Origin of the sequence: Pseudomonas sp. Cab53 (assembly GCF_018325965.1) — a bacterium.
GTDB classification, from domain to species: Bacteria; Pseudomonadota; Gammaproteobacteria; order Pseudomonadales; family Pseudomonadaceae; genus Aquipseudomonas; species Aquipseudomonas chlororaphis_E.
In genome coordinates this window covers 3,300,025-3,415,367 of the sequence record NZ_AP021902.1, presented here as the reverse complement: position 1 = coordinate 3,415,367, position 115,343 = coordinate 3,300,025, and the positions used below count along the sequence as shown (strand labels likewise).

The window sequence follows — 115,343 nt, the reverse complement described above, 5'->3', positions numbered from 1 at the left end:
AATAGCCGCTCGAGGTAGTCGTCCTTGAGTTCCAGCCAATGGATCGCCTGGTCATTGATGTTGCTCTTGGTGTCGAGGTATTTCATATAAGACTCGACGTCACGGATGACCATTTCCCTGATGTCGGTAGACTCTCTAAACTGAGGATGTGCTCGCTGGAGGGCCAGGAGCTCCTGTTCAGTGATCACGAACGCCTTGCGGGCATTGTTGATCACGTTTTCCATGAGCACATGCATGGAGCCGGACGGGAAACCGATGCCCAGGCTGGCGCGTTCGGCCGCGCTGTTCGCCAGCGTCAGGTACGCCTCGGTCTGTTCCTTGAGCAGGTCGTAGAAAATCTTGCGTTTCGCCGCCCGCTGGGCTTCGGTGTAGTTGCCACCTTCCTCGGTCCGGGTCATGACTTGCTGAGCCACGTCCAGGGCTTTTTGCCGATCGGCATCTTGCGCTTCCAACCGGTTGGATTCATCAGTCAACTGCTTGGCCCGCTCCAGGTTGACACGGCGCTGGGCGTCCACCCGCTTGGGGGGTGAACCGCCGAGCAGACGCAGGCGCAAATCCAGGTGCCAATGGCCCTGGTCATCGACTCGTAACGGCGGACCGTTCTTGTCGGCGTCGAGCGGAGCGAGGGGGTCGACGATGGTTGCACTGCCATCGTATTCAGGCGTGACCCGATAGAAGGCCCCTTCGACCTGGGCATGCCATTTGTTGTCGATCACGTACAGGCCCTTGAACGGGCCGTTTTCAATGGGGTCGGGCAAGGTCTTGGGGGAGGGCACCTGCAATTGTTGCAATCGCGCCTGTTGTTGCGGCGTCGGCTGGCCACTGGCCCTGGCGAAATTGAAATCCAGGCGCCGGCTGTTGGCCTCGGCGGGGGCGTCAGGTTCGGCCACGGTGCCCTCCACGAGGGTGGGCGCCGCCGGTTCGGGCCATTGCTCGGCGACGGCGCGCGGCGCGGGCGGGCGCATGGCCTCCTGTTGCACCGACTCGGGCAGCGCGGCACGCGGCACCGGCCCACGGCCGGCAGGCAACTGGCTTACCAGCAGGGCTAGGTTGACGAGCAGGTCGACCGCGGCAAACTCGCGGGCCACCGGGTCGGCGCTGATCAGCGCCGGCATGTCCTGCTGGGCGCTGGCCATCAGGTTCCAGAGCCAGACGGTGGTCATGGCCGGGCCGCGCAGCAAAGGGAACAGCAAGGTGTTGAACAACAGGCCGCCGCCTTCGAGCAACACCGCCCAGCGACTTTCGCGATTGGACACCGAATCCCGGTCGGCCTGGGTCACCAGGGCCTGGGCGTTGCAGCCGTAGAGGTACTGCATCAGCTCGCCCTTGTGCAGCGATTGCAGCAGTTCGCCGTGGGCGTCGTCGAGGGCGAGCGTGGCGGGAGCAGGCTTGTCCGGGACACTGAATTCGTCACCGTTGAAGAACCGCATGATGTGAGGCTCCAGGAACCCACCGTTGGCGTAGATCGGGCGTGCGGCGTCGGGCAGCCAGGTCAGGATGCTGTCCTGCAGGTCCCCGGAGGTGGCAATGGCCTGCATCAGCGCCTCGCGGGTCGGGAATTGCTGCAGCGAGGGCGCGTAGAGCGGCCGATACAACAGGTGCGGACCGTTGGCGATGTCCTGAGCCTCGATGATGAACATGTTGGCCACGCTGTCGGGCCGGGCCTTGGGTTGGCGCAACACCCGCAACTGGCGAATGACCACCGGGCGACCGTCGACCCGCTGGCTCGCCGCGTCGGGTTGGAGCACGGCTTCCAGCAGGCGCAGGCCCTGGACGGTCATGCCGTTCTCCCCGGCCAGTTTCTGTTTCAAGGCTTCAAGCATCAGTTGCGCCGGGAGCTGTTCGGCGAAGATCCGTTGCCGCGCCTGCGCCCGGGGAACGTCGTCGACCAAATGCTCGCGCAGATAGCGAGGATAGGTCGCGCCAATGTCGACCTGTTCGATCAGTGGGTTGATAAAGGCCGGCGTCAGCCAGGTCGGCAGCGCCTGGCCCAGGCGATGGCTGAGGGTGAAGGTGCCGCTGGGACGACCGACCAGGTTGTGGATGGCCAGTTCGGTCAGGCTCATCTGCCGCTTTTCGCTGAGGCCGATGGTGCCGGGATAACCCGCCGAAACGCTGAACGTCAGCACCACGTCGTCGGGTTGGAGTGGGCTCGCTGGCAGCGGGTTCGGACTGCGGTCGTTGGCCTTTCCCAGGTGTTCGAGCAAGGCGTTGGTGGTAAAGGCCTTGATGTCGTCGATGCCGCTGAGAAAGGTCTGGCCCTGGTGGCGTCGCTTGGCGCTGGCCAGCGCCAGGCTGTAGTGCTGGAGTGTCGTCTGGTCGACGATGGCGGCGTCTTTCAGCCAGGTGGGCAGCAGAGGGCCAAGGCGATCCTTCATGTCGGGTGACAGCCGCGGGGCGTCCAGCAGCGAGCGGGCCGGGTCGCTCAGGTCGCTGTAGAGATGCGTGAGCGCCTGGGTGTCGATCCCGGCGGGCAACTGCACCGCTTGCAGGTCGGCCAGTTGCTGCTCCAGCAGCATGGCCGCCTGGTGCTCGAAGACGTTGCCACTGATCTCTTGGCGTTGGCAGGTGATGGTGTCGACGGTGTATTGGCTGGCAATGCGTTTGCCCCAGTGGTGCTCGAAGGCCTCCAGGGAGGCAAAGGACAACACTGCGCTGCTGGGGCTGCACAAGAGCCATTCGCGCATGCCCTGATGGACGCGGGTCAGGAGGATCTCGCTGGCGACCAGTGTCGTCTGGTTGCCACCCTGGGTGAGCTGGGTTTCCAGGTGGTAGGCATACACCGGCGCTTGTCGATTGAGGCACAAACGTTGCTCGTGGTCCGGCCACCGGACGATCTGGTCGAGGGTCTCGCGCGCCACCTCCGTGAGCCCGGGTTGTTGCAGGCCACGAAGGCTCAGGGTGTTGCGCAGCACATCGCTGAGCCAGCACCAGCGGCTGGTGTGGCGGCTCGCGTTGGCTTGGTCGTCGCCGCTGATGTCAGCGCTCCAGTAACCGACCAGCGCATCTTCCAGGTCGATCGGTACGCTCCAGGGCAGTTCAAGGATCGCTCGCCGGATGACCTGCATGTCCAGGCGTCGATCGCCTGACCAGAGGCGCCGTGGCGGGGCGTCGGAAAGAAAGCAGTCAAGTGCTCCCTTCGAGGTGAAGTCCGGGAGTGTGCCGCTGGCCAGGTAATCGAGGACCGCGCCCATCAAGGGTTGGAAGTGCCAGCCGCGAGTGGTGACGTCCGGCGTCGCCAGTTGGGCCTTTAAGAGGTCGATGTCCAGCCACGGATCGGCTTTCTTGAGGGCCTGTTCGAGCAGACGCCGGGCGACCTGTTCGAGGGTCGGGCGACTGGCGAATTGCAGGCTGACACATTGGGCCAGCGCAGGGATCGAATCAGCGGTGGAAGGAGTGCTCATGAGAAGTCCTTTTCACGAAACATGGCCGTCGGGATGACGGCGAGAAAAGTATCGACTTCCATGGCATGGGCAGGCGGTACATAAGTACCGCCTGTTGAGAATAATGTCGGTTAGCCAAGCGTTGCGCTTTCTGACCTGATCAAGTGGGATCGGCTCCCAGCACAACGTTCAATGCGCTGCGGGCGTCGTCCAATTGCACCAGCGTGGCGTGGCGGGCGCCGAGGGCGTCGCGGTTCTCGATAGCGGTGAGGATCGCCCTGTGCCGCGGCATGGCCAGCTCGTGGAGGTTGGGCCGCTGGTTGGAATGCTTGAGCGCTTCGGCGATGGCCACCGACAACATGTTGCACAAGTTGGCGAGCAGGTCGTTGTGGGTGGCGTCGGCGATGCGGCTGTGGAAGTCCAGGTCCGGTTGCAGCAGGGCTTCGGGCGTCGGGGCGGCGTCCATGCGTTCATAGGCTTCGCGGATGGCGGCGATGTCGGCGTCGGTAGCGAACTGTGCAGCCAGGGCGGCGGCAGCGGGTTCGATGATGCTGCGCACGCTGGTCAGCAGGCCGAAGAACTCGTTCTGCGGGCTGCTTTGCATCAACCAGTGCAACACGTCCGGGTCGAGCATGTGCCATTCGCGCCGGGCCTTGACCACCGTGCCCACCCGCGGGCGTGAATACACCAGGCCCTTGGCGACCAGCACCCGGGTGGCCTCGCGCAGCACCGGACGGCTCACGGCGTATTCCTCGCACAGCAAGGCTTCGGCCGGCAGTTTGTCGTCTGGCTTGAAGCGCCCGGAAACGATCTGCATGCCCAGTTCCTGGACGATGCGCGCGTGCATGCTTTTGCGGTCGGAAGGTTTGCGGTAATCCATGGACGCGAAGCGATCCTGTGCGGGAGGGGTGCTGCGCATGATAGCAGGCGCGGCGTAGGCGGGTCGCTAGTGCGAACTTGAATCCACTGAGGATTAGAACTGTGGGAGCGGGCTTGCTCGCGAAGGCGGCGTGTCAGTCGATATTGATGTTGACGGTGCCGCGGTCTTCGCGAGCAAGCCCGCTCCCACAAGGATTTCTGGCGGACGGGATTTCCGGACCGCCTCAAAATCACTGTGGGAGTAGTCAATGTTGGATCAATGAGAGTGCCGTGGCACTTCCGCCCCGCGGCAGCCGACCAGGAAGTCGAAGTCGCAGCCTTGGTCCGCTTGCAGCACATGGTCGATGTACAACTGGCGATAGCCACCCACCAGCAATTGTTGGGGCGGGGCGAGATCGGCCAGGCGGGCGGCGAGTTCGGCGTCGGGAATGTCCAGGTGCAGGCGACCGCTGGCGCAATCCAGTTCGATGAAATCACCTTCCTTCACCGCCGCCAGCGGGCCACCGGCGGCCGCTTCCGGCGCCACGTGCAACACCACGGTGCCGTAGGCGGTGCCACTCATGCGGGCATCGGAAATGCGCACCATGTCGGTAACGCCCTGGGCCAGCAGCTTGGCCGGCAAGCCCATGTTGCCCACCTCGGCCATGCCCGGATAACCCTTGGGCCCGCAGTTCTTCATCACCAGGATCGAGCTGGCGTCCACGTCCAGTTCCGGGTCGTTGATCCGCGCTTTGTATTCGTCGAAGTTTTCGAACACCACCGCCCGGCCGCGGTGTTGCATCAGCTCAGGCGTGGCGGCGGAAGGCTTGAGCACCGCCCCCAGTGGCGCCAGGTTGCCGCGTAGCACGCAGATGCCGCCGTCGGCGCGGATCGGGTTGTCCAGGGTGCGGATGACTTCGTCCTGGCCATAGATCGGCGCGTCCTTGGTGTTTTCGCCGAGGCTCTTGCCGTTGACCGTCAGGGCGTCGGGGTGGGGGATCAGGTTGGCTTCGCCGAGGCGGCGCAGCACGGCGGGCAGGCCGCCGGCGTAGTAGAACTCTTCCATCAGGAAGCGACCGGATGGCTGCAGGTCGACGATAGTCGGCATGCCGCGACCGATGCGGGTCCAGTCGTCCAGCTCCAGTTGCACGCCGATGCGCCCAGCGATGGCCTTGAGGTGGATCACCGCGTTGGTGGAACCGCCGATGGCCGCGTTGACGCGGATGGCGTTTTCAAAGGCTTCCTTGGTCAGGATCTTCGACAGCCGCAGATCTTCGCGGACCATCTCCACGGCGCGCATGCCGGACATGTGGGCCAGCACGTAGCGGCGTGCGTCCACCGCCGGAATCGCGGCGTTGTGCGGCAGCGAGGTGCCGAGGGCTTCGGCCATGCAGGCCATGGTCGAAGCCGTGCCCATGGTGTTGCAGGTGCCGGCCGAGCGGGACATGCCGCCCTCGGCCGCGAGGAAGTCGTCAAGGGTGATGGTGCCGGCCTTGACCTGTTCGCTCAACTGCCAGACCACGGTGCCCGAACCGATGTCCTGGCCCTTGTGCTTGCCGTTGAGCATCGGTCCGCCGGTGACGACGATGGCGGGTACATCGCAACTGGCGGCGCCCATCAGCAGGGCGGGGGTGGTCTTGTCGCAACCGGTGAGCAGCACCACGCCGTCAATCGGGTTGCCGCGGATCGCCTCTTCCACGTCCATGCTCGCCAGGTTGCGGGTCAGCATGGCGGTGGGGCGCAGGTTCGATTCGCCGTTGGAGAACACCGGGAATTCCACCGGGAAGCCCCCGGCCTCGATCACGCCGCGTTTGACATGCTCGGCAATCTGCCGGAAGTGCGCGTTGCACGGTGTCAGCTCCGACCAGGTGTTGCAGATGCCGATGATCGGCTTGCCATGGAACTGATGGTCGGCGATGCCCTGATTTTTCATCCAGCTGCGGTACATGAAGCCGTTTTTGTCGGCGGTGCCAAACCATTGGGCCGAGCGCAGGGAGGGTTTCTTATCAGACATGATCGATTCTCTTATTGTATGACTATATTGTTCGAACTGAAGCGTAACATAAGCGCAATTTGCGCCGTTTGGAAGTGTTGTTGGGTAAATAGTATTACTATATAGTCCGGTTCAACGGAGGGATTGTCCTGGCGGTCGTGCGCGAGAGAAATCCCCCGAGTTCTATAACAACAACAATTGGAGAACGGTCCCATGAGCCAGGAACTGCGGCTTATTCGTCGCATCACGCTGAAACTGATTCCCTTCCTGATCCTGCTGTACCTGATCGCCTACGTGGACCGCTCCGCCGTAGGTTTTGCCAAGCTGCACATGGGCGCCGACCTGGGCATCGGCGACGCCGCCTACGGCCTGGGCGCGGGGCTGTTTTTCATCGGCTACTTCCTGCTGGAAATCCCGAGCAACCTGATGCTCGAACGCTTCGGCGCGCGCCGCTGGTTCGCCCGGATCATGATTACCTGGGGCGCCATCACCATTGGCATGGCGTTCGTGCAGGGGCCCAACAGCTTCTATGTGATGCGCTTCCTGCTCGGGGCCGCCGAAGCTGGCTTCTTCCCCGGCGTGCTGTACTACATCACCCAGTGGTTCCCGGTGCGCCATCGCGGCAAGATCCTGGGCCTGTTCATTCTTTCCCAACCCATTGCCATGATGATCACCGGCCCCGTGTCCGGCGGCTTGCTGGGCATGGACGGGGTCCTGGGCCTGCATGGCTGGCAGTGGTTGTTCATCGTCATCGGTCTGCCGGCGGTGCTGTTGACCTGGCCGGTGCTGCGCTACCTGCCCGACGGCCCGCAACAGGTCAAGTGGATGGACCAGGCGGAGAAGGACTGGCTGACCGGCGAGCTGAAGAAGGATTTGCAGGCATACGGCCAGACCCGTCACGGCAACCCGCTGCACGCCCTGAAGGACAAGCGGGTCTTGCTGCTGGCGCTGTTCTACCTGCCGGTGACCCTGAGCATCTACGGCTTGGGTCTGTGGCTGCCAACGCTGATCAAGCAGTTCGGTGGCAGTGACCTGGTGACCGGTTTCGTGTCGTCGGTGCCGTACATCTTCGGCATCCTCGGCTTGCTGATCATCCCGCGCAGCTCCGACCGCCTGAATGATCGCTACGGTCACCTGGCGGTGCTCTATGTCCTGGGTGCCATGGGCCTGTTCCTCAGTGCCTGGCTGTCGGTTCCGGTGTTGCAACTGGCGGCGTTGTGCTTGGTGGCGTTCGCGCTGTTTTCCTGCACGGCGGTGTTCTGGACATTGCCGGGGCGCTTCTTCGCCGGCGCCAGTGCGGCGGCGGGCATTGCGTTGATCAACTCGGTGGGCAACCTGGGCGGCTACATCGGGCCGTTCGTGATCGGTGCGCTGAAGGAGTACACCGGCAGCCTGGCGTCGGGGTTGTATTTCCTGTCGTGCGTGATGGTGTTCGGCCTGGTGCTGACCGGCGTGGTCTATCGCCTGCTGGAACGCAAGCACGTGCTGCCGGCGGACCAGTTCGCGGCCAGTGCCCGGGGGCGACGCGTACATAAGTCTGAGATTCACCACTGATCATCCTGTGGGAGCGGGCTTGCTCGCGAAAGCGGTGGATCAGCTTGCATCAATACTGGATGTACCGCCGCCTTCGCGGGCAAGCCCGCTCCCACAGGATGATCAGGCGTACTCAAAGTTTTTGTTTACAGGAGAAAACCATGCGTTTAGTTCAGTTCGAATTGCCCAACGGCGAGCGCCGCGTCGGTGTGGTCGACGGCGACCAGGTGCGCGAAGTGCACAGTGCGACGAGCGTGCGCGAGCTGGCGCTGGCGGCCATCAAGGCGGGCGTGAAGCTTGAGCAACAGGTCAATGGCCTGGGCCTGGGGGCCGGTCACGACTACGCGCGGTTGCTCGCCGAGCTGCGCATCCTGCCGCCACTGGATCACCCGGACCCGGCGCACCTGCTGGTCAGCGGCACCGGGCTGACCCACCTGGGCAGCGCGTCGGCGCGGGACAAGATGCACCAGCAGGCCGGTGACGAAGCGGCCATGACCGACACCATGCGCATCTTCAAGTGGGGCGTGGAGGGCGGTAAGCCCGCCTCGGGACAGGCGGGCGTGCAACCGGAATGGTTCTACAAGGGCGACGGTAGCATCGTGGTCCGCCCGGGCCAGCCGTTCCCCTTGCCACCGTTCGCCGAGGATGCCGGCGAGGAGCCGGAAATCAGCGGCCTGTATGTCATCGGTTTCGACGGCAAGCCTTACCGGGTGGGCTTCGCGGTGGGCAACGAATTCTCCGACCACGTGATGGAACGCAAGAATTACCTGTACCTGGCCCATTCGAAATTGCGCAGTTGCAGTTTTGGTCCGGAACTTCGCCTTGGTGAATTGCCTCAACATCTGTCCGGGAGCAGTCGTATCCTGCGCAATGGCGAAGTGCTGTGGCAGAACGAGTTCCTCAGTGGCGAGGCGAACATGTGCCATAGCCTCGAAAACCTGGAGTTCCACCATTTCAAGTACAGTCAGTTCCTGCGTCCGGGGGACGTCCACGTTCATTTCTTCGGCACCGCGACCCTGTCGTTCGCCGATGGCATCCGCACCCAGCCGGGGGACGTGTTCGAGATCAGCCAGGCCGAATTCGGCGCGCCGCTGGTCAATGGCATCGCCCCGGTGGACGCGGTGTTCACCCCAGGCACTATCGGCACACTCTAAAAGGAGACTTGCATGAACCAGATCCTTGGCCACAACTACATCGGTGGCGCGCGCAGCGCGGCCGGCCAGACGCGTTTGCAGAGTTTCGATGCCAGCAGCGGCGAAGCCTTGCCGGGTGAGTTCGTCCAGGCCACGGCCGAAGAAGTCGATGCCGCCGCCAAGGCCGCGGCCGCTGCGTATCCGGCATACCGCAGCCTGAGCGCCGCGCGCCGCGCGGAATTTCTCGACGCCATCGCCGATGAGCTGGACGCCCTGGGCGATGAGTTCGTGGCCGTGGTCTGCCGTGAAACCGCCTTGCCCGCGGCCCGCATCCAGGGCGAACGCGGTCGCACCAGCGGCCAGATGCGCCTGTTCGCCAAGGTCCTGCGCCGGGGCGATTTCTATGGTGCGCGGATCGACCGCGCGTTGCCGGAGCGCACGCCGCTGCCGCGTCCGGACCTGCGTCAGTACCGCATCGGCCTCGGCCCGGTGGCGGTGTTCGGCGCGAGCAATTTCCCCCTGGCGTTTTCCACTGCCGGTGGCGACACCGCCGCTGCCCTGGCCGCCGGTTGCCCGGTGGTGTTCAAGGCCCACAGCGGGCACATGGCAACGGCCGAATGGGTGGCTGACGCGATCATCCGCGCGGCGGAAAAAACCGCCATGCCGGCGGGTGTGTTCAACATGATCTACGGCGGTGGCGTCGGTGAGTGGCTGGTCAAGCACCCGGCCATCCAGGCAGTGGGCTTCACCGGTTCTCTCAAGGGCGGACGCGCGCTGTGCGACATGGCGGCGGCGCGGCCCCAGCCGATCCCGGTGTTTGCCGAAATGTCGAGCATCAACCCGGTGATCGTCCTGCCCCAGGCCTTGGCAACCCGCGCCGACAGCGTGGCCCGTGACCTCACGGCCTCGGTGGTGATGGGCTGCGGTCAGTTCTGTACCAACCCGGGCCTGGTAATCGGCATCCGTTCAGAGCAATTCACCGCGTTCACCCAGCAAGTGGCGGCGCTGATCGGTGACCAGGCGCCGCAAACCATGCTCAACGCCGGGACCCTGCAAAGCTATGGCAAAGGCTTGCAGAAGTTGCTCGCCCACCCAGGCATCGAGCACTTGGCCGGGCGCGCGCAGCAGGGCAACCAGGCCCAGCCGCAGTTGTTCAAGGCCGACGCCAGCCTGCTGATCAACGGTGACGAGGCGTTGCAGGAAGAAGTGTTCGGCCCGACGACCGTGTTCGTTGAAGTGGCCGATCAGGCACAACTCACCGCAGCGCTCAATGGCCTGCACGGCCAACTGACCGCGACGATCATTGGCGAGCCGACGGACTTCGAACAGTTCGGCGAATTGACCCCATTGCTGGAGCAGAAGGTCGGGCGCATCTTGCTCAACGGTTATCCGACCGGGGTGGAAGTGTGCGATTCGATGGTCCACGGCGGGCCGTATCCGGCGACGTCCGATGCACGCGGCACTTCGGTGGGCACGCTGGCGATCGATCGTTTCCTGCGGCCGGTGTGCTTCCAGAATTACCCCGACAGCCTGCTGCCGGAACCGTTGAAGAACGCCAACCCGCTGGGCATCCTGCGGTTGGTGGACGGGGTGCCGGGGCGCGAGGCGCTCTGAGGATCGCGGTGGGGCCGTGGCATTGATGTTGAATGGGCCGGCCTCTTCGCGGGCAAGCCCGCTCCCACAGGGGATCTTTTTGAATACAGCGTTTGTGTTCGCTGGAAATCCAACTGTGGGAGCGGGCTTGCCCGCGAAGAGGCCGACCCAGCCAACGTCGCTTCTGAAGTGATGGCCACGGCCCACTCGCCCATTGGGCTATCATGTCCACTTCCCCAATGAATGACTGATGCCCATGACTGCCGTAACTGACACTCTGCTCGATGCCCTTCACAAATGCGACATGCTGATCATCGACGGGCTGCATGCATTCGATTTCTCCCTCGACGAGCAGGACCAGTTGCACGTCGAGTGCATGAACGGCCGTACCCTCGAACATTGGCGCTTTACCCCGGCGCAGATGCAGGCCGCGACCTTCGACCCGGCCCGCAAGCACTGGATCATCACCAGCGATTCGGGTGACCACCACTTGGAATGCGTGGAAGCGACCAGCGGCCACGACGATGAGGACGACGAACATGAAGATGCGTAGTCTCTGGCCACTGTTGATGGCTGGCAGCGTGGGAGCCATGGGTGTGCAGGCCGCAACCGATGAGCATTACCCGCTGTTGGTGGGTTCCTACACCGCCGGCCAGAGCCAAGGCATCTATCGCCTGCAATTCGACAGCCGCACCGGTCAGCTCGATCCCAAGCCCTTGCAAGTGGTCAAGACCGACAACCCTTCCTGGCTGACCCTGTCGCCGGATATGACCCGGCTGTTCGCGGTCAACGAAAACGGACCGGGACAGAAAGACCCGGTGGGCAAGGTGAGTAGCTACGCCATCGATCCCAAGAGCCATGAGCTGAGCCTGATCAACCAGGTGCAATCCTTGGGCAATGAGCCGACCCATTCCAGCCTCAGCGGCGATGGCCGGCATCTGCTGGTGAGCAACTATTCGGTCGTGGAGGATCCGGGCGGCACCCTGGCGGTGCTGCCGGTCGGCGCCGATGGCAAGCTGGCGCCGGTGGTGCAGTTGAGCAGCCATCAGCCGAGTCGAGTCAACCCCGAGCGGCAGATGTCGGCCCACGTTCACTCGGCGGTGTCGTCACCTGACGGCAAGTATGTGTTCGCCAACGACCTGGGGGCGGACAAGGTGTTCATCTACCGCTACGACCCCAAGGCCAATCCTGAGTTGCCACTGACGCCAGCGGATCCGGCGTTTGTGCAGTTGCCACCCGGCAGCGGGCCACGGCACCTGTTGTTCAGCGGTGATGGCAAGCACGCCTGGCTGACCATGGAGATGACCGCGCAAGTGGCGGTGTTCGACTATCAGGACGGGCGCCTGGCCCAGCGACAACTGGTGGACCTGGCGGCCGGCAAGCCCCAGGCAGGTAAAGCAGCGGCGGGGCTGCATGCGTCCAGGGACGGCAAGTTCCTTTACGTCAGCAATCGCGGCACCACCAACGAGGTGCTGGTGTTCGCCATCGACCCGGCGGCGGGGACGCTCAAGGAGCTGCAACGCCGTTCCGTGGAAGGCGATCACCCTCGCGAGTTCAGCCTCGACCCGAGCGAGAAGTTCTTGCTGGTGGCCAACCAGAAGAGCAACCAGATAGTCGTGATCGAGCGTGATCCCAAGACCGGCCTGCTGGGTAAAACCGTGCAGAAACTGGCGATGGATGCCCCCAGCGACCTGAAGTTCATCTTGCGGCAATAGACCGCAGGCCCCGATTTTCGGGGCCTGCGTGGTTGTATCAACGGGACTGATATTCGCTAGTAGCGCAAAGCATTTCAAAGCGGGACGCCTCGGCGCGTAAGTTTGCTTCACGGCCCAACCGGGCAGACAAGCCAACTGAATCCGAGGACTACCGCCATGAACTTCAATCTCTTCTCCGTCATCGCCGCTTCCGCCATCTCGGCCACTGTCGCGCTGCCTGCCAGTGCCAGTGTCGAAATCAGCGAGAAAAGAAACCACACCCAGAGCTACACCCAGAAGTACTTGCAACAAAGCGCCAATTTCTACGCCGCGCTGGACCACAAGGCCCAACACTGAGCGACCCTGCTGCAACTGAAGCCTGCGATCTTTTCGTCTTTCAAAAAGAGAAAAGATCGCAGGCTTCGTTGTTTTCGGGGTTCGCCGGAAATCCTGCTGTAATATCACTTGGCCATGTGTTTAAATTTGACGCTGACAAATTGACTCCTTTGCCGATAAGGATCGACACCATGGCGATGCGTCTGGCAGTGATGCTGCTGTTCCTCTATTCCACCCCGATCGTCTCCGCAGCCCAGCCGGCTCCCGGCGAACTGGAAGTGGCGCGGGAGCGATTACTCAGTTTGCTTGAAGACTGAAGGGGCAAGAGATCGCTGTTGTGGCGAGGGGATTTATCCCCGCTGGAGCGCGAAGCGGTCCTTTTTGCGGTCGCTGCGCAACCGAGCGGGGATAAATCCCCTCGCCACAGGGGTGATGTGCGGGCTGTTAGTCACTTCGCCATGATCGCCACGAACAGCTCCGACTCCAGAAACCGTTGCAGCCATCGTTGCAGATGAGGGTAGGGCGCCTGGGCGAACCATTCACGGTCGACGTGGGCGAACTGGCGTATGAAGGGCATCAAGGCCACGTCGGCCAGGCTCTGGTGAGGCGCGACCAGAAACGGCCGGGTTTCAAGCAACGCTTCTAACGTGCGTAGAAAACCCTCACCCTCGGCTCGATAGTATTCCACCGGATGCTGCGGATGACGTTCGGGGTACTTGTAGCGATTCAGGTGCTGCTTGAACCCCTGGTCGTTTTCCTCGATCAACGCCGCCGTCGCCGCTTGACCAACGGGATCGCCCAGCAACCGCCAGTCCTGCGGATCATGCTGGGCCAGGGCCCAGTTCATGATCTCCAGGCTTTCATCGATTACCCGGCCATCGGCCCACAGCACCGGCACCGTGCCTTTGCTGGAAAGCGCGAGCATCTCGGCCGGCTTGGCCTTCAGGCTGACTTCGACGATCTCCAGCTCCACCGCGGCGTAGCGCAGGGCCATGCGCGCCCGCATGGCGTAAGGGCAGCGCCGGAAGGAATAAAGCGTGGCGTGGCTCATTTCACCTCCACCGTGCTCAAGCCGTTGCCCTGGCGACGCACCTGGATCTGCACCGGGATCCGTTCGTGCATTTCCTGCACATGGGAAATCACCGCCACCTTGCGGCCCTGGGCCTGCAAGCCGTCGAGCGCGTCCATCGCCAGTTGCAGGGACTCGGGGTCGAGGCTGCCGAAACCTTCGTCGATGAACAACGACTCGATCCGCAACGTGCTGGACGCCATCGAGGCCAGGCCCAGTGCGAGGGCCAGGGACACCAGGAACGTCTCGCCACCCGACAGCGAATGCACCGAGCGCAGTTCGTCGCCCATTTCCGTGTCCATCACCAGCAACCCGAGCATGCTGCCGCCGCGCTTGAGCCGGTAGCGACGGACCAGTTGCCGGAGCTGGGCGTTGGCGTGGTGCACCAAAAGGTCAAGGTTGTAGGCCTGGGCGAGCTTGCGGAAACGGTCGCCGGTGGCCGAGCCGATCAGCGCATCCAGGCGCGCCCAGCGCTGATACTCGGCATAGGCCTGCTCGATCTGTTGCGCCAGGGCCTGGTTGGCGTTCTGTCGGCGCTGGTCTTCGGCCTGTTCGGCGCGCAGTTCGGCGCAGCGTTGTTCGCTGGCGGCGAATTGGCCCTGCACCTCGGCAAGGGCGTTGGCCAACTGCTCGGGCAACAGGTTGCCATTGTGCTGGGCCTGATGATTGTGCAAACGCTGCTCGCGCTCGGTGAGCAGCACGCGGGCCTGTTCGATGGCCTTTTCGCTGTTGAGCAAGCGCTGGCGTAGCTGGCTGACGCCTGCCTCGTCCAGCGCCAGCAAGGCCTCCAGCGCCGCGTCGTCCAGCTCGGGATGGGAGGCGCGCCATTGGGCGATGCCGGCGACCAATGCCTGCTGCTCGGCTTCCAAGGCTTGCACCTGTTCCTGCCGGGCCTTGAGCTCGGCTGCCCGTTGCACCAAGGCGTTACGCAGTGCCTGTAGCTGTTGACCGGCGGAGGCCTCGGCGGTGCGCGCCTGCTCCAGGGCCTGGTCAAGTTGCTGCTGCCAGTGTTCAGCGCTGGCGTGTTCGCCCAGCAGTTGCGCGAGCCTCTGCTGGCAGGCCTGCTGCTGTTCGGCCAGGGCCTGGAACTGCTGTTGCGCCGACTCCAACTGCTGCACGCGGGTCTGCTGGCGGTCCTGTTCCTTTTCCAGGGTCTGCTGGCGATTGAGCTGTTCGGCGAGTTCGTCGCGCTGCTGCTCCAATTGCGCCAGGCGCTGGGCAATCTGCTGGTCGAGTTGCAGGAACGTCGCGGCGGGCTCGGTGCGCAAGGCCTGCAAGGTATCAGCCGGCAACAATGCGCTGAAATGGCCCAGCTCGTCGTCCAGGCGCTGGCGATCACGGGCCAGTTCCTGTTGCTGGTTGCTCAGGTGCTGGGCCGCCTGCTGGTTCGCCGTTTCGGCTTGGCGCAGCTGCTGCGCCAGGCGCGCGGCGTCTTGTTGCAAGGTCAGCAGGGCGGTTTGCCGTTGCTCGTCCTGTTGGATGAGTTGGTTCAACTGGCTGTCTTGTTGGGTCAGCCAGGCGTCGCGCCGGTCGGGGTCCTGGGCCAGCAGTTGCGCCGACAGGGGATGGGCCTCCAGGCTCGGGGCCAGGCTTTGCTGCTGACTGGCCAGGTGTTCGTGCTGTTGTTTGAGTTCCTTGAGCTGGGCGATGACGCCGCTGTACTGCGCGCGCAAGTCGATGACTTTTTCATTGAGTGCTTCGACGGCCTTGCGGGCGTTGGCTTGCTCGCTTTCATCGTGACGCCCGAGGCTTTCCAGCAGGGCCTCGGGTTGATGGTAGGGATGCTCGACGCTGCCGCAGACCGGGCACGGTTGATCGTCCTGCAACTGCGCGCGCAGTTGCTCGACGCTCTCGCTGCGGGCCAGGCGCTGCCGTTCCAGCAATTCGCGGGTCACGGTCAGGGCCTGCTCGGCCAGCGCCAGTTCGGCCTTGGCTTCGCCGCCTTCACGCACTAGGCGATCACGGGTCTGCAACGCCTGTTGCTGGCGCTGTTCGAGGTCGGCGCCGCGCTTGCCCAGGTCTTGTTGGCTGGCCCACAGTCGCGTCAGTGCTTCGAATGCGCGCAGTTGCTTGCGGTTGTCCTGCAGCAGGTTGCCAAGCAACTGGATCTGTTCGGCGACCGCTTCCGGTTCAGCGCCGGCTTCCTTGTAGAGCACGTCGAGCGCCTGGCGCAGGGACGTCAGCGCCTGGGCCGCGTCGCTGGCGTTTTGTTCCAGCGTGGCGAGTTCGGCCTGGCCCTGGTTCAGGCGATTGCCGATCAGCATCAGTTGTTGGAGGCGATCGCGGTAGGCATTCCAGGCCTCGCTGAGGGGCGCCAGGTGGCTGCTCTGTTCGAGCTCGTCGCTGATGCGCTGCAGGCGTTCGGCCAACTGCTTTTGCTGGTCGAGCAGCGTATCGATGGTTTTCTGGCCTTCGGTGCAGGCCTGTTGCGCCTGCTCCTGGCGCTCGGCGGCTTGGCTTGCCTCTTTTGCGAGGCGGGCCAGGGTGTTTTGTTCTTCAAAGGCCTGGCGCAGCAACGGTGCCGTGTCGCTGCTTTGTTGCCGGGCCAGGACCAGGGCCTGCTGTGCATCCTCCAGGCCTTTGTCCAGCACCACCTGTTGGGCCTGCAAGTCGATTTGCTGCTGGCCGAGCTGCTGGACCTGCGCCGTCAGGGGCTCCAGTTGCCGAGCCAATTCCGCCTGGCGGATGAACTGATGGCGCTGGGGAGCCAGTTGCTCCAGGCGCGTCAGCTTCAGGCGTTCCTCTGCCAGGGCATTCCCATCGGCCTGGGCCTGTTGCAATTGCTCGGCGGCGTGGGCGTGTTCATCCTGCAGTTGGCGCAGGTCCTTGAGCCAGGTGTGCTGCAACTCCAGTTGCTTGAGTTGGGCCTGCTGGGCTTTGAGCTGTTGCTGGGCGTCGTTGAAGCGCTGGTCCAGCTCGGCCCGGGCCTCGGGTGCCAGCGGGGTGACGCCGGTGGCCTGGTCTTGCAACTGCCGGTGAGTTTCCTTGGCCTGCTTGGCCTTGTCGAAGGCGCGACGTCCCAAGCGAGTGTACAGGGCGGTGTCGGTGAGTTTTTCCAGCAGCTCGCTGCGGTCGTTGTCATCGGCCTTGAGAAACGCGCTGAACTCGCTCTGGGCCAGCAACACGGCGCGGGTGAACTGCTCGAAGTTCAGGCCCAGGACGGCTTCGAGCCGCGTCTTGTACTCGCCTTTCTGGCTGGCCAGCAATTGATCGTTGTCCAGGTCCCGCAGGCTCTGGCGGCTGGCCTGCAACTTGCCGCCGGCCTTTTCCCGGGCGCGATTGGCTTCCCAGCGGGCGCGATAGCGGCGACCGTCGATGCCGCGAAAGTCCACCTCGGCATAGCCCTCGCCGGTGCCACGGCGCAACAGCGTGCGCGGGTCGCCCGTGGCAATCTCGCCGTCGGCGTCCGGCACCTTGGCATCGCGTGCGGTGTTGTTGAGGCGCGGCACCGCGCCGAACAGCGCCAGGCACAAAGCGTCGAGCAAGGTGCTCTTGCCGGCGCCCGTGGGGCCGGTGATGGCGAACAGGCCGGCGCTGGCCAGCGGTTCGGCGGTGAAATCGATTTCGAAAGGCCCGGCCAGGGAGGCCAGGTTCTTGAGGCGGATCGCGAGGATCTTCATGGCTGCTCGTCCTCCAACTGCACGTCTTGCAAGAGCACGGCGAAATCCTTGAGGGTCTGTTCGTCCACTTCGTTGCCATAGGTGTCCTGCCAGGCGCGGCTGAACAGTTCCTCGGGGCTCAGTTGATCCAGTTCGATCAACGCGGCGTCCTCGTCGGTGCGCCCGCTGTCGCCTTGGCCGGCGTATTCGGCGGCGATGCGCACCAGACGCACGGCCTTGCCTTGCAGCGCGGTTTCCACCTGATGGCGCAGGTCCGGTTGCGGCTCGTCGAGGCGCACCCGCACCTCCAGCCAGGGTTGACGCTGGACGTCGGCCAGCAGGTCGACGTCGGGCAGTTCCTTGAGTTGCACCAGGAGGTCGGCCAGCGGCGCCGGGCCCAGCCGTTGCAGATTGACGGCCCGGGGGATCAGCCGGGGCTCGACCTTGGCCAGGGTGTCGCCGTCCAGGGTGATGTCGAGTATCTGGTGCTGATAGCCGATCTCGGAGAATGACAGCGGGATCGGCGAACCGCTATAGCGAATGCGTTCTTCACCGTTGACCTTCTGCGGCTTGTGCAGGTGGCCAAGGGCAACGTAGCTGATGCTCGGGCCGAACAGGCTGGCGGGCAGCGCTTCGGCATTGCCGATGATCAGGCTGCGCTCGGAGTCCTCGGACACCGAGCCGCCGGCCATGTGCGCATGGCTGACGGCGATCAGTGCCTGGCCTTTCTTGCGCTTGCCATTGGCGGCGGCGATCAGCCACTCATGGACCTGGCCGATGCCTCGCAGGTAATCGTCGCCCAAGTGCGCGCCGGTGACTTCGGCGGGGCGCAGGAAGGGCAGGGCCAGGCACCACGCCTTGACCTTGCCCTTGGCGTCGGGCAGCGGCAGGAGCAGGCGTTCGACGTCCAACTGGCCGTCGTCCAGCCACAGCACCCGGCCCAAGGCATGGGTGCGCAGGCGCCGCATCAGGGGCGCGGGCAGTTCGATCCGCGAGCCGGAATCGTGGTTGCCGGCGATCATCACGATGGTCAGGTTGGGGTTTTGTTCGTGGGCGCTGACGATGAAGTCGTACAGGCGCTCCTGGGCTTTGACCGGCGGGTTGACGGTGTCGAAAATGTCGCCGGCGACCAGCAGGGCATCGGGCTTCTCGGCGGCCAGTTGGCGCAGCAGCCATTCAAGAAAACACGCGTGCTCGAAATCGCGCTCCTGGCCGTGCAGGTTTTGCCCCAGGTGCCAGTCGGAGGTGTGGAACAGACGCAAGGCAAACTCCAGAAAAACAGGTGATGGCCGCGGGTGAAGAGGGCGGCTGGAAAAGTGCAGAGTTTACTGGGAAGAACCGATCCTGTGGCGAGGGGATTTATCCCCGCTGGGCTGCAAAGCAGCCCCAGAACAGGCGACTCAATCTGTCTGGTACACCGAGGCGTAAGTATTTAGGGCCGCTTCGCAGCCCAGCGGGGATAAATCCCCTCGCCACAAGTGTCGGGGATTATTTGGGATAAAGCGGTGGCAAGCCGCTGTCGCCCAGCAGGTCCTGGGCGCGTTCTGCGGTGGGGATGGTGCGGATGGCGCGCCACAGGTCGTCGCCTTGCCAGTGTTGGCCAGTTTCGCTGTAGAGGGCGCCGTTGAGGCCGTCGAGGGCATCGGACAGCGGCACGAAGCGCGCGGCCATGTCGGCCAGGGTTTCCGGTTGCTGGCGGGCCCAGGCATCCAGGGCCTGGCGGGTGGCATGGGGGTCGTTGGCCAGGCAGGTGCGCTTGAGGTCGTCCAGCAACGTGCGCGGGCTGGGTCCGGCCTGGGCCGAGCGCAGGACCGCCGGCTGCGAGCGTGCCCGCCACCACAGGCCGAAACCGAGCAGGGTCGTGCAGGCCAGGATAAAAGTCCCCAGTTGCCAGTACCACAGCGTTTCGCTGTCGACGGTGGTCACCACCTGCGGGGCTCCCGGCGGGGTATCGACCATCAGACTCGGGTTGTTCGCCACCTGCAGGGTGCGCGCCGGGAGGCTGGTGCGATCCAGGTGGTCTTCCAGGGTGTTCCACCAGACGACTTCCACCGGCGGCAACTCGATGGTGCCGCTGCGGTTGGGCACCAGCGCCTCGCGATCCTCGCGGCTGCCCACCAGGCCACGCTCGCTGCTGCGGCTGCTGAGCACCGGTTGGTCGGGGTAGCGTCGCAGGCCGTTGATCTCGGTGGCCGGCAGCGGTGGCAGTTGGGCGCTGGCCAGGCCTTCGGCTTCGAGGGTCAGGCTGCGGGTCAGGGAGTCGCCGACCTGGCTGTGGGTCGGCTCCGGGCTCCAGCTCTCGCTCAACGACAGGCTGCGGGCCGGCAGCCAGGGCACATCGGCCGGGTAGCTGGCCGGCTTGGGGTTGACGGTCAGCACCAGTTGCTCGGAGCTGACGTGCATCAACTGGCCGGGTTTCGGGCCCGCCGGCGCGGCGCCCTGGGCCACCGGTTCCACCAGGGTGGCGCTGAAGGTCTGGGCCGGAATCGTCAGTTCGCCACTGCGTTGCGGGTAGATGCCGTAGCGCAGCTCAATGACACCGTGGCGCACGTCGTTGATGACTTTTTCATAGGTGCGCGACTCGCCCAGTTGTTCGGTGCGGGCGTCGGGAATGTGCAGCGGCGTCAGGCTGCTGTCGTCGTACAGCGACACCGAATGGTAGATGCGCAGGGTCAGGATCGCCTGGGCCTGCACATACACCTTGTTCTGGTCGAGGCTGGCCTCGATGAACACCGGGGCAAGGGTGCCGGACGCGTTGCGGGTCTCGCTTTCGATCACTTGCAGGGTGATGGGCTGGCTGGTCACTTCGCCCAGTTGCAACGGGGGAATGATCACGGTGCCGCTTTCGCGCGGCAGCAGGGTCACGATCCAGCGGGTGGTGGCGCGGTTCTCTCCGTCGAGGGTGGTCAACTGGTTGACCTGCCGGGTGCCGCGCACCTCGAACAGCGCCTGGAGCGGGGCCAGGTCGGGCTTACCGAACAACGTGGCATCATTGGATTCCAGGGTCAGTTCCACCGTTTCGCCGGAGTTCAGCCGACTGCGGTCCACGCTGGCCGTCAGCTGTGCGGCCTGGGTTGGGCACACCCAGAACAGCAGGACGAGAAGGTAGGCGGTGAAGCGGGTCATGGGGTTTTTCCCTGGGCCTGATGGCTTTGTTGTTCGTACCAGAATTTACGCCTGAGCAGTTCGCCTGGATTGTCCGGGATCTGGCGCAGCCATTGCTCCAGCGCCTGGCGCTGTTCTTCTTCATTGCGCTGTCCGGCGGCGGGGCGCAACGGCGGTGTGGTGGTCTGCTCGTCGGGCAGTTCGCTGCCGGGCACGTCCTGGGCGCCCGAGGGCGGTGCCGGGTGCGCCTGGGGTTGCTCCTGCGGCGTCGCCGTTTCAGTCGAGGGCTGGCCCGGTTCCGAGGACTGGGCGGAAGACGCCGCGTCCGGCGCTTGCTCGGCAGGTCCCGGTTCTTCGTTTTGCGTCGGTTTCGGGGTTTGCTCCGGCGCCGCCTGCTCGTTCAACAGGCTCTGTACCAGGGTTTTGTTGGTCTGGGCGGGGCGCAGGTCCGGTTGCAACTCCAGCGCCTGCTCGTAGGCATCCACCGCGGCTTCCAGCTCGCCGCTTTTGGCCAGGGCATTACCCCGATTGTAGTGGGCGCGGGCGTCGGTGCCTTCAGCGAAGCGCCGGGCGGCTTCGCTGTAGTTGCCTGCTTCGTAGAGGGCGACGCCTTGCCATTGGCGGTCCTCGAAATGCGCGGCGGCCTCGGCTGGGCGTTTCTGCTTGAGCAAATGCTGGCCCTGTTGGTCGGGACGCAGCCACAAGTCCTCGAATTCGAAGGCCTGGCCGGTCTGCGGCAACACCAGCAGCAACGGCAGGCAGAACAGCCAGCCGCGCCGGCCCGCGCAGGCCGCCAGCAGCAACAGCGGCAAGAGCAGCCAGTAGCCCTGGTCGGCCCAGGCGTCCAGGCGCAGCATCTGGCCGTCCTCGCGCAGATGACGCGGGCCATCCAGCAGGCCCAGGCCGCGCAGGTCACTGTCGTCCAGGCGCGCCGGACGATAACGCCCGTCCAGTTCATTGGCGAAGGACTTGAGCCCCGCGCTGTCCAGGCGTGGCACCAGGATCGCGCCCTGGGCATCCTTGAGGTAGCTGCCATCCTCCTGGGCCACCGGCGCGCCTTCCCGGGTGCCGACGCCCAGCATCAGCCATTGCGTGGGCGAACCGTCCAAGACCTGGTGGATACCCTGGCGCTCCTGCTCGTTCAGCGACGAGGCGATCAGCAGGATCCGGCCGTGGCCGAGTTCGGCCTGGTTCAGCAGGGCCATCGCCTTGATCACCGCCAGGTCGGCGCGATGGCCGCCCTGGGGCATGATCGAGGGTTTGAGGGCCTCGAGCAGGTTAGCGCTGGTGGACAGGTCATCGGACAGCGGCACCAGCGTGTGGGCGCTGCCGGCGTAGACGATGATCGCGGTCTGGGCGTCGCTGCGGTTGTGCAGCAGGTCCAGCACCTTGCGTCGGGCCTGCTCCAGGCGCGTGGGCGGCACGTCGGTGGCGAGCATTTCCGGCGTCAGTTCCAGCACCACCACCAGCGGGTCGGCAGGCTTCTGGCTGGTCTGTTCGACCCGTGCCCAGCTTGGACCCAGCAACGCCAGTACCGTCAACAGCCAACCCAGGCCGAGGGCAATCCACGGCAGTCGGCTTTCACGACCCTTGCCACCGCTGAGCAGCACCGAATGAAACGCGGCCGGCAGGATCATCTGCCAGCGGCCCACCCGACGCTGGCGGTGCCACAGTTGCCAGAGCAACCAGCCCAATAGCGGCAGCAGCAGGATAAAGACGGGGCGCAACCAGTGCGGCCAGAGCGCAGTCATCGACGCCTCCGCAAGCGCAGGCGCTTGAGCCGCTGGCGCCACTCGGCATGAGGGGTCGATTGGAACAGCGGCTGGTTGAACAGGCGTTGCAAGGGGTTGTCCGGCCAGCGCTCGCGGGCCACCAGCAGCATGCTCAACAGCAGTGCCACGGCCAGGGGCCAGTGATAGAGCGCCTGGGCCGGGCGGGCCTGGGTCGGTTGCTGGGTCACCGGTTCGAGCTGGTCGAGGGTGGTCTTGATCGCCAGCAACTGTTCGCCATCCTGGGCGCGGAAATAACGCCCGCCGGTGGCCTGGGCAATTTCCCGTAGCGTCGCCTCGTCGAGGTCCAGGCTTGGGTTGACGCCGAGGAATCCCGCCGTGCCGCTTTGCTCCGGGTCAGCGCCGATGCCGATCGGGTAAATCTTCACTCCTTCGTCGGCCGCCAGCCGGGCGGCGGTCAGCGGGTCGATTTCCCCACCGTTGTTGGCGCCGTCGGTGACCAGGATCAGCACGCGGCTGTGGGCCGGACGCTGGCGCAGGCGCTTGAGGGCCAGGCCGATGGCATCGCCAATGGCGGTGTTCTTGCCGGCGATGCCGATGCGCGCTTCGTCGAGCCAGCGGCGCACGGTGCGCCGGTCGAAGGTCAGGGGCGCTTGCAGATAAGCCTGGCTGCCGAACAGGATCAGGCCGACGCGGTCACCTTCGCGGCTTTCGAGAAAATCCCCGAGCATGTGCTGGACCAGCGCGAGACGGCTGACCTCTTCGTCCTTCCACTGCATGTCAGGGAAGTCCATGGAGCCGGAAACGTCCACCGCCACCAGCAGGTCGCGGCCGCTGGCGGCGATGGGCAGCGGCTCGCCGAGCCATTGCGGACGGGCGGCGGCGATCAACAACAGCAGCCAGAGCAGGATGAAAGGCGCTTGCTGGCGCCAGCTCGGCAGTTGCGTGCGGGCGCGACGCCCGACAAGGCCTTCGAGCTCCCCCAGGAAACTGACCTTGAGCGCCGGCTCGCCGCTGTCGGCCGCGGGCAGCAGCAGGCGCATCAGCCACGGCAGCGGCAACAGCGCGAAGATCCACGGCCAGGCGAACTCAAACATGTTTGCGAATCCAGATGTCGACTGCCTGGGTCAGGCCGGCAATGGCTTTGTCGTCCAGCTTGCATTCGGGTTTGTAGGCCCCTTCGACCAGGACCATCCAACGGGTCAGCCCGGCGGCCGGGCAGCGGTTATCCAGGAAGGCCAGCCATTGGCGGCCGTTCAGGGTGTGGCTCTGACTGTAGGGGTAGTGGTTGCGACACAGGCGCTTGAGCAAGCCGTTGAGCTGCTGCAACCAGGCACCGGCCGGTGCGCCATCGTAGGGCTTGGGCAATAGCGCCAGTTCGGCCAGCGCGGCCAGCCGCACCGGGTCCAGGGGTTGCTCGGTGCGACTGATGGCGCGCTTGGCGGGTAGAAAACGGCGCAACTGCCACAGCCCAAGGCCCAACAGTGGCAGCAATATCAGCAGCAACCACCAGCCCGGCGCGGGTGGCCAGAAACCAATGGGGGGCGGCGCCATCAGTGGCTGCAACTGGTCCAGGCTGTTCATCGGCTGATCCCGGCCCGCTTGGGGTTCAGGTACTCGCGCAACTGCTCGACCATGTCGCCCTGGGTGCTCAGGGGCATCATCAGGATCCGCAGTTTCTGCGCCAGTAACTCCCAGCGCTCCTGGCGCGCCTCGGCCTGGGCGCGATAGGCCTGGCGCAGTTCGACATTCAGGGTGTCGAGCTCCAGTTGCGCACCGCGCTGGGCGAAGCGCAGCAAACCGGCGGCGGGCAGGGCGTGGTCCAGCGGGTCCGAGAGCGGCAGCAGCAACAGGTCGCAATGACGTGACAGCAGGCTCAGTTGTTGCTCGGCGCTGTCGGACAGCGCGCGTTCGTCGCAGATCACGATCGCCAGGCTGCCCGGGCGCAGCACTTCCCGGGCCCGACGCAGGGCAATGCCGAATGAATCGCGGTCCGGCTCGCCCTCGGGGTGCAACGACTGGTTGACCCGCACCAGGCGGTTGAGCAATTGCAACAGGCTTTGTTTACTGCGCCGGGGTTTGACCTCGTAGTGGGTGTTATTGCCGAACACCAGGCCGCCGACACGGTCGTTGTGGCCCAGCGCGGCCCAGCCGATCAGGCTGGCGGCCTGGGCCGCGAGCACCGACTTGAACAGCAGGCCCGACCCAAAGAACAGGCGGTGGCTCTGCTCGATCATGATGAAGATCGGCCGCTCGCGCTCTTCGTGGAACAACTTGGTATGAGGTTCCTGTGTGCGGGCGGTGACGCGCCAGTCGATGGTGCGCACATCGTCGCCGGCCTGGTAGACCCGCACCTGGTCGAAATCCACGCCGCGTCCGCGCAGCTTGGAGTGGTGCAGGCCGATCAACGGGCTGCGTTGGCCCGGGGTCGAGAACAACTGCACTTCGCGCACGCGATGACGCATCTCGATCAGCTCCGAAAGGCTGACGCGGATGCCCGGTGCGGGCGCCAGTGGGTTAGTCATGACGCCTGCTCAAGCGACAGCGACGACGTCGAGAATCCGCTGCACGACCCGGTCCTGGTCGATACCGGCGGCCTCGGCCTCGAACGACAGGATGATGCGATGGCGCAGCACGTCGAACAGCACGGCCTGGATGTCCTCCGGGCTGACAAAGTCTCGGCCGGCCAGCCAGGCGTGGGCGCGGGCGCAGCGATCCAGGGCGATGGAACCCCGTGGGCTGGCACCGTAGGCGATCCACTCGGCCATCTCCGGGTCGAACTTGGCCGGGTTGCGGGTAGCCATGATCAGTTGCACCAGGTATTCCTCCACGGCGTCGGCCATGTACAGGCCGAGGATTTCCTTGCGCGCCGAGAAAATCGCCTGCTGGCTTACCCGCCGCTCGGGCTTGGCCTCGCCATTGAGCGCCTCGCCCCGGGCCTGTTGCAGGATCCGGCGTTCCACCGTCGCATCCGGGAAACCGATCTTGACGTGCATCAGGAACCGGTCGAGTTGGGCCTCGGGCAACGGATAGGTGCCTTCCTGCTCGATGGGGTTCTGCGTGGCCATCACCAGGAACAGGGGTGACAGTTCATACGTACTGCGCCCAACGCTTACCTGGCGCTCGGCCATGGCTTCCAGCAAGGCGGACTGGACCTTGGCCGGGGCACGGTTGATCTCGTCCGCCAGCACCAGGTTGTGGAAGATCGGTCCTTGCTGGAAGACGAAACTGCCGGTTTCCGGGCGATAGATCTCCGTGCCGGTGATGTCGGCAGGCAGCAGGTCGGGGGTGAACTGGATGCGATGGAACTGCGCTTCGATCCCTTCGGCCAGCTCCTTGATCGCCTTGGTCTTCGCCAGCCCTGGCGCGCCTTCCACCAGCATGTGGCCGTCGGCAAGCAGGGCGATGAGCAGGCGCTCGATGAGTTTTTCCTGGCCGAGAATCTGCGTTGAAAGAAAGGTTCGCAGCGCCAAAAGCGCTTCACGATGTTCCATCGGTGACTGTTCCTGGAAAGGGTGGCCCCTGGCGTTCGGATAACGTCGGGGCTGGGGGCGTTACTTTAATGCATGGCGGGGGGTGGCGACTAACAGGATTTTGATCGGGTGTGCACAATTGTGATCGGCTTGGGAACATTGTGGGGTGGACTCGCTTGCGCTGAATACCGCCGGGACAAGCGCACTGACGCCGTGACGAGGGAGCTTGCTCCCGCTTGACCGGGCTGGCGCTCCGGTGCGAAGCACTCACAAAGTGAATGGGTGTTTATCTGGATGTAGGAGTGTTCTGTATTGGGCTACGTTGTCTTGCGCCGTTGCCTACGACTGCGCCAGAATCCGCCGGCTTGTGCGTCTGGGAGACCGGTTCTATCGTTTTCGGGTCGCTGATGAATCAGCGATCGGGTTTGGTAGCCCGGCCTCCTGACGCGCAGTCCATCGAATGCAAAGGGCTCTTCGCCCTCTGTTTTATGGTGGCCATGCGTAGGGCGTCTTCGGATGCGCCGGGTTGTCAGGTGACCGGTCTACCAACCTCCGTATGGCCATCACCCATTCGTTTGGTAGCGAGAGGAATGGCTCCAATTTCTCACCTGGAGCTTTATCTATGTTCAAAGCAACTCCAAACCCGCCGAACACCGAACCAACGTCACCGCGCCCAAAAACCAAATCCCAAAAACACGACAAAGTCACCGACCGCGTGCTCGACCATTATTTGAACCCGAAACCGGACAAACCCGAAGCGGGTCCTGCCCCCGACCAACTCTTCACCGTCAACAAAGACATCGACACCGAAAGCCTGCTCGCCAACCTCAGCGAAACCCTGGCCTCGGCCAACGTCATGGTCAATGACCTGGCCTTCGACCTGGAGGGTTCACGCCGGCACTTCCTCCTGGGAATCCAACAACTGATCGAACTGGGCAGCCTGTTGGCCAACCGTGCACTGGACAACATCGAAACCCGTCAGCCGACGTAAGTTGTAACAGCCCCAGGGCCCGGGACACCGCGGAACCTGTGGGAGCGGGCTTGCCCGCGAAGGCAATGAATCAGTTGATATTGATATTGATGTTGGCTGACACACCGCTTTCGCGAGCAAGCCCGCTCCTACATGGGGCCTGTGGCATCTTCGGAATCCGAGGTTCACCCTGGAACCTGTGGAGGTAAGCCTGCTCGCGATGACGGCTGGAGCTCAGCACCCTATTGCGCTAGTTCTGCATCCGAATCGCCTCCACTAGCAGCTTGACCGCCGGCCTGTCGACCAGCCCCCGCCACGGACCATCGTCCACGATTGCTCCTTCATGCATCACGATCACCCCAAGTTGCAGCCGTTGTAGGCTGTGTACGAAATAGTTTCAAATGCAGTATTGTCCACTTGGATGATCCCGTTTCTTAAAACGTTATAGGCATTATTTTGGAGGACGACTCTGCGATCTCTTATCTCTCCAGTTTTCAAGTAATAGGGCAGGTAAATAGATAAAGCAACGATGCACTATTAGAGGTGTTATGTAAAAAATAATGAGCATGGAGGAAGAGAACAGTGAAAAGCTGAGGGCGTATGACCCATAGAAGCTGTATTTTTGGCTGTTGTTGGCTAGGTTGGTGGAGGTCAGATAGAACATGAATAAAATAAGCAATATATAAAGCACTGCAAGGGGAGGGATGAGCGCGTATTTTAATAGTGAATAATTTTCGTACTGTTTAGGGTCGATCCTCATTGTTTGATAAGTCTTGTAGAAGGCCAGTATGGCAAATACGGGGCCAATGCATGCAAGGTAGTTTGCGGTTACTTTTGAGCTGAAAGGGAATCGAGATGACCAAAAACCAACTTGCCCAAAGAGGTGGTTATCTATGAAGGCGGCAATGGCCAACTCTGTAGGGGTGATTGGGTAGGAAGGTAGCAGGAAGTTAATGAAGAAGATAGGGGTTGCGGCGAGGACAAACAACCAATACGGAGGTTGTATCTCTTGTGGTCGTTTCTTCATGATGCTCCTGATTTGATCGGCAGTTTATGGCATTGATGTAATCAAGATAGCGCCGAATTCAATATGGCTAAATTCGGCGCCAAGGAACTCCCGTTACTGGGGTTGGTGATCCCGAAATTCATTTAGGATTGCGTTGTTGATAATATCAACCTGGTTGGCATCGAGAATGGACGAGAGGGTGGCTGTTAATAGAGCTACCGCTACTATTCCAAGGGGATGCTGCAACTGCGGGATAAAATAGTGCTAGTACAGCAGCGAGTAACGCACCTGCTCCTGCCCATCCCAGCAATAGCGGTGAAGCGAGCACGATCAGTTTGAGCGTTATCAGGGTGATGAGCGTCGACACCAGCAGAGTGGTATGTGTCTTGTAGGCACTCCTGATCATGACCTGTATGGCATGCATGCAATCACCCCCGGTTGCCTTGTCTGTTTCATTGCGAACTCACCACCTGGCGTGTTTTCGTCGGTGATCAATGAATAACAGCAGGGACGCTGGAAGGGCTATGGCGCCGCTTCCGATGTTGGCGTAGGCCGGGTCCGGGTTCTCGGTAGGAACAGCATCACCGCCACCAAAGCCCACTCATGATGGCCGTGATGCCGGTGACAAACCTCTAGCCTTTCCACGCTCCCGGATTCACCAGGTTCACCGGCCGCTCACCCGCCAATGCCGCCAGCAGATTCTCCACCGCACAACGCGCCATCGCTTCGCGTGTCTCATGGGTGGCCGAGCCCATGTGCGGGGTGGCGACCACGTTGTCCATCTGCAACAACGGCGAATCCGCACTCAAGGGCTCGCGCTCGAACACATCCAGCCCCGCAGCGCGGATCTGGCCGTTGCGCAGGGCGTCGATCAGTGCCGCTTCGTCCACGACTTTGCCCCGGGAGATGTTGATGAAGATGGATTCGGGGCGCATTTGCGCAAAGGCGTGTTCACCGATCAGCCCTTGGGTCTCTGCGGTCAGCGGGAGGGTCAGGCAGATGAAATCGGCTTGGCGCAGCAGGGTTTCCAACGAGCAGTAGCGGGCGTTGAAACGCTGCTCGATGGCGGGCTTGGGCGAGTGGCTGTGGTAGATAACCGGCATGCCAAAGCCGAAGTGGCCGCGTTGGGCCAAGGCTTCGCCGATGCGGCCCATGCCGATGATGCCCAGGGTCTTGCCGTGGACGTCGCTGCCGAAATGCTCGGGGCCGATGCTTTTTTGCCATTGGCCGGCGCGAATCAGGTTGGCCAGTTCCACCACGCGACGGGCCGTTGCCAGGATCAGCGCAAAGCCGGTGTCGGCGGTGGTCTCGGTCAGCACGTCGGGGGTGTTGCTCAGCAGGATCCGGCGTTCGGTCAGGTAGTCGATGTCGTAGTTGTCGACCCCTACCGAGACGCTGGCGATGGCTTGCAGATTTGGCGCCAGGTCCAGCAGCGCTGCATCCAGCTTCAGGCTCGCGCCCAACAGCCCGTGGGCGCCGGGCAGGGCATCGCGCAGTTGCGCCAGGCACTGGGCGTCGAGGCGGTCGATGAGGGTGACGTCGGCCTGCGCTTGCAAACGGGCCATCAATTGCGCCGACAGCGCCTTGTACAACACCACGTGCTTTTTCATGAGCGGATCTCGATTCAGGAATGGGCGGGCGCCGGGTGTGGCGCCACGGAGTTGGGGGTGGCGCGGTCGCTGGCACCGGGCTTGAGGGCCAGGGTCAGCACCACCGACAGCAGCAATGCGCCGCTCATCAGCAGGAAGGACATGCCCGGTGAGCCGGTGGAGCCGTTGAGGTAGCCCACCAGGTACGAGCCGCCGAAGGAGCCCAGCGCGCCCATGCTGTTGATCAGCGCCATGGCGCCGCCGGCGACGTTGGCCGGCAGGATTTCCGGAACGATGGCAAAGAACGGCCCATAGGGCGCGTACATGCAGGCGCCGGCGATCACCAGCAGGCTGTAGGACCACCAGAAATGTTCAGGTCCCAATAGGTACGAGGCGTAGAACGCGATGGACGCCACCAGCAGCGGCGGCCAGACGAAACGCTTGCGCTTCTGGGCCTTGTCCGAGCCCCAGGACACAACGAGCATGGCGACGACGGCCGCCAGGTACGGCAGCGACGACAGCCAGCCGGCCTCGACCATGCTCATTTGCAGGCCGGCCTTGAGGATCGACGGCAGCCACAGGACGAACCCGTAGACCCCGATGCTCCAGCAGAAAAACTGCAACGCCAGGATGATCACCTTGGGTGAGCGGAAGGCCTCGGCGTAGTTCTTCACCGCCTTGATCCCGACCTGTTCGGCCGCCAGTGCGCTTTCCAGGTCCTGCTTTTGCTGGGGGCTGAGCCACTTGGCCTGGGACGGACGATCATCCGCCAGGCGCCACCAGACGAAGGCCCAGAGCACCGCCGGCAGGCCTTCGATGATGAACATCCAGCGCCAGTCGAATTGCTGCACCAGGTAGCCCGACACCACCGACATCCACAGCATGGTCACCGGGTTGCCGAGGATCAGGAAGGTATTGGCGCGCGAGCGCTCGGCGCGGGTGAACCAGTGGCACAGGTACACCAGCATGGCCGGCATGACGGCGGCTTCGACCACGCCCAGCATGAAGCGAATCACGATCAGCCAGTAGGCGTTGGAGACCACGCCGGTCAACGTCGCCAGCGACCCCCAGAGGATCAGGCTGACGAAGATCAGCTTCTTCACGCTGTGTTTCTGGGCGTAGATCGCCCCGGGCACCTGGAAGAAAAAGTAGCCGAGGAAAAACAGCGCGCCGAGCAGCGAGGACAGCCCCGGGGTGATCATCAGGTCCTTGGCCATGCCCGAGGCCGCCGCGAAGCCATAATTGGCTCGATCCAGGTAGGCCAGGCTGTAGGTGATGAACACGATGGGCATGATGTACCACCAGCGGCGGGTGGCGAGGTTGAGCGTTTGCATGTCGTGACTCCTGAGCTTGTTGTTTTTGTTGCAGCAGGTGTGTTTGGGGTGTACTTGCGGCCTCTATCGCGAGCAAGCTCGCTCCTACAGGTCTAGCGGCAACCCCTGTGGGAGCGAGCTTGCTCGCGATGGGCGTCGTCAAATTCAGTCAGTAACTCATCGCGGGTCGGCAAGCCTTCCATGTCCCCCCGACTCTGTACCGCGCGGCTGCCAATCCAGTTGGCGCGCTGTACCGCCTCGGTGATCCCCCGGCTTTCCAGCAGGGCACTGATCAGGCCGACGGCGAACCCGTCCCCGGCGCCGACCGTGTCCACCACCCGGGCCACCGGCACGCCGGCGACGAAGCCCTGGTCCAGCCGCGTGCGGTAGTAGGCACCTTGGGCACCGAGCTTGATCACCACGGCTTCGGCGCCCAGGTCCAGGTAGAAGGCGGCGATGTCGGCCGGGTCGTCGAAGCCGGTCAGCAAGCGGCCTTCCCCGAGGCCGGGCAAGACCCAGTGGGCGAGGGCGGCGAGGCGGTTGACCTCGCGGATCATCAACGACTCGCTGGCCCACAGGCTGGGCCGCAGATTGGGGTCGAAGGACAGGCTGCGACCGGCCTCGCGCATGCGGTTCATCAATTCAAGGGACATCTCGCGGGCCGTGGCCGACAGCGCCGGCACAATCCCGGTGGCATGCAAGTGCCGGGCACCCAGCAGGGTGGGGGCGATGGCCTCGGGCGACAGGTGGCTGGCCGCCGAGCCACGACGGAAATACTCCACCTGCGGGTCGCTGCCATCGTCGGTGCGGGATTTGAACTGGAACCCGGTCGGGTGCGCAGGATCGACCGTCACATGGCGACAATCCAGGCCTTCACGCTCCAGCGTCTGCACGACGAAACGTCCCAGGGAATCGGCGCCGACCCGGCTCAGCCACGCCACGTTGAAGCCCAGCCGCGCCAGGCCGATGGCAACGTTGCTGTCGGCCCCGGCGATGCGCTTGCTGAAATGGTTGACGCAGGCCAGGTCGCCGCAATGGTCGGCCACCAGCATTGCCATGGTTTCGCCGAACGACAAGACATCGAACTCAGGCATGGGCAGGCTCCCGACGAGGTTGTCCGAGACCGGCCAGGGCGGCCACGTGTTCAGTGGTCAATTGCAGCAGGTCATCGCCTTGCAGCGGGTATTCGGCGGCGCGCATCACGCCGGCGGGCATGTGTTTGAACAGTTGCTCCCACAGGTGCAGATCCGCCAGCACCGGTGGCACCGCAATCAACTTGCCGTCGTCGCGCCGGGCCACCGCCTTGCAATGCACATACCGCACGTGGCGTCCGAGCTCGCGGGCCGCCAGCGTCGCGGACTGGTCTTGCCATTGCCAGTTGCCGATGTCGAAGGTCATGCCGATGGGCAATCCCAGTGGTTCGAGGGCGGCGAAAAACCGTTGGAAGGGCTCGATCCGCCCGCCTTGCAACGTCTGGTCGTTTTCCACCAGCAATTGCACCGCGCTGGTGGCGAGCACCTGCGCCAGGGCGGTCAGATCATGGGTGCCGGTGAAATGCCCGAGCGAGACCTTCAACCATGTCGAGCCAAACGCCTCGGCCCGTTGCAAGGTCGGCGCCAGGTCAGGATTGGGCTGGGTGCGGTCAGCGAGCCACAACTCGAGGGGCGAGGAGAAAATACTCTGCAGGCCTTGGGCCCGGGCGTCGGCAGCCAGCTCGGCGGGTTGTTCGTGGGTCAGCAGTTCCTCGCGCCATTCGATGCGCGAGGCGCCGGCGGCAGCCAGTAGCGTGGTGAAACGACCTTGGCCTTGCTGGCGCACCAGGTCGGCGCCGTAGCTGGACAGGCTGATGGAAACGGGTGGCTTGTTCATTGTTTTACACCTCTGAAACCGGTTTCAGTTTTGATCAAAAAAAAGGTTCTGCGTGAGGGCCTCATCGCGAGCAAGCTCGCTCCCACATGGAATCGTCGATATGGCACCGGTCCCCTGTGGGAGCGAGCTTGCTCGCGAAAGGCACTTTCACCGAACCACCCCCCGCGTCGACCCGCGCTCGATCAGCTGCGCTGCAAAATCCAGGGTTTGTATCGGCCCGTTGTCGCCCCGCAAGCGCTTGAGCAGGCACTCGAAGGCGCGGGCGCCGATCTCGGCGGTCGGTTGGGCCAGGGCGGTGATGCCGCTGCCCACCAGCGGGTACCAGTCCAGGTCGTCGAGGGCGATCAGGCCCACGTCGTCGAACAGGTGGCAATCCAATTCCCGCAACACCTGGGTGGCGGCCAGGGCGGCGATACCGTTGGCGCAGAACAGCGCCTTGGGACCCGGGCCAGGCTGGGCCAGGAAGGCTTGGAGCCTGGCCTTCAACTGATCGCAGATTTCCACCACGGCACCGGCCAGGGCAGGGCGTTGCTCGATGCCCGACTTGAAACTGTCGACCCGCTCGATCCGCGAACTGGTGCCGTCGAACGGCTCGGTCACCATCAGCAGGTCGCGATAGCCGCGTTGTTCGAGATGGTCGAGCGCCATCGTCACCGCCGCCGGGTTGTCCAGCCCCACCAGGTCGCTTTCGAGCCGATCGACTTTGCGATCCACCAGCACCAGGGGCATTTCGCGGCGCAGTTCGAGCAACTCGTCACGGTGATGGCCCAGGGTGTTCACGATCAGCCCTTCGATGTTGTAGGCACGCAACAGGGCCAGGTGCTGGCGTTCCTGTTCGTCATCGCGGTCGGTGTTGCACACCACCAGGCTGTAGCCATGGCGACGGCAGGCGGTTTCCACGCCATGCATCACGGCAATTGAATAGGGGTTGCGGATATCGGCCACCAGCATGCCGATCAGGCGTGTACGGCCGCGCTTGAGGCCGCGGGCCATCTGGTTGGGGCGATAGCCCAGCTCGCTGATCGCCTGCTCGATGCGCCGGGCGATGGCCTCGGAAAGCAGGGCGCGATCCTCGCCGATGAAGCGCGAGACGCTGGCCTTGGAAACCCCGGCGCGTTCGGCGACGTCAAGCATGGTCACGCGGCTGCGCTGGGCGGCGGAAAAGGAAGTCACGGTTGTAAACCTGCCTGTTGGAGTTATTAGCGGCTCTGAAACCGGTTTCAGGAAACCTCAGAACCCGATGGGTCGTCAAGGGCATTGTGCGAGAGGGGCGACCGGCGGTGTGGGCGTGATCCGGATTCGGGCTTGCCGAAAATTGTTGGAGGTGTCGTGTCGATCCCTGTGGGAGCGGGCTTGCTCGCGAAGGCGGTGGGTCAGTGAAGAAGGTGGTGACTGACCTGACGTCTTCGTGAGCGAGTCCGCTCCCACAATGGCTTGAGGTGCCGTGTCGATCCCCTGTGGGAGCGAGCTTGCTCGCGAAAGTGGTGGGTCAGTGAAGGAGGTGGTGGCTGACCTGGCGTCTTCGCGAGCGAGCTCGCTCCCACAATGGTTGGAGGCGTTGTGTCGATCCCCTGTGGGAGCGAGCTTGCTCGCGAAGGCGGCCGTACAAACGCTGAAATCAAACCAGCCTGATGTAAGTCCCCACATCCCTGAGAATGTTCTGCAACGTCAGCTCCACCTCGGCCAGGTCCGCTTCATCGGTGTCATGGGTGATCTCCAGCACATCATCGCCATTGAGTGCATCGGCGTCCGTCGCGGCGATTTCGACTTTCAGCAGGGTCGGGCTGAGAGTGACCTTGACCCCGTCCAGGGTCGACGGTTCGCCATCCAGGGCGATCTCCAGGCTGTCTTCGTCGGGGTAGCGGGTCATCAGGAACATGTCGCCTTGAGTGCTGTGGCAGCAGAGCATGGCCATGTTGTCTTCTTCGTCGTCGCACGGGTTGGCGATCAGAAGGGCGGTGGTCATTTGCATGGTGATGGCTCCTGGCTCAATGAGCCCTGCGGGTGCAAAAGGAGGAGTTTGCCAGCCTCGATGATTTTCTGCAGGGTTACTGCCAACCGGCGCACAACCTGCATGGGATTTCATGCCCCGGGGTGCCGTTTGGCCCTCGGGCTGCTAGGGTTGTTCAGGACGTCTGTGCCAGACAGCTAGCCGATGACCGAATATGTCGCAGCGCTGCAAGCAGGCACCTGATCGCACTCGTTAAGCTGCGCAACGGATGTGCTCCTGCAAAGGCCGCCCCCAGGGTGTTTTTTGCAGGTGTTCATTACATGGAAATTACATGGAAAAGGAATGTGACCTGCGGGTCCCGTCCAGCTTCACCCACCTGTCATCCTGTTTCCTCTGCCCGAGAATCAGGAACGGGATGGCCGACGGCCCCGAAAGGGGCTGCACGCGACGCTTCCATCAATAACAAGCCCAAGCGGAGTACCACAGATGGCGTTCTTCACCGCAGCCAGCAAAGCCGACTTCCAGCACCAACTGCAAGCGGCACTGGCGCAGCACATCAGTGAACAGGCACTGCCACAAGTGGCGCTGTTCGCTGAACAATTCTTCGGCATCATTTCCCTCGATGAACTCACCCAACGCCGGTTGTCCGACCTCGCCGGCTGCACCCTGTCTGCCTGGCGCCTGCTTGAGCGCTTCGACCACGCGCAACCGCAGGTGCGTGTCTACAACCCCGACTACGAACGCCACGGCTGGCAGTCGACGCACACGGCAGTGGAAGTGCTGCACCACGACCTGCCATTCCTGGTGGATTCGGTGCGCACCGAACTGAACCGTCGCGGCTACAGCATCCATACCCTGCAAACCACCGTCCTGAGCGTGCGTCGCGGCAGCAAGGGCGAGTTGCTGGAAATCCTGCCCAAGGGCACCCAGGGCGACGGCATCCTGCAAGAGTCGTTGATGTACCTGGAAATCGACCGCTGCGCCAACGCCACCGAACTCAGCGTCCTGACCAAGGAACTCGAGCAAGTGCTGGGCGAAGTGCGCGTGGCGGTGGCCGATTTCGAACCGATGAAGGCCAAGGTCCAGGAAATCCTGGCGGGCCTGGACGACAGCGCCCACGTCATCGATGCCGACGAAAAGAGCGAGATCAAGAGCTTCCTGGAATGGCTGGTGGGCAACCACTTCACGTTCCTCGGCTATGAAGAGTTCGTGGTGCGTGAAGACGCCGATGGCGGCCACATCGAGTACAACCCCGAGTCCTTCCTGGGCCTGACCAAGCTGCTGCGCGCCGGCCTCACCGCCGATGACCTGCGCATCGAAGACTACGCCGTCAATTACCTGCGCGAACCAACCCTGCTGTCGTTCGCCAAGGCCGCGCACCCGAGCCGCGTGCACCGTCCGGCGTACCCGGACTACGTGTCGATCCGTGAAATCGACGCCAACGGCAAGGTCATCAAGGAATGCCGCTTCATGGGCCTGTACACCTCCTCGGTGTACGGCGAAAGTGTCCGGGTCATCCCGTACATCCGGCGCAAGGTCGAGGAAATCGAGCGTCGCTCGGGCTTCCAGGCCAAGGCGCACCTGGGCAAGGAACTGGCCCAGGTGGTCGAAGTGCTGCCCCGTGACGACCTGTTCCAGACCCCGGTCGACGAGTTGTTCAGCACCGTGATGTCCATCGTGCAGATCCAGGAACGCAACAAGATCCGCGTGTTCCTGCGCAAAGACCCGTATGGGCGTTTCTGCTACTGCCTGGCCTACGTGCCACGGGACATCTATTCCACCGAAGTGCGGCAGAAGATCCAGCAGGTGCTGATGGACCGCCTGAAGGCCACGGACTGCGAGTTCTGGACGTTCTTCTCCGAGTCCGTCCTGGCGCGCGTGCAACTGATCCTGCGGGTGGACCCGAAGAACCGGATCGACATCGACCCGTTGCTGCTGGAAAAAGAAGTGGTCCAGGCCTGCCGCAGTTGGAAGGACGACTACGCCAGCCTGGTGATCGAGAGCTTCGGCGAAGCCCAGGGCACCAATGTACTGGCCGACTTCCCCAAAGGCTTCCCGGCCGGCTACCGCGAGCGCTTCGCCGCGCACTCGGCCGTGGTCGACATGCAACACCTGCTGAGCCTGAATGAAAAGAACCCGCTGGTGATGAGCTTCTACCAGCCGCTGGGCCAGGTTTCCGGCCAGCGTGAGCTGCACTGCAAGCTGTATCACGCCGACACGCCGCTGGCGTTGTCCGACGTCCTGCCGATCCTGGAAAACCTCGGCCTGCGGGTGCTGGGTGAATTCCCGTACCGCCTGCGCCACACCAATGGCCGCGAGTTCTGGATCCATGATTTCGCGTTCACCGCCGCCGAAGGCCTGGACCTGGACATCCAGCAACTCAACGACACGTTGCAGGATGCGTTCGTCCACATCGTGCGCGGTGATGCCGAAAACGACGCGTTCAACCGCCTGGTGCTGACCGCCGGCCTGCCATGGCGCGACGTGGCGCTGCTGCGTGCCTATGCCCGTTACCTGAAGCAGATCCGCCTGGGCTTCGATTTGGGCTACATCGCCAGCACCCTGAACAACCACACCGACATCGCCCGCGAGTTGACCCGGTTGTTCAAGACCCGCTTCTACCTGGCGCGCAAACTCAGCGCCGAGGACCTGGAAGACAAGCAGCTGCGCCTGGAACAGGCGATCCTCACCGCGCTGGACGACGTCCAGGTGCTCAACGAAGACCGCATCCTGCGTCGCTACCTGGACCTGATCAAGGCCACCCTGCGGACCAACTTCTACCAGACCGACGCCAACGGCCAGAACAAGTCCTACTTCAGCTTCAAGTTCAACCCGCACCTGATCCCCGAACTGCCCAAGCCGGTGCCCAAGTTCGAGATCTTCGTCTACTCGCCGCGGGTCGAAGGCGTGCACCTGCGCTTCGGCAACGTTGCCCGTGGCGGTCTGCGCTGGTCCGATCGTGAAGAAGACTACCGCACCGAAGTGCTCGGCCTGGTGAAGGCCCAGCAAGTGAAGAACTCGGTGATCGTGCCGGTCGGCGCCAAGGGCGGGTTCCTGCCGCGTCGCCTGCCGCTGGGTGGCAGCCGCGACGAGATCGCGGCCGAGGGCATCGCCTGCTATCGCATTTTCATCTCGGGCCTGTTGGACATCACCGACAACCTCAAGGACGGCGCCCTGGTGCCGCCGGCCAACGTCGTGCGCCATGACGACGATGACCCGTACCTGGTGGTGGCGGCCGACAAGGGCACCGCGACCTTCTCCGACATCGCCAACGGCATCGCCATCGACTACGGCTTCTGGCTGGGCGACGCCTTTGCTTCCGGTGGTTCGGCCGGTTACGACCACAAGAAGATGGGCATCACCGCCAAGGGCGCGTGGGTTGGCGTGCAGCGCCACTTCCGCGAGCGCGGCATCAATGTCCAGCAAGACAGCATCACCGTGGTGGGCGTCGGCGACATGGCCGGCGACGTGTTCGGCAACGGCTTGCTGATGTCCGACAAGCTGCAACTGGTGGCCGCGTTCAACCACCTGCACATCTTCATCGACCCGAACCCGGAACCGGCCAGCAGCTTCGCCGAGCGCAAGCGCCTGTTCGACCTGCCGCGCTCGGCCTGGACCGACTACGACACCAGCATCATGTCCGAAGGTGGCGGTATCTTCTCGCGCAGCGCGAAGAGCATCGCCATCTCGCCACAGATGAAAGAGCGCTTTGACATCCGCGCCGACAAGCTGACCCCGACCGAACTGCTGAACGCCTTGCTCAAAGCACCGGTGGACCTGTTGTGGAACGGCGGTATCGGCACCTACGTCAAGGCCAGCACCGAAAGCCACGCCGATGTCGGCGACAAGGCCAACGATGCGTTGCGCGTGAACGGCAACGAGCTGCGCTGCAAGGTCGTGGGCGAGGGCGGTAACCTGGGCATGACCCAACTGGGTCGCGTCGAGTTCGGCCTGCATGGCGGCGCCACCAACACGGACTTCATCGACAACGCCGGTGGCGTGGACTGCTCCGACCACGAAGTGAACATCAAGATCCTGCTCAACGAAGTGGTGCAGGCTGGCGACATGACCGATAAGCAACGCAACCAGTTGCTGGCGAGCATGACCGACGAAGTCGGCGGCCTGGTGTTGGGCAACAACTACAAGCAGACCCAGGCGCTGTCCCTGGCGGCCCGCCGTGCATTCGTGCGGATCGCCGAATACAAGCGCCTGATGAACGACCTGGAAGCGCGGGGCAAGCTGGACCGTGCCATCGAGTTCCTGCCTACCGAAGAGCAATTGGCCGAACGCGTTGCGGCAGGCCATGGCCTGACCCGTGCCGAACTGTCGGTGCTGATCTCCTACAGCAAGATCGACCTCAAGGAAGCGCTGCTCAACTCCCTGGTCCCGGATGATGACTACCTGACCCGTGACATGGAAACCGCGTTCCCGCCAACGCTGGTGAGCAAGTTCTCCGAGGCCATGCGCCGCCATCGCCTGAAGCGCGAGATCGTCAGCACCCAGATCGCCAACGACCTGGTCAACCACATGGGCATCACCTTCGTTCAACGGCTCAAGGAGTCCACGGGCATGAGCCCGGCGAACGTGGCGGGTGCCTACGTGATCGTGCGTGACATCTTCCATCTCCCGCACTGGTTCCGTCAGATCGAGGCCCTGGACCACCAGGTCTCGGCCGACGTGCAACTGGAGCTGATGGATGAGCTGATGCGCCTGGGCCGCCGCGCCACTCGCTGGTTCCTGCGCAGCCGCCGCAACGAGCAGAACGCCGCCCGCGACGTCGCTCACTTCGGTCCGCACCTGGCGGCGCTGGGCCTCAAGCTCGACGAACTGCTGGAAGGTCCGACCCGCGAAGGTTGGCAGACCCGCTACCAGGCCTACGTGGCCGCCGGTGTGCCGGAGTTGCTGGCGCGCATGGTTGCAGGCACCACCCACCTGTACACCTTGCTGCCGATCATCGAGGCGTCGGACGTCACCGGCCAGAACGCCGCCGACGTGGCCAAGGCCTACTTCGCCGTGGGCAGCGCCCTGGACGTCACCTGGTACCTGCAACAGATCAGCGCATTGCCGGTGGAAAACAACTGGCAGGCCCTGGCCCGCGAAGCGTTCCGCGATGATGTCGACTGGCAGCAACGGGCGATCACCATCTCGGTCCTGCAAGAGGGCGACGGTTCCCAGGACGTGGAAACCCGCCTGGCCCTGTGGCTGGAGCAGCACCAGGACATGGTCGAGCGCTGGCGCGCCATGCTGGTAGACATCCGTGCCGCCAGCGGCACCGACTACGCCATGTACGCAGTCGCCAACCGCGAACTGCTGGACCTGGCGCTGGCAGGTCAGACGGTCGTGACGGCCAACTGATCCGGCGTTGAAATGAAAAAACCCGCATCGAGAGATGCGGGTTTTTTTTTACCCCCGTTCGGACCGGAATCCACCAAACAGCACTGTGGGAGCGGGCTTGCCCGCGAAGGCGGTGGGTCAGTCAACCTCTTCATCACCTGACGCACTGCATTCGCGAGCAAGCTCGCTCCCACACGGGGATCCGTGGCGAACACACCCCTCGAGCCCACCAAACAGCACTGTGGGAGCGGGCTTGCCCGCGAAAGCGGTGGGCCAGTCAACCTCTTCATCAGCTGAGCCACTGCACTCGCGAGCAAGCCCGTGTCAGTTCTTCAGGGGAATCAACACCGCTTCTTTCTCGCCCAACACCATGAACACCAGCAGCTTCGCCGGTTCGGTGGTGCTGGCATTCTTCGACACCAGGTGCTCGGAGCCTGCGGCTTCATACCAGAACTCCCCGGCCTTGTAGGTCACGGCCGGCTCACCTTTGACCTGGGAGGTGATGGCGCCTTCGAGTACATAGGCCATCGCCGTGCCCTCATGCTTATGGGCGATGGAGGATTGGCCCGGGGCGTAGTCCACGGTCAGCATCATGGCTTTTTTGCCGGGCAGGTTTTTCAGCGCTTTTTCCTGCAACACATTGACCTTTTCCGAAGGGGCCGCGTCGTGGGCGAGCACTGGGGTAACGGGCAGCAAGCTGAGGGCGGCGATCAGGTAGAGGGCTTTCATGGCGGTAGGACCTTTTGGTTGAGTGGTTCTCGATGAACCCACCCTAAGCCCCATGTCCTGGCAAACAAACGTCCAATCTTTCGGAAGGTGGGTAGACCAATCGAGATCTACCCATACGCAATTGGCGAGCCCCGAACCTGTGGCGAGGGAGCTTGCTCCCGCTTGAGTGCGAAGCGCTCATAAAAGGGGCTGCTGCGCAACCCAGCGGGAGCAAGCTCCCTCGCCACGGGTTTGTGTGCACGACGCGGCATCAGACGATCGGAAAGCTGTTGAAGTCCACGCTGCGCGCCAGGCGGTTGTCGATCAGGCTGATGAAGCCCTGTACCTCGGGACAGTTGAAGTGGGCCTGCATGGCCGCTTCCGACTGCCAGCGGCCGCTGACGCTCCAACGGTCGCCGTCTTCCGGGCAACGGTCGACCAGGTAGGCATCGCAGCCCGGCAGAGCCCGCAGGGTTTCGACGATCTGCTGCAACTGCCGGCCCAGTTCCTCCGAACGCCCGGCGGCGGCCTGCACTTCTACGGTATTGATCACGTGGCGAGACATTGTTCGGGCTCCTGAATCAAGTCGGACGGATGTTACTCAACCCTTGATGACACCCGTGCAGGATAAGCCCGTCGGGTCCATGCTCAAACAGCCAATGGGCCGATAAATCCCCAGTCCAATGGCTCAGGCGACTTGCTGCAAGATGTCGCGCAGACGGTCCAGGGCGATGTCGATGTCCAGGGTCTCGATGGCGCCAAAGCCAAAGAACAGGCCCGGTCGTACCGGCGTTTCATTGAAGAAGCCTTCGAGGCTGTACAGCCCGATCTCGGCTTTTTTCGCCAGTTCGATCACCAGCGCCAGGTCGATCGGCACCTTGCACAACACCGCCATGTGGAAGCCGGCCGTGGTGGGCACGGCGTCGAACCACGGCGACAGATCCCCGGCCATGCGCGCCAGCAGGCGCTCGCGTCGACCGGCGTACAGCGTGTGGCAGCGGCGGATGTGCTTGAGCAAGCAACCCTCGGCGATGAACTTGGCCAGTGCCCATTGCGGCAGGGTGGAGGTGTGCTGGTCGGTGAGGCGCTTGGCCAGGATCACCGCTTCGAGGATCGCCGGCGGCAGGATGGCGTAGCCAAGGCGAAGTTCGGGTAGCAACGTCTTGGAGAACGTGCCGACATACGCCACGATCCCGCGCTCGTCCATGCTCTGCAGCGAATCGGCGGGCCGGCCTTCGTAGCGGAACTCGCTGTCGTAATCGTCTTCGATGATGATTGCCCCCAGTTCGTAGGCCCGGGCCAGCAAGGCTTCGCGGCGGGCCTGGCTCATGGGCATCCCCAGGGGAAACTGATGGGACGGCGTGACATAGATCAGCCGTGTGCCGTCAGGAATCAGGTCCACGCGCATGCCTTGCTCGTCGACCGGCACCCCGGTCACCGTCGCGCCCTGGGAACCGAACAGCAAGCGTGCCGGCGGATAGCCCGGATCTTCCATGGCCACCAGGCTGCCGGGGCGGGTCAACACTCGCGAGATCAGGTCCAGGGCCTGCTGCGCGCCGTTGCACACCACCACGTCATCGTCCTGGCAATTGACCCCGCGAGAAAACGCGATGTGCCGGGCAATGGCGTTGCGCAGCGCCGGCAGGCCTTCGGGCTGGCTATAGAAACCCTTGGCGCTGGCGATCTGGCGCAGTGCATGGGCGGTGCAGCGGCGCCAGTCGTCCAGGGGGAACTGGCCCTTGCCGGTGGCGCCGCCGATGAAGTCGTAGCGCAGGGCGCCTTCCAGGGTCGGATGGCGCATCAGGTCCGGCATGGTGCGCCAGGCCTCGACCACCTCGGCGCCGGCCAGTTCGCGGTGGCTTTGCTTGCGCACGATCCGGGCCGGTCGCGCATTGACGTAGGTGCCCTTGCCGATGATGCCGGTGAGGAAGTTTTCGTAGGTCAGCTGCGCGTAGGTGTCGGAAACGGTCTTGCGGGAAATGCCCAGTTGCTCGGCCAGCAGGCGGCTGGGCGGCAACTGCGTGCCGGCGGCCAGGCGACCGCCTTCGATGGCGCTGCGCAGTTGTTGATACAGCTGGCCCGCCAGGTCCTTGCGGCCGTTGATGACAACATGAAGTTCCATACCCGCAGGCTCCTGGGCGATTGCTGGCGGCCAGCGTCAAAGGCGCAAGATTACCCGCATTGTGCCGCTGCTTTGAAGTTGCGTGGAGAAAATCCCGCCGATTGGCCTGCTGCGTGCTGGTCCCGGATTTTTCGACGAATTGGACCTGTCGCCGAACGCCCCCAGGGCCTACCGTAAAGGCTTCAATCGCCACGGAGCCCGCCATGAGCCCGCGTCTGGATTACTACAGTGCCTCCCCGGGGGCAATGAAAGCCATGATCGGCCTGGAAGCCATGACCAGTCGCCTGAGTATCGAGCCGGCGCTGCTGCACCTGGTCAAGATCCGCGCCTCGCAACTCAACGGCTGCGCCTTCTGCACCGACATGCATTCGGTGGAGGCGCGCCGCCTGGGCGAAACCGAGCGGCGTCTGTATGCCGTAGCGGTATGGCGTGACAGCGGTTTCTTCACTCCCCGCGAACATGCCGCCCTGGCCTGGACCGAAGCGGTCACGCGGCTGGTCCGAAGCCAGGTGCCGGACGAGGTCTACGCCCTGGCCCGCGGCTGCTTCAGCGAGGAAGAGTTGGTAGACCTGACCCTGGCGATCAGCACCATCAGCAGCTGGAACCGCCTAGCGGTGAGTTTTCGCCAGCGTCCGGGCGGTTGATGACCTGCCAACTCATGTCTGGATGCCATCCTGTGGCGAGGGCAGCATCGTCACTTGGGCAACGGTGAGTTGTTCGGCGCAGCAGGGGGGCGCTGCGGTTTCACCGAGTTGCCAAACGCATTGCCCATACGCACCCCGGTGGCTGCCGGGGTGACCAGGCCGAGGCTATTCGGCGCGCGTTCGTTGACGGGTACGTCCAGCGCTTCCCGGGCCCGTTGCGCGGTAGCCGCCGCTTGCGGGTCATTGCCCATCTGCCGGCTCAGGCAGTTGTAGTCCGGGGTCTTGTAGCCGCCGACCGTCACCTCGATACACGCCGGCGCCTCTTCCGCCTGGGCCCAGGGCAGGGCCAGCAGCAGACCGAGGCCTGCTGTCATGCGCATCCACTGTTTCATCACCGACCTCCTGGCCCGTCCCAGGGGGACGGTGCGTTGTCAGGGCATCAGTCTAGTGCGCTGCTGGGGATTTGTATCAGATGTCATACGACATTCATAAACACCCCTCAGGATGACGGTTTTCAACGGATACGTCAGTCGTGCAGCAGGGCAGAGCCGGGGGCGGGGGCAGACGTGGTTTGACCTGGGCGCCCTTGGGCTGGCTGGTGGTGTCGTGGTGCCTGTTGACCGGGCCTGTCCAGGCGGCGAGCCTGGTGGACCTGGACATCGCGCCCCAGGCGCTGACCACGGCGCTGGAGCAATTCAGCCGCGCGACGGGCATGGCGGTGCTGGTGGACCATCAGCTGTCGAGCCAACGCCAGACGCTGGGCGTCCAGGGGCGGTTCACACCCGCCGACGGGTTGAGAGTGCTGCTCAGCGGGACCGGGCTGGCGGCGCATTACGCCCGGGCGGACGCGTTCACGTTGCAGCCGGTGCAGGTCCGCGACGTGGCGCTGCCTGCCGGTGTCACGCCGGGCCTGAGCGACAGCAACTACGCCGCCGCGATCCAGACGGTGATCCAACGCAACCTGTGTCGCTCGCCGTTGACCCAACCGGGCAGCTTTCGGGCGGTGTTGCAGATCTGGATCGGCCGTGACGGGGTGGTCCAGCACAGTCGCCTGGTCAGTTCCACGGGTGATCTGCTGCGGGACAAGGCGTTGGTCAACAGCTTGCAAAACCTCAGGATCGACCGCCCGGCGCCCAGTTCGCTGCGCCAGCCGGTGACCCTGCTCTTGTTACCCGACTCATCAGGAAGAAGCATGGAATGCACAGCAGGGGAAGGGGTGTCCGGGCGATGAAAGAGATCGGCCGCAGCCCATTGGTGAAGCTGTTCCTCACCTCGTATGAGGATTTCAAGGTACGCCTGCGTCGGCGCCTGGGTTCCGAGGAACTGGCCAATGATGTGCTGCATGAAACCTACCTGCGGGTCGATCGCATGGTCGACACCCAGGAGATCGCCCAGCCCAACGCCTATTTGTACCGCATGGCCCTGAACATCGCGGCCGACCGCCGCCAGGCCGATGCCCGGCTGCTCACCGGCGATGAAGTCGAGGAGTTGCTGCAGGTCTCGGATGAAGCGCAGGACCCGGCCCGGGTGGTGGGCGGGCAGAAGGAGTTGCAGATCCTGCTCAAGGCCTTGTACGAGCTGCCGGCGCGGCGGCGCAGGATCTTCATTGCCGCGCGCCTGGAAGAAGCACCGCACCTGGAAATCTCCCAGCGTTTCGGCATTTCCACGCGCATGGTGGAAAAGGAAGTCAAGGCTGCGCTGGGGCATTGCGCCCTGCGTCTGGAAAGAAAAGTCATTCAGCGGTTCGGTCCCGGCGCGGGAAAACCGTCTTGAGAGTAGAGACCCGACCCATTCGCGAGTGTGTTTGCGCTTGAATATCTTCAGCATCACTTCCCCTGACGCCACGCCCCGGGCCCGGTTGGCCGGCGAGGCCCGAGACTGGTTGATCCTGCTCACCTCGGGGCGCGCCACCGTGGCCGATGCCCGGGCCCTGCGCCAATGGTGCGGGCAGAGCCCCGAACACGCGCAAGCGTTCGAGGAGGCCAAGGCGCTGTGGCACGGTTTACAACCGGCGGTCGCGGCATTGCAGGCGCCGCGGCATTTCGGCCGACGGGCCTTGCTCGGGGGTGCGATTGCGGCGTCGGCCGGTTTCCTGTTGATCCGGGCGACGGTGCCGGGTGGCGTGTCCGGCCTGGGCGCCGACTATGTGACCGATGTCGGCGAGCAGCGCCGGGTGGAGCTGGCCGACGGCGTCAGCCTGGAACTGAACACCCAGACGCGCCTCAGCCGCCGTGCCCTGAACGATGGCGGGGCCGGCCTGGAGTTGCTCGGCGGCGAGATTGAAGTGCTGGGGCGCAGCACCCAGGCCGTCAGCGTCCAGGCCGGAGCCGGCTGGATCAGCGCCGCCAAAGCGCGCTTCAACGTTCGCTACACCGATCAGCGGGTCTGTGCGACCTGCCTTGAAGGCATCGTCCAGGTCGAGGTGCGGGGCCAGCGTTTTCGCCTGGAACCGGGCATGCAGTTGACCTACGACACCGCGCGGGTCGGCACGCCCCAGCAGGCCGACGTTTCGGCGGCCATTGCCTGGCGCGACCAGGTGCTGGTGTTCAACGACGCGACCCTGGCCAGCGTCATCGATGAAATCAACCGCTACCGCCCTGGCATGTTGCTGCTGCTCAATCGCGAACTGGGCTTGCGCAAGGTCCAGGCGCGGTTCCGCCTCGACCAACTGGCGGGCGTGGCGCTGCTGATCCGCGATGCCTATGGGGCAAAATGCACCGAGCTGCCGGGCGGTGTGGTGGTCCTGAGTTGAGCCTGGCGGTGCCTGGGCGGGCCCCTTCGCGGGCAAGCCCGCTCCCACAGCGTTCGCCGTGGAGCATTTGTGGGAGCCTGCTCGCGAAGACGGCATGACTCTCGCGGCCAAACCTCAATCCCCTGTGTGAGCGGGCTTGCCCGCGAAGGCGGCCTGACAGCCGACCTAACGTCTGCGGTTGCACTGGATGCAGCTGTGGGGCATTGATCCTGCTGCCATTGAATGACTTCGCCTTACTCCAACGGCCCTAACACCTGTCGATACCGTTCAGTGCCTTGGGGCGTCTCGCGGGTCAGGCTGATTTCGATGCCGGATGGGTTCTCCTGGCGGTTACCGCTGAGCTTGCGCCAGCCTTTGTCCTTGTCCCAGTAGCGCAGTCCCGCCGAACTGACTTCATTGAGCACGGCGACTCCGTCACCCGGCGCGGGCAGCGGATAGCGGTCGCGTGCCGGGCCTTGGGCGCGGTAGAGCGTGTTGCCCTTTAGCCACCAGCGCACCCGTTGCAGCGCGCCGTCCCGGGCGGCGGCCACGCGGATCACATCCAGGCGAAAGCCCTGGCCGTCGGTGCTGCGCACGGTGAGGGCGGGTGGAGCGGTCGAGGGTTCGTCGTCGATGCCGGGCTTGAGCGGCTCGCTCAACTCGATGCTGGCGCGCAGGGCCACGTCGCGCTCCAACTGATTCAACGCCCGCAGCAAGGCCTCGGTCTGCTCGGTACTGGCCTGCAAATGGCTGTCGGCCCGGGTCACGCTGTCCAGCCCGCGCCAGGCGATCAGGCTGACCACCGCCATCAGCAGAATCGCCACCATGACTTCCAGCAGGGTGAAACCTGTTTGCCGAGCGTTCATTGGATCTGCACCCGCCCGGCGGCATTGCGTTGCACGCTCAGGCTGTTCTGGCCATCCGAGAGGCGGATCTGCAACGGCTCGCCGAGCCACTCGGCGTTGAGCACCACCCGTTGCCTGGGCTCCACGCGAACGTCCATCGACGGGCTCTGCCAGCGACGCGGATGCAACTGGGGATCATCCTTGAAGCGATCCAGCGCGGTGTCCTGGTCGCCGCGGCGACTGAAGCTGAAACCCTTGGCGTCCCAGCGCCAGGTGATCGGCCGCCCATCCGTGCGCGCTTCGGTCTGGGCCAGTTGCAGCAACTGCACCAGCCGCTCGGCGTCCTGGCGCAGCACCTTCAGCGGGTCCGGCTTGATGCTCAGGCTCACGGCCGCGCTGGCGATGCCGATGATCACCAGCACCACCATCAATTCGATCAGGGTGAAACCGCGTTGCGTGTCCCGGGCCATCTCGCGCTCCTTTGCGTCGGGACCATCCTGCACGGGCAAGATGATAAGGGTGTGAAATAAAACGGAGAGATTTGCGGGGTACGCTGGGGGTCGGAATTAAAAAGGAGATTCAGGCCATGGCGTTCATCGAACGGGTATCCCCGGCGCATCTCGTCCAGGCGCTGGCGTTGTTGGCGGCGTTGGCTGGGGTGGCGACCTGGTCTTCGCTGTTGCTGACCTCTGCCGAGTCGCGCACGCCGGATGTCGCCCCGCAACGCATGGCCGAGCGTTCGGATAGCCCGGCGCTGCAATGGTTTTCCAACCAGCCGGCGCCGGTGCAGATCAAGGTCAGCGGGGTGATGGCCGGTGCCCATGGCGCTGTGGCGATCCTGAGCCTCAACGAGGGCCCGCCGCGCAGCTTCCTGGTGGGCGAGCGGGTGGCCCAAGGCGTGCGGCTGGTGGCGATCGAGGCGCAAGCGGTGGTGATCGAGCGTGGCAGCGAGCAGACTCGGCTGGCGTTGGCGCAGTTGCCGGATTCGGTGAGTTTGCCGTCTTTTGTTCAGCACTGAATCTGTGCCAAGCCTGTTGTGGCGAGGGGATTTATCCCCGATGGGGTGCGCAGCAGCCCCAAACAGCCGAATGAATCTGCCGGGGGACACCGAGGCGGCAGTAAGAGGGGGGCGCTTCGCACCCCAGCGGAGGGTGTCAGAAATTTTGTGTTCGGGCATAACATGAGTAAGAGGTGCATGTATGCCAACCAAAAAGAAACCGCTTCGAGAATTACCGAAAGTCCCGAAAGAGCTTCTTGAGCAGTTTTCCGCCGCCCCGCTGATGACCGCGGAGGCCATCGAAGAGGCCTCTGCGGCGTTCAAGAAGGCGCTGATCGAGCGTGCCCTGAGCGCTGAGCTGGGCCATCACCTGGGCTATCCTCCGGGCGCGCAGCGTCCAGAGGATGAAACCAACCAGCGCAATGGCAAGAGCGGTAAGACGGTGCTGACCGGTGATGGCCCGCTCCGGCTGGATATCCCGCGTGATCGAGAGGGCAGTTTTTCGCCCATTCTTATTCCCAAGCATGAGCGCCGTTACACCGGTTTCGACGACAAGATCATCGCCATGTATGCCCGTGGGATGACGGTCAGAGAGATCCGGGCGTTTCTTTCCGAGCAGTACGGGACGGATGTTTCGCCTGACTTCATCAGCTCCGTGACCGACGAGGTGATGGAAGAGATTGGCGCTTGGCAACAGCGTCCCCTAGAGCCGATGTATCCGGTCATTTTCTTTGATGCTCTGCGGGTCAAAATTCGCGAAGAAGGTCTGGTTCGCAACAAAGCGATTTACTTGGCGCTGGGCGTTTTACCCGACGGGACACGCGACATCCTGGGTATCTGGATCGAGAACACCGAAGGGGCAAAGTTCTGGATGAAGGTATTCAACGACCTCAAGACGCGCGGCGTCGAGGACGTGCTGATTGCCGTAACCGATGGCCTAAAAGGCATGCCAGAGGCCCTCAGCGCGGTATTTCCGGAAACAACATTGCAGACCTGCATCGTGCATCTGATCCGCAACAGCCTTGATTATGCGGCCTGGGACAAGCGTCGAGAACTGGCCAAGGCCCTCAAACCGATCTATCAGGCCATCAATGTACAAGCGGCGGAACAGGCTCTGGATGAATTTGAGCGCGGGCCCTGGGGCAAGCAATATCCAACGGTTGTGGCGGCCTGGCGACGGGCGTGGGATCGAGTGATTCCATTTTTTGTTTTCCCGCCCGCGATCCGCAAGGTGATCTACACCACCAATGCCATCGAGAGCATCAACGCTCAGCTACGCAAGATCATCAAGACCCGTGGTCACTTTCCGAGCGACGACGCTGCAACCAAACTGATCTGGCTGGGGCTGCGCAACATCACAGCAAACTGGGGCTCGGCGGCGCATGATTGGAAAAGTGCAATGAATCAATTTGCGATTCTGTACGGAGATCGGTTCATCAGGCCGACCTGGTGAAATCAAGGCCTGCCTGACGGCAGGCCGCTACCGGCCCGAACACAAAAAATCTGACAGTCCCCCCCAGCGGGGATAAATCCCCTCGCCACAAATGCATTTGCATTCAACGGACCGTTTCCCGAACAACCAACGTCTCCAGCCGCGCCAGCGGCGGGGCCTCGCGGCTGCGGTCCGACACGCTCAGTTCCACCCGCAACAACCGACCGTCCTGCGCCGTGCGCAAGGTCTGTTCGCAGCGCAGTAACAGGCGCCCCTGATCGCAGTCGAACACCTTCAGGCCGGGTGCCAGCCGGCCTTCCAATTGCAATTGCGCCAGTTGGCTGCGGGCGGCCAGCAGGGCGATGGATTTGTCGCGCAGCAAGCCATTGCCCTGGGTCATCACCGCCGCCACACGCACCGCGGCCGACATGGCCACGGCGATGATCGCCAGGGCCACCAGCACTTCGATCAGGGTGAAGCCGGCGTGCGGGGCGGGGCGGGGCATGGGGTGGGCTCAAGGCAAATGCAGCCCTTGAGGTTAGCCCGCGTTCGTGACCGATTGACGACGCAAGCTCCTGAGCAATTTCAATATCACTGACATATTTTCTTGCAACACTGCGCCTCGTATCGAATCCAGCGAAGGACCGTCGAGATGCAGATCGCCCGTTACAACGCCCGTCCCCAAGGCCCACGCGGGCAGCGGGGCTTCACCCTGATCGAAATCATGGTCGTGGTGGTCATCCTTGGCATCCTGGCGGCCATGGTGGTGCCCAAGGTGCTCGACCGTCCCGACCAGGCCCGGGCAACGGCGGCGAAGCAGGACATTGGCGGGTTGATGCAAGCCTTGAAGCTTTATCGCCTGGACCACGGCAGCTACCCGAGCATGAACCAGGGCCTCAAGGTGCTGGTGGAGAAACCCGCCGACGCCAAGAACGGCACTTGGCGCTCGTACCTGGAACGCCTGCCGAACGACCCCTGGGGCCGTCCCTACAACTACCTCAACCCCGGCGCCAATGGCGAAGTCGACGTGTTCTCCCTGGGCGCCGACGGCCAGCCCGACGGCGACGGCGTGAATGCCGACATTGGCTCCTGGCAGCTCTAAGGACCGTGATGGGAACGAATTCGCCCCTCGCGGCGAAGCAGCGCGGCATGGCGGTCATCAGCGCTTTGCTGATCGCTGCCGTGGTCGCGGTGATCGCCGGTGGCATGCTCACTCGCCAGGCCCTGTTCACCCGCAGCCTGGAAGCCGAGCAGTTGCGCATCCAGGGCAGTGCGCGGATGCAAGGCGGCCTGGCGCTGAGTCGCCAATTACTGTGGGAGGCCCGCCAGCGTGATCCGTTGACACGCTTCGGCCAGCCTTGGGCAAAACCCATTGTCCTGCCCGGTTCGAACCAGGTCGATACGCCGTTCGAAGGGCAGCTCGAAGATGAGCAGGGCAAGTTCAACCTGCGCAACCTCGTCGCCAATGAACGTGTCGACGAGGAACAATTGAATGCCTTCGAACGGCTCTGCGGGCAGCTGGGGATCGCCGCCAGCGTGCGCGACCGCATCGTCGAGCGCGTCATTGAAGCGTACCCGCGCACGCTGAACCCGGAACGGGCGGACACAGCGCCCACGGGGCGTACCTTCGACAGTGGCCGGGACACCTCGCCTGACGCGGATGCCGCATTACTCAAACCGACCCGACCGATGCTGCGCACCGTGCGCGACCTGGGCGACGTCAAGGGCGTCACGCCTGCCGTGCTGGCAGCGCTGGCGCCCTACGTGACGATCCTGCCGGCCAATACCTGGGTCAACGGCAACACCGCCAGTGCCCCGGTACTGGCCGCCGCTGTGCCGGGGTTGTCGTTGCAGCGGGCCGAGGCGCTGGTGCGGGAGCGGGAGGGCGGCCATTGGTTCGTCAATCGCGGGGATTTCGTCAACCGCCTGCGCATGCCGGAGCTGGAAACGGCCACGGTCAAGGTGGGCATCACCAGCGACTGGTTCCGCCTGCGCGGCCAGGCCCGCAGCGGTCAACGGCGGGTTGAAGTCGATGCGTTGCTGCAACGCACCCAGGACCGGTTGCCCCGGGTGATCTGGTCGAGGGTGGGCGTATGACACGGTTGCGCGTGGCGTTGGCGCCGTTGGCCGAACTGGACCTCGACAGCCCGGTGGCGTTCGCGGCGCTGGACCGCCAGGGCCAGGTGCGCGAGCACGGGCGCAGCAGCCTCAGGGCGTTGGGGCAGGGCGCCCGGAATCTCTCGGTGGAGTGCTTTCTTCATCCCCGCGACAGCCTGCTGACTCGCCTGGAGCTGCCGCTGTTGCCGGCGGCGAAGATCACCGCCGCGGTGACGTGCGCGGCCCAGGCCCTGATGCTCGGCGCCAGCGAACACATGCAGGTGGCTCACAGCCCGCGGGGTGTCGACGGGCAGGTCCAGATCGCCTGGCTGGACCGGCAGTCGCTCGCCCGGCTGGGCCAGTTGTTGCACCAGGCCGGGCTCAAGTTGCGCGGCCTGTACCCGGCGGCCTATGCCTTGCCCGTGTTGGCCGGCCCGGTGGCTTGCATCGAAGACGGTCACCTGTTGCTGCGCCATGGTCCGCAGCAGGCCGAGGTGCAGCCGTTGCAAGAACAGGCGCTGGAAGAGTGGTTGATGACCATGGGGCCCGGCTTGCATTGGATCGGCGCAGCGCCGCCCCAGGCGTCGATCACGCCCCTGGCCGACATCCACCGCTGGACCGGCAGCGCGCCGGGCTGGGGTTTGCATGCCGGTCTGTCGCGCAACACGGCCGGACGCGGCGGTTGGGGCCGGGCGGCGGCCCTGTGTGCCATGGCCGTGGCGGTGTGGGTGGTGGGCCTGAACCTTTACGCCGCCCGTGAGGCGGCCCAGGGGCAACGGCTCAAGGCGCAAATGAGCCAACGGGTGAAGCAGGCGTTCCCGGACTTGCCGGTGGTGCTCAATCCGCTGCAACAGGCCCGGCAACAGATTGCCGCGCGCCAGGACGGTACGGCGACGGACCCCAGCCAACGCTTCGTCAGCCTGATGCAGCAGGCCGGCAGTGCCATGCCGTTCATGAGCGGCAACGCCCAGGCCCTGGTGTTCGAGAACGGCGAGTTGCGCCTGGAGCTCGTGCCCGACGCGCCGAAGGCCGCCGCCGAAGACGATTGGAAAGGCCCCCTGGTCCAGGCCGGCATCGATGTCGTCGCCGTTGACCAGGGCTGGACCTTGCGCATGACCCAGGCCGGCCAGGCCACCCCCGAAGATACCGCGGAAGACGATGATGAATAAGCCGTCCCTGGCCGTGCTGAGCGTCCGCTGGCAAACCCTGCGCAGCCGCTGCCGGACCTTCTGGCAAGGCCTGGCCGTGCGCGAACGACGGGCCGTGGCCCTGAGCGCGCTGGTGCTCGGCGGTAGCCTGGTCTGGCTGGGATTGATCGAGCCGCCGTTGAAGACCATCGCCTATTGGCAGGCCGAAACGCCGAAGCTGCGCTCACAGACCGAAGCCCTCGAAGTGCTGCTGCGGGACGTCGCCGGGCCGGCGCCAGGCCAGCCGTTGGAAGCAGCCCTGCGCCAGACCCTGGACGCCAGCGGGCTGGGCGATCACTACCAATTGCAGGCGCCCGGCGCCGATACGGCCAACGCCTGGCAACTGACCTTCACCGACGCGCCGGCCGACGGCGTGATCGGCTGGCTGCTGAGCAACCCCGGGCCATTGTCCCTGGAAGTGTCCGAGGCGCGCCTGCAACGCACGGCCACGGCCGCTTCCACTGGTCTTGAAAATACCGCCGGCACTCTGTCCGGAACCGTTCGCATGCATCAGGCGCAAGGCGCTAAGGAAGCTTCATGAAGGGGGCCCGTTACCCACGTCATTGGCGCAAGGCCGCGCCGCTGTTGTTGCTGGCATTGAGCGCGTGCAACAGCACGCCGCCGGCCTCGCAGCCACCGTTGCTGGTGGACAGCGAACTGGGTGTTCCGTTGGGCAGCACGCAGCGCAGCGGCGACGCGTTGCTCGACCGTCAGCGAGCCCAGGCGGCACGTGAGCAGAAACCGGCGGCGCGCCACCAGGTCGACCTGACGTCCCGTGCCCGTGAATCGCGCAACCCGCCGCCGGCGCGCAACCCGCTGGGGGATCAGCCGGTGACGTTGAATTTCGTCGAGGCGGATATCCAGGCCGTGGTGCGGGCCTTGTCCCGTTCCACCGGCCAGCAGTTCCTGGTGGACCCTCGGGTCAAGGGCAACCTGACGCTGGTGTCCGAAGGGCAGGTGCCGGCAAGCCAGGCCTACGCCATGCTGCTGGCGGCGTTGCGCATGCAGGGCTTCAGCGTGGTGGACGTCGGCGGCGTGGCCCAGGTGGTGCCCGAGGCCGACGCCAAGCTGCTGGGCGGGCCGATCTACAGCGCCGATAAACCGGCCGGCAATGGCATGCTGACCCGCACCTTCCGGCTGCAATACGAGAACGCGGTCAACCTGATCCCGGTGTTGCGCCCGATCGTCTCACCGAACAATCCGATCAATGCCTACCCCGGCAACAACACCATTGTCGTCACCGACTACGCCGAGAACCTGTCGCGGGTGGCGCAACTCATCGAAGGCATCGACACCCCCAGCGCCATCGACACCGATGTGGTGCCGGTGCAGAACGGTATCGCCGTGGACATCGCGCAGATGGTCTCCGACCTGCTGGAAACCCAGGGTGGCGACCAGACCCAGAAAATCAACGTGATCGGCGACCCGCGCTCCAATTCCATCATCATCCGGGCCGGCAGCCCCGAGCGCACCGAGCTGGCGCGCAACCTGATCTACAAACTCGACAACGCCCAGAACAACCCCAGCAACCTGCACGTGGTGTACCTGCGCAACGCCCAGGCCGGCAAGCTGGCCCAGGCCCTGCGTGGTCTGCTCACCGGCGAAAGCGAAGGCGAGGGCAACGACAATTCCCGGTCGGTGCTCAGCGGCATGGGCGCCAGCACCAATGGCCAAAGCGCACAGAGCAGTACCGATGGCACCAGCACCGCGACCGGTAGCGGCTCTTCAAGTAATAGCAACGTTAATGGCTACGGCCAGGGCAGCAGCGGGCAGGGCGCGAGCTCGACGAAGAACGAGCAGAACACCGCCTTCAGCGCGGGCGGCGTGACCATCCAGGCGGATGCCACCACCAACACCTTGCTGATCTCCGCGCCCGACCCGTTGTACCGCAACCTGCGGGAAGTCATCGACCTGCTCGACCAGCGACGTGCCCAGGTGGTGATCGAGAGCCTGATTGTGGAAGTGGGCGAAGACGACGCCAGTGAGTTCGGCGTGCAATGGCAGACCGGCAACCTCGGCGGCAGCGGGGTGATCGGCGGGGTCAACCTGGGCGGCAGCGGGCTCAACCTCAACGGCAAGACCAGCATTGATGTGCTGCCCCAGGGCCTGAACCTCGGGTTGGTCAACGGCACCGTGGACATTCCCGGCATCGGCAAGATCCTCGACCTCAAGGTCCTGGCCCGGGCCTTGAAGAGCAAGGGCGGCACCAATGTGCTGTCGACGCCGAACCTGCTGACCCTGGACAACGAAGCCGCGAGCATCTTCGTCGGCCAGACCATTCCTTTCGTCAGCGGCAGCTACGTCACCGGGGGCGGCGGCACCAGCAACAACCCGTTCCAGACCGTGACCCGCGAAGAGGTGGGCCTGAAACTCAACGTCCGGCCGCAGATTTCCGAGGGCGGTACGGTCAAGCTGGATATCTACCAGGAGGTCAGCAGCGTCGACAACCGCGCTTCGAGCACCACGGGGATTGTCACCAACAAGCGCGCCATCGACACCAGCATCCTGCTGGACGACGGCCAGATCATGGTCCTGGGCGGGTTGCTGCAGGATGGCTACAGCCAGAGCAACGACGCGGTGCCGTGGCTCTCGACCTTGCCCGGCATCGGCGCGCTGTTTCGCAACGAAAGCCGGCAGACCACCAAGACCAACCTGATGGTGTTCCTGCGGCCCTACATCATCCGCGACACGGCGGCGGGGCGCAGCATCACTCTCAACCGCTACGACTTCATGCGCCACGCCCAGGGCCTGTTGCAACCGGAACGCAGCTGGGCCATGCCCGATATCCAGGCCCCGCAACTGCCGGCGGCATCCCGGGCGATCCCCGGCAGCGCACCTGCCGCGCTGCAAACGCCCAGGGCGGCGATCAAGGCGGTGCCGCTCGAAGGAGAGCAGCGCTGATGACCACTACGCTTAAGCACCCCACGGTTGTGGCGAGGGGATTTATCCCCGTTGGGGCGCGAAGCGGCCCCAAAGCAGCGGTCTCGGTTTGCCTGACACGCCGAGGCGTCGGTTCAGGGTCGCTTCGCAACCCAGCGGGGATAAATCCCCTCGCCACAGATAAATCTGATAGGCACACATTTTGTGCACGACCTATCGGACGATGGAGCAGGCTTCCATGACCACCCTCCCATACGCCTGGGCCAAGGCCCAGCGCCTGGTGTTGCGCCAGGGAGAGGCGGGCGCGGTGTTGGTGGTGTGTCCGTCGACGCCGGGCTGGTCCATCAGCGAAGTGCGCCGGCAATTCGGCGAAGTGCCCCTGGAGCGGGTGCGCGACGAAGAACTCGATGGCCTGCTCAACACGGCCTACGCCGACACTGGCAGCGCCGCCGCCGTGGTGGGCGCGGCGGAGAACGAGGTGGACCTCGACCGGCTGATGCAGGACATCCCCGAGATCACCGACCTGCTGGACACCCAGGACGGCGCGCCGGTGATCCGCATGATCAACGCCTTGCTGACCCAGGCGGCCCGGGACGAGGCCAGCGACATCCACATCGAGCCCTTCGAGAGCCATTCGGTGGTGCGCTATCGGGTCGACGGTACCCTGCGCGACGTGGTCTCGCCACGCAAGGCGCTGCATGGCGCGTTGGTGTCGCGGATCAAGATCATGGCCCAACTCGACATTGCCGAAAAACGCCTGCCCCAGGACGGTCGCATTGCCTTGCGCGTGGCCGGGCGCCCCATCGACATCCGGGTTTCCACCGTGCCCACCGGTCACGGCGAGCGGGTGGTGATGCGGCTGCTGGACAAACAGGCCGGGCGCCTGCAATTGGAAACGCTGGGCATGGACGCTGCCGTGCTGGGCAAGCTCGACCATTTGATCCGCCAGCCCCACGGCATCGTGCTGGTCACCGGCCCCACCGGCAGCGGCAAGACCACCAGCCTCTACGCGGCCCTGGCGCGGCTGGATGCCAGTGTCCACAACATCCTCACCGTCGAGGACCCGGTGGAGTACGACCTGCCGGGCATCAGCCAGATCCAGGTCAATGCCAAGATCGACATGACCTTCGCCCTGGCGTTGCGGGCGATCCTGCGCCAGGACCCGGACATCATCATGATCGGCGAGATCCGTGACCTGGAGACCGCGCAGATTGCCGTGCAGGCCTCCCTCACCGGGCACCTGGTGCTGGCGACGCTGCACACCAACGACGCGGTGTCGGCCGTCAACCGCCTGATCGACATGGGCGTCGAGCCGTTCCTGCTGGCCTCGTCGATGCTCGGCGTGCTGGCCCAGCGCCTGGTGCGCCGACTCTGCGCGCACTGCAAGCAACCTGATCCGGCCACGCCGGGCACCTGGCGCCCGGTGGGCTGCCCGAGTTGCAACCAGACCGGCTACAGCGGCCGTACCGGCATCCATGAGCTGTTCTGCATTGACGATGACATCCGCACGCTCATCCACCAGGGCGCGGGCGAGCAGGCCTTGCGCGCCGCCGCCCGCGAGGCCGGCATGTTCAGCATGCGCGAGGACGGTGAGCGTTGGGTGCGCAGCGGCGCCACGGCGCCAGAAGAAATCCTGCGCGTGACACGGGACGCCTGATGAATCGCTACCGTTTCGAGGCGGCCGACGCCCAGGGCAAGATCGAATCAGGGCATCTGGAGGCCGACAGCCAGAGCGCCGCGTTCAGCCTGTTGCGCAGCCGCGGGCTGACGGCGTTGCAGGTCGAAGCCGAACGCAGCACGGCCCAGGCCAGCGGGGGCGGGCTGTTCAGTGCCCGGCTCTCGGACAACGACCTGGCCTGGGCCACCCGGCAACTGGCGAGCCTGCTCGGCGCGAGCCTGCCCCTGGAGGCGGCATTGAGCGCCACGGTGGAGCAGGCCGAGCGCAAGCACATCGCCCAGACCCTGAGCGCGGTGCGCGCCGATGTACGCAGCGGCATGCGCCTGGCCGAAGCCCTGGCGGCACGGCCTCGGGACTTCCCGGAGATCTATCGGGCGCTGATCGCGGCGGGGGAGGAGTCCGGCGACCTGGCCCAGGTGATGGAGCGCCTGGCCGATTACATCGAGGAGCGCAACAACCTGCGGGGCAAGATCCTCACGGCGTTCATCTACCCGGGTGTGGTGGGACTGGTGTCGATCGCCATCGTGATTTTCCTGCTCAGCTACGTCGTGCCCCAGGTGGTCAGCGCCTTCTCCCAGGCCCGTCAGGATCTGCCGGGGCTGACCCTGGCCATGCTCACCGCCAGTGACTTCATCCGCGCCTGGGGATGGTTGTGTTTTTGCCTGCTGGCCGGCGGTTTCTGGAGCTGGCGGCTGTACTTGCGCAACCCGGCGGCGCGGCTCAGCTGGCATGCGCGGGTGCTGCGCCTGCCCCTGATCGGGCGGTTCGTGCTGGGGCTCAATACCGCGCGTTTCGCCTCCACCCTGGCGATCCTTGGCGGTGCCGGGGTGCCGTTGTTGCGGGCGCTGGAGGCGGCGCGCCAGACACTCTCCAACGAACGCCTGAGCCTGAGTGTCAGTGACGCCACCGCCAAGGTCCGCGAAGGGGTCAACCTGGCGGCCGCCCTGCGGGTGGAAAAAGTCTTCCCGCCGATCCTGATCCACCTGATCGCCAGCGGCGAGAAAACCGGCTGCCTGCCACCGATGCTCGAACGCGCCGCGCAAACCCTGTCCCGCGACATCGAACGCCGGGCCATGGGCATGACCGCACTGTTGGAACCGCTGATGATCGTGATCATGGGCGGCGTGGTGCTGGTGATCGTCATGGCGGTGCTGCTGCCGATCATCGAGATCAATCAGTTGGTGCAATGAGCCCACGGCAGCCTGGCAAACACAGTTCCTGTGGCGAGGGGATTCATCCCCGCTGGGTCGCGAAGCGACCCCAAAAGACTGGATGCGACCGGCTTGCCCCACCGAAGTGAACAGCCATGGGCTGCTTCGCAGCCAACGGGGATAAATCCCCTCGCCACAAAACCGTCCGGCAAAAAAAATCACGGCCTCCACCTCAACTCCCGAGCCCGCCCCCCATCAAACTCGGGTTCCTCGTTCTGTCATTTTCCCCTGGTCCTGACCACCCGCCGCACGCTGCACCGCAGCCCTGCCAAACGCCGCCGTTGAACCGGCTGAAAATGCCGGTCCAGAGCCCTCGAACACCCGAGGAAAAAACCCGGAAATCGGCCTCCAGCTCCCGAGGTTTTTTCCTCTATCTGTCACCGGAACCTGCGAATTTCTACGCCATGGCCTCACCCCAACGCCTGCGGCACCGGACCGAGCGCCATGACGGCAAGCCTGCGTCACCCAACCTACGTACGAACACGATGAAAGGAGATTCTTCATGTTTAAGCGCAACGTTCTCGCAGTATCCCTGACCCTCGCCGGCCTCTGCGCCGCCCAGGCTGCCATGGCCGATGTCAATGGCGGTGGTGCTACCTTGCCTCAGCCGCTGTACCAGACTTCCGGCGTACTGACCGCCGGTTTCGCCCCCTACATCGGCGTAGGCAGCGGCAACGGCAAACTGGCGTTCCTGAACAACGACTACACCAAGTTCGTGGCCGGCAACACCAGCAAGAACGTGCACTGGGCGGGCAGCGATTCGAAACTCAGCGCCACTGAGCTGAGCAACTACGTCACTGCCCACGGCGCTGCCTGGGGTCCATTAATCCAGGTGCCTTCGGTAGCCACCTCGGTCGCCATTCCGTTCAACAAGACCGGCACTGCCAACGTCGACCTGAGCGTCAACCAACTGTGCGGCGTGTTCTCCGGCCGCCTGACCGACTGGAGCCAGATCACCGGTTCCGGCCGCACTGGCGCGATCACCGTGGTTTATCGCGCTGAAAGCAGCGGCACCACCGAGCTGTTCACCCGCTTCCTGAACGCCAAGTGCGCCGAGACCGGCACTTTTGCTATCACCACCACCTTCGCTTCCAGCTACAGCGGTGGCCTGCCGACTGGCGCTGTAGCCGCCACCGGCAGCCAGGCTGTGATGACTGCGCTGAACGCTGCCCAAGGCCGCATCACCTACATGAGCCCGGATTACGCTGCGACGACTCTGGCTGGTCTGGATGACGCCACCAAAGTAGCGCGGGTTGCCGGTGTGTCTCCAGCCCCAGCCAACGTTTCGACCGCCATCGCTGCGGTACCCGTGCCGGCCACTGCTAATCGTGCCAACCCGAACGCCTGGGTACCGGTGTTCGCCGCAACCACTAACCCTAACGATCCAAGCGTCGTGGCTTACCCAACCACCGGTTATCCGATCCTGGGCTTCACCAACTTGATCTTCAGCCAGTGCTATGCCGACGCTGCACAAACCACGCAGGTTCGTGACTTCTTCACCCGTCACTACAATGCTACTGCGGCCAGTAGCAACGATGCTGCCATCACTGCAAACCGCTTCGTGCCGCTGCCAGCGGCCTGGAAGCAAGCCGTTCGTAGCAGCTTCCTCACCAGCACCAACGCTCTCAGCATTGGTAACACCAACGTTTGCAACGGCATTGGTCGTCCGCTGTAACACCACGCCTGAGCGACACGCAACACCGATCAGCAACGGCGCAAGTCGTTGCTGATTTTTTGCGTAAGGCCCGAACCAACACAGCCACATGAAATTTTCATGACATCCGTTCGGTCCCGAGCGGCTGTAACCGCCTAACCCCTATAACCAACGCTGGCAGCTTGATAGCACTGCGTTGCGCCCCTTAGAGCGAACCCGAAAGGATGAGTAGGATGCTGCGCTGCAAACCGATGAAACCGAACGTTCCACGTCGCGATGGCGAGCTGTCGATGGGGCGGCTCAAGCCGCTGGCCCAGGCCATCGCGCTGTTGATGGTGGCCGGCAATGCCCAGGCGGCCACGGCGTTCAGTTCGGCCTGGTTTGCGGCGAAGGGTGCGGCCCCCGCCGGTGGTGCGGCACGGCCGACCACTGCGGTGCCTGGGATGCCGCCGCCCCTGGCCCAGCAGCAGCGGGCCAATGCCCAGTTGCAGCGCTCGTTGACCAACCTCAACAACACCGTGGCCGCGATCGCGGCCCAGCAGGCGGCGCAGGCGGCCGGGCGGCAAGCGGCGTTCGGGCAGGTGCAGGTCGTGCCCGACGGGCTGGGCGAGGGCGGCCTCAAGGTCGACAACAGCCTGACCCAGGGCTGGCTCAACGCCAAGGGGCCGCAGCAGACCCAGGCCGGCGGCAAGACCACGGTGAAGATCGAGCAGACCGCCGACAAGGCGATTCTCAACTGGGAAACCTTCAACGTCGGGCGTAACACCACGGTGGATTTCCAGCAGCAAGCGGACTGGGCAGTGCTCAACCGGGTCAACGATCCTCAAGCCCGGCCGAGCCAGATCCAGGGCCAGATCAAGGGCAACGGCACGGTGATGCTAGTCAACCGCAACGGCATCATTTTCAGCGGCAGCAGCCAGGTCAACGTGCGAAACCTGGCGGCGGTCGCGGCTAACATCACTGACGAGCAGTTCAGCCAGCGCGGCTTGTACGTCGATGCCACCGGCACCCAGCCAACCTTCACCGATGCAGCCGGCAAGGTCGAAGTGCAACGCGGTGCGCAAATTGAAACCCACCGCGCCGCCACTTCCACCGCAGGCGGTGGCTATGCCTTGCTGCTGGGTAGCGAGGTGGAGAACGCCGGCTCCATCATCACCGCCAAGGGCCAGACCACCCTCGCGGCTGGCGACAGTTTTTATATCCGTCGCGGCCAGGGCACCAGCGGCAACTCGCGCTCCACCACTCGTGGTAATGAGGTGGCGACGTCGCTCAAACCGGGCAGCAGCGCCGGCACGGTGATCAACAGCGGTCTGATCCAGGCCAGCACCGGCGACATCACCCTCACCGGGCACAATGTGCAGCAGAACGGCGTGGTGGTGGCCAGCAGTTCAGTGGACACCCGCGGCACCGTGCATTTGCTCAACGCTTTCAGCGACAGCACCGGCAGCGTGACCCTGGGGCAGGGCAGTGCCACCGCCGTGCTGCTCGACGCCGCGGGCGGCAGTGCACTGGATAGCCAACGCAATGCCGGGCCCGCGGGCCTGGATGGCGCGCCGAACAACCTGATCACCGGTCAGTTCAACAACCTCAGCAGCGTGGTCGACCGTAGCGACCAGTCGCGGGTCGAGATCGTCAGCGGTGGTAGCGTCGACTTCCAGAACGGCTCCATCACCCTGGCCACCGGCGGGCAGGTTGCGGTCAGCGCCGCGGGGCGCAGCCTGGTGCGCGATGGCGCGATGATCGACGTGTCCGGCGCCATCGGCGTCAAGGTGGCGATGGAGTCCAATTCCATCAAGGTCAACGTCCAAGGCAACGAACAACGGGATGCGCCGATCAACCGCGAAGGCGGCAAGCTGACCAACAGCGATGTGTGGGTGGACGTGCGTGACCTGGTCTACGTCCCTGCAGGCACCAACGGTTACGCCACCGACCGCTGGTACACAGCCGGTGGTCTGTTGGAAGTCGGCGGCTACCTGGGCACCCGGGGCCACAGTGTCGGCGAATGGGCGGCCCAGGGCGGTACCCTGACGTTTACCGGCAACGACGTGGTGACCCAGCAGGCGGCGCAACTGAACCTGTCCGGTGGCACCCTGGATGTGCAGAGCGGGTACCTGCGCCAATCCTGGCTCAAGGGTGCCAATGGTCGTCTGTATGAGCTGTCCAAGGCCCCGGGTGACATCCTTTACACCGGCATCTACAAGGGTTACGAAGACCACAGCCAGCGCTGGGGCCAGACTGATTACTACTACAACCCGCTCATTGCCCCGCGCGAACGTTTTGAAGCCGGCTACACCGTCGGTCGCGATGCCGGCAAGCTGGTGGTGTCGACCCGCAACGCCGTGCTGGAAGGCCATATCGTCGGCGAGGTGTACCAGGGCGAACGCCAGACCCAGGCGCCGAACCTCAACCTCGACGGCTACCAGCAATCGCAAAACGCCGTGGCCCGTCGGGCCCAGTTGTGGGTGGGCAGCTACACGCCGATCTATGACAAGACCAGTGGCGTGATCAACAGTGGCTTGAACCCCACCTTCGATCAGGTCACCGTCGGCAAGGTGACCGACAAGATTGCCGCAGGCTTGGACCTGACCTCGGCGGTCGGCAGCGACCGGCAAGGCAAGTTGGTGCTGGATAACGCGCTGCTCAATGGCTTCCAGCTCGGCGCAGTCAAGGTAGCGGGGGCTGAAGGCATCAAGGTTGACGGCGCACTCAAGGTAGCCGACGGCGGGGATATCACGCTTTATGCGCCGCAGGTGGAAGTGAACGCCGACCTGACGGCCCGCAGTGGTCGCATTGTATTGGGTAACATCCTCAAACAGGTCAGGACCGACAATTTCCAGATGGGAGACGTCACGCTTTCACCCGTTACGGGACAGCGGGCGACGGTCACATTGGGCGAAGGCGTCAAGCTGAACACCGCCGGACGCTGGAGCAATCTGCTGCTCGACGGCAACGACCGCCAAGGCCTGCCGTTCATTAACGGCGGCAGCGTGTCCGTGCGTAGCAGTGGCGATATTGATGTGCGGCAGGGCAGCCTGATCGACGTCAGCTCCGGCGCTGCCGTGATGGCCGATGGCAAGACTCGCGGCGGCAAGGGTGGAGACTTGACCTTGACCGCGAGTACCGGTGCATCGTCCGGTAACGGCGACTTGAACCTCGAAGGTGAACTGCGCGGTACTGGCGTGAGTGGTGGCGGGACCTTGAAGCTGGCGGCCAGCAAAGTGCTGATCGGCAACAGCGGCACCCCCCTCGAAGCTGGCACTCTGCAACTGGACGGCGATTTCTTCGACAAGGGTTTCTCGGCCTATGACATCACCGGCAACGAAGGCCTGACTGTGGCCGACGGGACTCGGGTCGATGTGACGATGCCGGTGTACCGTGTTGGTGAACAGGCGTTGGTCACCGGCAGCGACGCGGAGCCGGCCGCTGCCTTGCAGCGCTGGACGCCGGAGCTGTATCAGGAAGACGCGGTCAAAGGTGTCCTGACCCAGCGTCGCGGCGCGAGCCTGAGTCTCACCGCAGGCACGCCAAACTCCGGCGCGGCCGACATGGCCAGTACGGTATTGAGCTTGGGCAAGGGCAGTGTGATTACCGTTGATCCAGGCCAGGGCATCGATGTCCGGAGCAGCGGGCAATTGACCGCCAACGGCACGCTTAACGCCTGGGGCGGGCGGGTCAGCCTTACCGAGTTGAGCGTCGATGATGCGGTTCGCGATCAGGTCAATGCCCAGGGCCACGGTCGTTCCATCTGGCTGGGCGAGCAGGCGCTGATCGATGTATCGAGCCGGGCGATGACAGCTCAGGATATGCGCGGCCAGACCTATGGCCTGGTGCGCGACGGCGGGCAGATTGTCATTGGCGGCCAGATCGATGCCGCGAAAGGATCGACGTCTGCCTCCGAGCTGTTTGTGGTGGTGCGCGACGGTGCCCGTCTGCAAGCGGATGGCAGCCAGGCCGTGCTGGATGTTCCGGGTCAGGGCCGTACGTTGGTAGCGAGCAATGGCGGCAGTATTTCCCTGGCGTCGGCCAATGGCCTGTACCTGGACGGCGCGTTCAGCGCCCGCTCGGGGGGCGGCGGGGCGGCAGGTGGCAGTCTGTCGGTGGCGCTGGAAACCCCCTATTACCTGAAAAGCGCGGTCAATGCCCGAGTGTTGAGTGTTCGTGAACTGGTTCTGAAGCAAGTCGCGCAGGCAAGCCCGCTGGGCGATACGGCTGAAACCTCGGCGGACTCGTTGGTTTATGGTCACGGCCAGCTAGGTATCGATCAGGTCCAGGCCGGTGGTTTCGACAATTTGTCCTTGTTGAGCAACGGACTGATGAGCGTCGATGGCAACCTGTCGATGTCCCTCGGACAGAGCCTGAGCCTGTACGCCCGCAGCTTTGGATTGAGTGCAACCGCGCCAGCCAATACCCGGGTCGAGTTCAATGCACCCCATGTGTTGCTGTCTACTGCGACAGGGCTGGCGACCACTCGACCGAGTTTTGAGCCTTACACCCGGCCAGTGGTCGAGGGTGGCGGGGTGTCTCTATTGGCGAACAAGGCAGTGTTTTCCGTCAACGCGGATCTGCTGGATGTGCAAGGCAATGTGATGTTCAGCAGTAAAGGCACAGTGAGGCAGTCCGATGACAGCACTGTGGGACTTGAGCGCGCAGGTTTCGATCAGGTCCAGCTGAGCAGCCGGGGTGATCTGCGATTCCTGGCCGGGTTCTCGAGCGCCGATATGCCTACGGGGTTTACCACGCAATTGCTGACCCCTTCGGACATGCTGTTGCAAGCGGCCCAGCTGTATCCGGCAACCGGAGTCGGGGCTCGGGTGTTGGCGGGGTCTGGTTGGGGCACATCGGATAATGGTACCCCTCTCTACGACCCGGCACGCAGCCTGGTAATCGGGCGCACAACCCAGACGACGCCCCAGGTACCCTATTCGGTATTCGGGCGCTTGCAACTGGGTAGCGCGAACATCGAACAGGGTGGCGTGGTTCGGGCGCCGTTGGGATTGATTGAGGTCGGCACCAACGGCGGTGTAGGGGGGTATGCCATCAGCGATCGGGTAAGTCTGTTGCCGGGCAGCCTGACGTCGGTCAGCGGCTTGGGCCTGAGATTGCCCTATGGCGGCACGGTCGACGGTCAAAGTTATGAGTACGCTGGCAAGAAGGTGGTGTTGCTAGGACAGGGTGCAGTACCCAGTCTAAACGCTGACATTAACATCGGCGTTATTCTGGGCGGGCGATCGGTCACGGCACAGGAGGGTTCGGTGCTTGACCTGTCTGGTGGCGGTGATTTGCTCGGCGCTGGCTTTATCTCAGGCCGTGGTGGTTCTACTGACGCCCGTTTCAATCCGCTGGTACAAATGGGTGCCAATGGCGGTTTCACCTTGCCTGGTCTTTCCAGCAACCCGGTCTACGCCATTGTGCCGGGCAACCAGAGTCAGTATGCGCCGGTCGCTGCCGAAGGTGGCGCGGTGGATCCGAGGGTCGGTCAGCAGATCACCATCGGTGCCGGTGTGCCCGGGCTGGCTGCCGGTACTTACACCCTGATGCCGTCCACTTATGCGTTGCTGCCGGGCGCGTTCCGGGTCGAGGTCAATGGCTTGGCGGGGCAAGGCATCACAACGGGCGCGCAACAGATGCGCAACGGTTCCTGGACCACCGCCGGGGTGTTGTCGGTGGCCAATACCGGTCAGCGTAACAGTTTGTCCAGTCAGGTCATTCTGACGTCGGGGGATGTGCTGCGCCGCTACTCGCAATACAACGAAACGAGCTACGCGCAGTTCGCCGTGGCCGATGCCGCTCGCCTGGGCGTACCCCGGGCAATGTTGCCGGTAGACGCCAAGACCTTGAAACTGAACCTGGCCCCTGGAGCAGGGGATCAAGCATTCTCCTTCAAGGGTGTCGGCAAGTTCGCGCCTCAGGCGGGAGGCTTCGGCGGTTCCGTCTCAGTGGTTGGTTACGCCCGGAGCGCGCTGGAGGTGGTTGCGGATGGGCGTGGGGCCACGGCTGGTTTCGAGGGCGTGACCCTCACTGCCGAAAGCCTGAATGCATTGAACGCTTCGCGTCAGGTCATAGGCGGCCTGTTTTCGGTTAGTTACGGTCAAAGCGGAAATTACGTGACTCCGGTGTCTGAGATGTCGCGTAGCGTGACATTGCGTGAAGGTGCGGCTTTAGCAGCACCTGAGGTTTTCCTGTTGGCCAATGGCGGCGAGTTATCGATGGAACAGGGCGCTGTCATCAACACCATCGGTCGTGGCGCGGCTGCTTACGACGCCCGAGCTGGCTTTGTTTACAGTCTCAATAACGACGCCAATATGCTGGCCGCCTCCAATGGTTTGCTCAGCGTACTGGCCCCTCCATCGGGCGGCGCAGGCTCCATCAATATCGGTGGCTGCCGCCTGACGCCTTGCAGTGGCGTCACACGCATTCACTCCGAAGGCAGTATCGTTGCAGGCACCGCTGGCAGCCTGGAACTGGACGACCAGGTGCGTTACGGCACCCGTCACCTGACCCTGGCCCTGAGCAACATCAACGTCGGCACCGCCCAGGCATTGAGCGATGCGTCGGGGCGCAATGTATTGCCTGCCGGTCTGACCCTGAGCCAGACCGTTCTGGATCGCCTGTTGCGCGGGGACACCCAATATGGTGCTCCGGCCCTGGAAACCCTCGAACTGTCGGCCAGTCAGGCGCTGAATTTCTATGGCACCGTCAGCCTCGACACCTATGATTCGACCACCGGTAAGTCGCGCCTGAACAACCTGATGCTCAGCACCCCGGCAATTTATGGCGCGGGCGGCGCCGGCGATGTAGCGACCATCCGCACCGCCAACCTGATCTGGAACGGTGCCGTCGGCGCGCCGGGTTCGGTCATCGCCGGCGGGGCCGGCACCGGCGCCGGTCGCCTGGACATCCAGGCCCAGCGCATCGAGTTTGGTTACGGTGAATTCGCCCAGCCGAGCTCGGTCACCACGCTGGACCGTCTGGCCCTGGGCTTTGCCAACGTCAACCTCAACGCCAGCGAGCGTCTGACCGCCAATCACAAAGGCAGCCTGGCGGTCTATCAGACCCAGGGTGCATACGACCCGAAAACGGGCTTTGCCTACAGCGGCGGCAATCTGAATATTCTTACTCCGTTGTTGACCGGTGAAGCCGGTTCGATCAACCGCATCAGCGCGGGTGGGGCGATCAACGTGGCGGGCGCGAGCGCTAAGCCGGGCACCGTTTCCGGGCTCGGTGGCGAGTTGTCCCTCAAGAGTGCCAGCCTCAACCTGGCCAGTGCGGTGGTGCTGCCCAGTGGCAAGCTGACCTTGAGCGCGACCCGCGACCTGACCCTGGCCGATGCGGCGTTGATCGATGTGGCGGGTCGCACGGTGACTTTCAACGATGTGACGCGCTACAGCGCCGGTGGCGAGGTGATTCTGCAAAGCCAGAACGGCGACATCCGCCAGACCGATGGCTCGACCATCGACTTCTCGGCCCGCAACAACCAGGCCGGCCGGCTCAGCGCCGTGGCTGTGGACGGGGCGGCGGGGGTGGTGGACCTGCAAGGGCGGATTCTCGGCAGCAGCACGGGCGAATACGACGCCGGCGGCACCGCCATGCCGCACCTGGCCGGCAGCGTGGAAATCCAGGCCCAGCGTCTGGGCGGCAGCGGCAGTCTCAGTGAGCAGTTCGCGGCGTTGAATCAGCGCTTGAACGATGGGCAGGTCTACGGATCCCGTGGCTTCCAGCTCAAACAGGGCGACCTGGTGATCGGCGACGGGCTTAAGGCCTCGTCGATCAATGTGTCGGTGGACAACGGCAGCTTGCTGGTCAACGGCAAGGTCGACGCCAGCGGTGAGCGCGTTGGCAGTATTTATCTGGCCGCCGGCAATGCCCTGACCCTGGGCAGCGCAGCGGTGCTCGATGCCCATGGCCGACGCCTGCGGGTGGACAGCTACGGCAAGATCATCGACTCACCGAACCGCGCCATCGTGGACCTGACCGCACGCCAAGGGCTGCTGACCCTGGGCAATGGTGCCCGTATCGACCTGCGCCATGGCACCGAGGTGGCGCTGGGCAGTAAGCCGGGCATGCATGACGGTCGCGCCCGCGGAACATTGCAACTCAACGCACCACGACTGGGCGGTGTTTCAGGCGGCGACGTGGCAATCGATGCCAGCGGCGCCGTGGATGTCCAAGGCGCCCGTTCGATCGCGCTGGTGGCCATGTGGCAATACGACGATGCACCGTTGGTCAACGTACCGGCAGCCAGCGGCAAGCCTTATCAGGTCATCAATCAAGCGTGGTTGGACGATGTGCATGACGACAACACCGCGTTCATCACTCAGGCCCACGACAACGACGATCTGTTGCAGCGCAAACTCGCCGGACTGAACAACAGCCGCTATCGCGATGTATTCCATCTGCGCCCTGGTGTGGAGGTGGTGAGCGCGACGGCCGATGGCGACCTGGTGGTCCAAGGCGACCTGGACCTGTCGCGCTATCGCTATGAGAGCCTCAATCGGCATAACCAACTGGACAATGTCTATGGCTCCGGCGAATCCGCCAGCCTGACGTTGCGCGCCGGGGGCGATCTGAATATCTATGGCAGCATCACCGACGGTTTCGCCCAGCCGCCGGCCAGCAACGATGACAAGGGCTGGGTGCTATTGCCGGGTATTGATTTTGCGGCAGGCGATATCGTCGTGCCCGGTACCGGCGTGATCCTGGCGGAGGACACGGCGTTTCCGGCCGGCTCGGTGCTCAACTTCGACGTGCCGCTCAAGGGCGCCACATTGGCGGCGGGAACGCGCCTGCCAGTAGCCGCGACGCTTGATCAACCTTTGGTACTGCCGGCGGGCACGGTGCTTGCCGCGGCGGTGCATGACGCCTTGGGTAATCTGTTGTTCGCCGCCGGCACTTTGTTGGCTTCGACTCAGACCCTTGATGCGGGCACAGTGCTGGGGGCTGGGAGCCTGCTGGGCAGCAGCGCAACCATTGGCAGCCTGATCTGGCCTAAAGGCGTTGCACTGCCAGGCATTGCGGACGCGCCCCATGGCTTGACCAACGTCGTGCGTCTCAGCGGTCCCCTGGCATTGAATGTGGGTTCGAAAATTCCTTCAGGTACCGACATCAAGCTGCCGGCGGGTGTCGAGTCGGTGCAGTTGCGTCCGGAAGTGGCGGGCAGCAATTGGGCCATTGCGCCAATGTTGGCCGAGGGGTCGCAGTCCTGGTCCCTACGGCTGGTGGCCGGCGCCGATACGCAGGCGGCGGACAGTCGGGTCGTGAAGCCTGTGACGGCTGGCGGGGATCTTCGTTTGGCGGATAGTCATTACGGTATGTTTGGTGTGCCTAAGGCTGGCGAGATGTTGTGGACCGAAGCAGGGTCATTGGATTTTTTTGGCGACACCAGCATGGCAGGCCAACCGATTGACTTCGAGGCGATTGGTTACCCAGGGCTATGTACTGATTTACCGGATTTTTGTAAGGCCAGCAGTGGATATATATGGACTGAAGTAGGGGCTATCGAATGGGGGGATCCGAGTCTCGCCGGTCAACCGATTGATTTTGGTGCCATCGGGTACCCGGAATTGTGTACCGAAAATCCCTCTTATTGCCAAGCAGTCGGACAAGCCGATTACAAAGCAGGCAGCCAACGGTGGAGCGTGGTTCGTACCGGCGCGGCTGACCTTGAGCTGTTCTCGGCAGGTGATGTGAAAATGGATTCGCTGTACGGCGTCTATACCGCAGGCAGCTCGGCGAGCGCGACTCATGCCAACGATCCTTACAACCAACCTAAGGCGCTGGGTGCGGAAGGAAAGGTGCTTAACGATGCATTCGGTGACAACGAGCAGTTTGTGAATGGCGGTACTACTAGTCTTTACCGCGCTTGGTACCCGGATTTTGGCGGCAACCTGACTCTGAACGTTGGCGGGAGTCTGACCGGCAATACAATGGACGCGGTGACTAGCAGCGGTAATGCGCGACCCAATCCCGGCGATTTGGGTTATGACACTGCGAATGTCGGGAACTGGCTGTGGCGCCAAGGCAACGGCTCGGTTTCTACCGATACCCAGGCACAACCCGCTGCCTGGTGGATCAATTTCGGGAGCTATACCGCAGCACAGAATGGCAAGGCTGATTTGATGGTTGGATTTACCGGGTTTGGTACCTTGGGCGGCGGTAACCTGAATGTTCAGGTCGCGGGCGATGCAGGGGTGATCGATCAAATGGCGGGTAGCCTTCTTGAGTCGCGCAGCAACAGTCGCAGTCAAGGATTGGTGCTTGCCGTAGGCAGTACCGGGCGTGTGGACGCCGATGGCAGTCTGCAATTGACCGGCGGCGGCGATCTCAATCTGCGGGTGGGCGGTGCCTTGAATCCCGGGAGCTTGTTCACGAGCGGGCATCTCAACGGTGCGGTCATCAACCTGCGGGGGCACGCGCAGATCGATAGCGGTGCCATTGGCCGAATCGATCTTCGCTATGGCAACGCTGCCACTGTGCAGTCCCCTCGAGAGACTCGGGCATACGATTCCTTCAAATCCACACGTGGCGACGCCACCGGTGGGCTGACTCTGATGCCGGGCGACGCCACTTTCAATCTATCTACCCTGGGCGATCTCGTCGTTCAGGACGTTGCAGACCCAGGTCGGGCATTGATGATGAGCGTGTCTCCATTCAAAAGTGGCGCGATTAACGGATCGGGTGTGAGCTGGTTTACGCTGTGGACTGCCAACACGGCGATTGATCTATGGACGTCGGGAGGTAACCTGACGCCTCTGACGTTGGGGCTGGATACGGACCTTGCAATGGTCTACCCCTCAATCCTGCGGGCTGTGGCGGCCAGTGGTAGCCTGTATTACGGCAGGGCTAAGGCGATAGGTACCAGCGCAGTCTACGACGCTAACAATCTTCCAGCGCTGCTGCTCGCACCTGGCCCTAACAGTGAATTGCAATTCCTAGCCGGCGATTCCATCTACGGCGGCGACATGTCGGTCAGTCGTTCCGGTGCCGCATCGACCGCTTTGGCTACGCCATTCCGGCCAGCCTATGTCGGTTCTGTCGATAACGGCATCAGTATCAAAGTCAGCAATCTTTCGGCCGACGGTAATCCTGTGCGCCTTAGTTCGAACATGCTGCCGCTGTTTGCCTTCGACACCAGCAGCGCTTCCAGCGAATGGGCCCTCAATGCCGATCCTGCTCGCTTCTATGCACTCGAAGGCGATTTGCTGGCAGTCACCACCGGGCGGTCGATGACGTCGGTTTCCACGGCCAGATGGCCGGGGCGAATTGCATATGAAGGCGCTGGAGCTGTCCGGATGATGGCTGGGCGGGACATCGTCAGCAGCGGGGTTCCGCTGGCCGGATCGCACAGTGATAACGCTGAAGCGGGGAACTACACCGTCTCCGGCAACCTCTTCATCCACAACAACCCCACCGACATTTCCATCGTGTCAGCCGGGCGCGACATCCTCTACAGCACCTTCAACGTCGCCGGTCCCGGCCTGCTGGAGATCACCGCCGGGCGCAATATCCTGATGGACGACAAGGTCAGCATCACCAGCCTCGGCGCCGTGGTACCGGGGGATTCGCGCCCTGGCGCGAGCCTGGTGTTGCAGGCCGGCGCGGGCCTCAACGGCGCGGATTACCAGCGCTTCGTCAAAGCCTACCTGGACCCGGCGAACCAGGCCCTGGCCGGTGTGCCGCTGGCGAACCAGGACGGCAAGGTCGCCAAGACCTATGAAACCGAATTGGTGGATTGGCTGGAGAAGCGCTTCGGTTTCAGCGGCGATACCGACCAGGCCCGTGCCTATTTCGCGGCGTTGCCGGCCGAGCAGCAGCGGGTGTTTGCCCGCGACGTGTACTTTGCCGAGCTCAAGGCCGGCGGCCGCGAGTACAACGAAGTGGGCGGCGTGCGCCAGGGCAGTTACCTGCGGGGCCGCGAGGCCATCGACTGGTTGTTCCCGACCAAGGACGTGGCGGGCAATCCGATCACCTACAAGGGCGACATCACGATGTTCGGCGGGGCGGGGGTGCACACCGATTTCGGCGGCAGTATCCAGATGCTGACCCCGGGCGGCGGCCAGACTTTCGGTATCGAGGGCAACGCGCCGCCGTCCACCGCCGGGGTCATCACCCAGGGTGAGGGCGATATCCAGTTGTATGCGCAGAACAGCATCCTGCTGGGGCAGAGCCGGATCATGACCACCTTTGGCGGTTCGATCCTTGGCTGGTCGGCCCAGGGCGACATCAACGCCGGTCGGGGTTCGAAGACCACCGTGGTGTACACGCCGCCCAAGCGCTTGTACGACACCTGGGGCAACGTGACGCTGTCGCCTTCGGTACCGAGCACCGGGGCCGGTATCGCCACCCTCAACCCCATTGCCGAAGTGGCGCCGGGGGATATCGACCTGATCGCGCCGCTGGGCACCATCGATGCCGGCGAGGCGGGGATCCGGGTGTCGGGCAACGTCAACATCGCGGCATTGACCGTGGTGAACGCGGCCAACATCCAGACCCAGGGCAAGGCCTCCGGCGTGCCGTTGGCGGCTTCGGTGAACACCGGGGCCATCACCTCCGCCAGCGCGGCGGCGACCTCGGCCACCCAGGCGGCCGAGGACGTGACCCGCCAGCAGCAGAACGCGGCGCGGCAGAACCAGGCGTCGGTGTTCACCGTGCAGGTGGTGAGTTTCGGCTCCGAGCAGTTGGCCCCGTCCCGCGACGGCGCCAGCCGCGAGGCCCCTCGCGCCTATGACCCGGCCAGCCCGGTGCAAGTGCTTGGCGCCGGGCCACTGGACGAACAGACTCGGCAGCGCTTGACCGAAGAGGAGCGGGGGCGGTTGAGTCTGTGACCGGGGCAGACCGGGCCTGCCCCTTCGCGGGCAAGCCCGCTCCCACCGTATTGTGTGGTGGGCTTGAGGTGTGTGTCCGCCACAGATCCCCTGTGTGGGGGCGGGTTTGCTCGCGACGAGGGCGGGTCAGTGGATGAAGGTGTCGACTGACCTGGCGCTATCGCGGGCAAGCCCGCTCCCACAGTGTTGTGTGGTGGGCTTGAGGTGTGTGCCCGCCACAGATCCCTGTGGGAGCGGGCTTGCCCGCGAAGGCGGCCTGACAGCCGGCCTGGCTCTTGCGGTGGGCCCCAATCCAACTGCTCGCGAAGGCGGTCAGTCAGCTCTTGCGAGGGCTCACAGCCACCGCGGGGTGGTAAAGAACGAGGCCATTTCCGAGCGGGCCAGAGGCGAGCCGAAATAGGGGCCTTGGACATGGTCGCAGGCCACGCTGCGCAACTGGCGGAACTGCCGGGCGTTCTCGATGCCTTCGGCGGTCACCCTCAACCCCACGCTGCGACTCAGGCGGATCATGGCGAGTACGCCTTCCTCATCCTGCTCCAGGCCCAGTTGCGAGAGGATGTTGCGATCGAAGCGAATACCATCGAATGGCTGGTTCAGCACTTCGCGCAAGGACGCGATGTTGGTGCCGAACTTGTCGATATTGATCCGTACGCCCAGGTTTTTCAGGGCATGGAGGGTCGCGGCGACCGCCTTGTGATCGGCCAGCAGAACCCCTTCAGCCACCTCCAGGGTCAGCCGATGCGACGCCAGGCCGCTGGCATCGAGGGCCGCTTGCACCTGCTTGAGCAGGAAGCTGCTGCTGAACCACCTGGGGGAAACCGCGATGGACACGCTGACCGCGCTCGGCCAGCTCACCGCTTCTTCGCAGACGTTGATCAGCATCCAGGTGCCCAGTTCTTCCAACTGGCCGGAAGTCTCGGCAATGGGAATGAAATCGGCGCCCCCCAGTTCACCTTTCTCGGGGTGGTGCCAGAAGGCCTGCGCCTCGAACCCATGTAATTGTTCGGCGTTCATGTCGAAGCGAGGCAGGTAGCGCAGTTCCAGTTGGCCCTGCTGCATCGCGTCGCGCAGTTGCTGTTCGTAGCGGCGCCGGTCGCGGGCGACATTGCCCATGGCTTCCACGTACACGCGCCAGGTGTTGCGGCCCGCTGCCTTGGCGGCGTACAGGGCGATGTCGGCTTGGCGCAGCAACTCGTGGGCGCGCTCGTCGCCCGGTTGCGCCCAGGCAACGCCGATGCTCACGCCCAGGTACAAGGTGTTGCCGTCCAGGTGCATCGGCCGCTGCATGCAATCGATCAGGCGCTGGCAGAGCTGGTCGAGGTCACTGGCTTCGCCCGGTTCAGGCATGACGATGACAAACTCATCGCCGCCCAGGCGCGCCACCAGGTCGGTGCTGCGTACGTTCTGCTGGAGGATATGGGCCACTTCCTTCAAGACCTTATCGCCCACGGCGTGGCCCAGGGAGTCGTTGACCGGCTTGAAGCGGTCCATGTCCAGGTTCAGCACGGCCAGCGATGCGCCGTCGGTGCGGCCGAGGTGTTCGCTGAGGCAGTCGAACAAGCGATTGCGGTTGGCCAGCCCGGTCAACGGGTCGTGGAGCGACAGGTGCTTGATCTGCGCCAGCGCCCGCAACTCCTCGGTGATGTCGGTGGCGGTGCCGCGAAAGCCCAGGGTGCCGGCCTCGATGGCCCGCACGGCGATCTTGCAGGTGCGTGTGCGCAGGTTGCGCGCGGTGTATTCGCACAGCAGTGCGGTCGGCTCGGCACTGTTGGCGCCGCCCAGCAGCCAGTGGGCGATGGAAATCGATCCGTCATGGGGATGAAGCAACCGGTGCAGCGGCTTGCCCAGCCATTCCGCCGGACTGAAGCCGGTCACTTGTTCAAAGCGTTCCGACAGGTAGGTGAGGGTTCCGGCCGAGTTGACTTCCCACAGCCAGTCGGACGATACCTCGGCAATGTCGCGGAAACGCTCTTCACTGCGCTCCAGCGCCTTGCGATGGGCCAGCAGGCTGGCGTACTGGCGCTCCTGGGCGCGGAGCATGACCAGGGCATGGCGCAACACCGCCAGCGCCAGGATCGCCAGCACCAGCAGCGCCACGGCCAGCACCGGCAGCAAGGCCTTGCGCAGGTCACTGCCCGGCGTCAGCGGGCGCCAGGCCAGTGCCTCCTGGGTCAGGTCGTTCAGTAGAAACTGGGCGGTGTCGGGTGGTCCGGGCGAGCGGGCGACGTGGGCATCGGGCAGGACGAAGTCCCGCGCCAGGTTCTGCAACGACGCGCCATCGAGGACCTTGACGAACAGCATCAGGCTGGGCGGGCCGGGAATGTGCGGCACGCTGTTATCCGTGCCGGTGGTGATGGCGGACGTGGCGACGAACGCTGGGGCGCCGTCGTGGTGCAACATCTCGACGATGACTTCGTCGCGATTGTTCTCGGCGCTGGCTTTTTTCTCCAGGGCCCGCAGGTTGCCGGTCAGCCAGGCATCGGCGGTGACGTCGCTCAGCTGCCCGTCGATCACCGAATAGACGGTCTTGCCGGTCGGGGAAATAACGAACACGGCCTGGTAGCCGTAGAGCGAAAAGACGCTGCTGCCGACGTTTTCCTGGTCGAAGGCCCAGGCCTTGTCCACTTCGACATGCAGGTGGCGGTAGGCGTCGCTCCACTTGGAGTAGTCGTTCAAGTCCCGTGCGATGCCGGTGCGGATGCCCTCGATGGCCCGTTGGGCGAAGAACAGGCTCTGTTCACGGGCGCGTTGGTCTTGGGCGGCCGTGATGTTGAGCAACACGGCAATCGCCAGGGCCGACATGAAAAACAGCACCAGCATAATGGCCGGGAAGGTGCGGCGAGTGAAGTTTCGGCTTGGCGAGCCCGAGAGGACAGTTGAGTCGTTGCCAGCATCTTCAGTCATAAACAAGCCATCAGCTAAACGCGAAATATCCCGCACGTCCCTGTATCGGCTGTCTGATCGATTAACTTAATTGACCCGACAGTCGACACGGCCCGTGCGGGGCGGCCGTTGGCGTTGCCTGAAACCAGGCTGGTGTTGTGGTTCAGTCTTTTTTTGTGCCCGGCAGCAGGGCGCCCAGCACCTGTTTGGCGGTCTCGACCACGATGCCACGTTCGTTTGGGTCACCCTGCAGGAGCGTGGAGGCGAACTTCTTCGCCTGTTCCAGCTTGATGTGCGGCGGCAGCGGCGGCACGTCGGGGTCGGTGCGAAATTCGATCAGCACCGGCCGTTGCGCCGCCAGCGCTTGCTCCCAGGCCGCCGCCACATCGTCCTCGTGCAGCACCAGAATGCCCTTCAGGCCGATGGATTCGGCGAACAGGTGGTAGGGCACGTCGGGGATGTCCTGGGAGGCCTCGAACTTCGGATCGCCCTCCATCACCCGTTGCTCCCAGGTCACCTGGTTCAGGTCGCGGTTGTTGAACACCGCGCAGATCCAGGTGCCGTTGGCCCAGGTGCGCCAGTACTTGGCAACGGTGATCAGCTCAGCCATGTTGTTCATCTGCATGGCGCCATCGCCCACCAGGGCGACCACTGGCCGATCCGGGTGGCAGAACTTCGCCGCAATGGCATAGGGCACGGCGGCACCCATGGACGCCAGGCCGCCGGACAGCGAGCACATCATGCCGCGCCGGATCTGGATATCCCGGGCGAACCAGTTGGCGCAGGAGCCGGAATCGCAAGTGATGATGGCGCGGTCCGGCAGCCTCGGCGACAGCTCGAACGTCACGCGCTGCGGATTGATCGGCTTGGCCGAGACCAGGGCACGCTTTTCCAGGGTCTTGTCCCAGCGTTCGCGCCAGTGCTCGATCTTCTTGCGCCAGGTGCGATCGGTCTTTGTTTCGAGCAGTGGCAGTAGGGCCCGCAGAGTGTCGGCGCTGTCGCCGTGCAAGCTGACCTCCATGGGGTAGCGCAGGCTGAGCATGTCCGGTTGAATGTCGATCTGCACGCCGCGGGCCTGGCCTTCAGGAGGCAGGAATTCGGCGTAGGGGAAGCCGGAGCCGATCATCAGCAGCGTATCGCAGCCGGCCATCATGTCGTCGCTGGGTTCAGTGCCGAGCAGGCCGATGGAGCCGGTCACCCAGGGCAGGTCGTCCGGTACGGCGGCCTTGCCGAGCAACGCCTTGGCCACGCCGGCCCCGAGTTTCTCGGCGACGGCGATCACTTCGTCGGTGGCCCCTAGTGCACCGGCGCCTACCAGGATGGCGACTTTCTTGCCGGCATTGAGGACCTCGGCGGCCTTGCGCAGATCGTCCTCGTACGGCACGACCCTGGGCTTGCGGTAGCCGACGCCGGAATGCACCGTGCCGTGCTTGTGGGGCGGGGCGGTGTATTCCAGGTCCTGGAGGTCGTTCGGCAGGATCAGCGCCGTGACCCGGCGCTCGCCCACGGCCGTGCGCACGGCGCGATCGAGCAGGTGGCGGACCTGGGACGGTGCGCTAGCCTGCTGCACGAACGCTCCGGCGACGTCCTTGAACAGGCTGACCAGGTCCAGTTCCTGCTGGTAGTGCCCGCCCAGGGCTGCGCGAGCCTGTTGGCCGCAGATGGCCAGCACCGGCATGTGGTCCATGCGGGCGTCATAGAGGCCGGTGATCAGGTGCGAGGCGCCCGGCCCGGAGGTGGCGATGCACACCCCCAGTTCACCGGTGAACTTGGCGTGGGCACAGGCCATGAACGCGGCCATTTCCTCGTGGCGGGCCTGGATGAAGCGGATTTTCCCGTTCGCCCGGTTCAGGGCGCCGAAGACCCCGTTGATGCCATCGCCCGGATAACCATAGATACGACGAACCCCCCATTCATAAAGGCGTTCCACCAGAAAATCACCGACGGTCATGCTCATGTCTGTCCCTCGTAGGTAGGCCGCGCAGGCGCGCGGCGTTGACGGTCATACAGGACTGGACCGATGCAAGCGGTTCAAGGTTTCGATTTTTTCCGGCGGCAGGGGTAACGAAAAAGATCACTGGATTAGTCAATGTGGCGAGGGGATTTATCCCCGCTGGGCGGCGAAGCGGCCCTGGAACCTGTCGCCTCGGTGTGTCAAGAGGATTGAGTCAGCTGCGTTGGGGCTGCTGCGCAGCCCAGCGGGGATAAATCCCCTCGCCACATTGGATCGCGGTTAACTCATCGAGGTGTCGCGACCCAGGCGCAACTCGGCGCACAGGCCGCCGCCATCGCGGTTGCTCAGGGTCAGCGAGCCGCCCATGGCGATTGCCAGTTGCTGGGCGATGGCCAGCCCCAGCCCGGTGCCGCCGGTTTCCCGGTTGCGCGAGCTTTCGACCCGGTAGAACGGCTTGAGTACTTCGGCCAGTTCCTGTTCGTCGATACCGGGGCCACGGTCCAGGACCTGGATCGACAGTTGCCCGTTGTCGGTGGGCTGCACATGGAGCTGGGCCGCGCCGCCGAATTTCAGTGCGTTGTCCACCAGGTTGACCAGCACGCGCCGCAAGGCATGGGGGCGGGTGTCGATGACCGCGGCGTTTTTTCCGGACAGGTGCACGTCCTTGCCGGTGTCCTGGTAGTCGAACACCAGGCTGTCGAGAAACGCGTCGAGGTTGATGCGGCAGCTGGCCTCGGTGGCGCCATGGATGCTGCGGGCATAGGCCACGCCTTCGCGCACCAGGTGCTCCATCTCGCTCAGGTCGCTCCAGAGCTTGTCCTTTTCCAGGCCATCGTCCATGAACTCGGCGCGCAGCTTCATGCGCGTGATGGGCGTCTGCAAGTCATGGGAGATCGCCGCCAGCAACTGCATGCGCTCCTTGAGGTAGGCGGCGATGCGGTCCTGCATGGCATTGAACGCCTTGGCGGCGTGCAGCACCTCGGTGGGGCCTTTTTCGTCCAGGCGCACGCTGTGGGCATTCGGGTCGAGGGTTTCCACCGCCTGGGCCAGCCGGGTAAGCGGGCCGACGGCAATGCGCACGGCCAGCCAGGTGCAACCGATCAACAGCGCCAGCTGCCCCAGCAAGACCATCGGCAACCACGGCGACAGCGGCACCATTGCCGGGCGCACGTCGATGGTCAACGGGCTGCCGTCGCTCAAGCGAAGGTGAGCCTGGTAGTGCTTCTGCGGCCCGGGCAGGTCGGTGAAGGTCAGGGCGTAGGCCTGGCCGATGGCGTCCTGGATCGAACTCATCGAGATCGGCGCATCGTCGGTCTGCATCGGCTGGCCGGCCTGGCCTTCTTCCAGCAGGTAGCCGTAGTTGCGCCGGGCGAGTTTCGGCAGCCAGGCCGGACGCTCGGCGGCGGGCAGGCGGTCGAGGATGGCGACGGAGGTGGCAACGTCGGTTTCCAGGTTGCCGAGCATGGTGGACTTGGCGCTCTGGTAGCGCTCGTAGTACTGGGCGCCGAAGGACAGGCCCTGGGCCAGGATCAGCCCGACCAGGAAAATCAGCGACAGCCTCGACGCGAGGGTGCGTGGCCAGCGCAGCGGCAGGTTCATACCGACGCCTCGAGGATTTCCACCGGCAGCGAGAACACATAACCTTCGCTGCGCACGGTCTTGATGTAGGCCGGTTCCCGGGCATCGTCCAGCAGGCGCTGGCGCAGGCGGCTGACCAGCAAGTCGATGGAACGGTCGAACAGGTCGGCGTCCCGGCCCTGGGTCAGGTTGAGCAACTGGTCACGGTTGAGCACCCGCTGCGGATGGTCCAGGAACACCCGCAACAAACGGTACTCGGCGCCGCTCAGGGCCACCAGGGTGCCGTCGGTATCCAGCAGGTGGCGGGCGGTGGTGTCCAGGCGCCAGCGGCCAAACCCCAGCAGGCGACCGCTTTCGGTGACCACCAGGTTGGGCGGCAGCATGCGGGTGCGGCGTAGCACGGCGTTGATGCGGGCCAGCAGTTCCCGGGCGGCGAAGGGCTTGACCAGGTAATCGTCGGCGCCCATTTCCAGGCCGATGATGCGGTCGGTTTCGTCATTGCGGGCGGTGAGCATCAGCACCGGCGTAGCCTTGTGCTTGCCGGCGCGCAATTCGCGGCACAGCACCAGGCCGTCATCGCCGGGCATCATGATGTCGAGCACGATCAGGTCCACCGGGGTGGTCTCCAAGAACGCCCGCATCTGCCGGCCATCGGCGACGACGGTGGTGCGCAGGCCGTTCTTCTTCAGGTAGTTGCCCACCAGCTCTCTGATCTCGCGATCGTCATCCACAATCAATACGTGATCGACATGATCCATGGTGCCCAGTCCCCTTGGCGTTTCGGTGTGGTCAGTCTACAGGCGCCAGCCGGCGCGGCTCGCGGCGGTTTGTATTGCAGTGTATCTGGCGCGCGACGGATACACAGGGATGCAAAAAGCCCCCCGGCCCGATACAGGCGCGATACCTGGGCAGCATTCAATGGCGTCCAACGGGGCAACGCAACCGGCCTCGACAGAAAACCCATTGACTGCACCGAGGACACCGCCATGAACACCAAAGCCATCTACGCCGCCTGCCTCTTCGCCGCATTGAACATCTGCACGCTGTCCGCCCGGGCCGAAGGCAACGTCCAGGCGCAAACCTACACCTACGGCACCCACCTGGACATCCAGAAAGTGCTCTCGATGACCGAAGATGCCGGCCCGGACTGCGGCGTGGTCAACGCCCACATGACCTACCTGGATTCGGCAGGTCACCAGCAGGCGCTGGACTACAGCAAGTTTTCCGATCATTGCAGTGACGGGAACTGAGTACAGCATCAAGAATGTTTCCAACCACTGTGGCGAGGGGATTCATCCCCGCTGGGTTGCGAAGCAACCCCAAATCCTCTCACTGCGATGTGACAGCGACTTCCAGGGGACCGCTTCGCGGTCCAGCGGGGATGAATCCCCTCGCCACAAGGGCCCGAGTCGGCCTGACTTCTGATAGGTGATGCCATGCTTCTGATCGCTTTCCTCGGCGGGATCCTGACGATCCTCAGCCCTTGTATTCTGCCTGTGGTGCCGTTCCTGTTCGCTCGGGCCAATCGTGCGCCGGGTTCCATGTTGTTGACCCTTGGCGGCATGGTGCTGACGTTCGCCCTGGTGTCGAGCCTGGCGGTGGTCAGCAGCGACTGGGTGCTGCGCGCCAGCAACGTCGGCCGGCAAGTCGCCCTGGCGGTGATGGTGCTGTTTGCCTTGTCGCTGATCTTCAGCCGGGTCGGCACCTGGTTGGCGCGGCCGCTGGTGCACCTGGGCAACCGGGTGGACGCCGGCGCCGGGCGCCTGGGTGGGCCGCTGGCATCGGTGCTGATCGGCGTCGCCACCGGGCTGCTCTGGGCGCCTTGCGCCGGGCCGATACTCGGCGTGATCCTGACCGGTGCCATGCTGCAGGGCGCCAACGCCGGAACCAGCCTGTTGCTGCTCGCCTATGGCCTGGGCAGCGCCTTGTCCCTGGGCACCTTGATCTTCGCCGGACGCGGCGTGGTCTCCCGGCTGAAGCTGTCCTTGCCGGTGACGGCCTGGCTGCGCCGGGGCAGCGGAGTGGTCGTGCTGTTGGCTGCGGTGGCGATTGGCACCGGTGCCGATGATCGGTTATTGGCCAACACCTCTTCACAAGGGGGCGCGAGCCTGGAGCAGAGCCTGCTGGACAAGGTGCCCAAGGCGATCGACTACGTGGTCAGCAAGGCCAGCGCCAGCCCCATGCCGACCCTTGAGGCCAAGGGAGACATGCCTTCGCTGGACGGCGCGGTGCAATGGTTGAACTCGCCGCCGCTGAGCGCCGAATCACTGCGCGGCAAGGTGGTGCTGGTGGACTTCTGGACCTACGACTGCATCAACTGTCAGCACACGCTGCCTTACGTGAACGGCTGGGCGAAGCAATACGAGAAGGATGGGCTGGTGGTCATCGGCGTCCATACCCCGGAATACGGCTACGAGAAGATCATCGACAACGTGCGTGAGCAGGTGCGCAAGCTGGGCATCCACTACCCGGTGGCCATCGACAATCAATATGCGATCTGGCGTGCCTTCGACAACCAGTACTGGCCGGCGCATTACTTCATCGACGCCAAGGGGCAGGTGCGCTACAGCCACTTCGGCGAAGGGCGCTATGCCGAGCAGGAACAGGTGATCCAGCAGTTGCTGCAAGAGGCCAAGGCGGACGCAGCCACAATTCATCACACCAAGGGTCAATAGTGCACAAACCCTGTGGCGAGGGGATTTATCCCCGTTGGGTCGCGAAGCGGCCCCAAAACCTGACGACTCGATGCGTCAGATAGATCTACGGGGCTGCTTTGCAGCCCAACGGGGATAAATCCCCTCGCCACAGGGGGCGCACGTCAGTGCTGGCCCCTTGCTTGCGAAAACGTCGTCAAACTTCTTTTATTTCAGAATGTTGAGCGACAAACCTATGCAAATTTCTATGTCGAGCCTGGCGCGATGGGGCGCGGTGACGGTTCTCCTGGCGGCCGTCTCGCTTGAGGTCCAGGCCAGGGCACTGACGCAAAACCAGCAATCGGTGTGTCGCTGGGGATCGGACATCGCGGCAGGGGCACAGGCCTCGAAACTGTCCGGGATCACCCTGTACGGCGCACGCAAGAAGCTGCAGGTGCGCAAGTTTCCCCGGCCCTGGATGCGCATGACCGCCCTGGGCATCACCGAGCAGACCTACAACAGTGCCTCGCGCCTCAAGCCCGCCGCAGTCAAGCAGACCTACTACGAGCAGTGCGTGCGCCACGAACTGGCGCAGAAATGATCGAGCACCAACTGCGCTAAGCCGGCCTGCGCCCCGGCATTTCGATGCCATGCTGGTGGACCCGTCGATACAGGGTCGCCCGGGAAATGCCCAGGGCCCGGGCAGCAGCCGTGGGCTTCCAGCGATGGCGCACCAAGGCATCGAGCAGCGCCTGGCGTTCCGGGCTGGCGCTCGGTTCCGACGCCTCCAACGCAACGTCGCCGCCGTGCAGTGACTCGGGCAGGTGGCGGAGTTGGATCACGTCGGCGTCGCACACCGCGCAGGCGTAGCGCAGCACATGGCGCAACTGGCGGATATTGCCCGGCCAGTGATAGCCGAGCAGGCATTCCAGGGCCGCGTCGCTGCATTGCACAGGCGTGCCGCACAGCGCCGCCTCCTCGGCGAGAACACGATTGATCAGCGCCAGTCGATCCGTGCGTTCGCGCAGCGGTGGCAGTTGGAAGCGGGCGCCGCCGAGGCGGAAGTACAGGTCTTCGCGAAATTCGCCGCTGGCCACCAGCGTCTCCAGGTCGCGGTGCGTGGCGCAGATCACCTGGATGTCGACGGCCTTGCGCCGTGAAGCACCCAGCGGCGCCACTTCGCCTTCGGCCAACACCCGCAGCAGGCGGGTTTGCAGCGCCAGCGGCATGTCGCCGATTTCATCGAGGAACAACGTGCCGCCATCGGCTTGTTGCAGCAGGCCTTGCATGCCTTTGGCCGACGCGCCGGTGAAGGCCCCGGCGACATAGCCGAACAACTCGCTCTCGATCAGACTTTCGGGAATCGCCGCGCAATTGAGCGCCACGAACGGGCGATCACGACGTTCGCTGGCCTGGTGCAGTTGACGGGCGAACACTTCCTTGCCGGACCCGGTTTCGCCCTGGACCAGCACCGGCAGGTTGCGGTCCTTGACCCGTACCGCCAGGCGCAGGCTGTCGGCCAGGCGTGGATCGAGCTCGGCCGGTGCCAGCGCGACCCGGGGCCGACTGGTGGCCCGCTGGCGTGGCGCGCTGAGGCGGCCGTGCAGGGCTGGGCCGTTGCCGTGGCCCAGCAGGGGGTAGAGGTGTTCGTCTCGGGCACGGTGCAGCCACTGTTGATCGAACACCTGGCTGATATGGCTCGGCAACTGGCCGTAGCGTTCCAGCAGGTATTGGCGGGCAGCCGGGTTCAGCGCTTGCAGGCAACCGTCGTCGTCCCAGGCGAAGAGGAAGTCCGGTTGGCTGTCGACATAGCCGGCGTTGCGGTGACCGCGCAGCACCCAGTAGCCCTGGGCGCTGCTGAGGAAAAACGCTTGTTCGATCTCCCGGGCGCTCTGCACCACCATTTGCCGGATCAGGTGCTGCGAGCGCCGATCATCCGGTGAGCGCACCGCCGACACGTCCAACACGCCGAGCAGTTCCCCCTGAGGGTCGAAGACCGGGGCCGCCGAGCAGGTCAGGCCGATGAACGCGGCGCGGAAATGGTCGCGCTTGTGCACCGTCACCGGTGCCTTGGCCGTGAGCACGGCCGCCACCCCGCAGGTGCCTTCTTCACCCTCCGACCAACAGGTGCCCAGGTAAAGCCCGGCCTTGCGGCAGTCGTTGCGCAGGGTGGTTTCCACGCGGTAGTCGATGGTCTGGCCCTGGGCGTCGGTCAGCAACACGCAGTAATCGGCGTCGCGCACCCGACCATGGAGGCGGGCGACTTCTTCGCTGGCGATGTTGAGGAACAGTTCGGAGCGCTCGCGACACTGCTTGAGCACGTCCTCGGAGAGGATGCGCGGGCCCTGCAAGGAGCCTGGGTCCAGGTGGTGTTGCTCCATGGAGCGACGCCAGGAGTCGAGGATCAGGTCCGGCACGGGCAACTGGGGCAACCGGTCGGCGTTCTTCACCACGCGGCTGACGCAATCGACATGCGCCCGGGAGTGAGCGGAAAGCATGGGGCCTCCGATTCAGCTTCTTATCGTTGTGCGCCCATTAAGCGCCGTTCGCCGGACGCAGACAAGCCTGGCCGGCCTCAGGGCTGGGGTGAGACGCCACGTCTCACGGTCTCGGCAAGCACCCGTGCAGGCTGACATGCGGCGTCTCACGAGGCCTGGCCTCTGGCACCCGTTCATTTCGTCTGGAGGCCTCTGGATCGGGCTTTCAGCGGGTTTTCTCAGGAACTGGCACCGGCCTTGCTCTGTGCCTAGGGCCCGCTCGACGGGTCTTCGAATAATAAAAACGAGGTGCGCCCATGTCTTCCTGCCCAGGTCGTTTTCCCTTCACGCTGACGGTGACGTCATGAGTCGCCGGCCCTTGACGGTGGGCATCATCGCCAACCCGGCATCGGGCCGCGACGTTCGGCGCCTGACCGCCAACGCCGGGCTGTTTTCCAGCACCGACAAGGTGTCGGTGATCCAGCGCTTGCTGGCCGCGTTCGGCGCCACGGGTGTTGAGCAGGTGTTGATGCCCACCGACATGATTGGCATGGCCGCCGCTGTGCTGAAGAACAGCCACGGCCGCCAGGCGCGCAGCAGCCACTGGCCGGCCTTGGAGTTCCTTGACCTGACCCTGCGCCAGACCGTCGAGGACACCCGACGGGCGGCGCGGTTGATGGCCGAACGCGAGGTCGCGCTGATCGCTGTGCTGGGCGGTGACGGCACCCACAAGGCCGTGGCCGCCGAGGTCGGCGACATCCCGCTGCTGACCCTGTCCACCGGCACCAACAATGCTTTTCCCGAACTGCGCGAGGCCACCAGTGCTGGCTTGGCCGGCGGGTTGTACGCCAGTGGCCGGATCCCGGACTCGATCGGCTTGCGCCGCAACAAGCGCTTGTTGGTCTGTGATGCCGGACGTGGCTTGCGCGAAGTCGCCCTGGTGGACGTCGCCGTGTCGCCGCTGCGCTTCGTCGGCGCCCGGGCCATCAGTCGCGCACAGGACCTGGCCGAAGTCTTCGTGACCTTCGCCGAACCGCAATCCATTGGCCTGTCGGCGCTGTGCGGCTTGTGGTTTCCGGTTTCACGCCAGGCACCGGGGGGCGCCTGGATGCGCCTGGACCCGCAATCCCCCGAAGCGCTGCTGGTGCCGCTCGCGCCAGGGCTGCTGCAAGGCTGTGGCGTGCTCGCTGCCGGGCCCCTGGAACCTGGCATCGCCCACGGCCTGTCGCTTTCCAGCGGCACCCTGGCCCTGGACGGTGAGCGGGAAATCGAATTCAACGCGCAGGACCGGCCAACGGTCACCCTCGATGCCGGCGGCCCGCTGAGCATCGACGTCAATGCGGTGCTGGCCTACGCCGCGCAACACCGTTTGCTGGCGATCGGCCGCGAACACCCGCAACACCCTCTGAATCTTCAAGAAGACACCCCAGGAGAATAAAAATGTCGACACCGCTCACCCACGATCAACTGCTGCACGCCTACCAGGTGATGCGCACCATCCGTGCGTTCGAAGAGCGCCTGCACGTGGAATTCGCCACCGGCGAGATCCCCGGCTTCGTCCACCTTTATGCCGGCGAAGAGGCGTCGGCCGCCGGGGTCATGGCGCATCTGGGCGATGACGACTGCATCGCCTCCAACCACCGTGGCCACGGCCATTGCATAGCCAAGGGCGTGGACGTCTACGGGATGATGGCCGAGATCTACGGCAAGAAAACCGGGGTCTGCCAGGGCAAGGGCGGCTCGATGCACATTGCCGATATCGAGAAGGGCATGCTCGGCGCCAACGGCATCGTCGGGGCGGGCGCGCCGCTGGTGGTCGGCGCCGCGCTGGCGGCCCGGCTCAAGGGCACCGACAGTGTCGCCGTGGTGTTCTTCGGCGATGGCGGCTCCAACGAAGGCGCGGTGTTCGAAGCCATGAACATGGCGTCGGTGTGGAACCTGCCGTGCCTGTTCATCGCCGAGAACAATGGCTACGCCGAAGCGACCGCCTCCAACTGGTCGGTGGCCTGCGATCACATCGCCGACCGCGCCGCCGGCTTCGGCATGCCCGGGGTCACGGTGGACGGTTTTGATTTCTTCGCCGTCCATGAAGCCGCCGGCGCCGCGGTCGAGCGTGCCCGGGCGGGCGAGGGGCCCTCGCTGATCGAGGTCAAGCTGACGCGCTACTACGGCCACTTCGAGGGCGATGCCCAGACTTACCGGGCGCCTGATGAGGTCAAGCATTTCCGCGAGCACCAGGACTGCCTGATGCAGTTCCGTGAACGCACGACCCGGGCCGGGTTGCTGACGGTCGAGCAACTGGACCTGATCGATAAGGAGGTGGACCTGTTGATCGAGAACGCGGTGTACAAGGCCAAGTCCGATCCCAAGCCCACCGCGGCGGACCTGCTGACCGACGTCTACGTCTCCTACCCCTGAACGCCCCTATAAAACAAGAACAGAGAATTCCATCATGGCGAGAAAAATCAGTTATCAGCAGGCAATCAACGAAGCCCTGGCCCAGGAAATGCGCCGCGACGCCAGCGTCTTCATCATGGGCGAAGACGTCGCCGGCGGTGCCGGTGCGCCCGGTGAAAACGACGCCTGGGGCGGTGTGCTCGGCGTCACCAAGGGGCTCTACGACCAGTTTCCCGGGCGTGTGCTCGACACCCCATTGTCGGAAATCGGTTACGTCGGCGCGGCGGTCGGCGCGGCCACCTGCGGCGTGCGCCCGGTGTGCGAACTGATGTTCGTCGACTTTGCCGGCTGCTGCCTGGACCAGATCCTCAACCAGGCGGCGAAGTTTCGCTACATGTTCGGCGGCAAGGCCGCCACGCCGTTGGTGATCCGCACCATGGTCGGCGCCGGCCTGCGCGCCGCCGCCCAGCATTCGCAGATGCTCACCTCCCTGTGGACCCACATCCCGGGGCTCAAGGTGGTGTGCCCGTCCTCGCCCTATGACGCCAAGGGCCTGCTGATCCAGGCGATCCGCGACAACGACCCGGTGATCTTCTGCGAGCACAAATTGCTCTACAGCCTGCAGGGCGAAGTCCCCGAAGAGCTCTACACCATCCCGTTTGGCGAGGCGAATTTCCTGCGCGACGGCAAAGACGTGACCCTGGTGTCCTACGGACGCATGGTCAATACCGCCATGGACGCGGCGCGTAGCCTGGCCGGGCGCGGTATCGACTGCGAAGTCCTCGACCTGCGCACCACCAGCCCGATGGACGAGGACAGCATCCTGGAGAGCGTCGAGAAGACCGGCCGCCTGGTGGTCATCGACGAGGCCAACCCGCGCTGTTCCATGGCCACGGACATCTCGGCGCTGGTGGCCCAGAAAGCCTTCGGTGCCCTCAAGGCCCCGATCGAAATGGTCACCGCGCCCCACACTCCGGTGCCGTTCTCCGATGCCCTGGAAGACCTGTACATCCCTGACGCGGCGAAGATCGAGCAAGCCGTGCTCAACGTGATCGAGTGGAGCAAGCGCTGATGAGCCAGATTCATACCCTGACCATGCCCAAGTGGGGCCTGTCGATGACCGAAGGCCGGGTCGATGCCTGGCTCAAGGAGGAGGGCCAGGCCATCACCAAGGGCGATGAGGTGCTGGACGTGGAGACTGACAAGATCTCCAGCAGCGTCGAGGCGCCGTTTTCCGGCATTTTGCGTCGGCAGGTCGCGCGCCAGGACGAGACCCTGGCGGTCGGCGCCTTGCTCGGCATCGTGGTGGAGGGCGAAGCCAGCGAGGCCGAGATCGACGCCGTCATCGAGCAGTTCCAGTCCAGTTTCGTGCCGGGCGATGCCGCCGCTGAGGACACCGGGCCGAAACCGCAGAAAGTCGAGCTGGACGGCCGGGTGATCCGCTACTTCGAACGTGGTGAAGGGGGCACGCCGTTGGTGCTGGTGCACGGCTTTGGCGGCGACCTGAACAACTGGCTGTTCAACCATGAAGCCTTGGCGGCGGGCCGTCGGGTGATTGCCCTGGACCTGCCGGGCCATGGCGAATCCGCCAAGGCCCTGCAACGTGGCGACCTGGATGAACTGAGCGGCGTGGTGCTGGCCTTGCTCGATCACCTGGACATCAGCGTCGCGCACCTGGTGGGGCATTCCATGGGTGGAGCGGTGTCGCTGAACGCCGCGCGCCTGACACCCCAGCGAGTGCGCTCCCTGACCTTGATCGGCAGCGCAGGCCTGGGCACGCAGATCAACGGCGGTTACTTGCAAGGCTTCGTCGAGGCCGCCAACCGCAACGCCCTCAAGCCGCAACTGGTGCAGTTGTTTTCCAATGCCGAGCTGGTCAACCGGCAGATGCTCGACGACATGCTCAAGTACAAGCGCCTGGAGGGGGTGGACGCAGCCCTCAAGCAACTGGCGGCAACGCTGTTTACCGACGGCCGGCAACAGACCGACCTGCGGGAGGTGGTGCAGGCCGGCCACGTACCGACGCTGGTGATCTGGGGCAGCGACGACGCGATCATCCCGGCGGCCCATAGCGAGGGGCTGGCGGCACGGGTCGAGGTGCTGTCCGGCCAGGGCCATATGGTCCAGATGGAGGCGGCCGAGCAGGTCAATCGGCTGATCCTCGAGTTCATCCAGCAGCACTGACCCATGCGGGCGGCGAGCGAATCGCGGCCCCCTCAATTTCTGGAGGCAATACGATGAACGTTTCAATCACGCCTACCCGCAGCATGCGCGCCGCCGTCTGGCATGGCCGCAACGATATTCGCGTCGAAGACGTGCCACTGCCGGTGGCGCCGCCTGCCGGTTGGGTACAGATCCGAGTGCACTGGTGCGGCATCTGTGGTTCCGACTTGCATGAATACGTGGCCGGGCCGGTGTTCATTCCGGTGGAGGCGCCGCACCCGCTGACCGGGATCAAGGGGCAGTGCATCCTCGGCCATGAGTTCTGCGGCGAGATCGTCGAGCTGGGCGCCGGGGTGGAAGGTTTCAACGTCGGCGAGCCGGTGGCGGCGGATGCCTGCCAGCATTGCGGCACTTGCTACTACTGCACCCACGGGCTCTACAACATCTGCGAGAACCTGGCCTTCACCGGCCTGATGAACAACGGCGCCTTTGCGGAGCTGGTCAACGTGCCGGCCAACCTCTTGTACAAACTGCCCGCCCACTTTCCGACCGAGGCCGGTGCCTTGATCGAGCCGTTGGCGGTGGGCATGCATGCGGTCAAGAAGGCCGGCAGCCTGTTGGGCCAGAACGTGGTGGTGGTCGGCGCCGGGACCATCGGCCTGTGCACCATCATGTGCGCCAAGGCGGCTGGCGCGGCCCAGGTGATCGCCCTGGAAATGTCCGGCGCGCGCAAGGCCAAGGCCCTGGAAGTCGGCGCCAGCCATGTGATCGACCCGAACGACTGCGATGCCCTGGCCGAAGTGCGTCGTCTGACGGGTGGCCTGGGCGCGGATGTGAGCTTTGAGTGCATCGGCAACAAACACACCGCCAAACTGGCCATCGACCTGATCCGCAAGGCCGGCAAATGCGTGCTGGTGGGGATTTTCGAAGAGCCGAGCCAGTTCAACTTCTTTGAATTGGTCGCCACCGAGAAGCAGGTGCTGGGCGCGCTGGCCTACAACGGCGAGTTCGCCGACGTGATCGCCTTCATCGCCGATGGCCGCCTGGACATTTCGCCGTTGGTGACCGGGCGCATTCAACTGGAGCAGATTGTCGGGCAAGGGTTCGAGGAATTGGTCAACAACAAGGAACACAACGTCAAAATCATCGTGTCGCCCGCACGGATCTGAGAGCGCCTGAGGTAGGCGATTTTTGGCGATGGCCGGCGACGGTCATCGCCCTTTTTTTGCCCGGCTGAACCGTCCGGAATCCTGTGGGAGCGGGCTTGCTCGCGAAGATGGCGGTCTATCCAGCATGGTTTTGCCAGACAGACCGCTTTCGCGAGCAAGCCCGCTCCCACAGGCCGTGATCTCTCACAAGTGGTGCTCTATGGGGGCTTCAGAGGCCGACATCCGGCAGCACCGGCCGGTTGGCCAGGGCCTTGGCCATGATCTGCTCCACATACACCCGGTCTTCCTCAGGCAAGGCCAGGCGGGGCGGGCGGGTGAGGGCGCTGCCGCGACCGGCGATGGCTTCGCAGAGCTTGATGCATTGCACCAGGTCGGCGCGGGCGTCCAGGTGCAGGATCGGCATCAGCCATTCGTAGATCGGCATCGCCTCGGCGAAACGCCCGGCGCGGGCCAGGCGGAAAATGGTTTCGCCTTCCTTCGGGAACACGTTGGACATCCCCGAGACCCAGCCTTCGGCGCCCACCGCGAGGCTTTCCAGCACGACGTCGTCCAGCCCGGCGAACAGCACGAAGCGGTCGCCCACTTCATTGCGCACGTCGATGAAGCGTCGGGTGTCGCCGGACGAATCCTTGAAACACACCACGTTGTCGCAGTCGGCCAGGGAAATCAGGATGTCCGGCGTCACGTCGTTCTTGTAGATCGGCGGGTTGTTGTAGACCATCAGCGGTACATCGGCCTGGCGTGCCACGTAGCGAAAATGCTCGGCAGTTTCGAACGGCTTGGAGCCGTAGACCAGCGCCGGCATCAGCATCACGCCATCGACGCCGACCTTGCGTACCGCGTTGGCGACCTTGGCCGCCTGCACGCTGGTGAACTCGGCCACCCCGCAGATCACCGGGACCCGGCCACGGGAGGCGTCCACCGCGACTTCGGTCACGGCGATCTTTTCCTCGGCGCTCAACGAGGTGTTTTCCCCCACCGAACCACAGACCACCAGGCCCGAGACGCCGTCACGGATAACGTTGGAAATCACCTGGTGGGTTTTTTCCAGGTTAATGGAAAAGTCATCGTTGAATTGGGTGGTGACGGCGGGAAATACGCCGCTCCAGTTGATGCGTTTGCTCATGGTTGTCTCCGGTTGTGGATAGTACTGTGGCGAGGGGATTCATCCCCGATGGGGCGCGAAGCGGCCCCTGGCCTGACGACTCGGTTTGCCAGGTACACGGGGGCCGCTTCGCCGCCCATCGGGGATGAATCCCCTCGCCACAAAGGGAATGTGCAAAGTCGAAAAGTCATGCGCCGGGCCAGGTGTCTGAAAGCCGATAGCCCTGCGGCCATGGGTCAGCCGGATCCAGCAGCAGTTGATGAGTGCCGGTGATCCACGCCCGCCCGGCGATGCACGGATAGATCGCCGGGCGTCCGGCCACGTCGGTTTGCGAGTCGATGCGGCAGTGGAATTCGGAGCCGATGATCGAGCGTCCGATGAATCGGTCGCCCACTTGCATCAACCCTTTGGCCTGCAGGACGGCCATGCGCGCCGAGCAGCCGGTGCCGGTGGGCGAGCGGTCGATCTTGCCGGGCTGGATCACCACGGCGTTGGCGCCGGTGGCGATGCCGTTCTCCATGACCAGCGGCGCGGCGATCTGGCAGAACGAAATGTGCGACCAGTCGGGGTTCAGCGGATGGACGAAGCCCAACTGCTCATTGGCGGCGCGGGTGATCTTCAGGCCCACGGCCACCAGCTCGGCGGCTTCACAGGGCTGAATGGCGAAACCCAGGCGCTGGGCGTCGACGATGACGAAACTGTCACCGCCATAGGCCGTGTCCACCTGCAGCGAGCCCAGGCCTTCGACCTCGATCCAGGCGTCGAGGCGGTCGGCGAAGGAGGGCACGTTCTTGATTTCCACCCGTTGCACCTTGCCGTCGCGGCAATCGGCCACGGCTTCGATCAGCCCGCCGGGGGCCTCCAGCACCAGGTGGGTCTGGGGTTCGGTCATCGGCAGGATGCCGCTGTCCAGCAGCACGGTGGCCACGCACAGCGAGTTGGAACCGGACATCGGCGGGGTGTCGGCCGGTTCCATGATGATCCAGGCCATGTGTGCCTTCGGGTGCTTGGCCGGCACCAGCAGGTTGACGTGCCGGAACACGCCGCCCCGGGGTTCGTTGAGGACGAAGTTGCGCAGGACCTCGTCCTGGGCGATCCAGCGCGATTGCTCCCACACCGTCGCACCGGGCGGTGGCGCGACGCCGCCGACGATCACGTCGCCGACTTCGCCTTCGGCGTGGCAACTGACTATGTGAAGGATCCTGGATGAGCGCATTGGCTACTCCTTGTGTTGTTCATCGCGGGCTTTTCGCGAGCAAGCTCGCTCCACAGGGTTCGGGGTTGAACACAAATCCCCTGTGGGAGCGGGCTCGCCCGCGAAGGCGTCACCGGCTACTTCACCGACCGGAGAAACGCCGCCGTCTCCGGCTGCATTGGGTTGCCGATCACCTGGTCCGGCGGCCCGATCTCGTGGACCCGGCCGTTGCAGAAGAACGCCACGCGGTCGGACACGTCCCGGGCGAAGCGGATCTCGTGGGTCACCAGCACCATGGTCATGCCGTCCTCGGCGAGCAGGCGCATGGTGTCCAGCACTTCGCCCACCAGTTGCGGGTCGAGAGCCGAGGTGGCTTCGTCGAAGAGCATGTAGTGCGGTGACATTGCCAGGGCCCGGGCGATGGCCATGCGCTGTTGCTGACCGCCGGACAGTTTGCTCGGGAACGCCTTGAGCTTGTCCCCCAGGCCCACGTGCTCCAGCTGTTTCACCGCCAGGGCTTCGGCGTCCTGCCTGCTCTTGCCCAGGACCTTGCGCGGGGCCAGCATCACGTTCTCCAACACGGTCAGGTGGGGGAAGGCGTTCCATTGCTGGAAGACGATGCCGATCTTCTGTCGCAAGTGATTGAGGTCGGTGGCGCGGTCATGGACCTCCACCCCGTCCACGCGGATGCTGCCCTTCTGGATCGGCTCCAGGCCGTTGATGCACATCAGCAGCGTCGACTTGCCGGAACCCGAGCCGCCGATGATCGACACCACTTCACCCTTGTTCACGGTGAGGCTCACGCCCTTGACCACTTCCAGGTCGCCAAAGGATTTGTGCACGTTTTCAATCTCAATCATTTTCCTGCCACCTTCTTTCCAGGCGTGCGCCGAGGCGGGCGACCACCAGGCTCATGACGTAGTAAATGAGGCCCGCGATGCACAGCACCAACAGGGGTTCTTGAATGCGTGTGACGATGGTTTGCGAGGCGCGCAGCAGTTCGACGATGCCGATCCACATTACCAGGGCGGTGTCTTTCATCACCCCCAGCACCAGGTTCAGCCAGCCGGGAAACGCCACGCGCGTGGCAATCGGCAGGACAATGAAGCGCAGGTCCTGCAGGTAGCTCAGGCCCAGGGAACGACTGGCCCGCCGCGTGCTCAGGGGCACCGCCAGCACGCCGCCGCGCACGATCTCGGTGAAATAGGCCGCGGCGTAGACCCCCAGCACCATGCAGCCGACCGCAAAGGCGCTGAGGTCCAGGCCGACGATGCTCTTGAGCGAGTTGAACAGCACGAACTGGATCAGCAACGGCACACTGCGAAACACGTCCAGCACCCAGGCCAGCGGTAGGCTGGCACGGGGCAGCAGCGCTCGCAGCAAGCCGAACAGCAAACCGGCGAAGGTGCCCAGCAGGATCGACCACGCGGTCAACTGCAGCGTGACCCAGGCGCCGTCGAGCAGGAACAGCAGGTCGTTGACGGTGAGGCTGGTGGCAAACATGACGAGCCCTCAATAACGGAACAGGCGCCAGGACAGCAGCCGGGCGAGGCCGACGATCAGCTTGGCGATCAGGTAATACAGCACGGCCGCGAGGGCGAAGTATTCGAAGGTGCGGAACGTCTTGACGTTGTATTCCTGGGTGACGCCGGTCAGGTCGTTGTTCAGCCCGACCACCACGCCAAGGGAGGTCATCAGTACTGCCCAGACCATCTGGTTGGTCAGCGGGTAGAACACGATGCGCAGCAATTGCGGAACGATGATCATCCGGTAGGCCTGGAAGGCGCTCATCCCCAGGGAACGAGCCGCGCGCATCTGCGTGCCGGGCACGGCCTTGAGGCCACCGCGAAAGTTTTCCGCCAGGTAGCCGGCATTGTTGAAGGTGATCCCGGCCAGCAAGGCCAGCCACGAACTGACGTGCAGCCCGAGGGAGCCGAGGCCGAAGTACAGAATGTAGATCTGGAACAGCGAGGGCGTGTTGCGGGCGATGGACACCCAACCGTTGCCCACGCCCCGCAGCAGCGGATGACGTGCCTGGCGCATCACGGTCAGGACCAGGGCGATCAACACCCCGAAGATCATCGACAGCGCCGCGGTCTCGAATGTCACCCAGGCCCCGGCGAGCATGTCGGGCAGGGCCCGCAAGGCCGGGCGCCACTGGAAGCTGTAGTCAAACATCGGTGGGGCTCTCCGTGCGGACGATGGGGTGCAGCCAGGCTGGCGGCTGGCCAGGGGCGCTGGCGGCGCACGCCGCCTCGACGCACTGCGCCAGGCCGGCGAAGTGCACCCCGCGTCCGACCAGGCCGGGGGCGTAATGGGCGTACTTGCCGGAGTTGGTCATCAGGGTGGTGGCGTGGGCGGGGATCAGCGGTTCGCCGACCATGCACCAGCAGGTGTCGGTCACCAGCACCGCGCCGAACGCCTCGATGACGGCCAGGTGCCCGGCGTCGCGGGCCTGCTCCAGTACCGCCCGGCCACAGGTGATAGCCAGGACCACATCCGGGTGCTTGACCCGGCCGGCGCAGAGGCTCGCCAGCGCCGCGAACTCGCTGAGGGAGAAGTGCGGATTGCCCAGGGACACCACGTCCACCCGCGTGTCTCGGGCGCTATTGAGCTCGCGCCAACTGGCCAGCAGGCCAGCCATATCGACTGTTTCCAGCGGCAACGGGGCACCCGCCGCCAGCACATCGTTCGGGTCGAGGGCTTCCGGTGTGACCCCGGCGATGTGGAACAACGGTGCTGCGCTGGTGGTGGCGAATGCCGCACCGAAGGCTTTCAGGTCGTCCAGGCTGGGCATGGCATGTTCCAAGCCGCGGATCAACGGAATGCGCCGGCCCGCCAGGGCACCGATGTGGTAGCCCAGCAGCGGGTAGAAACTGTCGTCCATGTGCGCCGGCTGCGGCACGTCGACAAGCAGCCCGGCCAGGCGCTGGTCGTCGAGATGGCAACCGCTCGACGGAGCGCGTCCACACAGGGCGATGCAGATGTCGAGAAAATCCGGGTATTTCTGGGTTCGCGCGCCCAGCACACTGTTGGCGTAGACCACCGCGTTGGACTCGGCCCAGACGATCTGCTCGCCAGCCTTGGGGGCCGTGTCCAGCAGGTAGGGCGCGCAGGTAAAGCTCAACTGCGCGCCCATCGCCATGTAGGCATCGCCCAAGGCGCTGGCGGGTTCGCCGAGCGCCGGGTCGACGCCCAGTTCCCGCCAGTGGCGCTGGTCCACGGAAATCGAATTGAGGGTGGTGGGCACGCGTACCCGGGCGCCCCATTGCACCAGTTGTTCGGCAAAGCGCAGGCTGGCCGGGCCGGTGTAGATACAACCGTCGATGTGGGCCTGGGTCACGTCCAGCAAGCGCGTCGCGCCCTGGATCTCGGCCATGCGCAGGACAATCTGCATCGCCACCTGGGCGGCCTTGCCGTGGGCGCCGTCGAGCAGGGCCCGGTCCTGTTCGGTGAGGTCCAGGGACACTGGCGCGGGTGACTGCCACGGCACGTCCATCGCACGCCAATGATCCTGAGGGCGTCGGCCGGACAAGGTCAGGCGGTTACCTTCAACGCGCACGAAACCCTGGCCGCGAAGGCGATTGAATGCCTCATGGCCCACGCATACCACTGGCAGAGAACGCTGGAAAATCACCTGCGCCACCAGCACACCGAGGGTCAGGATCTCATCCGCTTCGGCCAGCACCAGGGCGGCGGGGGCGTGGTCGTTGCTGATCAACTCCATCAGCACGCTGCTGCCGGTGCAGGAGCCGCGCCCGCTGGGAATCGCCAGCACGCGCCCGGCCAGGCGCTCGCCGCTCAACGGATGGTGGCGGTCGATGACCTCGCCGCTGGCCGGGTCCACGCCCCCCAGAAACTCAGGCCGACGTCGGCGAACAGCAGGGCGCCCTGGGCGGCACCCTCCACCAGGCTGCGGACTTTGACACGCACAGGCGTGCTTGGCATGCCCCGATCCTCAGTAGTAGACCTGGGGAACGGTCAGGTTGGCCGGCGGGATATCGGTGCCGACCCATTTGACGAACAGTTCCTTGTAGCGACCGGTGCGTACCTGCTGGTTGACGAACAGGTTGAGGTAGTTGAGCAGGCCGTACTCGCTGCGCTTGGCGCCGAGGGACACGTAGTCGATGACATAGGGCGCGTCGCCGGCGATCTTCAGGTTCTTGTATTTACCCGACTTGAGGGTCGCGGCCGCCACGGTGTTGGTCACGACCGTTGCATCGATGTGGCCTTGGGCGACGGCCAGCAACGTGTCGTTCTGCGACTGGTAGGCGCGGAAGCTGCCGCTGCCCCAGTTCTTCTGGTCTTTTTCCAGGGCGATGGCTTCGTAGGTGCCGCTGGTGTTGCCGACGGCCTTGCCCTTGAGGTCGGCGAAGGTGTTGATGCCGGTGTTGTCGCGGGTCAGCACCACCATCTGGAAGGCGAAGTAGGGCACCGTCAGGCCGACGGTCTTGGCCCGCTCCAGGGTGTCGGAGGTGGACGCGACGATGACGTCGGCGCGCCCGGAAATGAGCGCCGGGATCCGGTCCGGGAACGGCGTCTCCACCACTTCGGCGTCTACCCCCAGGACTTTCGCCAAATCTTGGCAATAGTCCACGTCGAAGCCTGCCGGTTTGTTGCTCTCGTCGCGAAAACCCATGGGTGGGAAGTCCAGGGTCACTGCGCAACGCAGTTTGCCGGAACCGATGATGTCGTCGAGTTTGTCGGCCTGGGCCGGGGCGATGAACAGGGGAGTGAGGACAACGCTGAGGGCTACGGCCAGTGCAGGGTTCTTCATATATGCCTCGCTGTCGAATAAGTGCGGTGAAATATCGTATTGAGGATTTCGTATACGATATTAAATAAGCAAGCGGCGTGCCCATTTCCCGGCAGGAGGCGGGCACGCGTTAAGAGGAGCGGTCTAGAGGCATTTGACTGGAAAGGTGGCTGACAAGGAGGCGATCAGCGGAGGCCCGATGGTGTTACAGATGGGAGCAAACGCGCCGCACTGTGCCCCGTAAAGGAACAGGACTCAGTGCTGATTTTCCCGGAACTGGCTCGGCGACAGGCTGGTCAGGGCGCGAAACTGGCGGCTGAAGGCGCTGTGATCGGTGTAACCGCAACGCAGGGCGATCTCAGTGATCGGCACGTCCTGCTCACGTAACAGCCGCGACGCTTCTTCCAGGCGCGCCTTGTGGATCATCTGCCGGGGCGTGAGTTGGAAGATGCGCTTGCAGTGACGCTCCAGCTGGGCCACCGACAACCCGGCGATGGCCGTCAGTTCGGCCAGGCTGATGGGGTGGGCGAAATGACGCTTGATGTGGGCATCCACCGCCACCAGTTTCTGGAAGGCCGGATGGCTGGATTGCGGCAGTTGCAAGTCGCGGGAAATGCCGGCGAGGCCGACGATCCTGCCGTTCGGGTCACGCAAGGCCAGTTTGTGGGTCAGGCACCACACCGGCTGGTTGCCGTAGTACAGGTGCAACTCCAGTTGGTCGGCCAGTTCGCGCCCGCTGGCCAGGACCTTGCGGTCCTGCTCGGTGTACAGCGGGCCGAAACGCTCGGGGAACACCTGTTCGGCGGTGAGCCCGAGCAGGTCGGCGCTGCGTTTGAAGCCGCAGCGCCGGGCCAGTGTCTGGTTGACGAAGGCGTAGCGGGCCTCGCGGTCCTTGATGAAGAACACCACGTCGGCGAGGGTGTCCAGCAGCGGCGCGATGGGGTGCAGGCTACCCAGCAGGGTTTCCAGCTCGCAGGGGGTGAAGCTGTTGAGCGAGGGGTACATGGTTCAGCGACGCCTTTTTCAGAGCGGGCTTGTGTGTGTCGGGAGTGTCGGATGGAAATGGGGTGCTTGTCACGTAGCCTTCGCGAGCAGGCTGGTCCGGCTGCACTCCAAGCCCTGTGGGAGCGAGCTTGCTCGCGAAGACGCTACTCCTGCCTCCCTGGACGCGCTGACCCACCCCATTGGCGATCAAGCTCGCCCGACACGCCGTCTGGTGTCAGGTGGGGGCGTTTTCTCCCAGCGCCAGCAGCGTTTCGATCCGCGCCGGGCTGAACGGTGGGCGAGGCGTGGGCGGTGTCCAGCCAAACAGATGCTCCAGCGCGGCGCCGCACACCCGGCCTTGGCAGGCGCCCATGCCGCAGCGGCTGGCCAGTTTCGCTTCGCGCCAGTTTTCGTGGCCGAGCAGGTCAGCGTAGGGGACGTCTTCGCAGCGACAGACCAGGGTGTCGGGGCGAGCCAGGGTCTTGAGTCGGGCATCGAGGGCGAAAGCGCGATTCAATGCCCGGGCGAACGCCTGCCAGCGTGCCCGGCGCGGCCAGAGTCGCTGGGCCGCGGCGCTGTTGCCAACCGCCGCAAAACCGGCGATGGCGCCTTCCACCTGCGCCAGTTCGCTGCCGCCGAACCCGGTGCATTCACCGGCGGCGTAATACCCGGGCCGGGTGGTGGCTTGCCAGGCGTCGACCGCCAGGGCCTGGTCTTGCACACCGCAGCCCAAGGCCTGGCCGAGCTGGACATTGGGAACAAGGCCGAAGCCACAGGCCAACCGATCGCAGGCCAGTTCCACGGTCTTGCCCTGCTGGAACAGGCGCACGCCTTCGAGGCGGTCCCGACCCAGGGCTTGCAGCACATGACTGTCGGTGCGGTAGTGGGCATCGAGCAGGCTGAACGACTGCAACCACTTGTTTGGCCAACGCGGCAATTGCGCGGCGAAACCCAGCACGCGGGCGCGGTTGGCCTGTTCGGCAATGCGCAGCACCTGCGCGCCCTGATGTTTCGCCGTGGCGGCACTGGCCAGCAACAACGGACCGCTGCCGGCGATCACCAGGCGTTCGCCACGCACCGGCAAGCCGCCCTTGATCAATGCCTGCAAGCCTCCGGCGCCCGTCACGCCGGGGAGTGTCCAGCCGGGGAAGGGCAGCAGCAGTTCACGAGCGCCGGTGCAGAGGATCAGGCGGTCATAGCTGATGGACCAGCCGCGCTCGGTATCTTCCACCAGCAGGGTCTTGTCGGCGGCGCAGGCGATCACCCGAGTGCCGGGGTAGCACTGCACGTTGTCACAGGCTTGCAGTTGCTCGCGCAGGCGCCGCGCCTCGGTGGGCAGGTTGGCCTGGGGGCCGTCGCGCCAGATCTGCCCGCCGGGCAGCGGGTTGTCGTCCAGTACCACGATGCGCATGCCGCTGCTGGCCGCCGCCAGCGCCGCGCCCATGCCGGCGGGGCCGGCCCCGATGATCAGCAGGTCGGTGAGCTCGTTCATGGGCGGGTCCGCACGTGCATGCCATCGCGGCACACGGTCTGGCACGCCAGGCGCTGCCGGCCGTCGATCATCACCCGGCATTCCTGGCAGATGCCCATGCCGCACAGCGGCGCGCGTCGCTGGCCACTGATTGAGGTGCGGCTGCAACCGTCGGAGCCCAACGCCAGCGCCGCCGCGACGCTGGTGCCGCTGGCGACCGAGAGTGGGTGGCCGTCGAGGAGGAGTTCAGGCATGGGGCTGAGACCTTCAGTTGAATGGATTCTGAGGTACCCGTGTGCTTCAGACATGGGTAGGCTCGCCGAGGAATCGCTGTGGCAAGTAGGCCTGCGGGGCCAGGGGCGAGGTTTCGTTGAACAGCTGTGCCACCAGCAGGTCGGCGGTGGCAGGCGCGGTCGTTACGCCCAACCCTTCGTGCCCGACCGCCAGCCACAGGCCCTTGCGTTGCGGATGCTGGCCCACCAGCGGCAGGCCATCGGGGCTGGCGGCGCGAAAGCCGGTCCAGGCGCGGATGCCGTTGAGCTGGGCCAGCCCTGGCAGGTAGTCGGTGGCGCGCTTGAGCATCTTCGCCAGCATCCAGCCTTCGACCTGTGGGTCGACGGTGCCGAACTGCCGGGAGGCGCCGATGAACAGTTGGCCGGTCGGCCGGGGCTGGATGTTGCACGCCACCGAAGGGCCGCTGGCCGTGTGGGCGCTGGTGACGTAGCCCAGTTCCACCAGCGTGTGGGACACGCGGTTGGGGCAGCGATCGGTGATCAGCAGGTGGCCTTTCTTCGGCTCGATGGGCAGTTCCGGGCACAGTTGCGTGGCCTGGATGCCATTGGCGAGGACCACCGCTTCAGCGCTCAACCAGCGTCCGTCGGCGAGGCGCACGCGGTGGCCATCGACTTCGCTGACCTGGGCGCGCTGTTGGCGAATGTTGGCGGTTTCGAGCATCCAGCGCGCGGCGGCCGGCGCATACAGGATCCCGTCACCCTTGATCAGCAACCCGCCTTCCAAGCCTTCGCGCAGTTCGGGTTCGCGCTGGCGCAGTGCTGTGCGGCCGATCAATTCGCACGCCTCGCCGTGGGCCAGCAGGTTGAGGTACTTGCCGTCGGCCACCGCCATTTCCTCGGCATTGGCCGCCAGCCACAGGGTGCCGTTGTTGCGCCAGGCGCAGGCAGCGGGCAGGGCGGGGGCCAGTTCGCGCCAACGTTGCAGGGAGTATTGGCTGAGGGCCAGTTCCGCTGGGTTGTCATCGAGCACCAGCAGGTGGCCCATGCCCGCCGCCGTGGCGCCATGCCAGCCGGCGTCCATTACCAGCACCTGCAAGCCACGCTGGGCCAATGAGCGCGCGCAGGCGGCGCCGATGATGCCGGCGCCGATGACGATCACGTCGGCGACCGGGTGTTCGCTCACGAACGGATGCCCCAGGCGAACGGGTCGTCCGGCTCGATGATCAGCGTGCTTTCGGCGCTGATGTGCGCCCGGCCGCGAATGGTCGGCACGATACGCTCGCCGGCGGGCTCATAAGACCCTTCGAATTCGCTGCCGATCACGCTGGCCTGGCGCCAGAGCTGTCCTGGTTGCAGTTTTCCGTCCGCCGCCAGGCACGCCAGCTTGGCGCTGGTACCGGTGCCGCACGGGGAGCGGTCATAGGCCTTGCCGGGGCAGAGCACGAAGTTGCGGCTGTCGGCGCGAGGGTCGTCGGCGAACAGCTCGATGTGATCGATCAGGCCGCCGTCTTCGCCTCGAAAACCTTGCTGCTCCAGGGCCTGCTGGACGGCATAGGTGTAGGCGGTCAACCCGTCGAGGTTGTCGCTGGCCACTCGCTGGCCGTGGTCGGCCATCAGGAAGAACCAGTTGCCGCCCCAGGCCACGTCACCCACCACCGGGCCGATGCCGGGCACTTCCAGGCGCAGCGCTTTGCGGTAGCGGTAGGCCGGTACGTTGCGCACGCTGACCGAGCGATCTTCATGCAACGTGGCCTGGACGGTGCCCACTGGGGTCTCGATGCTGTGCACGCCGGGGCCGATCCTGCCCAGGTGCGCCAGTGACGCCACCAGACCGATGGTGCCGTGGCCGCACATGCCCAGGTAGCCGCTGTTGTTGAAGAAGATCACCCCGGCACAGGCGTCCGGGTCCACCGGTTCACACAACAACGCCCCCACCAGCACATCGCTGCCGCGCGGCTCCAGCACACAGGTGCTGCGCCAGGCATCGTGCTGCTCGGCCAGGCGCTGCCGGCGCTCGGCCATGCTGCCCCGGCCCAGGTCGGGAAAACCGCCGGTGACCAGGCGCGTTGGCTCGCCGCCGGTGTGGGAGTCGATCACGGTGATGCGTTTCATGAGGGCCGCGTCCGTTCAATGGATTGAACACAAGCGTCGCCTGCGGGGGTGGGTGCCGGCTTGATGGATTTATTCACGAGCGATGACGAAATCGGCACAGCACGTACTTGGACGGTGGGAGCGGGCTTGCCCGCGAAAGCGGTGTGTCTGTTATGAATATGTTGGATGTGCCGCCGTCTTCGCGGGCAAGCCCGCTCCCACAGATCTTGCTGGTGCATGCAAAGGCTGCGAATACCCCAAATCCCGTGTGGGAGCGGGCTTGCCCGCGAAAGCGGTGTGTCTGTCATGCAGATGTTCGATGTGCCGACGTCTTCGCGGGCAAGCCCGCTCCCACAGATCTTGCTGGTGCATGCAAAGGCAGAGTACACCCCAAATCCTGTGTGGGAGCGGATTTGCTCGCGAAAGCGGTGTGTCTGTTATGCAGATGTTGAATGTGCCGACGTCTTCGCGGGCAAGCCCGCTCCCACAGGATTAGGCGGTGTATGCAAAGGCTGCGTTGAGGTGGTCAATTTTTTCCGGACACCTCAATCGGTGTTTTTCAGGCTGCTTGCCGCTCATACTGATTGGGCGGCAAATAGCCCAAGGATGAATGGATTCGCCTTCCGTTATAGAACCGCACGATGTAGTCCGTGATGTCTTTGATCGCTTCGCCATGGTTGGCGTAATCCTTGCGCCAAACACGCTCCATCTTCAGATTCAAGAAGAAGCGCTCCATGACCGCATTGTCCCAGCAGTTGCCCTTGCGACTCATGCTGCAACGCATTCCATGTCGCGTCAGCAAGTTCTGGTAATCCGTACCGGCATACTGGCTGCCTCGATCCGAATGAGCGATCAAGCCCGGTTCAGGTTGTCTCTGCGCGATGGCCAGTTGCATCGCACTGCATACCAACTCTGCTCGCATGTGGGGTGCCATGGCCCAGCCCACGATTTTGCGTGAGTACAGGTCCATGACGGCCGCCAGGTACAGCCAGCCGCTGCGGGTACGGATGTAGGTGATGTCAGCGACCCACGACTGGTTGATGCGCTCGGGATTGAACTGGCGATTGAGCAGGTTCTCAGCCACCGGAAAATTGTGATTGCTGTCAGTGGTATGAACGAACTTGCGCTTCCAAATCGGACGCAAATCCTGTTGTTTCATCAGGCGGCGGACCTTGTTCCGTCCAACGGAGACGCCAGTGTCACGCAGCGCTTTCACCAAACGACGGCTGCCATAACAGTGTTCATTGGACACGAAGGCAGCCTTGAGCTGAGCGGAAACCGAGCACACAGGTTTTGGCTTCAAACGCCGCTGACGAGCTTCGTAAAACCCCGAACGACTGATCCGCAACACCCGGCAGATACGCGCCACCGGGTAGGCCTTGCATTGGACTTGGTGAACCAACTGGTGGATCACTTCAACTCGCGGGCAAAGAAGGCCGTAGCTTTTTTTAATATGTCATTATCCGTCTTCAGTTCGCGGACTTGCTGTTCAAGCTGGCGAATACGCTGCTGGTCGCTGGTCAATGGTTTGCCAATCCCCGTACCGCCCGACTGCTCGGTTTGATACTGCTGAACCCAGCGGCGCACGGCGGTATCGCTCAGGCCTAAATCGGTACAAACCGAGTTCACGCTCAGACCTTGATCAACAACCATCTTGCAGACCTTCAGCTTGAACTCGGCGTCGAATTTTCTGTACTTCTTAGTCATGGAATATTCCTCAATGAGTGTAGTTTCACCCATTGAGGTGTCCGGTGCTATTAGACCAGCTCACGTATACGCCAAACCTCGTGTGGGAGCGGGCTTGCCCGCGAAAGCGGGGTGTCGGTGATGGGGAGTTTGGATGGGCTGGTGTCTTCGCGAGCAAGTTCGCTCTCGCAAGAGGGTGGTGGGTTGTCAGGGGGCATTGCCTGGGCCGCTGTGGGAGCTGGGCTCCCACAGGGTTGGGTTCACTCAGGCGGTGAAGTCGCTGGCGTGCAGTTCCTTGACGCCGACCAGTTCAAACTCGAACTCGGGAGTGGCGTCGGCGTTGGTGCTGCCGGAGAGGATGCCGTCGGCAAAGCGCAGTTGGCCGGTGGCGTTGGTGGGGTCGAAGGCGTTGCTGCCGATGAAGGTGAAGGCGTCGATCGTCGCCGTCAGCGGGTTGGCGTCCAGGCCGGTGAGGTCCAGGTGATCGCCCTCGGCCGTCTTGAAGCCGTTGATCACATCGCGCAGTGCCCCGACGCCCATGTCCGACAGCGCGGCGAAGACGTACGTGTCTGCGCCGGTGCCGCCGGTGAGGTTGTCGGTGCCGGCGCCGCCGATCAGCCGATCGTCGCCCGAACCGCCCACCAGGGTGTCGTTGCCGGCACCGCCGTTGAGGATGTTCCCGGCGCTGTTGCCCGACAGCGTATCGGCGTAGGCACTGCCCGTCAGGTTCTCGATGAACTTCAGGGTGTCGAGCCCGGAGCCCTGCGTGTCCTGTTGCGCGGAGGTCGAGAGGTTGACTGTCACGCCGGCCTGGGCGCGCTCGTACGACACCGTGTCATTGCCGTCGCGCCCGTCCAGCACGTTGTTGCCGGCGCCGGCGAACAGCGTGTTGTCCAAGGCGTTACCGGTAGCGTTGGCGTCTGCCGCGCTGTCGATGTAGAGGTTCTCGACGTTGTTGCCCAGGGTGTAGCTCGCCAGGCTGCTGTGCACGCTGTCGACCCCGCCGGACGCGGCACTGTTGGTTTCGATCACGGTGTCGCTGGCGTTGTCGACGTAGTAGGTGTCGTTGCCGTCGCCACCGCTCATGCTGTCGGCCCCGGCCGCGCCGTCGAGCACGTTATGGGCGGCGTTGCCGGTGATGAAGTTGCGCCGCTCGTTGCCGGTGCCGTCGATGTCCGAGACGCCGGTGAGCACCAGGTTTTCGAGGTTGGCGCCCAGGGTCCAACTGACCGAGGCCTTCACCGTGTCGATCTGCGAGGCCGAGGTGTTGGTTTCGATCACGCTGTCGAACGCGTTGTCGACCACGTAGATGTCGTTGCCATCCCCGCCGGTGAGGGTGTCGGCGCCCAGGTCTCCGTCCAGGGTGTCGTTGCCCGAGCTGCCCACCAGGGTATCGGCCTGGTCGGTCCCGGAGATCATCCCGCCTTCGTTTTGCGCGCCGTCGAAGATGGCCTGCACGCTGTTGTTGTCGTTGGGGTTGCCGTGGAAACCCAGGTCATCGGCGATGTAGTCGGCCAGGCGCTGGCCGACGATTTCCGCCGACTCCTCGTGCAAGTGCCAGACGTCATCGGGGTACACCAGCGGATCGACTTCATAACGCAAGGGCAGGTCGGTGTAGTCCACCGCCAGCTTGACGTCGGCGCGTTCGGTGGCGATGGCTTCCTGGACGGCGCGCACGTAGCCGACCCCGTCGACGATGGACGCGATCTTGTCTTCCGAATAGCCACGGGCCCGGGCCGCGTCCTGCTCGTAGTGACCGGTCTCCATCAGGTACACGTTGAAGTTGCCCAATTGCGCGTGCAGGTAGTCGAACACCTTCAAGGTTGCGGCCTTGTACGCTGCTGCCGCCGCTGTCTTGTCCGTGGCACGGGCGATTTCCTGGGCGGCTTCCTCGCCTTGGCCCCAGATAATGCCCATGGTGACGTTGTCGATCGATTGCAGTTCGCTGAGCTGGTCGCGTAGCAAGGTGACCGCACGCAACAGCGCAGGACCGGGCTGGTTGGTGTCGGTCAGCCACCAGCACAGCTTCAGTTCCTCGGCGCCGAGGGTCGAGAGGCCGTTGACCGTGCTGCCGCCGACGGCAATGTCGATCCCGTTGCCATCGGCATCGGTGAACTGGCTGCGCACGTCGTAGGAGGTGTAGCGGTCCAGGTCCTTGACCAGCATCGAAGTGCCGGACTGGTCGTCGTCCTCGGTCATGCGCAGCAGCCGCGCGTTGGACTGGCCGAGAGTCGGCAGGTACAGGATGTCTTGCTGGGCGCGTTCGCCGAAGACGAAATCACTGGCGGTCAGGGTGTTGAGGTAGTTGCCGTTGAGGGCGATTTCGAAGCGATTGCCATCGGCGTCGGCCTCGGCGGACTTGACGTAGGTCTTGTCGCCGGCCTCGTTCAGGGTCATGTACAGCGTGCTGTTGCTGCCATCGCCCAGGCCGAGGAAACCCAGGCTCGACACGTCGATCTTGTCGACCCCGACGGTGAAATCATAGATCGTGTCGGTGGCCGTGACGCCGCCGGTGTCGTAGTCGCGGTAGCTGTCGAGCACATTGGTGTAGCGGAACGTATCGGCCCCGTCGCCACCGTACAGCGAGTCGCGTCCGGCACCACCATCGACGATGTCGGCGCCGGTGCCGGCCTTGATCGTGTCGTTGCCGCCCAGGCCGAGGATCAGGTCGGCGGCCGCCGTGCCGTTGAGGGTTTCGGCGTTGTTGGTGCCGGTGATGGTGCTGGCCGGTGCATCGGCCACGGCGAGGGCAAAGCTGTCGCTGACCGAAGCCCCGGACGGATCGGTGGCCTTGACCAGGACGTTGTAGGTGCCGGACGCGGTGTTGGTCGGCGTGCCGGTGAAGCTCAGGCTGCTGGCATTGAAATGCAGCCAGGTGGGCAGGGCGCTGCCGTCGGCCAGGGTCGCGGTGTAGGTCAGCAGGTCCTGGTTGGCGTCGGTGAAGCTGTCGTGGGCCACGGTGTAGCTGAACGGCGAGTTCTCCGTGGCGTTCTGGTCGAGCAGCGCGATGGTGACCACCGGCGCCACGTTGCTGGGCGTGTTCTGGTCGGCGAAGACAAAGTGACTGGCCGTCAGGCTGCTCACCAGGTTGCCCGCCAACGACACCTCGAAGCGGTTGCCGTTGGCGTCGACGGTGAGGTCCTTGAGGTAGGTGCGGTTGGTCGAGGCGCTGTAGGTCACTTGCAGCGTGCCGTTCAGACCGTTGCCCAAGCCGGTGTAGCCAAGCGCCGAGACTTCGATCTTGTCGGCCGCCACATCGAAGTCGAGGATCTGGTCGCTGGCGCTGGTAGAGCCGGTGCGGTAGCTGTCGAGCTTGGAGGTGTAGCGGAACACATCGGCGCCGGCGCCGCCGGTGAGTTTGTCGACGCCGGTGCCGCCCACCAGGATGTCGTTGCCGGCGCCACCGTTGAGGGTGTCGTTACCCGCACCGCCGAACAGTTGCTCGTTGGCCGCGGTGCCCGTCAGGGTGTCGTTGTTCGGTGTGCCGTTGATCACCGTCGGGGCGGCGGGCACGTCCTGTACGGCGAGGGTGAACGTGTCGCTGATCGCCGCGTTGCTGCCATCGGTCGCGGTGACCTGGATGGCGTAGGTACCGGACGCCGTGTCGCTGGGGGTGCCGCTGAATGTCCGGGTGACGGCGTCGAAGGTCAGCCAATTGGGCAGGGCGCTGCCATCGGCCAGCTTGGCGGTGTAGCTCAGGCTGTCGTTGTCCGGGTCGGTGAAGCTGGTGGCCGGCACCACGTAGCTGAACGCGGTGTTTTCGGTGGCGCTCTGATCCAGCAGCGGCGTGGCCAGCACTGGAGCCTGGTTGGTCGGCGACGTGCTGGCAAAGACAAAGTTGGCGCTGGTCAGCGTGTTGAGGTAATTGCCGTCCAGTGCCACTTCGAAGCGGTTGCCGTCGGCATCGGCCGTCAAAGACTTGATGTAGGTCTTGGTGCCGGCACTGTTGAGCACCAGGTACACGGTGTTGTTCTTGCCATCGCCCAGGCCGGTGAACCCCAGGGCGGACAGGTCGATCTTGTCGGCCGCCACGTTGAAGTCGGTGATCAGGTCGCCCAGGTTGGCCCCGCCGGTGTTGTAGTTGCGGTAGCTGTCCAGGCGATTGGAGAACACGAAGGTGTCGGCCCCGGCCCCGCCGGTGAGGGTGTCCATGCCGGCGCCGCCGTCGAGCTTGTCGTCACCCGCGCCGCCGCTGAGGCTGTCGTTGCCGGCCAGGCCGAGCAGCGTGTCGGCTGACTCGCTGCCCAACAACGAGTCGCTGCCGCTGGTGCCGGTGACGACTCGGTTGAAGATGAAATTGCTGGCGGTCAGGGTGCTGGCAAGGTTGCCCGACAGGATCAGCTCGAAGCGGTTGCCACTGGCGTCGGCGTCGAAGTCCTTGATGTAGGTGCGGTCGTTGCTGGCGCTGTAGCTGATCTGCAGGGTGCCGCCACGGCCGTTGCCCAGCCCGGTGAAACCAAGGCCGGCGAGGTCGATCTTGTCCTGGGTGACGTCGAAGTCGGTGATGGTGTCGTCGAAACTGGTGGTCGCGTTGCGGTAGCTGTCGGATTGGGCGACGAAGCGGAAGGTGTCGGCGCCGGTGCCGCCGGTGAGCTTGTCGACGCCGGCACCGCCCACCAGGATGTCGCTGCCGGCCGCGCCGTTGATGATGTCATTGCCCGCGCCGCCGTAGAAAATCTCGCTGGCGGAGGTGCCCTGCAAGGTGTCGTTGCCCGCCGTGCCTTGTACGGTGGTCATCGGAACCGTGGCGCTGACGTAGCTGCCATCGCCATAGACCAGCGTGGCCCCCTTGCTGGTGTGGCTGATGGTGTTGGCGATGATGGCGTTGCGATCGGTGCCGTCTTCGTTGCGCTCGGCAACGCCGTAGGTCGACTGATTGCTACCGCTGATGAGGTTGCCCTGGATGGTGTTGTCGCTGCCGTTGAAATATTTGCCGGACACACCCTGGGTGTCGTCGTAGGACTGGATGATGATTTCCGGTACCGGGCTGCCCAGGGAGTTGTTGTTGAGCGTGTTGTCGGTGATCTCGACGTGGTTGCTGCCGTAGATGCGCACCCCGGCGCTGGCATTGTCGTGGATGTCGACGCCGCTGACGCTGACATCGCTCGACAGTTTGACCAGCACGCCTTCGGCGCCATTGCCGTAGACCTCGCCCCCGGTGATGGTGATGTTGCTCGGGGAGGGGATGTTCTCGCTGCCGCGCTGCACCACGATGCCGTTGCCGCCGTTGTTGTAGGCGACGTTGTTGGTCAGGGTGAAGTCATGGGTGCTGGTGACGACGTTGAAGCCGTGGCGGTCGTTGTCGTAGGCGACGTTGTTCTCGAAGGTGCTGTCGCTGAGGAAGTCCGCAACGAAGCCGTCCAGGCCGTTGCCGTGGGACACGCTGTTCTTGATGACCATGTTGACGGTCTGCTCGTGGGGGTCGAAACCGTACCCGGAGCAATCCTTGATCTCGACGCTGTCGAGGGTGACGTTGGAGTCGTAGCCTTCCTGGCCTGGAATGTAGCCGTTGAACCAGCCGTCGATCTTGCCGGTGGTGTGGTCGCGGTTACCGTCGATGGTGAGGTTGCTGACGCCGAAGTCGTGGGTTTCCTCGCCATAGGCGGAGCGGATGACCCCGGTGATCTTGGTGTCGGAGCCGTCGGCCACCTTGACGGTGGTCTCGCCCATGCCGTCGCCGTACAGGTAGACATTGCTCTTGAGCATCACGCAGCCGTCGGAAGGTTCCTCGCCGCCGGAGACAATGTAGGTGCCGGTGGGCATGTACACCTGCCCACCCCGGCGGCGGCCGCCGCATCAATCGCACTTTGTATCGCCGCCGTGTCGTCAGTGATGCCATCTCCTTTGGCGCCAAAATTTTGTACGTTGAAAATCATGAGCTTATCTCCGTATCAGGCTAAAAACCTCGTTAGGAGCCAATATTCCATCGGCGACCACCGAGTTAAGACCCAACGGAGCGCGAAAGTTGTGACCGCGCATCGGGCAAGTGTCAAAAATCTGGACTAACTGATCAACGGTCGGAACTCGAAAAACGACGTGTAACGTTTTGTTGACGCGCGGGCATGATTTTGGGGTGTGGCTGCTGGCCCCTTCGCGGGCAAGCCCGCTCCCACAGGGTGATCGGTTGGGAGCACAGATTGAGTGTCTGACCCCAATGCATTGTTGGCTGGAAGCGAGCCTGCTCCACTCCCAAAGGGCACCGCAGCGATTGCGGTTTACTTGATTGGCATCAACCACCCCCCACGTCCCACGCGGTAGCCTGCAATAAACCATCGAGCGCATCCGAGGGGCCGCATGAGTTATCCGCTGTTTCTGACCTTGCACCTGTTCGCCGCGCTGGTGTTCATCGGCACGGTGTTTTTCGAAGTGCTGTTTCTCGAAAGCATTCGCAAGCAACTGCCCGTCAAGGTCATGGTGCTGCTGGAGCAGGGCATCAGCCGGCGCGCGCGGCAGTTGATGCCCTGGGTGTTGCTGGTGCTGTTCGGCGCGGGGGCCGCGATGGTCTGGTTGCGCTACTGGCCGGCGCTGATGTCGCCCTTGCAGTCGTCCTTCGGCTTGCTGCTGGGTTTGAAGATCCTGCTGGCCGGCAGCGTGCTGGGGCATTTTCTCTGGGCGATGTGGCTGTTCCGGCGCGGGCGGATGAATGCCCGCTACGTGCACATCATCCACACCAGCGTGTTCCTGCACATGGTGACGATCGTGCTGCTGGCCAAGGGCATGTTCTACATCGGCTGGTAGGCGCGGCGCCTTGGTTTCCAGGCGCTTGATACAAGTCAAGGTGGCCGGCCGGGTTACAGCGGACACTGTGCTCGCGCCGCCATTCGGAGATTGCCATGTTCGATTTGTTCAATACCCTCGGTGAGCGACCCTCGGGACGTGCCCCAGTGGTGGCAGATTTCGACTGTCCGGTCGCTACACGAAAATTCCACGCCGGCATCGGTTCGCTCGACCTGCTCAGGGGGCTGCGCAACAGCCGCCAGAAACGTCGGCCGCTGTCCCTGGCCGTGCACCTGCCGTCGCGCTTGCGCCTGGCCTCGTGTTCACCCCTGGCCCACGACTGTCGCTGCGGCGAAATCGACGGCTACCTGCAACGCCTGACGTACGAGATGGGGCTGGTGGGTTGCCATCTGGGCGCAGGACGACGGGTCGAGGCGTTCTGCCTGACCGGCGGTACTCCGGTCATCGCCCATCTGCAACGGCTGATGGGCGACCTGCGCAAGCGCTTTGACTTTTGCGAGTACGACAGCGGCGACCACAGCATCGAGGTGGACCTGCACCACACGGACTGGTCGACCATGGGCCTGATCCGTGACCAGGGTTTCACCCATGTCAGCATCGGTGTGCCCGACATTGGCGTCGACAGCGAGCTGTCCGTCGACTGCTACCAGAACCCGGCACCGATCCATTCGCTGATCGATGCGGCGCGCACCTTCGGTTTTCGGTCCATCAACATTGACCTCGGTTACGGCCATGCCTGGCAAACGCCGCAAAGCTTTGCGTTGAAGCTGGCGACGCTGATCGAGCTGGAGCCGGACCGGCTGCACGTCTTTGACTATGGCCGCGCGCCGTATCGTTATCGCTCGAAAAGCACCGGCGTGGCCGGCGCCTATTGCAGCCCGGCCGACAAGGACGCCATGCGCCGCATCTGTTGCGAGCAACTGATCGGCGCCGGTTATCACTACATCGGCCTGGGTCAGTTCGTGCGGGCCGACGATGACCTGGCGGTGGCCCAGGAGCATGGACGCCTGCATCGCAATTGCCTGGGGTTCACCCGCCATGGCTGTTGCGATCACGTGGGGTTCGGGTTGTCGGCGGTCACGCAGATCGAGCATCTGTACGTGCAGAACACCGACAACCTGTTGCATTACTGCCAGCAGTTGGACGCCGGGCAACTGCCGGTGTATCGCGGCTGGCGCTGTGAGGCGCAGGATCAGGTCAAGGCGACCGTGACCGAGCAACTGGCCTGCGACCTGGAGCTGGATATCCCGGCCATCGAAACACGTTTTGGCCTGGTGTTTCGCGAGTACTTCGCGTCCATCTGGCCGTTGCTGGAGGCGTTGCACGACAAGGGATTGATCGAACTGACCAGCCGTTTTATCGGCATCCTGCCTGCCGGGCGCCTGAATGTGGACGCGATCTGCAATCTGTTCGACCCGGATCCGAATGACGCGGGCCTACACGCCCTGGAAAAGTTGAATCCTTCATGAACGCCGTATCCGGTTTCAATCGTGCCCTGGTGGAAAAATACGACCGCCCGGGGCCGCGCTACACCTCCTATCCAACCGCCCCGCAGTTTCACCAGGCGTTTGCCATGGACGAATACCGCCAGGCCGCCCAGCGCAGCAACCAGGCGCCGCAGCCCAAGGCGTTGTCGGTGTATATCCATATCCCGTTCTGCCAGAGCCTTTGCTATTACTGCGCCTGCCACAAGATCATCACCCGCAAGACCCCTCGCGCGGCCGAGTACCTGACCTACCTCAAGCGCGAAATTGCCCTCCAGGCCGCGCTGTTCGATCGCTCGCGCAAGCTGACCCAATTGCATCTGGGCGGGGGCACGCCGACGTACCTGACCCACGAGCAACTGGCGGACCTGATGGACTGCCTGCACCAATCGTTCGACATGGACGACAGCGATGCCCATGAGTTCTCCATCGAAGTCGACCCCCGTACGATCGATGCCGGGCAGGTCCTGGGCCTGCGGCAGTTGGGCTTCAATCGGCTGAGCTTTGGCGTGCAGGACTTCGACGCCCAGGTGCAGGTCGCGGTCAACCGGGTGCAAAGCGAGGCACAAGTGGCCGAGCTGGTAGAGGCGGCGCGAGCCGCACGCTTCAAGTCGGTCAGCGTCGACCTGATCTACGGCCTGCCGTTGCAGACCATCGCCAGTTTCGACGTGACCTTGAGCAAGATCATCGCCCTGCGCCCCGACCGTATCGCCGCCTACAGCTACGCTCATCTGCCCAGCCGGGTGCGTGCCCAGCGGATGATCCGTCCTGAAGACATGCCCCCGCCCGAGCGCAAGCTGCAATTGCTGGAGTTGACCATCAACCGCTTGACCGAGGCCGGGTATGTCTACATCGGCATGGACCATTTCGCCCTGCCGGACGACGAACTGGTACTCGCCCGCGCCAGGGGTTCGCTGCAGCGCAACTTCCAGGGTTACTCCACCCATGCCGATTGCGACTTGATTGGCCTGGGGGTGTCGTCGATCGGCAAGGTGGGGGATAGCTACAACCAGAACGTCAAGGAACTCTCCCAGTATTACGCGCGCCTGGACCAGGGCATGCTGGCGGTGCAGAGGGGCTACCGACTGAGCGCTGACGACCTTCTGCGGCGCGAGATCATCAGTGAACTGATGTGCCACGGACGCATCGCCTTCGCCCGGATCGAGGCGGCACACGGCATTTGTTTCAACACCTACTTCGCCGAGGCCCTGGCCGCGCTCCAGGAACTGGTCGGCGACGGCTTGCTGGAAATTCACCACGACGCCCTGGTACTGCTGCCCCAGGGGCAATTGATGATGCGCAACGTGGCCATGGCATTCGATGCCTACCTGGGCGCGGATCGAACGGTCCAGTATTCGCGCACGGTGTAATCGCGCGGTACAGACCTGTGGTCAAGCATGTGCGGAGCAGACCAACCCGGTCCACCCCCGCTTTTCCGTGGCGAGGGAGCTTGCTCCCGCTGGGCCGCGAAGCGGCCCCCTTGGATTTTGATGCAGTCATTCAGATAGCGCGCGGGGCCAGCACTTTTGGGTCTGCTGCGCAGCCCAGCGGGAGCAAGCTCCCTCGCCACGGGTGACGCAGGGTACGGACCTGTGGCTAGGGGATTTTGCGGAGCAGGCCAACCCGGTCCGCCCCCAAAGCCTGCCGCCCCCCGCTTTTCTGTGGCGAGGGAGCTTGCTCCCGCTGGGCCGCGAAGCGGCCCCCTTGGGTTTTGATGCAGTCAATCAGATAGCGCGCGGGGCGAGCACTTTTGGGGCTGCTGCGCAGCCCAGCGGGAGCAAGCTCCCTCGCCACGGGTGACGCCCAGCTTTCTGTGGCGAGGAACTGGTCACCGGGTTGATGTGCCGGGTTGCAAGGCTCGGCCCAGGAATGGGGCGGTGCGGCTTTCCTGGCATTGGGCGACTTTGGCCGGTGTGCCGCACACCACGACGTTCCCGCCCTGGGTCCCGGCGCCGGGGCCGATATCGATGACCCAGTCGCTTTGCGCCACGACGCGCATGTCGTGTTCCACCACGACCACCGTGTGGCCCTCATCCACCAGACGATTGAGTTGCACCAGCAAGCGGTCCACGTCCTGGGGGTGCAAGCCGTTGGTGGGTTCGTCCAGCACGTACAAGGTGGCGCCCCGGGCCTTGCGTTGCAGTTCCGTCGCCAGTTTGATGCGCTGCGCCTCGCCGCCGGACAGTTCCGTGGCCGGCTGGCCCAGGCGCAAGTAGCCCAGGCCGATGTCCTGCAACACTTGCAAGGTGCGCCGCGCCGCTGCTTGTTCGGCGAACACGTCGAGGGCCTGGTTCACGGTCAGTTGCAGCACCTGGGAAATGTCCAGGCCTTGCCAGCTGACTTCAAGGGTCTGCGGGTTGTAGCGCGCCCCGTGGCAAGTGGGGCAGGGAGCGTACACGCTGGGCATGAACAGCAATTCGACGCTGACGAAACCTTCGCCCTCGCAGGTCTCGCAGCGGCCCTTGGCGACGTTGAAGGAAAACCGCCCGGCATCGAACCCCAGCGCCTGGGCCTGTTGCGTGGCCGCGAACAGTTTGCGCACGTGATCGAACAGCCCGGTGTAGGTGGCGAGGTTGGAGCGCGGCGTACGGCCGATGGGTTTCTGGTCTACCTGGACCAGCCGCTTGATCCCCTCGAGCCCGGCGGTCACATGCCCGCCGCTGGTTTGCACGGGTTCGTCCTCCAGGCTCTGTTCCTCGGGTTCGGCGTTGGCGCTGGCCTGGCCCAGGTGGGCGCCCACCAGGTCCAGCAGGGCCTGGCTCACCAGGCTGGATTTGCCGGAGCCGGAGATGCCGGTCACCGCCGTGAAGCAGCCCAAGGGAAAGGCGGCGCTCAGGTTGTCGAGATTGTTGCGGGTGATGCCCTCCAGGCGCAGCCAGTCCTTGGGTGGCCGAGGGGCACGGGGGCTCGCGGTGTCTTCGGCAAAGAGGTAGGCGCGGGTCCGCGAGGCCTGCACCTGCCCAAGCCCCTGGGGCGGGCCGCTGTAGAGGATGTTGCCGCCTTGTTCGCCGGCGTCGGGGCCGACGTCGATGAGCCAGTCGGCGCGGCGCATGGTGTCCAGGTCGTGCTCGACCACAAACACCGAGTTGCCGGCGGCCTTGAGCCGTTGCAGGGCATCGAACAGCGCCTCGCTGTCGGCCGGGTGCAAGCCCGCGGAAGGCTCGTCGAGCACGTAGATCACCCCGAACAACTGGGAATTGAGTTGGGTTGCCAGGCGCAGGCGTTGCAGCTCGCCAGAGGACAGCGTCGGCGTGCTGCGCTCCAGGGCCAGGTAGCCGAGACCCAGGTCGATGAGCGTGACGATCCGCTCCAGCAATTCGGCGGCGATGCGCTGGGCCGCCAGGCGTTTTTCCAGGGACAGGTTGTGGGTGTGTCGTGCGTCCGGTCCTCCGACGTGCGGGTTATCGCCCCGGGCGGCGCGTTGCTCGCGGGCGGCCCGGGTCTGCTGATGGGTGAGCACCGCGCCCGGTTCTTCGGCCTGTTCGAGATAGTCGGGGGCCAGGACGCCCTTGAGCACCTCGGCCAGTTCCAGCAATGGCAGGTGCGACAGTTCGGCGATGTCTCGGCCGGCAAAGGACACCGTCAGCGCCTGGCGCTTGAGGCGCTTGCCTTCGCACATGGGGCAGGGGCTGGCGCGCATGTATTGGGCCACGCGTTTGCGCATCTGCGCGCTTTGCGAATGCATGAAGGTGTGCAGCAGGTAGCGCCGGGCGCCGCTGAAGGTGCCCTGGTAGCTGGGTTCGAGCTTGCGTTTGAGGGCGGCGCGGGTCTGGGCCGGGGTGAGCCCGGCGTACACCGGGACCGTGGG

General features: G+C 64.3%; 81 protein-coding genes and 1 pseudogene (2 of these 82 only partly in view). 35 read left to right on the top strand and 47 right to left on the bottom strand.

All coding sequences use genetic code 11. From position 1 onward, the window contains the following. The 3 genes from KI241_RS14740 to KI241_RS14730 all read right to left on the bottom strand — a co-directional run. A protein-coding gene (locus tag KI241_RS14740; RefSeq protein ID WP_212802649.1) for a DUF6543 domain-containing protein crosses the window boundary here: on the bottom strand, positions 1 to 3,404 show its 5' portion. 1,303 nt of this gene lie to the left of the window's left edge; 3,404 of the gene's 4,707 nt are visible here — the first part of the coding sequence; it begins with the start codon at positions 3,402 to 3,404; its stop codon lies beyond the left edge, outside the window. A 139-nt stretch (positions 3,405 to 3,543) separates the two neighbouring features. After that, a complete protein-coding gene (locus tag KI241_RS14735; protein WP_047738797.1) occupies positions 3,544 to 4,263 on the bottom strand; it encodes a FadR/GntR family transcriptional regulator in 720 nt (239 codons plus the stop codon). 255 nt (positions 4,264 to 4,518) lie between these two features. After that, positions 4,519 to 6,255, bottom strand: coding sequence for an IlvD/Edd family dehydratase (locus tag KI241_RS14730; RefSeq protein WP_042732819.1), 1,737 nt, complete (start codon positions 6,253 to 6,255; stop codon positions 4,519 to 4,521). Positions 6,256 to 6,447: 192 nt separating this feature from the next. Between KI241_RS14730 and KI241_RS14725 the strand changes: the two genes are divergently transcribed. The 7 genes from KI241_RS14725 (at position 6,448) to KI241_RS28010 (ending at position 12,840) form a co-directional block, all read left to right on the top strand. Then, positions 6,448 to 7,788, top strand: a complete 1,341-nt coding sequence (locus KI241_RS14725) for an MFS transporter (protein WP_212802648.1) — start codon at positions 6,448 to 6,450, stop codon at positions 7,786 to 7,788. 140 nt (positions 7,789 to 7,928) lie between these two features. Continuing rightward, positions 7,929 to 8,921 (top strand): AraD1 family protein, encoded by a 993-nt coding sequence (gene araD1, locus KI241_RS14720; protein ID WP_047738796.1) that lies wholly within the window; start codon positions 7,929 to 7,931, stop codon positions 8,919 to 8,921. A 12-nt stretch (positions 8,922 to 8,933) separates the two neighbouring features. Then, positions 8,934 to 10,514: an aldehyde dehydrogenase (NADP(+)) gene (locus KI241_RS14715; RefSeq protein ID WP_212802647.1), complete on the top strand. Its 1,581-nt coding sequence runs from the start codon at positions 8,934 to 8,936 to the stop codon at positions 10,512 to 10,514. 235 nt (positions 10,515 to 10,749) lie between these two features. Next, a complete protein-coding gene (locus tag KI241_RS14710) occupies positions 10,750 to 11,046 on the top strand; it encodes a DUF5629 family protein (protein ID WP_042732542.1) in 297 nt (98 codons plus the stop codon). Continuing rightward, positions 11,033 to 12,208, top strand: a complete 1,176-nt coding sequence (locus tag KI241_RS14705) for a lactonase family protein (protein ID WP_042732539.1) — start codon at positions 11,033 to 11,035, stop codon at positions 12,206 to 12,208. Before KI241_RS14710 ends, KI241_RS14705 begins: the two co-directional genes overlap by 14 nt. A gap of 156 nt (positions 12,209 to 12,364) precedes the next feature. Then, positions 12,365 to 12,544: a hypothetical protein gene (locus KI241_RS14700; RefSeq protein WP_042732538.1), complete on the top strand. Its 180-nt coding sequence runs from the start codon at positions 12,365 to 12,367 to the stop codon at positions 12,542 to 12,544. A 170-nt stretch (positions 12,545 to 12,714) separates the two neighbouring features. Beyond that, positions 12,715 to 12,840, top strand: coding sequence for a hypothetical protein (locus KI241_RS28010; protein WP_272914003.1), 126 nt, complete (start codon positions 12,715 to 12,717; stop codon positions 12,838 to 12,840). A gap of 131 nt (positions 12,841 to 12,971) precedes the next feature. Here KI241_RS28010 and KI241_RS14695 read toward each other — a convergent pair whose 3' ends face one another. The 9 genes from KI241_RS14695 to KI241_RS14655 form a co-directional block, all read right to left on the bottom strand. Next, positions 12,972 to 13,574, bottom strand: a complete 603-nt coding sequence (locus tag KI241_RS14695; protein WP_212802646.1) for a glutathione S-transferase — start codon at positions 13,572 to 13,574, stop codon at positions 12,972 to 12,974. After that, positions 13,571 to 17,212, bottom strand: a complete 3,642-nt coding sequence (locus tag KI241_RS14690) for an AAA family ATPase (RefSeq protein WP_212802645.1) — start codon at positions 17,210 to 17,212, stop codon at positions 13,571 to 13,573. The genes KI241_RS14695 and KI241_RS14690 overlap by 4 nt, the downstream gene beginning before the upstream one ends. Continuing rightward, entirely contained in the window at positions 17,209 to 18,453 is a 1,245-nt protein-coding gene (locus KI241_RS14685) for an exonuclease SbcCD subunit D C-terminal domain-containing protein (RefSeq protein ID WP_047738790.1), read from the bottom strand. The genes KI241_RS14690 and KI241_RS14685 overlap by 4 nt, the downstream gene beginning before the upstream one ends. A gap of 226 nt (positions 18,454 to 18,679) precedes the next feature. Then, the gene (locus tag KI241_RS14680) at positions 18,680 to 20,317 is read right to left on the bottom strand and encodes a BatD family protein (protein ID WP_123578982.1); all 1,638 of its coding nucleotides are present in this window, start codon (positions 20,315 to 20,317) and stop codon (positions 18,680 to 18,682) included. Beyond that, the gene (locus tag KI241_RS14675; RefSeq protein WP_123578983.1) at positions 20,314 to 22,047 is read right to left on the bottom strand and encodes a tetratricopeptide repeat protein; all 1,734 of its coding nucleotides are present in this window, start codon (positions 22,045 to 22,047) and stop codon (positions 20,314 to 20,316) included. The genes KI241_RS14680 and KI241_RS14675 overlap by 4 nt, the downstream gene beginning before the upstream one ends. Beyond that, entirely contained in the window at positions 22,044 to 23,123 is a 1,080-nt protein-coding gene (locus tag KI241_RS14670) for a VWA domain-containing protein (RefSeq protein ID WP_047738786.1), read from the bottom strand. The genes KI241_RS14675 and KI241_RS14670 overlap by 4 nt, the downstream gene beginning before the upstream one ends. Further along, a complete protein-coding gene (locus tag KI241_RS14665; RefSeq protein ID WP_042732322.1) occupies positions 23,116 to 23,610 on the bottom strand; it encodes a DUF4381 domain-containing protein in 495 nt (164 codons plus the stop codon). Before KI241_RS14665 ends, KI241_RS14670 begins: the two co-directional genes overlap by 8 nt. Further along, positions 23,607 to 24,551, bottom strand: coding sequence for a DUF58 domain-containing protein (locus KI241_RS14660; RefSeq protein WP_042732321.1), 945 nt, complete (start codon positions 24,549 to 24,551; stop codon positions 23,607 to 23,609). The genes KI241_RS14665 and KI241_RS14660 overlap by 4 nt, the downstream gene beginning before the upstream one ends. 9 nt (positions 24,552 to 24,560) lie before the next feature. Beyond that, positions 24,561 to 25,520: a MoxR family ATPase gene (locus KI241_RS14655; protein ID WP_042732320.1), complete on the bottom strand. Its 960-nt coding sequence runs from the start codon at positions 25,518 to 25,520 to the stop codon at positions 24,561 to 24,563. A gap of 601 nt (positions 25,521 to 26,121) precedes the next feature. On the opposite strand from KI241_RS14655, the gene KI241_RS14650 reads away from it, so the two are divergent. Then, positions 26,122 to 26,490 (top strand): DUF6124 family protein, encoded by a 369-nt coding sequence (locus KI241_RS14650; protein WP_042732319.1) that lies wholly within the window; start codon positions 26,122 to 26,124, stop codon positions 26,488 to 26,490. A 430-nt stretch (positions 26,491 to 26,920) separates the two neighbouring features. Here the strand turns inward: KI241_RS14650 and KI241_RS14645 are convergent, their stop codons facing one another. The 7 genes from KI241_RS14645 to KI241_RS14615 all read right to left on the bottom strand — a co-directional run bounded on the left by KI241_RS14645 (position 26,921) and on the right by KI241_RS14615 (position 34,218). Continuing rightward, positions 26,921 to 27,496, bottom strand: a complete 576-nt coding sequence (locus tag KI241_RS14645) for a hypothetical protein (RefSeq protein WP_052497404.1) — start codon at positions 27,494 to 27,496, stop codon at positions 26,921 to 26,923. 611 nt (positions 27,497 to 28,107) lie between these two features. After that, a complete protein-coding gene (locus KI241_RS14640) occupies positions 28,108 to 29,085 on the bottom strand; it encodes an NAD(P)-dependent oxidoreductase (protein ID WP_212802644.1) in 978 nt (325 codons plus the stop codon). 14 nt (positions 29,086 to 29,099) lie between these two features. Next, complete coding sequence (locus KI241_RS14635) at positions 29,100 to 30,398, bottom strand: MFS transporter (protein ID WP_042732490.1); 1,299 nt, start codon at positions 30,396 to 30,398, stop codon at positions 29,100 to 29,102. A 92-nt stretch (positions 30,399 to 30,490) separates the two neighbouring features. Next, positions 30,491 to 31,471, bottom strand: coding sequence for a sugar kinase (locus tag KI241_RS14630; RefSeq protein WP_042732489.1), 981 nt, complete (start codon positions 31,469 to 31,471; stop codon positions 30,491 to 30,493). After that, on the bottom strand, positions 31,464 to 32,246 hold the full coding sequence (locus tag KI241_RS14625; RefSeq protein ID WP_042732488.1) for an AP endonuclease: 783 nt from the start codon (positions 32,244 to 32,246) through the stop codon (positions 31,464 to 31,466). The genes KI241_RS14630 and KI241_RS14625 overlap by 8 nt, the downstream gene beginning before the upstream one ends. A gap of 147 nt (positions 32,247 to 32,393) precedes the next feature. After that, positions 32,394 to 33,419 carry a LacI family DNA-binding transcriptional regulator gene (locus KI241_RS14620; protein WP_152622971.1) on the bottom strand — a complete coding sequence of 342 codons (1,026 nt, stop codon included), beginning with the start codon at positions 33,417 to 33,419 and terminating at the stop codon, positions 32,394 to 32,396. A 445-nt stretch (positions 33,420 to 33,864) separates the two neighbouring features. Continuing rightward, positions 33,865 to 34,218: a hypothetical protein gene (locus KI241_RS14615; protein ID WP_042732099.1), complete on the bottom strand. Its 354-nt coding sequence runs from the start codon at positions 34,216 to 34,218 to the stop codon at positions 33,865 to 33,867. 465 nt (positions 34,219 to 34,683) lie between these two features. Between KI241_RS14615 and KI241_RS14610 the strand changes: the two genes are divergently transcribed. Further along, positions 34,684 to 39,552: an NAD-glutamate dehydrogenase gene (locus tag KI241_RS14610; protein ID WP_212802643.1), complete on the top strand. Its 4,869-nt coding sequence runs from the start codon at positions 34,684 to 34,686 to the stop codon at positions 39,550 to 39,552. Positions 39,553 to 39,855: 303 nt separating this feature from the next. On the opposite strand, the gene KI241_RS14605 is transcribed toward KI241_RS14610, so the two are convergent. The 3 genes from KI241_RS14605 to KI241_RS14595 all read right to left on the bottom strand — a co-directional run bounded on the left by KI241_RS14605 (position 39,856) and on the right by KI241_RS14595 (position 42,361). Next, on the bottom strand, positions 39,856 to 40,260 hold the full coding sequence (locus KI241_RS14605) for a cupin domain-containing protein (protein ID WP_212802642.1): 405 nt from the start codon (positions 40,258 to 40,260) through the stop codon (positions 39,856 to 39,858). A gap of 250 nt (positions 40,261 to 40,510) precedes the next feature. Further along, on the bottom strand, positions 40,511 to 40,804 hold the full coding sequence (locus KI241_RS14600; protein ID WP_047737828.1) for a putative quinol monooxygenase: 294 nt from the start codon (positions 40,802 to 40,804) through the stop codon (positions 40,511 to 40,513). Positions 40,805 to 40,927: 123 nt separating this feature from the next. After that, a complete protein-coding gene (locus KI241_RS14595) occupies positions 40,928 to 42,361 on the bottom strand; it encodes a PLP-dependent aminotransferase family protein (protein ID WP_042732046.1) in 1,434 nt (477 codons plus the stop codon). A 203-nt stretch (positions 42,362 to 42,564) separates the two neighbouring features. Between KI241_RS14595 and KI241_RS14590 the strand changes: the two genes are divergently transcribed. Continuing rightward, positions 42,565 to 43,005, top strand: coding sequence for a carboxymuconolactone decarboxylase family protein (locus KI241_RS14590; protein WP_212802641.1), 441 nt, complete (start codon positions 42,565 to 42,567; stop codon positions 43,003 to 43,005). 50 nt (positions 43,006 to 43,055) lie between these two features. Here the strand turns inward: KI241_RS14590 and KI241_RS14585 are convergent, their stop codons facing one another. Beyond that, positions 43,056 to 43,397 carry a hypothetical protein gene (locus KI241_RS14585; protein WP_042732044.1) on the bottom strand — a complete coding sequence of 114 codons (342 nt, stop codon included), beginning with the start codon at positions 43,395 to 43,397 and terminating at the stop codon, positions 43,056 to 43,058. A gap of 206 nt (positions 43,398 to 43,603) precedes the next feature. On the opposite strand from KI241_RS14585, the gene KI241_RS14580 reads away from it, so the two are divergent. Genes KI241_RS14580 through KI241_RS14570 form a run of 3 tightly spaced genes read left to right on the top strand, consistent with a single transcriptional unit; the run spans position 43,604 to position 45,757 of the window. After that, positions 43,604 to 44,236 carry a secretin and TonB N-terminal domain-containing protein gene (locus KI241_RS14580; RefSeq protein WP_042732049.1) on the top strand — a complete coding sequence of 211 codons (633 nt, stop codon included), beginning with the start codon at positions 43,604 to 43,606 and terminating at the stop codon, positions 44,234 to 44,236. Beyond that, positions 44,233 to 44,778 (top strand): sigma-70 family RNA polymerase sigma factor, encoded by a 546-nt coding sequence (locus KI241_RS14575; protein WP_042732043.1) that lies wholly within the window; start codon positions 44,233 to 44,235, stop codon positions 44,776 to 44,778. The genes KI241_RS14580 and KI241_RS14575 overlap by 4 nt, the downstream gene beginning before the upstream one ends. A 37-nt stretch (positions 44,779 to 44,815) precedes the next feature. Beyond that, positions 44,816 to 45,757, top strand: a complete 942-nt coding sequence (locus KI241_RS14570; protein WP_047739525.1) for a FecR domain-containing protein — start codon at positions 44,816 to 44,818, stop codon at positions 45,755 to 45,757. A gap of 233 nt (positions 45,758 to 45,990) precedes the next feature. Here the strand turns inward: KI241_RS14570 and KI241_RS14565 are convergent, their stop codons facing one another. Together KI241_RS14565 and gspH are read right to left on the bottom strand one after the other, a co-directional pair. Beyond that, a complete protein-coding gene (locus KI241_RS14565; protein WP_042732042.1) occupies positions 45,991 to 46,602 on the bottom strand; it encodes a type II secretion system protein GspJ in 612 nt (203 codons plus the stop codon). Beyond that, positions 46,599 to 47,051, bottom strand: a complete 453-nt coding sequence (gene gspH, locus KI241_RS14560; protein ID WP_042732041.1) for a type II secretion system minor pseudopilin GspH — start codon at positions 47,049 to 47,051, stop codon at positions 46,599 to 46,601. The genes KI241_RS14565 and gspH overlap by 4 nt, the downstream gene beginning before the upstream one ends. 116 nt (positions 47,052 to 47,167) lie before the next feature. Between gspH and KI241_RS14555 the strand changes: the two genes are divergently transcribed. Beyond that, complete coding sequence (locus KI241_RS14555; protein ID WP_042732040.1) at positions 47,168 to 47,599, top strand: type II secretion system protein N; 432 nt, start codon at positions 47,168 to 47,170, stop codon at positions 47,597 to 47,599. Positions 47,600 to 47,780: 181 nt separating this feature from the next. After that, positions 47,781 to 49,031 (top strand): IS256 family transposase, encoded by a 1,251-nt coding sequence (locus tag KI241_RS14550; protein ID WP_212802640.1) that lies wholly within the window; start codon positions 47,781 to 47,783, stop codon positions 49,029 to 49,031. A gap of 103 nt (positions 49,032 to 49,134) precedes the next feature. On the opposite strand, the gene gspI is transcribed toward KI241_RS14550, so the two are convergent. Then, the gene (gene gspI, locus KI241_RS14545; protein WP_123579138.1) at positions 49,135 to 49,515 is read right to left on the bottom strand and encodes a type II secretion system minor pseudopilin GspI; all 381 of its coding nucleotides are present in this window, start codon (positions 49,513 to 49,515) and stop codon (positions 49,135 to 49,137) included. 147 nt (positions 49,516 to 49,662) lie between these two features. Here gspI and gspG point away from each other — a divergent pair, with 147 nt between their 5' ends. The 9 genes from gspG to KI241_RS14500 all read left to right on the top strand — a co-directional run bounded on the left by gspG (position 49,663) and on the right by KI241_RS14500 (position 72,538). Continuing rightward, a complete protein-coding gene (gspG, locus tag KI241_RS14540; protein WP_042732916.1) occupies positions 49,663 to 50,112 on the top strand; it encodes a type II secretion system major pseudopilin GspG in 450 nt (149 codons plus the stop codon). A gap of 8 nt (positions 50,113 to 50,120) precedes the next feature. Continuing rightward, positions 50,121 to 51,107: a type II secretion system minor pseudopilin GspK gene (gene gspK / locus KI241_RS14535; protein ID WP_212802639.1), complete on the top strand. Its 987-nt coding sequence runs from the start codon at positions 50,121 to 50,123 to the stop codon at positions 51,105 to 51,107. Continuing rightward, on the top strand, positions 51,104 to 52,276 hold the full coding sequence (gspL, locus tag KI241_RS14530) for a type II secretion system protein GspL (RefSeq protein ID WP_212802638.1): 1,173 nt from the start codon (positions 51,104 to 51,106) through the stop codon (positions 52,274 to 52,276). Before gspK ends, gspL begins: the two co-directional genes overlap by 4 nt. Continuing rightward, positions 52,269 to 52,835: a type II secretion system protein GspM gene (gene gspM / locus KI241_RS14525; RefSeq protein WP_212802637.1), complete on the top strand. Its 567-nt coding sequence runs from the start codon at positions 52,269 to 52,271 to the stop codon at positions 52,833 to 52,835. The genes gspL and gspM overlap by 8 nt, the downstream gene beginning before the upstream one ends. After that, positions 52,832 to 55,195, top strand: coding sequence for a type II secretion system secretin GspD (gspD, locus tag KI241_RS14520; protein WP_212802636.1), 2,364 nt, complete (start codon positions 52,832 to 52,834; stop codon positions 55,193 to 55,195). The genes gspM and gspD overlap by 4 nt, the downstream gene beginning before the upstream one ends. Before the next feature lie 217 nt (positions 55,196 to 55,412). Further along, the gene (gene gspE, locus KI241_RS14515) at positions 55,413 to 56,831 is read left to right on the top strand and encodes a type II secretion system ATPase GspE (RefSeq protein ID WP_212802635.1); all 1,419 of its coding nucleotides are present in this window, start codon (positions 55,413 to 55,415) and stop codon (positions 56,829 to 56,831) included. Then, positions 56,831 to 58,042, top strand: coding sequence for a type II secretion system inner membrane protein GspF (gene gspF / locus KI241_RS14510; protein WP_053145251.1), 1,212 nt, complete (start codon positions 56,831 to 56,833; stop codon positions 58,040 to 58,042). Before gspE ends, gspF begins: the two co-directional genes overlap by 1 nt. Before the next feature lie 523 nt (positions 58,043 to 58,565). Beyond that, positions 58,566 to 59,738 (top strand): substrate-binding domain-containing protein, encoded by a 1,173-nt coding sequence (locus KI241_RS14505; protein ID WP_042729748.1) that lies wholly within the window; start codon positions 58,566 to 58,568, stop codon positions 59,736 to 59,738. 212 nt (positions 59,739 to 59,950) lie between these two features. Continuing rightward, entirely contained in the window at positions 59,951 to 72,538 is a 12,588-nt protein-coding gene (locus KI241_RS14500) for a filamentous hemagglutinin family protein (RefSeq protein WP_212802634.1), read from the top strand. 333 nt (positions 72,539 to 72,871) lie between these two features. Here KI241_RS14500 and KI241_RS14495 read toward each other — a convergent pair whose 3' ends face one another. The 4 genes from KI241_RS14495 to KI241_RS14480 all read right to left on the bottom strand — a co-directional run bounded on the left by KI241_RS14495 (position 72,872) and on the right by KI241_RS14480 (position 79,711). After that, positions 72,872 to 75,442: an EAL domain-containing protein gene (locus KI241_RS14495; RefSeq protein ID WP_042729746.1), complete on the bottom strand. Its 2,571-nt coding sequence runs from the start codon at positions 75,440 to 75,442 to the stop codon at positions 72,872 to 72,874. 142 nt (positions 75,443 to 75,584) lie between these two features. Then, positions 75,585 to 77,378 carry a thiamine pyrophosphate-requiring protein gene (locus tag KI241_RS14490; protein ID WP_042729745.1) on the bottom strand — a complete coding sequence of 598 codons (1,794 nt, stop codon included), beginning with the start codon at positions 77,376 to 77,378 and terminating at the stop codon, positions 75,585 to 75,587. 276 nt (positions 77,379 to 77,654) lie between these two features. Beyond that, entirely contained in the window at positions 77,655 to 78,974 is a 1,320-nt protein-coding gene (locus tag KI241_RS14485; RefSeq protein ID WP_123579130.1) for a HAMP domain-containing sensor histidine kinase, read from the bottom strand. Beyond that, on the bottom strand, positions 78,971 to 79,711 hold the full coding sequence (locus KI241_RS14480) for a response regulator (protein ID WP_047737859.1): 741 nt from the start codon (positions 79,709 to 79,711) through the stop codon (positions 78,971 to 78,973). The genes KI241_RS14485 and KI241_RS14480 overlap by 4 nt, the downstream gene beginning before the upstream one ends. 228 nt (positions 79,712 to 79,939) lie before the next feature. Between KI241_RS14480 and KI241_RS14475 the strand changes: the two genes are divergently transcribed. From KI241_RS14475 to KI241_RS14465, 3 genes are all read left to right on the top strand, one after another. Beyond that, the gene (locus KI241_RS14475; protein WP_047737861.1) at positions 79,940 to 80,203 is read left to right on the top strand and encodes a DUF2790 domain-containing protein; all 264 of its coding nucleotides are present in this window, start codon (positions 79,940 to 79,942) and stop codon (positions 80,201 to 80,203) included. Positions 80,204 to 80,389: 186 nt separating this feature from the next. Continuing rightward, positions 80,390 to 81,628 (top strand): cytochrome c biogenesis protein DipZ, encoded by a 1,239-nt coding sequence (locus KI241_RS14470; protein WP_212802633.1) that lies wholly within the window; start codon positions 80,390 to 80,392, stop codon positions 81,626 to 81,628. A gap of 214 nt (positions 81,629 to 81,842) precedes the next feature. After that, a complete protein-coding gene (locus tag KI241_RS14465; protein ID WP_042732458.1) occupies positions 81,843 to 82,187 on the top strand; it encodes a hypothetical protein in 345 nt (114 codons plus the stop codon). Positions 82,188 to 82,203: 16 nt separating this feature from the next. Here the strand turns inward: KI241_RS14465 and KI241_RS14460 are convergent, their stop codons facing one another. Beyond that, positions 82,204 to 84,084, bottom strand: a complete 1,881-nt coding sequence (locus tag KI241_RS14460) for a sigma-54-dependent Fis family transcriptional regulator (protein ID WP_212802632.1) — start codon at positions 84,082 to 84,084, stop codon at positions 82,204 to 82,206. 343 nt (positions 84,085 to 84,427) lie between these two features. Here KI241_RS14460 and KI241_RS14455 point away from each other — a divergent pair, with 343 nt between their 5' ends. The 5 genes from KI241_RS14455 to KI241_RS14435 all read left to right on the top strand — a co-directional run bounded on the left by KI241_RS14455 (position 84,428) and on the right by KI241_RS14435 (position 89,792). Next, complete coding sequence (locus tag KI241_RS14455; RefSeq protein WP_042732456.1) at positions 84,428 to 85,501, top strand: NAD(+)/NADH kinase; 1,074 nt, start codon at positions 84,428 to 84,430, stop codon at positions 85,499 to 85,501. 2 nt (positions 85,502 to 85,503) lie between these two features. Next, on the top strand, positions 85,504 to 86,481 hold the full coding sequence (locus KI241_RS14450; protein ID WP_047737870.1) for a thiamine pyrophosphate-dependent dehydrogenase E1 component subunit alpha: 978 nt from the start codon (positions 85,504 to 85,506) through the stop codon (positions 86,479 to 86,481). A 34-nt stretch (positions 86,482 to 86,515) separates the two neighbouring features. Next, positions 86,516 to 87,532: an alpha-ketoacid dehydrogenase subunit beta gene (locus KI241_RS14445; protein WP_042732553.1), complete on the top strand. Its 1,017-nt coding sequence runs from the start codon at positions 86,516 to 86,518 to the stop codon at positions 87,530 to 87,532. After that, entirely contained in the window at positions 87,532 to 88,644 is a 1,113-nt protein-coding gene (locus KI241_RS14440) for an acetoin dehydrogenase dihydrolipoyllysine-residue acetyltransferase subunit (RefSeq protein ID WP_053145229.1), read from the top strand. Before KI241_RS14445 ends, KI241_RS14440 begins: the two co-directional genes overlap by 1 nt. 83 nt (positions 88,645 to 88,727) lie before the next feature. Then, positions 88,728 to 89,792: a 2,3-butanediol dehydrogenase gene (locus KI241_RS14435; protein ID WP_244868296.1), complete on the top strand. Its 1,065-nt coding sequence runs from the start codon at positions 88,728 to 88,730 to the stop codon at positions 89,790 to 89,792. A gap of 208 nt (positions 89,793 to 90,000) precedes the next feature. Here KI241_RS14435 and KI241_RS14430 read toward each other — a convergent pair whose 3' ends face one another. The 15 genes and pseudogenes from KI241_RS14430 to KI241_RS27825 form a co-directional block, all read right to left on the bottom strand. After that, complete coding sequence (locus tag KI241_RS14430) at positions 90,001 to 90,918, bottom strand: dihydrodipicolinate synthase family protein (RefSeq protein WP_047737879.1); 918 nt, start codon at positions 90,916 to 90,918, stop codon at positions 90,001 to 90,003. 166 nt (positions 90,919 to 91,084) lie between these two features. Then, positions 91,085 to 92,113 (bottom strand): proline racemase family protein, encoded by a 1,029-nt coding sequence (locus tag KI241_RS14425; protein ID WP_042729815.1) that lies wholly within the window; start codon positions 92,111 to 92,113, stop codon positions 91,085 to 91,087. Between the two features lie 116 nt (positions 92,114 to 92,229). Next, positions 92,230 to 92,952, bottom strand: a complete 723-nt coding sequence (locus KI241_RS14420; RefSeq protein ID WP_123579126.1) for an amino acid ABC transporter ATP-binding protein — start codon at positions 92,950 to 92,952, stop codon at positions 92,230 to 92,232. Next, on the bottom strand, positions 92,945 to 93,595 hold the full coding sequence (locus KI241_RS14415; RefSeq protein WP_047737887.1) for an amino acid ABC transporter permease: 651 nt from the start codon (positions 93,593 to 93,595) through the stop codon (positions 92,945 to 92,947). The genes KI241_RS14420 and KI241_RS14415 overlap by 8 nt, the downstream gene beginning before the upstream one ends. 9 nt (positions 93,596 to 93,604) lie before the next feature. After that, positions 93,605 to 94,270 (bottom strand): amino acid ABC transporter permease, encoded by a 666-nt coding sequence (locus KI241_RS14410; RefSeq protein ID WP_042729818.1) that lies wholly within the window; start codon positions 94,268 to 94,270, stop codon positions 93,605 to 93,607. After that, positions 94,263 to 96,040, bottom strand: a pseudogene (locus KI241_RS14405) (aconitase family protein). Before KI241_RS14405 ends, KI241_RS14410 begins: the two are co-directional and overlap by 8 nt. 10 nt (positions 96,041 to 96,050) lie before the next feature. After that, entirely contained in the window at positions 96,051 to 96,869 is an 819-nt protein-coding gene (locus KI241_RS14400) for a transporter substrate-binding domain-containing protein (RefSeq protein ID WP_047737892.1), read from the bottom strand. A 234-nt stretch (positions 96,870 to 97,103) separates the two neighbouring features. Next, on the bottom strand, positions 97,104 to 97,853 hold the full coding sequence (locus KI241_RS14395) for an AraC family transcriptional regulator (protein ID WP_212802630.1): 750 nt from the start codon (positions 97,851 to 97,853) through the stop codon (positions 97,104 to 97,106). Positions 97,854 to 98,067: 214 nt separating this feature from the next. Beyond that, on the bottom strand, positions 98,068 to 99,324 hold the full coding sequence (locus tag KI241_RS14390) for an FAD/NAD(P)-binding oxidoreductase (RefSeq protein WP_042729822.1): 1,257 nt from the start codon (positions 99,322 to 99,324) through the stop codon (positions 98,068 to 98,070). Beyond that, on the bottom strand, positions 99,321 to 99,557 hold the full coding sequence (locus KI241_RS14385) for a 2Fe-2S iron-sulfur cluster-binding protein (RefSeq protein WP_042729823.1): 237 nt from the start codon (positions 99,555 to 99,557) through the stop codon (positions 99,321 to 99,323). Before KI241_RS14385 ends, KI241_RS14390 begins: the two co-directional genes overlap by 4 nt. Positions 99,558 to 99,603: 46 nt before the next feature. Then, entirely contained in the window at positions 99,604 to 100,719 is a 1,116-nt protein-coding gene (locus KI241_RS14380) for an FAD-dependent oxidoreductase (RefSeq protein WP_123579123.1), read from the bottom strand. Then, positions 100,716 to 101,648 (bottom strand): 4-hydroxyproline epimerase, encoded by a 933-nt coding sequence (locus KI241_RS14375; protein WP_123579122.1) that lies wholly within the window; start codon positions 101,646 to 101,648, stop codon positions 100,716 to 100,718. The genes KI241_RS14380 and KI241_RS14375 overlap by 4 nt, the downstream gene beginning before the upstream one ends. Positions 101,649 to 102,186: 538 nt before the next feature. Continuing rightward, positions 102,187 to 103,334, bottom strand: a protein-coding gene (locus KI241_RS14370; protein WP_144419424.1) for an IS3 family transposase whose coding sequence is annotated in 2 segments (ribosomal slippage) — positions 102,187 to 103,079 and positions 103,079 to 103,334 — 1,149 coding nt in all. Because the reading frame shifts where the segments join, the coding sequence is not laid out codon by codon here. Positions 103,335 to 103,577: 243 nt separating this feature from the next. Then, positions 103,578 to 108,983: a putative Ig domain-containing protein gene (locus KI241_RS14365; protein WP_244868295.1), complete on the bottom strand. Its 5,406-nt coding sequence runs from the start codon at positions 108,981 to 108,983 to the stop codon at positions 103,578 to 103,580. Positions 108,984 to 109,018: 35 nt separating this feature from the next. Then, positions 109,019 to 109,189 carry a glycosyl hydrolase family 28-related protein gene (locus tag KI241_RS27825; RefSeq protein WP_280529447.1) on the bottom strand — a complete coding sequence of 57 codons (171 nt, stop codon included), beginning with the start codon at positions 109,187 to 109,189 and terminating at the stop codon, positions 109,019 to 109,021. 418 nt (positions 109,190 to 109,607) lie between these two features. Between KI241_RS27825 and KI241_RS14360 the strand changes: the two genes are divergently transcribed. From KI241_RS14360 to hemN, 3 genes are all read left to right on the top strand, one after another. Then, positions 109,608 to 110,051 (top strand): membrane protein, encoded by a 444-nt coding sequence (locus KI241_RS14360; protein ID WP_047737903.1) that lies wholly within the window; start codon positions 109,608 to 109,610, stop codon positions 110,049 to 110,051. A 95-nt stretch (positions 110,052 to 110,146) separates the two neighbouring features. Then, positions 110,147 to 111,520 (top strand): hypothetical protein, encoded by a 1,374-nt coding sequence (locus KI241_RS14355; RefSeq protein ID WP_047737906.1) that lies wholly within the window; start codon positions 110,147 to 110,149, stop codon positions 111,518 to 111,520. Then, on the top strand, positions 111,517 to 112,905 hold the full coding sequence (gene hemN, locus KI241_RS14350) for an oxygen-independent coproporphyrinogen III oxidase (protein ID WP_042729829.1): 1,389 nt from the start codon (positions 111,517 to 111,519) through the stop codon (positions 112,903 to 112,905). Before KI241_RS14355 ends, hemN begins: the two co-directional genes overlap by 4 nt. A 458-nt stretch (positions 112,906 to 113,363) precedes the next feature. Here the strand turns inward: hemN and KI241_RS14345 are convergent, their stop codons facing one another. Next, positions 113,364 to 115,343, bottom strand: the 3' portion of a protein-coding gene (locus KI241_RS14345; protein WP_212802629.1) for an excinuclease ABC subunit UvrA. The gene runs 687 nt beyond the window's last position; only the last 1,980 of its 2,667 coding nucleotides appear in the window; its start codon lies off the right edge, out of view; its stop codon occupies positions 113,364 to 113,366.

Coding starts and splice junctions, on each gene's coding strand:
- KI241_RS14735 (WP_047738797.1), bottom strand. CDS start 4,263: ATGGATTACCGCAAACCTTCCGACCGCAAAAGCATGCACGCGCGCATC.
- KI241_RS14730 (WP_042732819.1), bottom strand. CDS start 6,255: ATGTCTGATAAGAAACCCTCCCTGCGCTCGGCCCAATGGTTTGGCACC.
- KI241_RS14725 (WP_212802648.1), top strand. CDS start 6,448: ATGAGCCAGGAACTGCGGCTTATTCGTCGCATCACGCTGAAACTGATT.
- araD1 (WP_047738796.1), top strand. CDS start 7,929: ATGCGTTTAGTTCAGTTCGAATTGCCCAACGGCGAGCGCCGCGTCGGT.
- KI241_RS14715 (WP_212802647.1), top strand. CDS start 8,934: ATGAACCAGATCCTTGGCCACAACTACATCGGTGGCGCGCGCAGCGCG.
- KI241_RS14710 (WP_042732542.1), top strand. CDS start 10,750: ATGACTGCCGTAACTGACACTCTGCTCGATGCCCTTCACAAATGCGAC.
- KI241_RS14705 (WP_042732539.1), top strand. CDS start 11,033: ATGAAGATGCGTAGTCTCTGGCCACTGTTGATGGCTGGCAGCGTGGGA.
- KI241_RS14700 (WP_042732538.1), top strand. CDS start 12,365: ATGAACTTCAATCTCTTCTCCGTCATCGCCGCTTCCGCCATCTCGGCC.
- KI241_RS28010 (WP_272914003.1), top strand. CDS start 12,715: ATGGCGATGCGTCTGGCAGTGATGCTGCTGTTCCTCTATTCCACCCCG.
- KI241_RS14695 (WP_212802646.1), bottom strand. CDS start 13,574: ATGAGCCACGCCACGCTTTATTCCTTCCGGCGCTGCCCTTACGCCATG.
- KI241_RS14690 (WP_212802645.1), bottom strand. CDS start 17,212: ATGAAGATCCTCGCGATCCGCCTCAAGAACCTGGCCTCCCTGGCCGGG.
- KI241_RS14680 (WP_123578982.1), bottom strand. CDS start 20,317: ATGACCCGCTTCACCGCCTACCTTCTCGTCCTGCTGTTCTGGGTGTGC.
- KI241_RS14675 (WP_123578983.1), bottom strand. CDS start 22,047: ATGACTGCGCTCTGGCCGCACTGGTTGCGCCCCGTCTTTATCCTGCTG.
- KI241_RS14670 (WP_047738786.1), bottom strand. CDS start 23,123: ATGTTTGAGTTCGCCTGGCCGTGGATCTTCGCGCTGTTGCCGCTGCCG.
- KI241_RS14665 (WP_042732322.1), bottom strand. CDS start 23,610: ATGAACAGCCTGGACCAGTTGCAGCCACTGATGGCGCCGCCCCCCATT.
- KI241_RS14660 (WP_042732321.1), bottom strand. CDS start 24,551: ATGACTAACCCACTGGCGCCCGCACCGGGCATCCGCGTCAGCCTTTCG.
- KI241_RS14655 (WP_042732320.1), bottom strand. CDS start 25,520: ATGGAACATCGTGAAGCGCTTTTGGCGCTGCGAACCTTTCTTTCAACG.
- KI241_RS14650 (WP_042732319.1), top strand. CDS start 26,122: ATGTTCAAAGCAACTCCAAACCCGCCGAACACCGAACCAACGTCACCG.
- KI241_RS14645 (WP_052497404.1), bottom strand. CDS start 27,496: ATGAAGAAACGACCACAAGAGATACAACCTCCGTATTGGTTGTTTGTC.
- KI241_RS14640 (WP_212802644.1), bottom strand. CDS start 29,085: ATGAAAAAGCACGTGGTGTTGTACAAGGCGCTGTCGGCGCAATTGATG.
- KI241_RS14635 (WP_042732490.1), bottom strand. CDS start 30,398: ATGCAAACGCTCAACCTCGCCACCCGCCGCTGGTGGTACATCATGCCC.
- KI241_RS14630 (WP_042732489.1), bottom strand. CDS start 31,471: ATGCCTGAGTTCGATGTCTTGTCGTTCGGCGAAACCATGGCAATGCTG.
- KI241_RS14625 (WP_042732488.1), bottom strand. CDS start 32,246: ATGAACAAGCCACCCGTTTCCATCAGCCTGTCCAGCTACGGCGCCGAC.
- KI241_RS14615 (WP_042732099.1), bottom strand. CDS start 34,218: ATGCAAATGACCACCGCCCTTCTGATCGCCAACCCGTGCGACGACGAA.
- KI241_RS14610 (WP_212802643.1), top strand. CDS start 34,684: ATGGCGTTCTTCACCGCAGCCAGCAAAGCCGACTTCCAGCACCAACTG.
- KI241_RS14605 (WP_212802642.1), bottom strand. CDS start 40,260: ATGAAAGCCCTCTACCTGATCGCCGCCCTCAGCTTGCTGCCCGTTACC.
- KI241_RS14600 (WP_047737828.1), bottom strand. CDS start 40,804: ATGTCTCGCCACGTGATCAATACCGTAGAAGTGCAGGCCGCCGCCGGG.
- KI241_RS14595 (WP_042732046.1), bottom strand. CDS start 42,361: ATGGAACTTCATGTTGTCATCAACGGCCGCAAGGACCTGGCGGGCCAG.
- KI241_RS14590 (WP_212802641.1), top strand. CDS start 42,565: ATGAGCCCGCGTCTGGATTACTACAGTGCCTCCCCGGGGGCAATGAAA.
- KI241_RS14585 (WP_042732044.1), bottom strand. CDS start 43,397: ATGAAACAGTGGATGCGCATGACAGCAGGCCTCGGTCTGCTGCTGGCC.
- KI241_RS14575 (WP_042732043.1), top strand. CDS start 44,233: ATGAAAGAGATCGGCCGCAGCCCATTGGTGAAGCTGTTCCTCACCTCG.
- KI241_RS14565 (WP_042732042.1), bottom strand. CDS start 46,602: ATGAACGCTCGGCAAACAGGTTTCACCCTGCTGGAAGTCATGGTGGCG.
- gspH (WP_042732041.1), bottom strand. CDS start 47,051: ATGGCCCGGGACACGCAACGCGGTTTCACCCTGATCGAATTGATGGTG.
- KI241_RS14555 (WP_042732040.1), top strand. CDS start 47,168: ATGGCGTTCATCGAACGGGTATCCCCGGCGCATCTCGTCCAGGCGCTG.
- KI241_RS14550 (WP_212802640.1), top strand. CDS start 47,781: ATGCCAACCAAAAAGAAACCGCTTCGAGAATTACCGAAAGTCCCGAAA.
- gspI (WP_123579138.1), bottom strand. CDS start 49,515: ATGCCCCGCCCCGCCCCGCACGCCGGCTTCACCCTGATCGAAGTGCTG.
- gspG (WP_042732916.1), top strand. CDS start 49,663: ATGCAGATCGCCCGTTACAACGCCCGTCCCCAAGGCCCACGCGGGCAG.
- gspK (WP_212802639.1), top strand. CDS start 50,121: ATGGGAACGAATTCGCCCCTCGCGGCGAAGCAGCGCGGCATGGCGGTC.
- gspL (WP_212802638.1), top strand. CDS start 51,104: ATGACACGGTTGCGCGTGGCGTTGGCGCCGTTGGCCGAACTGGACCTC.
- gspM (WP_212802637.1), top strand. CDS start 52,269: ATGAATAAGCCGTCCCTGGCCGTGCTGAGCGTCCGCTGGCAAACCCTG.
- gspD (WP_212802636.1), top strand. CDS start 52,832: ATGAAGGGGGCCCGTTACCCACGTCATTGGCGCAAGGCCGCGCCGCTG.
- gspE (WP_212802635.1), top strand. CDS start 55,413: ATGACCACCCTCCCATACGCCTGGGCCAAGGCCCAGCGCCTGGTGTTG.
- gspF (WP_053145251.1), top strand. CDS start 56,831: ATGAATCGCTACCGTTTCGAGGCGGCCGACGCCCAGGGCAAGATCGAA.
- KI241_RS14505 (WP_042729748.1), top strand. CDS start 58,566: ATGTTTAAGCGCAACGTTCTCGCAGTATCCCTGACCCTCGCCGGCCTC.
- KI241_RS14500 (WP_212802634.1), top strand. CDS start 59,951: ATGCTGCGCTGCAAACCGATGAAACCGAACGTTCCACGTCGCGATGGC.
- KI241_RS14495 (WP_042729746.1), bottom strand. CDS start 75,442: ATGACTGAAGATGCTGGCAACGACTCAACTGTCCTCTCGGGCTCGCCA.
- KI241_RS14490 (WP_042729745.1), bottom strand. CDS start 77,378: ATGAGCATGACCGTCGGTGATTTTCTGGTGGAACGCCTTTATGAATGG.
- KI241_RS14485 (WP_123579130.1), bottom strand. CDS start 78,974: ATGAACCTGCCGCTGCGCTGGCCACGCACCCTCGCGTCGAGGCTGTCG.
- KI241_RS14480 (WP_047737859.1), bottom strand. CDS start 79,711: ATGGATCATGTCGATCACGTATTGATTGTGGATGACGATCGCGAGATC.
- KI241_RS14475 (WP_047737861.1), top strand. CDS start 79,940: ATGAACACCAAAGCCATCTACGCCGCCTGCCTCTTCGCCGCATTGAAC.
- KI241_RS14470 (WP_212802633.1), top strand. CDS start 80,390: ATGCTTCTGATCGCTTTCCTCGGCGGGATCCTGACGATCCTCAGCCCT.
- KI241_RS14465 (WP_042732458.1), top strand. CDS start 81,843: ATGCAAATTTCTATGTCGAGCCTGGCGCGATGGGGCGCGGTGACGGTT.
- KI241_RS14460 (WP_212802632.1), bottom strand. CDS start 84,084: ATGCTTTCCGCTCACTCCCGGGCGCATGTCGATTGCGTCAGCCGCGTG.
- KI241_RS14455 (WP_042732456.1), top strand. CDS start 84,428: ATGAGTCGCCGGCCCTTGACGGTGGGCATCATCGCCAACCCGGCATCG.
- KI241_RS14450 (WP_047737870.1), top strand. CDS start 85,504: ATGTCGACACCGCTCACCCACGATCAACTGCTGCACGCCTACCAGGTG.
- KI241_RS14445 (WP_042732553.1), top strand. CDS start 86,516: ATGGCGAGAAAAATCAGTTATCAGCAGGCAATCAACGAAGCCCTGGCC.
- KI241_RS14440 (WP_053145229.1), top strand. CDS start 87,532: ATGAGCCAGATTCATACCCTGACCATGCCCAAGTGGGGCCTGTCGATG.
- KI241_RS14435 (WP_244868296.1), top strand. CDS start 88,728: ATGCGCGCCGCCGTCTGGCATGGCCGCAACGATATTCGCGTCGAAGAC.
- KI241_RS14430 (WP_047737879.1), bottom strand. CDS start 90,918: ATGAGCAAACGCATCAACTGGAGCGGCGTATTTCCCGCCGTCACCACC.
- KI241_RS14425 (WP_042729815.1), bottom strand. CDS start 92,113: ATGCGCTCATCCAGGATCCTTCACATAGTCAGTTGCCACGCCGAAGGC.
- KI241_RS14420 (WP_123579126.1), bottom strand. CDS start 92,952: ATGATTGAGATTGAAAACGTGCACAAATCCTTTGGCGACCTGGAAGTG.
- KI241_RS14415 (WP_047737887.1), bottom strand. CDS start 93,595: ATGTTTGCCACCAGCCTCACCGTCAACGACCTGCTGTTCCTGCTCGAC.
- KI241_RS14410 (WP_042729818.1), bottom strand. CDS start 94,270: ATGTTTGACTACAGCTTCCAGTGGCGCCCGGCCTTGCGGGCCCTGCCC.
- KI241_RS14400 (WP_047737892.1), bottom strand. CDS start 96,869: ATGAAGAACCCTGCACTGGCCGTAGCCCTCAGCGTTGTCCTCACTCCC.
- KI241_RS14395 (WP_212802630.1), bottom strand. CDS start 97,853: ATGTACCCCTCGCTCAACAGCTTCACCCCCTGCGAGCTGGAAACCCTG.
- KI241_RS14390 (WP_042729822.1), bottom strand. CDS start 99,324: ATGAACGAGCTCACCGACCTGCTGATCATCGGGGCCGGCCCCGCCGGC.
- KI241_RS14385 (WP_042729823.1), bottom strand. CDS start 99,557: ATGCCTGAACTCCTCCTCGACGGCCACCCACTCTCGGTCGCCAGCGGC.
- KI241_RS14375 (WP_123579122.1), bottom strand. CDS start 101,648: ATGAAACGCATCACCGTGATCGACTCCCACACCGGCGGCGAGCCAACG.
- KI241_RS14365 (WP_244868295.1), bottom strand. CDS start 108,983: ATGGGCGAGACCACCGTCAAGGTGGCCGACGGCTCCGACACCAAGATC.
- KI241_RS27825 (WP_280529447.1), bottom strand. CDS start 109,189: ATGATTTTCAACGTACAAAATTTTGGCGCCAAAGGAGATGGCATCACT.
- KI241_RS14360 (WP_047737903.1), top strand. CDS start 109,608: ATGAGTTATCCGCTGTTTCTGACCTTGCACCTGTTCGCCGCGCTGGTG.
- KI241_RS14355 (WP_047737906.1), top strand. CDS start 110,147: ATGTTCGATTTGTTCAATACCCTCGGTGAGCGACCCTCGGGACGTGCC.
- hemN (WP_042729829.1), top strand. CDS start 111,517: ATGAACGCCGTATCCGGTTTCAATCGTGCCCTGGTGGAAAAATACGAC.